The following is a 113678-nucleotide window of genomic DNA, read 5'->3' as shown; positions in this document are numbered from 1 at the left end:
GCGCAACCCACCGAGCCCCGAGCCGGCACCCGCGACAGCGCCCCCGACGCCGTCGTCGCTGACCGACAGCGTCAGCATTCCCTCGGCCGCGGCAACACGAACCGTGACGACCTCCGCCTCGGCGTACTTGGCGGCATTGGTCAGTGCCTCGGCGACGACGTAGTACGCCGCGACCTCCACCGATTCCGGAAGCCGGGCATCGACGTCGATATCCAGCTCGACGGGAACGGTGCAGCGGCGCGCCAGTGCCCGCAGTGCAGGACGCAACCCGCCGCGCGAAAGAACCGCCGGATGCATACCGCGAGAAAGCTCTTGCAGATCGGTGTGTAGTTCGGCGAGCCCACCGACGACCCGTCCCAGATCGTCGCGTAGTGATGCGTCCGTGGTCGTCGCCTCGAGGGCGCGCAGTTCCAGACTCAACGACACAATCCGCTGTTGGGCGCCGTCGTGCAGGTCGCGTTCGAAACCGCGCCGGGCCTCGTCGGCGGCCGCGACCAACCGCGCCCGGGAGGCCGTCAAGGCGGCGCGCGTCTCGGTATTGGCGATCGCGGTGGACACCAGGTCGGCGAAGTCTCCGAGATGGTCCTCGCAACTGCGCGAGATCGATGCGGGTCGACGAGCTCCGACCAGCAGCGCGCCGCGCACCGCGCCTGCGACGATCAGCGGCGCACCGGCACCGCATCGGACGCCCAGTTCGTGCAAGCGCGCGGCGATGGGGCCGGCGGCACCCGCGTAATCGTCGATACGCGTCGGCGTTCCCGTGGCGTAGATCTGGCCACTCATGTTGTCGCCTGACAACGAAAACTCCTCACCCACACCGAATCCCGGTACCTCGGGTAGATCGTGTGCGGCGACCACCAGGCAGCTGTTATCAGGCCGGAAACGCACCAGGGTGACGTGATCGACGGCGAGACTGTGCGCAAGTTCGCGCACCGCGACCTGGTAGATCTCAGACAGGTCGGCAGTCCGGGCCACCAGGGTCGCGAGCCGACGCAACGCCGCCTGCTGCCCGGCGAGCCCCAGGGCCTCCTTCCGGCGCAGTTCGGCCTCGGCCGCCCGCAGCCGCGCCTGGCCCACCAGCACATTGGTCAGCAGCGCCAACGTCAGGAACACCGCCAACGCCGGAGCCAGCGAATCGCGCCCCTCCAGATGCAGATATGCGTACACAGCCGCGCTGGCCAGTGATGTCGCGATGGCGAGCGGGAAATCCCAGCCGGCCGAGACCACGAGCACACCCAGCAACAACAATGCTCCGAAGGCGTTCTCCGGAGCAACGATCCGAAGCGCCGCAACCAGACCGACCTCAGCCGCCAGGAATCCCAGACCCACCAGGATGCCGACCCACAACGGTCGCGCGGTCGGCCGCACGACTTGCGCCAACGCCCGGCTCGAAAGGGTTCGCCAGTTCACGCCGATGATCGTAGGAGTTGGCAGCCGCACTGGTGGTGGCGGAACCAGAAGTTTCCCGTTAACGGTAATGCCGGCGCGGCGCGGGCCTGCCACTCTGGAGTCATGGATGCCGCACGCTGTTTGATCGTCGACGATAGTGCCGCATTCTGTGCTGCCGCGCGCAGCATGTTGGAACGCGGGGGTTTCGAGGTCGTGGGGACCGCCGGTTGCGCGGACGAGGCGGTACGTCTGACCGCCCAGTTGCATCCCGATATCGCGTTGGTGGATGTCGATCTGGGCGCCGACAGCGGTTTCGACGTGGCCAGTCAACTCGACGGGGTAGCGGTGATCCTCACCTCGACCCACGACGAACAGGATTTCGCCGACCTGATCGTGGCCAGTCCGGCACTCGGCTTTCTGCCCAAACTGACCCTTTCACCGGATCGGATCCGCGAACTGATCGGTCGCTAACGCGATTCCAGGAACATGATCACGGCCCGCACGCGGCGATGATCGTCACCGGTTTCGGGCAGATCCAGCTTGGTGAGGATGCTGCGCACGTGCTTCTCCACGGTTCCCTCGGTGACCCACAACCGGCGGCCGATGCCGGCGTTGGACAGCCCTTCGGCCATCAGCGTCAGCACCTCGCGCTCGCGGGCACTCAGTGCGGCAAGCGGATCATCGCGCCGCCGAGCCGACACCAATTCGGCGACCAGAGCCGGATCGACGACGGATGCGCCGTTGGCTATGCGGCGCACGGTGTCCACGAAGTCGGATACGTCGGTGACCCGGCTCTTCAGCAGATATCCGATGCTGCGACCACCGGCGAGCAGTTCCATCGCATGGTCGACGTCGACGTGGGCCGATAACACCAGGATAGCGGTGTCCGGTGAGCGTTCCCGAATGGTGCGGGCCGCGTCCAGCCCTTCGGCGTCATGGTTGGGCGGCATCCGAATGTCCACCAGGACGAGATGCGGTTGTTCCTTCTCGACCAGCGTCAACAACTCGGAGGCATCCCCGGCCTGTCCGGCGACCTCGAAACCCTCGCGTTGCAGCAGGCTGGCAAGGCCCTCCCGCAGTAGTACATCGTCGTCGGCGATGACTACTCGCAATGTGCTCATGCCGTCCCTTCTGCCTGGCCCGTTCGGCGCGGCGATATTGTCGCACCCGATGGCGCTCCGCACCGGCCGGACCACCGAACATGGGGGATAACAGGTATTTCCGTATCGGGAAATCCGTTGTTGCCAATGCAGGTCAACTTCGTCGACCGGGCAGCCGAGGAGGGGCATGCTGACTTTCATGACCACCGCATCGCGTCCCGAAACCCACCGCATCTCGCTGCTCGACAGTGATGACGTCGAACGCAGTGAGCTCGGCTCGATCCACCGCGTGACCGCCGACAGTTTTCCGATTCTGAAGAATCTGTCCATCAAGAGGCTGGTGCTCAACCCGGGTGTCATGCGCACGCCGCACTGGCACGCCAACGCCAACGAACTGACCTATTGTGTTGCCGGTACCGCGCTGGTCTCCGTGCTCGACAACGGCAGCCGATTCGCCAGCTTCGTCGTCACGGCCGGGCAGATGTTCCACATCGATTCCGGCGCACTGCATCACATCGAGAACATCGGCTCCGAGCCGTGTGAATTCATCATCGCCTTCCGCAACGAGCGGCCGGAGGATTTCGGGTTCGGGGCCACCATGGGTGCCTTCAGTGACGCCGTGCTCGGCAACACCTACGATCTGCCGGCAGCGGATATGGCCAAGATCCACCGCGACACCCGTGACCGGACCCTTGCCGCGGTGGCGGGAGAGCCCGATGTCCCGCCGAGTGCCTACTTCAAGGATCCGCATCGTTTCGACATCGAGGCTCAGCCGCCCGGGCTCACCTACGCCTACGGCAATGCCCGGTTCGCAAGGGACCAGTTCTGGCCTGCGCTGAAAGATATCTCGATGTATTCGCTTCGCGTCGGCGAGGATGGCATGCGTGAGCCGCACTGGCATCCCGTGACCGCGGAGATGGGCTACGTGCAGAGTGGTCAGGCCCGGATGACGGTCATGAATCCCGATGGGACACTGGACACCTGGAACCTCGCCGCCGGTGACGTCTACTTCATCCCCCGCGCATACCCACACCACATCGAGAACACCGGTGCCGACGAGTGGCACTTCCTGATCTTCTTCGATCAGCCGTTCCCCGCCGATATCGGGTACAAGGCCTCGGTGAGCGCGTACTCCCGATCCGTGCTGGCCGCCGCGTTCGACACCCATATCGACGATCTACCGGACTTTCCCCGCACGACCGCCGACCCGCTGATCGTGCCGCGCAGCAATCCGCTGGACCGGTGACCGCGCAGATCGGTCGTCCCATCGACCGGGTCGAGGGGCACGAAAAGGTCACCGGGACTGCGCGTTACACCGCGGATCACCAGGTGCCGGGTCTGGTTCATGCCGTGCTGGTGCAATCGGAAGTGGCGCACGCGACGGTCACGGCCGAAGCGGTGGCGGCTGCCGCGGCGCGTGCCGCTGCGGCACCCGGCGTGTTGCACGTCCTGACACCGTTGAATTGTCCGCCGCTACACGTATTGCCCGAGGACCTCACCTGGGACCTTCCCCTGGAACGGCGTCCGCCGCTGTCGGATCTGACCGTTCAACATGTCGGTCAGCACCTGGCGGTGGTGGTGGCCGAGACCGTGCAGGACGCCGTCGCGGCCGCGGCACTGATGGACTTCGTGTACATCGAGGCTCCGGCCCAGTTGGGCGCCGCCGCGGTGATGGCGCAACCGGTGCCCCCCGACCAGAAGGGCGGCCAGATCCGGCACGGCACATATCGTCCCGATCACTTCGTCAAACTCGACGAGGAGAAGCTGCAGGAACACCGCGGCCCGGTCGCGGAACCCTCCGGCGTCCGGGTGGCGGGCAGGTTCACCACACCGGTGAACACCCACTATCCGATAGAGCTCGCCGCCACCATCGCGTCGTGGGACGGCGAGTACCTGACGGTGCACGACGCCACCCGCTGGATCACCGGTGAACGGCGGGTGCTGGCGGCCTACCTGGGCATCGACGAAGATCGAGTACGCATCCTTTCACCGTTGGTGGGCGGAGCGTTCGGTTCCAAGAGCTTTTTGTGGATGCACGTCGTGTTGTGCGCCGTTGCCGCCAAAGAGGTAGGCCGTCCGGTGAAGCTGGTTCTGACCCGCAGCCAGATGTTCACCTCCACCGGTCATCGTCCGCGCACCCAGCAGCAACTGGCGCTGGTCGCCGATGACGACGGCACCTTGCTGAGCACCGAACAACACACGGTCACCGAAACTTCCACGGTGGCCCATTTCTGTGAGCCGGTCGGTCTGTCGGCGCGTTTCCTCTACCATTCGCCACGCATGGCGGTATCGCACACCGTGGCCAGGATCAACGCCCCGACACCGTGTTTCATGCGTGGACCGGGGGAGGCGCCCGGGTTGTTCGCACTCGAAGTCGGCATGGACGAACTGGCGGACTCGCTCGGTGTCGACCCGGTGGCGTTGCGGATGGTCAACGATCCGGATACCGACCAGCCGACCGGCCGCCCGTGGTCGGGCAAGCATCTCCGCGATTGCTATCTGCAGGGTGCCGAGCGTTTCGGCTGGGCACAACGATCACCGATCCCGAGGGCAATGCAGCGCAACGGTGTCCAGGTCGGTTGGGGGATGGCCACGGCAAGCTATCCGGGACGGCGGATGCCCGCCGGCTGCCGGGTGACGACCACGTCCGACGGCCGTGTCCGGTTCTCGGCAGCCACCCATGAGATCGGTACCGGTGTGCGCACGGTGATGACACAGATCGCTGCCGATGCGACCGGGCTCCCGCTGGACGCGGTGAGCTTCGACTCCGGGGATTCGACTTTCGCCGATGCCCCCTACAGCGGTGCGTCCCAGACGACAGCAACCGTCGGTTCCGCGGTCGATCTTGCCGGGCGACAGTGGCGCCGGCGACTCGGCCGTCCGGTCGGGTCCGTATCGGAGTTGTGCGCCGTTCTCGCAGACACCCCGGGACTGGCCGACCGACTGAGCTTCACGGTCGCCAGCGAGGGGCCGGCCGACACAGGCCCGCTGTCCCAGTCGTTCGGCGCCCATTTCTGCGAAGTCGAGGTCGACGAGGAGATCGGGCGAGCGAGCGTCACACGTTGGACCGCCGTGATGGACTGTGGGCGGGTGCTCAATCCGAAGTTGGCCACCAATCAGGTGATGGGCGGCATCATCTTCGGGCTGGGTATGGCACTGCTGGAACAGGTGCCCTTCGACGAGAATTCCGGAGTTCCGCTCGGTGAGTACTACGTGCCCACCCATGCCGACACCCCTGATTTCGACATCAGCTTCGTCGACACCCCGGACTACGGCCTCGATCCGGTCGGGGTCCGTGGGATCGGTGAGATCGGGACCTGCGGGGTACCCGCCGCGATCGCCAACGCGATCTATCACGCCACCGGTAAACGGATACACGACCTGCCGATCACGGTGGAGTCGCTGCTGGAGGGACAGCCATGACCGAGCTCGAGTTGACGATCAACGGAACGCCGCGACAGCTGCATATCGATGTCCGCACCACCCTGCTCGATCTGTTGCGGGAAGATCTGGGTCTGACCGGGACCAAGAAGGGGTGCGACCACGGACTGTGCGGTGCCTGCACGGTGACCGTGGACGGTGAGCGGGTACTGAGCTGCCTGACGCTGGCGGTCTCGATCACCGGCTCAACCGTCGAGACCATCGAATCGGGTGACGAATTAGATTGTGTGCAGCGGGCTTTCGTTGCCCATGACGGCTTTCAGTGCGGTTACTGCACCCCGGGCCAGATCACCTCGGCACGTGCATTGCTGCGTGAGCATGCGCGTGGGGATCTGTCCGCGGCCAGCTTCATCGGGGCTCGGTGCAACCTCGCCGAAGGACCGAAAGAACTGTCCGACGACGAGATCCGGGAACGGATGGCAGGCAACATCTGTCGTTGTGGTGCCTACGCCAACATTCTCGCCGCCATCAAGGAGGCCGCCCGGTGAAGACCTTCGACTTCGTACACGCAGAGACCGTCGACGACGCGGTGCGCCGGGGCGCCCACGGTGGTCGCTACTACGCCGGTGGCACCAACCTTCTCGACCTGATGAAACTCGGTGTGGAGGCCCCGCCGGTGTTGGTCGACATCGGCCGGTTGGAGCTGCGTTCGATCACCACCACAGCGGACGGTGGTGTCCTGATCGGTGCCGGGGCGACCAACAGTGCCGTGGCCAACCATCGTCACATCCGGCGTGAGTACCCGATGCTCGCGCAGGCCATCCTCTCCGGCGCCACGACCCAGATCCGCAATATGGCCACCGTCGGCGGCAATCTGATGCAGCGCACTCGCTGTCCGTACTTCATGGACACGTCATTCACCCAGTGCAACAAGCGGATTGCCGACAGCGGGTGCGCGGCCCGGACAGGCGTCAATCGTGAGCATGCACTGTTCGGTGCCAGTGCGGCGTGTGTGGCCGTGCACCCCTCCGATATGGCGGTCGCGCTCGCGGCACTCGATGCCCACGTGCACGTGCAGGGGGCGGCCGGCCGGCGGACGATCGCGATCGCCGACTTCTTCGTGCTGCCGGGCGATCACGCCGAACGTGACAATGTGGTGGGCGAAGGTGAGCTGATCACCGGTGTCGAGATCCCGCCGTCACCGTACGCCCGGCACAGTTGGTACCTGAAGGTGCGCGACCGGCACAGCTATGCGTTTGCCCTGGTGTCGGTGGCCGCCGGAGTGCAGCTCGTCGACGGGAAGATCACCTCGGCCGCCGTGGCGCTCGGTGGGGTGGCCGCCACTCCTTGGCGGGTGGCAGCCGCGGAACGGCAGTTGATCGGCGCACCGCCCTCGGATACCGCGTTCGGCGCGGCGGCCGATGCGCTGGTTGTCGGTGCTGAGCCGCTGGCGCAGAACGGATTCAAGATCAGACTTGTCCGTAACAGTGTGGTGCGGGCGTTGCGGCGGGCCGTCGATACACTCGATCGATGAGTGTCTCATCGTTGATGGCGTCGGTGCTGAACTGGTTGCGTGCCGGTTATCCCGATGGCGTTCCCGGCCCCGATCGGGTGCCGTTGCTCGCGCTGTTGCGTAGCACGCCGCTGACCGATGAGGAGATCAAAGAGGTGGTGTTCAACATCGCCGAGGCTGCCGCCCCCGCCGACAACGACGATCCGATCACCCGCGAGGAGATCGAGATGTTCATCGCCGAAAAGACCCACCACGACCCCGGGCCCGAGAATGTCGCGCGGGTGGCGGCGCGACTGGCAGCGGCGGGCTGGCCACTGGCGGATTTCAGCCAGAGTCCTTCCGCGTCGTGACGCAGCACAGCCGCAGACATCTGTGAGATTGTGCTTGCGCGCCTTCGATTTTCGGCGTAATGTCGAACACAAGTTCGACGCGAAGGTGCTCCCGCTTTTTCGGTGAGCCCGTCTCGGCGGTCATGAGCCGTCGGGAAGGTTCGACGACCCCTGACGAGGGTTGGCCTGAACCGTGTAGCCCCATAAGCGTGTTTTGGCAAACTTTGAAAGGTTGGGTCCAGGGGTAGACGCCATCTATTCCAGTTTTTTCCCGCAGGCGCTGGTGCATGATCTCGCGCGCTTCACCGCCGGAAGAGGATCCATGCCCGGTCCAGTTTTCGTTGATGGGTGCCAAGTATGTCGTGACCGATCTGTCGTCTCCAGCGTGAGCAGTGCTGCGCTGCACCTTGACAACTGAACAGTGAGCCGGCTCCTCACGCGTTACGGGTGGGGTTGCCACGGTAGTTCGTTGGCCGCTACGCGCTGCCGCTCCTCGCTCTGCTCGTCGGCCCAGAAGTCCTCGAACTTCTTGCCGGGGTGGACATTCGGGACACGATTGAGAAGGTTGCTCAGCCACGCGGGTGGCCGTGTGGGTTTCCATTGCGGCAGTGCGGAACTCAACTGTGCCATCGTCTTCAGGACGACGAACACCCCGAAGAAGGCGTCGGGTGCATCGGTGATGGCGATGGCCAGAAATCCGATCAACAGCGTCATGTGCACGACCATGACGCGACCGAGAACCTGGCTGCCGATCTGCTCAAGCTGCCGGAACGGCCAGGTGCGCAACTGGGTCAGATCCACCAGGAAGTCCACTGTCATGAAGGCGAACACAGACAGGCAGCCAAGACCGACGTTGCGCCAATCGACCTGAACGAGGTGGCCGACACCGTTGTGGTTGAGCAGCAACAGCACCGCGCCCAGGAAGACACCATGCACCGCGGAGAAGCTCAGGCTGATGACCGCGAAGCTCGACATGTAGGTCGACAACGGTTTGCCCCGGCGTCGCCGCCCGTTGACCGTGTAGCGATAACGTCCACCCTCGTTGCCGGGGGCGTTGTAGTCGAAGTGTCCGCGCTTGGGCGACCAGCGCTGGTGCAGTGCGATCCGGGCGAGGATGAGGAGCGCGGCGGCCACCGTCTCGAACCAGTACACCGCCAGGGTGGTCCCGCCGGACCAGTCCTGGGTGAACCACCCGAACACGGGCACCGCGATGACGCCCAGCATGGAGACCAGGTGCACGACGCGGATCACGCCGCAAATCGTCGCACGCCAGTAGCCGAGAAGGGTGATTCGGCGGGACTGACTATCGATGCGGTGTGGGAGTCGTCGACCGCGGACGAACAGTTTTGGCAAAGTGTCTACACATGTGTCAAAAAGCGCTAGCTTGACGCTTGTCAAACTCAGTCGTCCTTGGAGGCAGCGTGTCGCATATTTCGACGTGGATGGGTGCTGGTGTGGTCGCAGCGGGGGTCTCGGCGGCGATGATCGTCGGCGCCGACGTGGCTAGCGCGGACACCGGCGCCGACTCCTCGTCAGACTCATCGACGACCTCTTCCGATGGCGACCGGACACGTCCAGGTGGTTCGCACGATGCGGCTGCACCTGACGCGTCCGAGAAGGCATCCGATAGCGACACGGACGCCAACGACGACACCGACGACGGTGCCGGGCTCGACGATGACTTCGGCAACGACGTGGACGCCGACGATGAGCTCGATGACGGTGTCGAGTTGGGCAGCGGTGACGAACAGGGCGAAGACGAGGTATCCGCCGGTGTCGGCGGCGGCGCGCGCACCGAAGACGACGTACTCGTCGAGGACAGGAAGAGTGCGCATGAGGCGTCAGGATCGGACGGTGAAGCCGTCGATCTGATCGTCGAGAACCCTGCCGATTCCGAGATCGGAGAGGGCGCGTCCGCGGTCATCGACGGTTCCGAAGCCGAAGAGTCGGCCGTGGTGGAGTCCGCCGTGGTGACATCCGATGGTGACGACACCGGCCTCGCAGCCCACCTGTGGACCCCGAACGTGGCGCCCGCCGCAGCATCGACGGCGGCGGCCATCACCTCCGCGACGGTGAGCTCGGCAGTGGCGGTGCCACAGCGGTCGCTGCTGGACATCATCGCGTCGTTCGTCTTCGACTTCGTCGGAGTGGCAGTGACATTCATCGCCGGACCGCCGGTCGTCCCGCGCGGCAGTACTGTCACGGTGCGGACATCGACCTTGGCGATCGACGGCCAGCACACGGTGCCCGCCCATTGGTATTACCCCGCGGGCGACGAGCCACCGCAGCGGATCATCTACCTGCAGCACGGCTTTCTCGGAGTCGGCGCGATGTACAGCTACACAGCAGCGAACCTCGCCGAAAGCACCAACAGCATCGTCGTGGTGCCGACCTTGACCTCGAACCGTAATGTCGAGGACGGATTCTGGCTGGGCAGCGACGAGGCGCTGCGGGCCACAGCTGCACTGTTTCTCGGTGACCGGGAAGCCTTGACCGCCAGTGCAATTGCCGCCGGCTTCGCCGAGCGATACGGCACCGAGGCCACTCTGCCGGACCGGTTCGCCTTGGTGGGGCACTCGCTGGGCGGCAATCTGGTGGCCGGTGCCGCGGGTTACTACGCCGACGCCGTCACCGCAGGCGGGGAAACCAGCCACCTGGCCGGGGTGATACTGCTCGACGCGGCACCGCAGGGCAGCGTGCTGTCCGATGCACTGGTCAAACTGGACGGGATCGGCAGTTACGTCCCTGTGCTGGAACTCGGCGCACCCAAAGAGCCTCGTCGGGTGGATGAGGCCCTGAACCAGCATCGGCCCGGGACCTTCAACGGCATCGTGCTGGAGAACGGCAAGCACCTGGATTCCATGGACGGCGGCTCCTGGCTCATCCAGTTCATCTCGCACCTCTACCAGGGCTTCCCGACGGCCCAGAACCAGGCGGCGGCGCAGGTGATCATCGACGGTTGGGCGAAGGACATCCTCGACGGCCGGATCGACCCGCTCACCGGCCGGTGTGCCGGTGCGGAGTGCGCCGGCATCTACGGCGACCCGGGCCAGGTACTGGAGCTGCAGACCCCGGCCGGGCCGACACGTGGGTCGGTGATCGGTACGGCCGTGTCCGTGCGCTCGACCGAGTTCCAGCCGGTCCCCGTGACGGCGACCGTGGCGGCGCGTTGGCCGGCAGGCCGAAATCTTGTGCTGAGCATGTGATCTCGATCAACCGGACCACACCGCAGACAGCAAGCACCCCGCCGACGTCGACATCGGCGGGGTGGCTCGACGAAAGTACTAGATCGTGGCGGTGTCGATCACGAACCGGTACCGCACATCACTGGAGATCACGCGGTCCCACGCCTCGTTGACATAGGACGCCTCGATGACCTCGATCTCCGGGGTGACGCCGTGCTCGGCGCAGAAATCGAGCATCTCCTGGGTCTCCGGGATACCGCCGATCATCGATCCGGAGATGCTGCGGCGGCCACCGGCCAGCGGGAAGAAAGGCACCTCGAGCGGATGCTCGGGCGCACCCAGCTCGACCAGGGTGCCATCGATCTTGAGCAGGCCCAAGTACTGACCGAGGTCGAGGTTGGCCGACACGGTGTTGAGGATCAGGTCAAACTTGCCGGCCAGCTTGCTGAAGGTCTCGGGGTCGCTGGTGGCGTAGTACTCGTCGGCACCGAGTCGCAGGCCGTCTTCCATCTTCTTGAGCGACTGGCTCAGAACGGTCACCGTGGCGCCCATCGCGTGGGCCAGCTTGACGCCCATGTGGCCGAGGCCGCCGAGGCCGATGATGGCGACATTCTTGCCGGGGCCGGCGTTCCAGTGCTTGAGCGGGGAGAACAGCGTGATGCCCGCGCACAGCAGGGGAGCGGCCTTGTCCAGGGGAATGCTGTCCGGGATGCGCAGGACGAACTTTTCGTTCACGACGATCGCCTGGCTGTAACCGCCCTGGGTGATGGTGCCGTCCCGGTCGGTGGCGTTGTATGTTCCGATCATGCCGGTGCCGAGGCAGTACTGCTCCAGGCCGGCCGCGCAGTTCTCGCAGTTCTGGCAGGAATTCACCATGCAACCGACGCCGACGTGGTCGCCGACCTTGTACTTGGTGACCTCCGAGCCGACCTCGGTGACCACTCCGGCGATCTCGTGACCGACGACGAGCGGGTAGCTGGGGGTGCCCCACTCGGCCTTGGCGGTGTGGATGTCGCTGTGACAGATGCCGGCGAACTTGATGTCGAACGCCACATCGTGGGGGCCGACGTCACGGCGCTCGATGGTGGTCTTGGTCAGCGGATCTGTCGCGGAGGTGGCGGCGTAGGCGGAAACTGTTGTGGTCATCGATTCATCCTCTTCACATGCGTCTTTTCATATGGTCACGTGCGAATTCGTGCATCTTCACCCGACAGTAGTGAACTCAGCACAAGCGGGCACCGAGAAGTGCCCTCGCAGGGTGACAACGACCCGGGTGCCTGGTCTAGTCCCGCCGGCGGCTGTGAATTCGGTCAAAGAATCCGGTCAGAGACCGGGTGCCCGGAATCCCGCGTTGAAACTGACCCGGTCATACCGGGCGACGCCGGCCAGGGTGTAGGGGTCGGCGGCGGCGATGGCGTCGGCCTCCTCGGCTGACATGTCCGCGGCGACCAGCACCGCGCCGTCCTGCGATTCCAGCCTGCCGGCCAGCAGGATCCGGCCGCCCTCGACCTCACCCCTCAACCACTCCAGGTGTGCCGGACGGCTTTGATCGATGACGTCGAGGGGTTGCAGATAGGTGATGTTGAGGACATGGAACACGTCGCAAAGACTAGTTGATGGGCGCGTTGAGCCAGCGTAGGTCGTCGATGATGCCGCGCGCGGCGACGACACCCTGCCCGGTCTGCCACACCTCGTTGTTGACCGCGAACACCCGGTCGTCCCGATTGGCCGACAACTTCCGCCAGGCCGCGCTGTCGAGAACCCGCGGCGCTCGATCCTTGGCTGCCGGCGAGTCGAAGGACAGGTAGACGATATCGCCGTCCGCCGCCGACAGATCGGTGTCGTCGGAGAGATCGCTGATGTCGATCTCGATATAGGGGCGGTCGGTGAAGCGTTGTGCCGCAGGGCGATCCACACCGACCTCGGCCAACACCGACGCCGGGAAATTGGCGGTGCCGTAGACACGGACGGTGTTCTCGGTGAACTGCACGATCGAGGCCTGGAAATGGGTGGCGTCGTTGCTTCGGCCCGCCTCCTCGGCCATGCGTCCGAAGTCGCCGAGGATCGCATCGGCCGCCCCGGAGCGACCGGATGCCGCGGCAACAGTCCGCAGGGTCGCCTGCCAGTCCTGGGCGGGGCCGGTGAACACCGTCGGCGCGATCGCGCTGAGTGCGCCGAAACCCTCCAGGCCATGGCCGGCCGAGGCGAGGATCAGATCGGGATTCGCGCCGCGCGCTGCCTGGATGTCGGTGATGGGCGGTGCATCGTGCAGAACGGTGCCCAGATAGGAGGGCTGGGGCACTGCGGTGCCGACCACGCGACCCTGCAGTCCGAGCGCGCACAAGGCGTCGAGCTGACCGGGAGCGAGGGCGACGAGTCGTTGTGGGTCCCCGCGCACTTCGGTGACCGCCGGTACGCCGGGGGCCGTGGCGTCCTGTGGCGCAGCGTTGCGCACCGGACGGACCGCCTCGACGGCACCGGGTCCGGTGGCGGCCGGCTCGGCAGCGCACGATTCGTCCGGTTTGCGCTGGTTACCGAGCACGCCGGCACTGGCGATCCGGGTGGTGCTCGTGATGGGGGCGTCCGGGCCGGGGGTACGGGCGGGCTCGGTGCCTCCGCAGCCGGTCAGCAGGACCAATGTGGCGGCGGCACCCGCGGCGATCAGGCCTGTGCGCGCAGAGGGGAACAGCACGCCGCCGACGGTATCAATGTCGTCGACCGGCCCGGCGCAACCCGCGCTCGGAGGGCCCCGACTAGCGAATACGACACTTTGTAGGACACCCATGTCGCAGCCGACCGGGATGGGGATAAGATCACGGACATAACAGTGCCGGGATCTGACCCGTCGACTTTTTTTGGAGGATCTGTTGGTAGCCGAAGCGCCCCCAATCGGAGAACTCGAGGCACGGCGTCCGTTCCCGGAGCGCATGGGGCCCAAGGGCAACCTGATCTACAAGCTGATCACGACGACCGATCACAAGCTGATCGGGATGATGTACTGCGTCGTCTGCTTCATGTTCTTCTTCGTCGGCGGCCTGATGGCGCTGCTGATGCGCACCGAACTCGCCATGCCTGGACTGCAGTTCCTGTCGAATGAGCAGTTCAACCAGCTGTTCACCATGCACGGCACGGTGATGCTGCTGTTCTACGCCACCCCGATCGTTTTCGGCTTCGCCAACCTGGTGCTGCCGCTGCAGATCGGCGCCCCCGACGTCGCCTTCCCGCGACTGAACGCCTTCTCGTTCTGGCTGTTCCTGTTCGGTGCGCTGATCGCCATGGGTGGTTTCATCACGCCCGGCGGTGCCGCCGACTTCGGCTGGACCGCGTACTCCCCGCTGACCGATGCCATCCATTCCCCGGGCGCCGGTGGCGACCTGTGGATCATGGGTCTGGCCGTCGGTGGTCTCGGCACCATCCTCGGTGGCGTCAACATGATCACCACCGTGGTCTGCATGCGTGCCCCGGGTATGACCATGTTCCGGATGCCGATCTTCACCTGGAACATCCTGGTGACCTCGATCCTGGTGCTGCTCGCCTTCCCGCTGCTGACCGCGGCGCTGTTCGGCCTTGCCGCCGACCGTCACCTCGGTGCGCACATCTACGACCCGGCCAACGGCGGTGTGCTGCTGTGGCAGCACCTGTTCTGGTTCTTCGGCCACCCCGAGGTGTACATCATCGCGCTGCCGTTCTTCGGCATCGTCTCGGAGATCTTCCCGGTGTTCAGCCGTAAGCCGATCTTCGGTTACACCACCCTGATCTACGCCACGCTGGGTATCGCGGCGCTGTCGGTGGCGGTGTGGGCGCACCACATGTACGCCACCGGCGCCGTGCTGCTGCCGTTCTTCTCCTTCATGACGTTCCTGATCGCAGTGCCGACCGGTATCAAGTTCTTCAACTGGATCGGGACCATGTGGAAGGGGCAGCTGACCTTCGAGACGCCGATGCTGTTCTCGGTGGGCTTCCTGATCACCTTCCTGCTCGGCGGTCTGTCGGGTGTGCTGCTGGCCAGCCCGCCGCTGGACTTCCACGTGACGGACTCCTACTTCGTCATCGCGCACTTCCACTACGTGCTCTTCGGCACCATCGTGTTCGCCACCTACGCGGGCATCTACTTCTGGTTCCCGAAGATGACGGGCCGTCTGCTCGACGAGCGACTCGGCAAGCTGCACTTCTGGCTGACCTTCATCGGCTTCCACCTGACCTTCTTGGTCCAGCACTGGGTCGGCGACGAGGGCATGCCGCGTCGGTACGCGGACTACCTGCCCAGCGACGGTTTCACGACGCTGAACGTCATCTCCACCGTCGGTGCCTTCGTGCTCGGCATCTCGACGTTGCCGTTCGTCTGGAACGTCTTCAAGAGCTGGCGCTACGGTGAGCCCGTCGTGGTCGACGACCCGTGGGGTTACGGCAACTCGCTGGAGTGGGCCACCTCGTGCCCGCCGCCGCGGCACAACTTCACCGAGCTGCCGCGCATCCGGTCGGAGCGTCCCGCGTTCGAGCTGCACTACCCGCACATGGTCGAGCGGATGCGCGCCGAGGCGCACATCGGCCGGGCGCATGGACCCGACGACGGCGATGTCACCCGGATCGACGACGTAGAAGTTCGCAGCTGACCCGATAGCCGATCCGCGGCATCTCAACGGAGGTAACTGTGCCGACGGCCTCGCAGTCAGTCGATGCTGCGCGCGGACGTTCCTCGCTGCTGATCACCGTCACCGGTGTCGATCAGCCGGGCGTGACGTCAGCATTGTTCGAGGTGCTCTCCCGGCACCGTGTCGAGCTGCTGAACGTCGAGCAGGTCGTCATCCGCAACCGGCTCACGCTGGGCGTCCTGGTGTCGGTGGACACGCCGGTCGCCGACGAGGCCCGGTTCGCCGACGAGATCCGCGCCGCGATCCACGGCGTCGGACTCGATGTCACCATCGAGCGCAGCGATGACAAGCCGGTGATGGTGGAGCCCTCCACCCACACCATCGTGGTGCTCGGGCGGCCGATCACCGCCGAGGCGTTCGGAGTGGTGGCGCGCGAGGTGGCCGAGCTCGGGGTCAACATCGACTTCATCCGCGGCGTATCCGACTACCCGGTGACCGGCCTGGAACTGCGTGTCTCGGTACCGCCGGGCGCGGTGTACACCGAACTGCAGAGCGCGATGGCGCGCACCGCGGTCGACCTCGGTGTCGACATCGCGCTGGAGGATTACAGCCTGTCCCGACGGACGAAGCGCCTCATCGTCTTCGATGTCGACTCCACCCTGATCCAGGGCGAGGTCATCGAGATGCTGGCCTCGCACGCCGGTGCGGAGGCCGCGGTCGCCGAGGTCACCGAGGCGGCCATGCGCGGGGAGCTCGATTTTGCCGAGTCGCTGCACAAGCGGGTGGCGACACTGGCCGGGTTACCCGCCGAGGTGCTCGATGATGTCGCCGAACAGATCGAGCTGACCCCCGGCGCGCGGACCACCATTCGTACCCTGCGCAGGCTCGGGTATCACTGCGGCATCGTCTCGGGCGGTTTCCGCCAGGTCATCGACCCGCTGGCGCACGAGCTCAAACTCGACTTCGTGGCGGCCAACGAGCTCGAGATCGTCGACGGCAAGCTCACCGGCCGCGTCGTCGGCACCGTGATCGATCGGCCGGGCAAGGCCAAGGCGCTGCGCGACTTCGCCGAACAGGCCGGCGTGCCGATGGCACAGACGGTGGCAGTCGGCGACGGCGCCAATGACATCGACATGTTGTCGGCAGCCGGTCTGGGTGTGGCCTTCAACGCCAAACCCGCACTGCGCGAGGTCGCCGACGCCTCGCTGAGCCACCCTTACCTCGACACGGTGTTGTTCCTGCTGGGGGTCACCCGTGGTGAGATCGAGGCCGCCGATGCCGTCGACGGGACGGTTCGTCGCGTGGACATCCCCAGCTAGTTCAGACCACCACCGCGTGTGTTTCCGGAGCCACGGAGACGCCGGTGATCGAGCGCCAGGCCCGAGCCATCAGTTCGACGGCCGCCTCCAACTGTGCTTCGGGCAGCGCATAGGGCACCCTGATGAAGCGCTCCAGGGTGCCGTCGACGCCGAAGCGCGGGCCCGCGGGCAGATCTAGTCCGAGTCGGGATGCCGAGGCCGAGAGCGCGGTGCTCATCGGCGACGGCAGCTGCACCCACAGCGACATTCCGCCGCGGCCCGGGCCGGGCCGCCAGTCGGGAAGCTCGCGCGCCAACACGTCGATCAAGAACTGCCTTCTCGCGGCGAGTATCTCGCGCCGCTCCGGCAGTATCTGGTCGCGGACCTGCAGCAGTCGCGCCGCCGCCAGCTGCTCGAGGATGGGGGTGCCCAGGTCCACTGCCGCACGAGTGGCCGCGATGGTGGCCAGGGTGGCCGGTTCGGCGCGGATCCAGCCCACTCGCAGGCCGCCCCAGAATGATTTCGACATCGATCCGATGGTCAGTACCAGTTCGCGGCGCTGGGTCATCGCTGCGGCCAGCGGCGCCGGCGGTTCCTCGTCGAGCCACATGTCCATGATCGACTCGTCGACGATGGTGCGGGTGCGCGTCTCGGAAATGATGTGGCCCAAACGTTTTCGTTCATCTTCCGGCATGGTGAAACCGGTTGGATTGTGGCTGTCGGGGACGAAGTAGGCCAGCACCGGTGCCAATTGGCGGATCGCGGCGTGCACGGCGTCCAGTTCCCAGCCGCCGTCGTTGAGCGCCACCGGTACGGCTCGTGACCCGGCGGCCGCGATGGCCGCGAGTGCGCCGTGGTAGGTCGGCTGTTCGACGAGCACCCGGTCGCCGGGCTGGGCGAACGCGGCCAGGATCAGGCCGATGGCATGTTGGGCGCCGGTGGTGATCATGATCTGCGTCGGATCGGTGGAAAGACCACGGGCGGTGTAGCTTTCGGCCACCGCTTCGCGCAGCGCGCACACTCCCGACAATTCGTGACCGACCTCGGCCAGGTAGGGGGTGATATCGCGGGCGGCCTCGGAAAAGGCCTCGCGAACAGCCGCGCTGGGCGCCGAGAGTGCCGCGGCGGCCAGGCTCACCGTCGGTGTGCTCGGATCGGTGGGAAGTACAGGACGCGGTGGCAGGGCGGCCGTGCTGCGCGCGCCGCGTCGCGCGTGCAGATAACCGTCCTCGCGGAGCGCAGCGAACGCGGCGGTGACCGTGGTGCGCGAGACGCGCAGAGCCTCTGCGAGGGCGCGTTCGCTCGGTAATCGGGAACCGACGGGGAGGCGACCGTCGACGATGAGCAATCGGACCGCATCGGCAAGGCCCAAATATGCGGCACCGGTCGAACTGGATGTGCGCCAGTTGCCGAGTTCGCGAGCTAAACGGTCCACATCGAGCACTCTGGACCCCATATCGATGGACATAAGAGCCAGTATCTGCCAACTGGCTATTGATCGGCAAGCCATTGCCGCCAGAAGATCGATCCATGAAAGAGAACTGGATGGTTCGGATGGCGGGGAAGTACCGGCGCTCGGGTGTCCGCAATCCGCGGAGGTTCGGCGACGTCGACAACGCGGATGCCCGCCGGATGCGCACCGAACTCGACGCGATCCGTGCACGATTCCCCGACCACGCATGACCACCCGCGTCGAAAACAGTCCCCGGCCGCCAGTGCTCCTGCCCGCCGGCCTGTTGCTGCTGGGCCTCGTCGGTTACGGGTTCTCGATGGCCGTCATGGTGCGGGCCGGATTGGGTCTCGACCCGTGGGACGTCTTCCACCAGGGCCTCAGTCGACGCACCGGGCTGACCATGGGAACGGTGACGGCGCTGGTCGGCATCATCGTGCTGCTCGCCTGGATCCCGCTGCGCAACCGCCCGGGTGTGGGCACCGTCGCCAACGTCATCGTCATCGCCGTGACCGTCGACGTCGGTATCGCGCTGCTGCCGGCGCCCACCGATCTCCGGGTGCGGGTGGCCATGATGCTCGGGGCGGTGCTGCTCAACGCGGTGAGCACGGTGCTCTACATCGGCGCCGGACTCGGACCCGGACCGCGCGACGGGCTGATGACCGGCTTGGTGGCACGGACCGGACGGTCGGTGCGGCTGGTCCGCACGGCCATCGAGGTGACGGTGTTGACCCTCGGCTTCCTGCTCGGCGGCACGGTTGGTGTCGGCACGGTGATCTATGCCTTCGGTATCGGCCCGCTGGTCCAGCTGATGCTCAGATTCATGCCGAGGCGTCTGCTGTTCCATGATTTCGGCGCACGAGCCGTCAAGCGAAGCGATGCGGAAACAACTCTCGGTGGCGCGGGGCGTACCCCGGCGGTCGATCCGGGCGACACTACGATGGGCGGGTGCCAGCAGACGAGCCCACCGCAGCCGATGTCCCCGGGGAAGACCTGCTGATCGAATTCGCCAAGGTCACCCTCCGGCGCGGCGGCAAGACCCTTGTCGGGCCCATCGACTGGGCGGTCGAACTCGACGAGCGCTGGGTGGTGATCGGCCCCAACGGGGCGGGCAAGACCTCACTGCTGCGCATCGCCGCAGCCATCGACCATCCCTCCTCGGGGGTGGCGTTCGTGCTCGGTGAGCGGTTGGGGCGCACCGACATGGGGGAGCTGCGCTCCCGGGTGGGATTGAGCAGTTCTGCTCTGAGCCAACGGATTCCCGATGACGAGATCGTGCGGGACCTGGTGGTCTCGGCAGGTTACGCGGTGCTGGGACGCTGGCGTGAGAAGTACGACGACGTGGACTACGAACAGGCCGTCGACATGCTGGAGAGCCTGGGGGCCGAGCATCTGGCCGAGCGCACCTACGGCACCTTGAGCGAGGGGGAGCGAAAGCGGGTACTGATCGCCCGCTCGCTGATGACCGACCCGGAACTGCTGCTGCTCGACGAGCCCGCCGCCGGTCTGGACCTCGGTGGCCGTGAGGAATTGGTGGCCCGGCTGGCGGATCTGGCGGCCGACCCCGATGCCCCCGCCATCGTCCTGGTGACCCACCATGTGGAGGAGATCCCGCCGGGTTTCTCACATTGCCTACTGCTCTCGGAGGGCAGCGTGGTGGGGTCCGGTCTGCTTGCCGATGTGCTGACATCGGAGAATCTGTCCGCGGCGTTCGGACAGTCCATCACGCTTGACTACATCGACGGCCGGTACTTCGCGCGGCGCACCCGCAGCCGCGCCGCACACAGGAGGCGCGCCACATGAGCGATAACTCGGACCCGCTGGTTCCCCGGCCCGCCTCCACGGTGATGCTGTTACGCGATCAGGGCACGGCCGAATCGCTGGAGGTCTTCCTGATGCGCCGGCACTCGGCGATGGATTTCGTCGCCGGCGTGATGGTCTTTCCCGGCGGGGGTGTCGACGAACGCGATCGGGGGACGGGCATCGCCTGGTACGGCCCCGAACCGTCCTGGTGGGCCGAGCGGATGAACGTCGACGTCGACCTGGCCGAGGCGCTGGTCTGCGCGGCGGCGCGCGAGACGTTCGAGGAGTCCGGCGTGTTGTTCGCCGGCGCCGCCGACGATTCCGACGTGCTCGTCGACGATGCGTCGGTGTACCGCGAGCAGCGGGCGGCATTGGCCGACAACTCCCTGTCCTTCGCCGACTTCCTGCGTGCCGAGAAACTGGTGCTGCGGGCCGATCTGCTGCGACCGTGGGCCAACTGGGTCACCCCGGTCGAGGAGCGGACCCGACGTTATGACACCTATTTCTTCGTCGGTGCCCTGCCGAAGGGGCAGCGCGCGGACGGCGAGAACACCGAGAGCGACCGCGCGTTCTGGTCCACCCCGCAGGCCGCGCTCGACGAGTTCGCCGAGGGCCGCTCGTTCCTGCTGCCGCCGACCTGGTCGCAGCTGGACTCGCTCAACGGGCGCACGGTTGCCGACGTGCTGGCCACCGAACGCGAGATCGTTGCGATGATGCCGAGCCTGTCCGCGGACAGCGGGACCGGTGACTGGGATATCGAGTTCTTCGACGGGGCCCGCTACAACGAGGCGCGCAACCGGCGCTCCCCGGAGGGCTACAACAACCCGCCGAACCCATGACCGAGTTCGTCACCTCGGCCGTGCACGACGGCGTCGGCACCCTGGTGTTGTCGCGGCCGCCCACCAACGCGCTGACCCGCCAGATGTACCGCGAGCTCGCCGACGTCGCCGGTGAGCTCGGACGCCATCCGCAGGTGCGCGCGGTCATTCTCTTCGGTGGTCACGAGGTGTTCAGCGCCGGTGACGACATCGCGGAGCTGCGCCGCCTGACTGCCACCGATGCGCGCAGCGTGACGACCGCGTGCCGAACGGCACTGGACGCGGTGGCCGCCATCCCGCAGCCGACGGTTGCCGCGGTGACCGGCTACGCGCTGGGATCAGGTCTGGCACTGGCGTTGGCCGCGGACTGGCGGGTGGCCGGTGACAACGTCAAGGTCGGTGTGACCGAGGTGCTCGCCGGGCTGCTGCCCGCCGCGGGGACCGATCGGCTGGTCGCGGCGATCGGCTCGGCGCGGGCCAAGGATCTGGTGTTCAGTGGCCGGTTCGTCGGTGCCGAGGAGAGCCTGGCGCTCGGGCTGGTCGACGAGCTGGTGCCCCCCGACGGTGTCTACGACGCCGCGCTGAGCTGGGCGCGTCGTTATCTCGAGACGCCGGCGCATGTGCTGGCCGGTGCCAAGGCGATGATCGATGGCGCTGGTGAGGGCGTCGAGCACTACGTCGAGGTCTTCGGGGCGGGCACCGGCAGTTAGGCTGCCCATATGACGAGCACGGACCACACGCCCGATGTCGCCGCCGGGGCGGCTCCGGAGCCCAACCCGCACGCCACCGCCGAGCAGGTCGAGGCCGCCCTCAAGGACACCAAGCTGGCCCAGATCCTGTATCACGACTGGGAGGCCGAGACCTACGACGACAAGTGGTCGATCTCCTATGACCAGCGCTGCATCGACTACGCGCGCGGTCGCTTCGACGCCATCGTGCCCGAGCATGTTCAGCAGGAACTGCCCTACGACCGGGCCCTGGAGCTGGGCTGCGGCACCGGATTCTTCCTGCTCAACCTCATCCAGGCCGGGGTGGCCCGCCGTGGCTCGGTGACCGATCTGTCCCCGGGCATGGTCAAGGTCGCCACCCGCAACGGGCAGGGTCTCGGCCTCGACATCGACGGTCGCGTCGCCGATGCCGAGGGCATCCCGTACGAGGACAACACCTTCGATCTGGTGGTCGGGCACGCCGTGCTGCACCACATCCCGGACGTGGAGAAGTCGCTGCGCGAGGTGGTCCGCATCCTCAAGCCCGGTGGGCGGTTCGTCTTCGCCGGTGAGCCGACCAGCGCGGGCAATGTCTACGCGCGCAACCTCTCGACGCTGACCTGGCATCTGTCGACCAACATCACCAAACTGCCCGGGTTGGAGAACTGGCGCCGCCCGCAGGAGGAACTGGACGAGTCCTCCCGCGCCGCCGCACTCGAGGCAGTCGTGGATCTGCACACCTTCGATCCCGAGGATCTGGAGCGGATGGCCACCAATGCCGGTGCCGTCGAGGTGGCCACCGCCAGCGAGGAGTTCACCGCGGCGATGCTCGGCTGGCCCATCAGGACCTTCGAGGCATCGGTGCCGCCGGGCCGGCTGGGTTGGGGATGGGCGAAGTTCGCCTTCAACAGCTGGACGACGCTGAGCTGGGTGGATGCCAACGTTTGGCGCAAGGTCGTGCCCAAGGGCTGGTTCTACAACGTGATGGTCACGGGCACCAAGCCGTTGTGATGTGGCGGTAGTCTTCTCGCTCGACGATGTCGCCTACCTCGGTGGCGACGAAGGTCGTCGGGCACTGGCCGAGATCGCCGAGCTGTCGTTGAGCGATGCCGGCCGGGTGGCCGATATCACCTCGGTGCGTGAGCGTTTCGGCGATCGCACGGCGGTGCTGGTGGAGACCACCCTGCTGCGGCGGCGGGCGCGGACCAAATTCGCCGACGCGTCGTCGTGGTTGTTCACCGATGACGCCATGCAGCAGGCCACCGCCGAGCCGGTGGCGCTACACCGTGCTCAGCGGCTGGCCGGCATGCGTGTCCACGATGTGACGTGCTCGGTGGGTGCCGAACTGGCCGCGCTCATACCGAGGGCCGAATCGGTGCTCGGCAGCGATCTGGATCGGGTGCGGCTTGCCATGGCGCACAACAACGTTCCCGATGCGGCTTTGGTGCTCGCCGATGCGCTCGTCCCGGTCAGCCGCGATACCGTCGTGCTCGCTGATCCCGGCAGGCGTGCCGGTGGCCGTCGACGCTTCGATCCACGGGCGTATACGCCGCCGTTGGACACTCTGCTCGAGGTCTACCGCGATCGACACATCGTCGTGAAATGTGCTCCGGGAATCGATTTCGGCCAGCTCGACGAGCTGGGGTTCACCGGCGAGATCGCGGTGACGTCATGGGGTGGCAGCGTGCGCGAGGCGTGCCTGTGGTCCGCCGGTCTGCGCGCAGCCGGGGTGCACCGGCGTGCGGTCGTCCTGGACAGGGCCGAGGAGTTGACCGATGCCGATCCCGACGACTGCACCGTGGCAGCGGCCGGCCGGTGGATCATCGACCCCGACGGGGCGGTGGTGCGCGCCGGTCTGGTGCGCCAGTACGCGACCCGACACGGCCTGTGGCAACTGGATCCCGATATCGCGTATCTGTCCGGGGATGTGGTGCCCGAAGGAGTCCGCGGATTCGAGGTGCTCGCCGAGATCGGATTCGACGAGAAGCGGCTGCGCCGCGAACTGGTGGCCAGGGACTGTGGTGCGGTGGAGATCTTGGTCCGCGGCGTCGATATCGACCCCGACGTCCTGCGTCGGCGGCTTAAGTTGCGGGGCACGTCTGCGCTGTCGGTGGTGCTCACCCGCATCGGTACCGGGGCCGCCAGTCGCGCGGTGGCATTCATTTGTCGTCCGTCGCGATAGTGCCACAGGTAATCTTGGTACCGGCGGCGCCTGTGCCGCTCCCGTTCCTCGGAGGATCTCCCAGATGCGTGTACCCCCGCTGGCCGTCACCGTGCTGGCAGCAACCACCACGGCCCTGCTGGGCGTCGCGGGTGCACCGGTCGCCGCAGCCGCGCCACCGGGGTGCAGCGACGTCGACGGCGTGCTCGGGCCCGACAACGTGTGCACCATCGCCCAGACCGATCCGGCCTACACGCTGAACATCAAGTTCCCGGCGAACTTTCCCGATCCCAAACCGGTGATCGAGTACGTCAAGCAGACCCGCGATGGCTTCCTGAACGTCGCGAAGTCCCCGGACTTCCGCGGGATGCCCTACGAACTGGACACCACCACCGTCCAGTACAGTTCCGCCGTCCCGCCGCGGGGGACCCAGTCGGTGGTGTTCACCACCTATCAGAATGTCGGTGGGGCCCACCCGCAGACGTTCTACAAATCGTTCAGCTGGGATCAGGCTTACCGCAAGCCGATCACCTTCGAGAAGCTGTTCCGCGAGGGTGCAGACCCGCTGCCGGTGATCTTCCCGGTGGTGCAGGCCGATTTGGCCCGGCAGTCGGGCATCCCCGATCCGGTGTTACCGGATGCGGGTCTGGACCCGGCCAACTATCAGAACTTCGCCATCACCGACGATGCGGTGATCTTCTTCTTCAGCCAGGGCGAATTGCTGCCCGAATCGGCCGGCGCCGTTCAGGTTTCGGTGCCGCGCGCAACGGTGGCCCCGCTGCTGGCCTGAGCGCGAACCTAGACCGGAGCGAAGCTGTAGACCTGGCCTGCGCTGGTGGTGACGACAACCCTACGGTCATGGCCCACCGACACACCGAGCGGCGCACCGTCGGCCTCCGGTAACGGGTACTGGTTGAGGGTGCGGCCGTCGGCGGTGTCGAATACCAGCAGCGCCTGACCGGCGTCACCGTCGCGGATCACCGCGTAGCCGGTGCCGCCGCCGCTCTGCGTGGACGTCGTCAACGGTTCGACATCGTCACGGCTCCAGGCGATCTCGCCGCTGTCGGTGACCGACACCAGATGCGAACCCGGTCCTCCGCCGGCGATGACGTGTCCATCCGGGGTCACCGACGGTGGAGTTCGCGGGGTGGAGTCCAGTGCCACCGACCATCTTGCGCTGCCGTCGGCGGTGTCGATCGCCCACAGTCGGTTGTCGCGGCCGGTGACGTAGGCGACGGTGCCGTCCGCCGAGAGCACCGGGCTGGCGATCGGTCCGCCGCCGATGGCGGTGCTGGTCCACGCCGTGCTCACCATCGCGGTGGCGTCGGGGCGATACTTCAATCCGGTGAGGACCGGTGCCGGGGCGCCGGGTTGCCAGAGTCCGGCGACCAGCATGCCGGTGTCGGCGCTGAACGCCGGCGCCGAAGCCACCGGGCAACCACTGCGTTCGGTGACGCAGTCGTCGAGTCCGCGTTGCGAATCGGTGGGATCGACGCCGGCGACGAGATCAAGCGGCGTACCGATGACGGTTCCTCGATGCGCGTCGAACACCAGCACCTGGCCCAGATGGGTGAACACCAGCAGGTGTCCGGGATCGAGCAGGCGCGGGGTCATCGGCATGCCGATCACCGGCTGCCGCCAGCGGATCCACTGCGTCGGCGGGAACGACATGATGGCGCCCGGTTGGCCGATATAGAGGTTGTCGAAGCCGTCGAACAGCGGGCTGGACAAGCCGCCGCCCTGCCAGAGCCTGGTGCACCACCGTTGCCGACCGTTGTTGTCGTTCTCCCACACCATCAACGAGCAGCCGTCGGCGGTCTGGCCGTTGACCGCCAGGTAGGCACCCGAACCCAGGGCGGCCTGCGCGCCCAGCGCACCCTTGACCGAGCGCTGCCAATCCAGGCTCAGTTCTCTGGCGCCGTCGACAGGGCTGTAGCTGCTGTTGGCCGCATCGGCGTACTGCGCGGACCACCCGGTCGCGGGATGGGCCTCGACCCAGGAATCGGTGTTCGCGCACGCCGAAGCCAGCAGCGTGGTCATCGACAGGACGGCGGCAAGCCGGCGCGCAGATTTTCGGAGTGCAGGCATCGAGTCCCGAGACTAGCCCGTGACGGTCTCGCGTAGGCTGACCGGCCATGACGACGATGTGGGGCGCGCCGTTGCACAAGAGGTGGCGAGGTTCGCGGCTGGGCGATCCGCGCCAGGCTCGGTTCCTGACCCGCGATTCACTGCGCTGGGTGCTGGCCAACAAGGCGTACACGCCGTGGTACCTCGTGCGGTACTGGCGCCTGCTCAAGTTCAAGCTGCGCAACCCCCACATCATCACCCGCGGCATGGTGTTCCTCGGCAAGGGCGTGGAGATCGAAGCCACGCCGGAGCTGTCCACCATGGAGATCGGCCGCTGGGTTCACATCGGCGACAAGAACACCATCCGCTGCCACGAAGGTTCACTGCGCATCGGTGACAAAGTGGTCCTCGGCCGTGACAACGTCATCAACACCTACCTGGACATCGAACTGGGTGATTCCGTGCTGATGGCCGACTGGTGTTATGTCTGCGATTTCGACCACAAGATGGACAGTCTGGAACTTCCGATCAAGGACCAGGGCATCATCAAGAGCCCGGTGCGGATCGGGCCCGACACCTGGGTGGCTGCCAAGGTCAGCGTGCTGCGCGGAACGTCGGTGGGCCGTGGGTGCGTGCTCGGCGCGCATGCGGTGGTCAAGGGAGAGATTCCGGACTACTCGATCGCTGTCGGGTCGCCGGCCAAGGTTGTCAAGAACCGCAAGGTCGCCTGGGACGCGTCGGCCGCCCAGCGCGCCGAGCTGGCCGCCAATCTGGCCGATATCGAGCGCAAGAAGGCCGCCCGCTGACGGCACGGCCGATCAGCCGAAGGTGTGCTCCAGCAGCCGGTGCCAGGCGGTGCGGGTCACCTCGGCATCGTCGGCAGCGTCGGCACCGTAGAAGAACGCGTTCAGGCTCAACATCGCTTTTCCGCCCGGTGTATACATGCCGAACAGCACGAGGCCGGGTAGCGGTTCGGCCAGGCGCACCAGCACGTGGCGCTGCCGATCGTCCTGCTGGACCCAGTCCACCTGCCCGTTGATGTTGTCGATCGTGGTGCCTACCGTGCGCAGATCGCCGACGTCGACACCGTGCAGGTGCATGACCTCGGTGAACCGCTTCCAGGCCTCGTACGGCGAGTCCGGCGATGCCGAGGAGAGTCGATAGGTCACCGCGCGGCGCCCCGCGAAATGGCGCAGATAGCTGCGCAGCACTGCGAAGTGCCCGGTCCAGCCCGCTTCGAAGCCCTCGAGATCGGTGTCCCAGTCGGGACGGTCGGTCACCAGCGAGTGCACCATCGCGACGTCGCAGTGTCCATCGAGCCGGTCAGTCACGGTGATCTGGGTGGTCAGCGGCGGGGCGTCGCCGGCCCAATCTCGTTCGACGTAGCCGAAGCGGCGCAGCGGATCCCACTCGGTGACCTCACCGACCGAATCGCCGGCGGGTCCGAAGTCGAATCGGATTGCCCCACCGACCTTTTCCTCGATCTCGCAGCGGGTGAACCAGGCCGAGTTGCCCGCGCCTGTGGCCAGCGCGTGCCACACCTGTTCGGGGCCGGCATCGACGGTCAGCCCCAGCTCGATCCAGCGCTCTGCGTCATCGTGATGCACCGGCATCTCACCAGCCTACGACCGGAAACGGAATACGGCGCCGTGTGATTCACCTCGGGGACCGAGGTGTTCGCTTGCGCGGATCAACCGTAGTCGGGCAGAGGACGTTCGACGATCAGCCGACGCGGCTGGGGCTGGCGTTCGGCGCGTTTGGCGGCCAGGTACACCTGTGCGGTGTGGTCGGCGACGTTCGGCCAGGAGAAGTCACCGAGTCGGTCCCTGGCCGCCACCGCGCGCTGCTGTGCGGCGGCGGGATCGTCGAGTACCCGGCGCACCGCATCCGCGAGTGCGGCGACATTGCGCGGCGGGCAGGACACCCCGGTGACACCGTCGATGACGGCCTCGCCGAGCCCGCCGATATTCGAGGTGACCAGGGGAGTGCCGGTGGCCGCGGCCTCCAGGGCGACGATGCCGAACGGTTCGTAATGCGATGGCAGCACGGCGACGTCGGCCTTGTGCAGCAATCGCACCAGACCCTCGTGGTCGACTCGTCCGATGAACTTGGTCGCCTTGAGCACCTTGTGCTTGCGGGCCTGTGCGCTCAGGAAATCGAGTTGGGTGCCGTCACCGGCGATGGTCAGCGTGGTGCCCGGGTGCGTCCGGCGGATGCGGGGCAGCGCCGCGATGGCGTCGTGCACGCCCTTCTCGTACTCGAGGCGGCCGAAGAACAACAGCTCGGGTGCGCCGTCGTGCGGGCGACGGGTGGCGAACGGCCAACCGTCGGTGTCGATCCCGTTGGGGATGACCGTGGTCTCGGCCAGGCCCGGTCCGAACAGTTCGGTGATCTCCTCGCGCATGGACGCCGAACAGGTGATCAGCGAATCGGATTCGTGCACGAGCCACGATTCCAGGGCGTGCACCTGTCGGCTGACCGCACCGGATACCCACCCCGAGTGTCTGCCGGCCTCGGTGGCATGGATGGTGGAAACCAAAGGCACGTCGAAGAATTCGGCCAGCGCGATCGCCGGGTGTGCGACCAGCCAGTCGTGGGCATGCACCAGATCGGGCTGCCAGTCACGCAGGGTCAGTCCCGACCGGATCATCGAATGACCCATGGCCAGCGTCCAGGCCATCATGTCGGTGCCGAAGGCGAATTCGTGTGGATCCTGGGCGGCGGCGATGACGCGCACACCCTCGGACATCTCGTCGGTGGACGGGTGGGTGCTCGGGTCGGTACCGGTCGGCCGGCGCGACAAGACCACGACCTCGTGGCCGGCCTCGACGAGTTCGGTGGCCAGGTGATGCACATGTCTGCCGAGGCCGCCGATGATCACCGGCGGGTACTCCCAGGAGACCATCAAGATCTTCATCGGCGGACACCTCTGACGGCGCGCGAGCGTGCGTCGACTAGGGGCGAGACATGGCGTGTCGCGCAGCAGACACGCACGCTCGCCGGGAATGGTGCGGTCATTGTGGCAGCCTCCGGGCGTCCAGTGCCCCGAACAGGCCGTCGGCGCGGTTCCAGTCCTCGGCCAGCCGCTGGGCCTGGGAGCGGCGCCCGGAGGCCAGGGCGGCGCTGATCTCGCGGGTGGCGTGCGCGTGCAGGTGCGCGCGATAGCGGGCGTATTCGGCGGCCGAATCCTTGCTGACCATGAAGGGCCAGTCGCTGGAGACCGTGAGCAGCGTTTCGCGCAGGATCTGGTCGGCGACCATATCGCGCCCGCCCGCATCGGGGTGCATCATCGCCTTGTCGACGGCGGCCAGTGCGGTGTCGACGACCTCGGTGTTGAGCTGGACCAGATCGGCGACCTTGGGGCCGTTCCACACCTGCCAGTCCTTGCCGGAACCCCATGAGCTGGGCGGCAATTCGACCGGCCCGCCGACGAAGCCGTCGGCGATGGCATCGGTGAGGGTGCCGACGCGGATACCCGCGGCGGGCAGTGCCCGCAGCAACCGCTCCAGCCATTGCGGTCCCTCGTACCACCAGTGCCCGAACAGTTCGGTGTCGAACGCGGCCACCACATGGGCAGGCCGCCCGATCCGGTCGGACTCGTCGATCAGCCTGCGGCGCACCACCTCGACGAAATCGGCGACGTGCACATCGATGGCGCGGTCGGCGCGATCGGGGTCGTACGGCGCCTTGGCCTCCGATGCCACATTGCGCCCGGTGACCCGGGCCGGCTTGAGGCCGGTGAGGTGATCGTAGGTGTGGAAGTCGCGGTAGGCGGCGTGGCCGGGATAACCGGACTTGGGGGACCAGACCCGGTAACTGACCTGCAGATCGCGTCCGAATGCCACCACGTCGCTGTCGCCGACGGTGCGGCCCAGCGCGGTATCGCCGTGCAGCGAGGGTCCGTCGACCATGAAGTGGCCGACACCGGCTGCCGCATAACCGATTTCCATGCCCGGTGCGTAGGCGCACTCGGGTGCCCAGATGCCGGCCGGGGTGTGCCCGATGCGGTGCCGGGCATCGGCGAGACCTTCGCGCAGGGCGAACTCGCGCAGCCGCGGGTTGAGCAACGGCTGGAACGGGTGGGCCAGTGGACCGCCGAGCAGTTCGATGGTGCCGGCCTCGACGAGCGGGCGCAGCAGCGGGCTACCGCCGTGACGCCACAGCGTGCTGAAGTCGTCCATCGCCGCGGTGGCGGTGTCGTATTCGCGGATCCCGAACTGCCGCATCGCTTCCGGCGCTGCGTAGCCGGTATCGGGGCCGTCGGTGACGGTGGTCGCCTCCTGGGCGCGCAGCTGCCAGTTGGCCAGCCAATGGTGCATGCCGGTCAGGCAGTACGGGTCGTCGAGTTGGGCGGTGACCACCGGTGTCATGCCGAGGGACAGCAGATGGCCGCGGCCTTCGTCGGCCAGGGTGCGCAGGACCCGGAACAGCGGCAGATAGCACGCCGCCCAGGACTGGTAGAGCCACTCCTCGCCCACCGGCCAGCGGCCGTGATGGGCCAGCCACGGCAGGTGCGTGTGCAGCACCAGCGTGAACATCCCCGGGGTGGGGTGGTACTCAGTCACCGCGCACCGCGATCGCCACCAGATCCAGGCTGTCGTCGATGGCACGGTTGTCGCGGCCGTCCTCGACCAGATCGAAGTGCTCGGTACGCACCGCGGCGACATCGGCGAGCAGGTCCGCCGACCACGGGGCATCGGCCACCGCGCGCGCGATCTGCGCCTCGATGATGGAACCGCCGTGGCGTGCGTCGAGCTCGGCCAGGCCGGGGCCATGGAACACCCCGAGCATGGACTCGACGCGGAAGCCGCCCGCCACGAGCAGTTCGGTGAGTTCGGCGGCATTGAGCTCACGGGTGTGGAAGGGGTTCAACGGGGTGTCGCGGCCGGGGGAGAAGGTGATGCGGTTCGGCGTCGACATCAGCAACAGCCCGCCGGGGCGCAACACGCGCGCGCATTCGCCGACGAACTGCCCCTGATCCCAGAGATGCTCGATGACCTGGAAGTTGACCACCACGTCCACCGAACCGTCCGCCAGCGGCAACTCGGCCAGGTTGCCGAGGGTCATCTGCACCCGCGGGTACTTGGCCCGGATGTGGGCGACGGCCTGTTCGTCGTAGTCGACGCCCACCACGGAGCGGGCCACCTGCGCGATCAGGTCGGCGCCGTAACCCTCGCCGGGTCCGGCTTCCAGTACGTCACGGCCGGCACAGCGGTCGGCCAGACGCTGGTAGACGACCTCGTGACGGCGGAACCAGTAGTTCTCCTCGGCCAGGCCCGGAATGGTCCGTTCACCGGTCAGGGGCAGACAAGGGTCGACGTCGGTGCCCGCCTTGGCGGGACCACCGGAGTTCTCGACCGAACCGAATGTGCTCATTGGAAGGCAGGCTAACCCGTGATGGCCGGTTCGCGAACGGATGCCCGACCGACCGTGCGGTCGGTAGATGGCGATTGACCAGTTATGGTGTCCGTACGTGCCGCTCAAGTTACCGGCGAGTAACCTGGAGGCCGTTGCGTGAAACGTGATATTGCCAGGCCGGCAGACGGCCTCATCGAGGAGGACGAACCACACTCATGACGAACATCGTGGTCCTGATCAAGCAGGTCCCTGATACCTGGTCGGAACGCAAGCTCTCCGACGGTGACTACACGCTCGATCGCGAGGCGGCCGACGCCGTGCTCGACGAGATCAACGAGCGCGCCGTCGAAGAAGCGCTGCTCATCAAGGAACGTGAGGGTGGCGACAGCACGGTGACCGTGCTGACCGCCGGCCCCGAGCGCGCCACCGAGGCCATCCGCAAGGCGCTGTCCATGGGCGCCGACAAGGCCGTCCACCTCAAGGACGACGGTCTGCACGGCTCCGACCTCATCCAGACGGGCTGGGCGCTGGCCCGCGCGCTGGGCACCATCGAGGGCACCGAACTGGTGATCGCCGGTAACGAGGCCACCGACGGTGTCGGCGGCGCCGTGCCTGCCGTCATCGCCGAGTACCTCGGTCTGCCGCAGCTCACCCACGTGCGCAAGCTCAATGTCGAGGGCGGCAAGGTCACCGCCGAGCGTGAGACCGACGACGGTGTCTTCGGCCTGGAGGCCACCCTGCCTGCGGTGGTGAGCGTCAACGAGAAGATCAACGAGCCGCGCTTCCCGTCCTTCAAGGGCATCATGGCCGCCAAGAAGAAGGAAGTCACCGTCCTGACCTTGGCCGAGATCGGTGTCGAGCCCGACGAGGTCGGCGTCGCCAACGCAGGCACCAAGGTGCTCTCGTCCACCCCGAAGCCCCCGAAGACCGCCGGCGAGAAGATCACCGACGAGGGCGAAGGCGGCACCAAGGTCGCCGAGTACCTGGTCGCCCAGAAGTTGATCTAGTAGCTGACCCCTCAGACACACACTCAAAGGACAGATTCATGGCTGAAGTACTCGTGCTCGTCGAGCACGCCGAAGGTGCACTGAAGAAGGTCAGCACCGAACTCATCACCGCTGCCCGCGTGCTGGGTGAGCCGTCCGCCGTCGTGGTGGGCGCCCCCGGCACCGCCGCCGGCCTCACCGACGGCCTCAAGGCCGCCGGTGCGGCCAAGATCTACGTCGCCGAGTCGGCCGACGTGGACAACTTCCTGGTCACCCCGAAGGTCGACGTGCTGGCCGCGCTCGTCGAGTCCGCATCGCCTGCCGGTGTGGTCATCGCCGCCAGCGCCGAGGGCAAAGAGGTTGCCGGCCGGCTGGCCGCGCGCCTGGGCTCCGGCCTGCTGGTCGACGTCGTCGGCCTGAAGGACGGCGGCATCGGGGTCTACAGCATCTTCGGTGGCGCGTTCACCGTCGAGGCGCAGGCCACCGGCGAACTGCCCGTCATCACCGTCCGCCCGGGTGCCGTCGACGCCGAACCGGCCGACGGTGCCGGCGAGGTCGTCGAGGTCGAGGTTCCGGCCCAGGCCGAGAATGCGACGAAGATCACCTCCCGCGAGCCGGTCGTCGCCGGTGACCGTCCCGAGCTCACCGAGGCCAGCGTCGTGGTCGCCGGTGGTCGTGGTGTCGGCAGCGAGGAGAACTTCAAGGTCGTCGAGGAGCTGGCCGATTCGCTCGGCGGCGCCGTCGGCGCCTCCCGCGCCGCGGTGGACTCCGGCTACTACGCCGGTCAGTTCCAGGTCGGCCAGACCGGTAAGACCGTGTCGCCGCAGCTCTACATCGCCCTCGGCATCTCCGGTGCGATCCAGCACCGCGCCGGCATGCAGACGTCCAAGACGATCATCGCGGTCAACAAGGACGAAGAGGCGCCGATCTTCGAGATCGCCGACCTCGGCATCGTGGGCGACCTGTTCAAGGTCACCCCGCAGCTGACCGAGGCGGTCAAGGCCCGCAAGGGTTAAGCAGCTCGACAATCAACAGAGGCGCCCCGGGACTCCAGGTCCCGGGGCGCCTTTGTGCGTGGTCACCTCGAGATGGACGTTTCTGCGCTCATGCAGGCCTGCAGACCGCAGAAACGTCCATCTCGGCGTGCCGTGGCGGGTGTTCATTTTTCGTGCACGGACACGTCACGCTGGCGATGCCGTCCGGAGACCCGCAGGCGCGACCGTGCTGCATATGAGCGACGCTTGCGGAGCGAATCAACAGGTGGCATGCGGGACCCGAGCCTGCGAGGGAATCGCATGAGCACCGCATCCGTACTCATACCCGCCGATGACACCGCGCAGGCGATCTCGGGGACGCCGGCGCCGCGTTACACCCTGCTGCTGTCCACCGAGCCCGAGCACATCGAGGCGGCCCAGCGGCTGCGTCACGAGGTGTTCACCTCCGAGCCCGGTTTCGCCTTGACCGCGAGCCCCGACGGCCTCGATGCCGACCGCTTCGACCAGTACTGCGATCACCTGCTGGTCCGCGAGGACGGTTCCGGCGAGTTGGTCGGCTGCTACCGGATGCTGCCACCGCCGGGTGCTATCGCAGCAGGAAGTCTCTACACCGCAACCGAATTCGATGTTCGATCGCTTGACGCCCTGCGGCCGTCACTGGTCGAGATGGGGCGTGCCGTGGTGCGTGCGGACCACCGCAACGGCGCCGTGGTGTTGCTGATGTGGGCGGGCATCCTCGCCTACCTGGACCGCTGTGGTTACGACTACGTCACCGGGTGCGTCTCGGTGCCGACGCATCCCGACGGGGAGACCCCCGGCAGCGGGTTGCGCGGGGTACGCGATTTCGTGTTGCGCCGCCACGGCGCGCCCGCCGAGTACACGGTGCGGCCCTACCGCCCGGTGGTCATCGACGGCCGCGGGCTCGACGATATCGAGCCACCGGCCCGGGTCAACGTGCCCGCACTGATGCGCGGCTACCTGCGCCTCGGCGCCCAGGTGTGCGGCGAGCCGGCCCACGATCCCGATTTCGGCGTCGGTGACTTCCCGGCCCTGCTGGGCAAACGCAACGCCGACGTCCGCTATCTGAAACGCCTGCGCTCGGTATCGCAGGCCACCGAGGGGGAGGCACGACCGTGACCGTCACCGGAAATGCCTGGTTGCCCAAGGCGACCTGCGACGAAGGCTGTATGCACGCCGGTGCCGCGGCGCTCGGCTCGCGACCGGCCGTCTGGACCCGCACCACGTTGCGGGTGACCGGTGCGGTGCTGCTCTTCCTCGCCGTGCCGCTGCTGGCCGTGCCGCTGCCCGGCCGCTCACACCTGCAACGCGCCTACTGCCGGCTGATGCTGCGCTGCGTCGGCGTCCGGATCACCGTGTCCGGCGGCCCGATCCGCAACCTGCGCGGCGTCCTGGTGGTCAGCGGGCACGTGTCCTGGCTGGACATCTTCAGCATCGGTGCGGTGCTGCCGGGATCGTTCGTCGCCCGCGCCGATCTGATCGATTGGCCGGCTCTTGGTGTCGTCGCCAGGATCATGAAGGTGATCCCGATCGAGCGAGAGAATCTGCGCAGGCTGCCCGCCGTCGTCGGTGCGGTGGCGGCCCGGTTGCGCGGCGGGCACACGGTGGTCGCCTTCCCCGAGGGAACCACCTGGTGCGGTCTCGGCTACGGCCCGTTCCGCCCGGCGATGTTCCAGGCCGCCGTCGACGCGGGGCGCCCGGTGCAACCGCTGCGGCTGACCTACCACCACCGCGACGGCAGCCCGTCGACGGTGCCCGCCTATATCGGCGAGGACACTTTGCTGGCCTCCATCCGCCGCCTGGTCACCGCCCGGCGCACCGTCGTGCACGTGCAGGTCCAGTCCTTGGAATTGCCCGGCGACGATCGCCGGGATCTGGCCGCTCGTTGCGAGGCCGCTGTCCGTGGCCCCGGGGCGGTCGCGGGCCACCGGCGCGCCGGCCGGACCGCCGATACGGGCGCCGCGGCCGGTGAGGTATTGGTGGCCTGACCGCGCTGGATCGGGCGAGCGCCCGCTGCGGCTATCCTGGATGGGCCATGAGCGCCGCTTACCTGGACCACGCCGCCACCACCCCGATGCACCCCGCTGCCATCGAGGCGATGACGTCGGTGCTGACCACGGTGGGCAATGCCTCCTCGCTGCACACCTCCGGTCGGGCCGCCCGGCGCCGCATGGAGGAGGCCCGCGAGACGCTGGCGCAGCTGCTGGGTGCGCGCCCGTCGGAAGTGATCTTCACCGCAGGCGGCACCGAATCGGACAACCTGGCCATCAAGGGCATCTTCTGGGCTCGCCGCGACGCCGACCCGCACCGCCGCCGGATCGTCACCGCGCCGGTGGAACACCACGCCGTGCTGGATGCCGTCGAATGGCTCGTCGAGCACGAGGGTGCCGACGTCACCTGGCTGCCGGTGGACGTCGACGGGGCGGTGTCGGCGGAGGATCTGCGCACCGTGCTGGCCGCCCACGATGATGTGGCGCTCGTGTCGTTGATGTGGGCCAACAACGAGGTGGGCACCATCTCGCCGATCGCCGACCTGGCTGCTGTCGCCGCCGAGTTCGATGTGCCCATCCACAGCGATGCGATCCAGGCGGTCGGGCACATCCCCGTCGACTTCGCGGCCAGCGGCCTGTCGGCGATGAGCCTGGCCGCCCACAAGTTCGGCGGCCCGGCCGGTGTCGGCGCCCTGCTGCTGCGTCGCGACACCGCGTGCGTACCCGTGTTGCACGGTGGTGGCCAGGAGCGCGATGTCCGCTCCGGGACACCGGATGTCGCCGGAGCGGTCGGCATGGCTGCTGCGGCGAAGGTCGCTGTGGACGAGCTGGCCGACAACAGCTCTCGGGTCGCGGCGCTGCGCGACCGCCTGATCGCCGGTGTCCATGCCTGCATCGAGGACGTCGACGTCAACGGTGCCGATGGTGATCGACGGTTACCGGGCAACGCGCACTTCACCTTTCGCGGTTGTGAGGGCGATGCGCTGCTGATGCTGCTGGACGCCAAGGGTATCGAGTGCTCGACCGGTTCGGCATGTACCGCCGGGGTCGCCCAGCCCTCCCACGTGTTGATCGCGATGGGTGCCGATCCGGCGGCCGCGCGCGGATCGCTGCGATTGTCGCTGGGGCATACCAGCACCGAAGCCGATGTGGATGCCGCGCTGACCGTGCTGCCCGCGGCGGTGCAGCGTGCCAGGGAGGCCGCGTTGGCCAGTGCGGGGACCCGCGCATGAGGGTGTTGGTCGCGATGAGCGGCGGGGTGGATTCCTCGGTGGCCGCCGCGCGCATGGTCGACGCCGGACATGACGTCGTCGGTGTGCACCTCGCGTTGTCGTCCGCGCCGGGCACGCTGCGCACCGGGTCGCGGGGGTGCTGCTCCAAGGAGGACGCCGGCGACGCCCGTCGTGTCGCCGATGTTCTCGACATCCCGTTCTATGTGTGGGATTTCGCGGACCGCTTCAAGGAGGAGGTGATCGACGATTTCGTCGACTCCTATGCCCGCGGTGAGACGCCCAACCCGTGCGTGAAATGCAATGAGACGATCAAGTTCTCCGCGCTGTCCGCGCGTGCCTTGGCGCTCGGATTCGACGCGGTGGCCACCGGCCACTACGCCCGGCTGTCCGACGGACGGCTGCGCCGCGCGGTCGATGTCGACAAGGACCAGTCCTATGTGCTGGCGGTGCTGACCGCAGAACAGTTGCGCCACGCGGTCTTCCCGATCGGCGATACCCCCAAGTCGGAGATCCGTGCCGAGGCGGCCCGCCGTGGGCTCGCGGTCGCTGAGAAGCCGGACAGCCACGACATCTGCTTCATCCCCTCCGGTGACACTCGGGCCTTCCTCGGCGCCAAGATCGGTATCCGCCCCGGCGCGGTGATCGACGCCGGGGGGACCGTGCTGGCCGAACACGAGGGTGTGCACGGCTTCACCATCGGTCAGCGCAAGGGCTTGGGCATCGCCGGGCCCGGCCCCGACGGTCAGCCGCGCTACGTCACGGGCATCGATGCCGCCACCGCGACGGTGCGCGTCGGCCCCGCCGAAGATCTCGACGTCCGCGAACTCGTCGGCGACAAGCCGGTGTTCACCGCAGGCGTCGCCCCCGAGGGACCGGTGGAGGGTGTCATCCAGGTGCGCGCACATGGCGGGCTGGCCGCGGCCGTCGTCGACGTCGCGGACGGCAGGCTGGTGGCCGACCTGCGCGAACCGCTGCGCGGGGTGGCACCGGGTCAGACGATGGTGCTCTACCGGCCGGACCCCGACGGTGACGAGGTCATCGCCAGCGCGACCGTCGCGCGCGCGTGAGCGCTTTCGCCGCCGCCACCGGGATCGGCTCGTGGCCGGGCGTCTCGGCGCATCAGGCCGCCGAGATCATCGTCGGCGACTTGCACTCGCTGGCGCATCTGGTGGAACTTCCGGGCCGCGGTGTCGGCGCCGACATGATCGGTCGTACCGGTGCGTTGCTCGTCGACATCGGTATCGACACCGCGCCGCGGGCCTACCGCATCGCCGCTGGCCGCAGCGCAGTGCTCCGACGCGCGGTAAGCCTGCTCAACGAGGACCTCGATGCGCTCGAAGAGGCGTGGGAGAAGGCCGGACTGCGTGGGCAGGCCCGCACCGTCAAGGTGCAGGCCGCGGGTCCCATCACGCTGGCCGCCGAGCTCGAGCTACCCAACGGCCACCGCGCGATCACCGACGCCGGAGCGCTGCGTGATCTGGCCGGATCGCTGTCCGAGGGCTTGGCCACCCACCGCGCCGAGGTCGCTCGGCGACTGGACGCCGACGTCGTCGTGCAGCTCGACGAGCCAACCCTGCCCGCCGCGCTGGCCGGCCGGTTGACCGGAGTCACCAGCCTGTCGCCGGTGCACCCGGTCGACGAGCAGCTGGCCGCGGCGCTGCTCGACGAGGTGATCGGCACCGTCGGCGGACCGGTTGCCCTGCACAGCTGCGCCGCCGATCTGCCGTGGATGTTGTTGCAGCGCAGCGCATTGGCTGCGATCTCGGTTGATGCCTCGACGCTGCGGGCAGGCGATCTGGACGGGGTGGGGGAGTTCATCGAGTCGGGCCGCACCGTGCTGCTCGGGGTGATCCCGGGTACGGCCCCCGCACAGCGGTGGGAACCCGAACACGCCGCCGCGGCGGCCGCGGCGGTGACCGACCGGCTCGGATTCGCCCGCACCGTCCTGCGGGACCGCGTCGGCATCACCCCGGCGTGCGGCCTGGCCGGGGCCACCGAGACCTGGGCGCGCGCCGCCCTGTCGCTAGCGCAGAAGGCCGCCGACGGACTGGCCGCCGATCCCGAAGCGATCTGACCGCCGGCCGCCGTCAGCTCCCGCGTAGATCCTTGCGCAGGATCTTCCCGGATGCCGATTTCGGGATGGCATCGATGAACGCGACCTGCCGCACCTTCTTGTACGCCGCCACCTGGCCCGCGACGTAATCCATCACGGCCTCGGCGGTGAGCTCGGTATCGGGCTGGCGCACCACGAACGCCTTGGGCACCTCCTCACCGGACTCGGTGTCGACGACACCGATCACCGCGGCGTCCGCGATCGAAGGATGGCCGAGCAGGACGGCCTCCAGCTCGGCGGGGGGCACCTGGTATCCCTTGTACTTGATCAGCTCCTTGAGCCGATCGACGATGAACACGCAGCCGGTCGGGTCGACCCGGGCCAGATCACCGGTGTGCAGGAAGCCGTCGGCGTCGATGGTCTGCCGGGTGGCCTCCTCGTTGTTCAGATAACCGGCCATCACATTGGGCCCCTTGAACCACAGCTCGCCGGTGTCGGACAAGCCCGACTCCGGGAGCCCGATCTCGGCGCCGGTCTCGGGGTCGATCAGCTTGCTCGACGAGTTGGGTACCGTCCACCCGCACGAACTCATCGGCGCGCTCGTGCCGAGCGCCTCCTTACCGCCGTCGAACGGGGTCAGGTGACTCACCGGGCTGAGCTCGCTCATGCCATAGCCCTGCACCAGCGGGGTGCCCAGCCGGGCGGTGACGGCCTTGCCCAGTTCCTCGTCCAGCGGTGCGGCTCCGGACATGATCCCGTGCAGCGAGGACAGGTCGTACTCGTCGACCAGCGGATGCTTGGCCAATGCCACCGCGACCGGCGGGGCGATGAAGGCGTGCGTGCACTTCTGCTCGGCGATGTTGGACAAGAACTCGGTCAGATCGAAGCTGGGCATGATGACCAGTTGCGCCCGTGCGTGCAGGGCGGCGTTCAACAGCACCGTCATGCCGTAGATGTGGAAGAACGGCAGCACCGCCAGCACCCGATCGCCGGCGGCCATTTTTTGCAGCGGGCGAATCTGGGCGACATTGGCCACCAGGTTGCGATGGGTCAGCATCACGCCCTTGGGATTTCCGGTGGTACCCGAGCTGTAGGGGAGCACCGCCAGATGGGTGGCCGGATCGAACTCGACGGTCGGCGCGGCGTGGCCGGCGCCGAGTAGGTCCGCGGCATTGGGATGCCCGTCGGCATCGGCGCCTGGACCGTCGAGCACGACGACCGCCGACGGGTCGAGGCCCGCGCCTTGGGCGCCCTGTACCGCCTGCGGCTTGAGCGCCGAAATCGTGACCAGCAGTGCGGCTTTGGAGTCCTTGAGTTGTTTGGTGATGTCATTGGCGGTGAACAGCGCATTGATGGTGGTCGCGGTGGCGCCCGACCGGAGGATGCCGTGGAAGGCGACGGCGAAGGCCGCGCTGTTGGGGGCGAGCAGGCCGACGACATCCCCGGGTCCGAGGCCGCGGTGGGCCAGCGCGCCGGCGAAGGCGTCGATGCGCCCGATCATCTCCCGGTAGGTGGTCGGGGTGTTCGATTTGGTGTCCAACAACGCGACCTCGTCGAGCACCGCCGGGTCGATATCGGCGAAGAGGTAGTCGTAGACGCTTGACGTGGGAATCTGCACCTGGGGGAAGGGGCTGTCGATACTCATGGTGTCGCCTATCTCATCATGACTCGCCCGCTCATGTGGGCGGCTCGCGCGGATGGTCACCAATCCGTGCGATACCGGCGGTACCGCATAACGTACAGTGTCGTGATGCCCGTCGTCACAGACAGCCCGCCCGACCTTCCCGGCGTCGAACACCGCTATCTCGACCTCGGCTCGAGCGTGACGATCCATGTCGCCGATGCCGGCCCTGCCGACGGCCAGCCGGTCATGTTCATCCACGGATTTCCGCAGAACTGGTGGGAATGGCGCGAACTCATCGCTCCGCTGGCCGCCGACGGCTACCGAGTGCTGTGTCCGGACCTGCGGGGTGCGGGCTGGAGTTCGGCACCGCGGGATCGCTATCTGAAGAACGATATGGCCGATGATCTGGCCGCGGTCTGCGACCGTCTCGGCGTGGGCCCGGTGAAGCTCGTCGCCCACGACTGGGGCGGCCCGGTGGCCACCATCTTCATGCTGCGCCACCCGGAAAAGGTCGCCGCATTCATGGGGATGAACACCGCCGTGCCGTGGCTCAAACACGACCGCGAGGCGATCCTCAACTTCTGGCGCATGTGGTACCAGGTCCCGATGATGCTGCCGGTGATCGGGCCACGGGTCATCGCCGATCGCAAGGCGCGCTATTTCAACCTGCTCGGACCGTGGGTGGGTGGACAATTCCAGACACCGCCCGCCGATATCGCCTTCTACGTCGACTGCATGCGCCGTCCGGGCTACGCGGAGGCGGGCTCGCGGTGGTACCGAACCTTCCAGCGTCGCGAGGCAATCCGTTGGCTGCGCGGCGAATTCGACCACCACAAGGTGAACGTCCCGGTGCGATGGCTGCACGGCACCGACGACAAGGTGCTGACACCGGAGCTGCTGCGGGTACTGCCCGAGCACTGTTCGGACTTCGAGCTCGAGCTGGTGCCCGGCGTGGGGCACTGGATCGTCGAACAGTGTCCCGAACTCGTCCTCGACCGGCTACGGACGTTCCTGAAGACCACTTAGGATCGGGCAGTGAGGTTGTCCGCGCTGGATCTGGCGACGCGCAAGTTCTGGCGTGCGACCGGCCGGCCGGTCGACCCGCAGGGCGACGAGTCCTGGCTGGCGGCCCCGATGGGCGTCGCGGACTGGATGTCGGCCGAAGCGGCCCGGCGCGGCGGAACACTCGTCGACGACGACCCCGACGCCGGCCTGCAGCCGTCGCTGGAGGTGCTGGCGGGTCCCGGCTTCGATCCCGGCCTGGTGCACCCGGTGATCCACGACTTCTACACCCGCACCGCCCGCTGGCGGATGGAGGTGTGGAGCAGTTGGTCCCCGCTGTTCTGGCCGGCCGGGGAAGCGGTGTCACGTCTGTTCGGCAGGCGGGTACAGCAACTGGCGCTACCGATGCGTCCGCTCGACGTGGCCCACGGTATGGACGGCAGGGTGTCGGTGATCAGCGATGCCTCCGGTGACCAGGCCGCCGCGGCGTGGGTGCGCACCCTGCGCCGCAGCGGTGACACGGTGTTCAGTGGATGTTATTCGCGTGCAACGCTTCCCGGTGCGCGACGGCCCAGTGTGCACGTCGCCTTCCCGCTGGAGGACGGCAATCTGCAGGTCTTCCTGCAACCGCAACACCGGCCCGGTGGCGGTCTGCGCCTGGTCTCACCGAGCGGACCGTGGGGCACCGACGGCGCCTACATCCTGGTCCGTGACCACGGCAGGCATTTCGCCCGCCGGGTGCCGCTGCACGAGACGTTCGATCTCTACCTCGACGACGAGGCGGTGTTGCGCACCGATCATGTGCTGCGGATCTGGAACATGCCCGCCGTCCGGTTGCACTACAAGTTGGAACGCCACGGGACGTAACCGGTCTGACCGTTCCAGTATCCGTGCTCGGACAGCGGCCGGAACCGGTAGGTGGCGAACTCCCGGTGGAAGTCACGGCGGCGCCGTTCGGTCATCGCGTCGGCATGGCGGCTCGGATGGTCGATCCCGGCCGGTGTCCGCCCGTGGACCATATCGGTCATCGACTGCACCGACCGCCAGATCGAGAAGGTCGAAACCGATCGCGGCGGGCGCATCGCGGCCAGCGCCAGCGTGGCATCGGGATGATCGCGCACCAGCCGCTCCACCGGGCGGCCCCACGACAGGAAGCGCGGCAGTTCCGGCAACCGCATCCGGGCCAGCGTGACGGCGACGACGGGCTCGTCATCCTCCCAGCGGGTGGTCTGCGGGGGCAGATCGGACAGTTCGCTCACCGTGGACCAGCGGCGCAGGAAAGTCATCCGGACATGCCATCCGGCGCCGAACCAGCCACCCTGCGTACCGGTCAGGAAGGCCTCGATGGCGGCCTCGTCGTCCCAGCGGGCGAACATCGCCACTCGGCGCAGCTGCATCCGCTCGGGGGACAATGCCGGCGCGCCCAACCGCATCAGGGCCAGGCACTCGGCGTGCCGCAGACCGTCCACCACGGGCGGCCGCCGCAGCAGCGGCATGCTCACCCGCGCGGGCACCTGGGCGAGGTGAAAGGTGAAGATCCCGGTCATCGCGCGTCGAGCTCGCGGATCAATCTCTTGGCCGCCACCAACCGGAACGACGCGTCGACCAACTCCCGCACCTCGTCCCAATCCACCTCTGCCGCAGTGAGATCCAGGCCCAGCCAGCCGAACGGGCCCATATAGGCGGGAAAGAAGAACCGGTCGTCCTGTTCCAGCGAGCGCCGATCTGACTCGTCGACCTTGACCAGCAGGGAGTAGGGGTAGGTGATCGTCGCGCCATCGGATTTCGTGCTGCCGCCGTACATGGCGAACATCTTCGGGGCACAGAACACCGGTCGGCCCCAGGACACCTTCTCGAACGCCTCCGGAAAGCCGAGGGTCACCACGCGCAGTTCGGCCAACCCGAAGTCATCGTCGGAGAACATCACCGGATGTGGCACAGGTGCCGAGTTTAATCGCTCGCTGCTCCGGCTCCGGCGCCCTTTTTGCTGGTGGGCCGGATCGCGTCGAGGCGTCGGTGCCCTGGACTAACCTGACCAGAGTGAGCTCACCGGATGCAGAGGCGCGTGGTCGCTGGCAGGAACTTGCCGAGGAGGTGCGGGGGCACCAGTTCCGGTACTACGTCAAGGACGCCCCGGTCATCTCCGACGCGGATTTCGACGTACTGCTGCGCCGGCTGGAGGCGCTCGAGGAGCAGTATCCCGAGCTGCGCACCCCGGATTCGCCCACGCAGTTGGTCGGGGGTGCCGGCTTCGCCACCGATTTCGCCGCGGCCGATCACCTGGAGCGGATGCTCTCGCTGGACAACGCCTTCGACACCGACGAACTGTCGGCGTGGGCGGCGCGGTTGGGTGCCGAGATAGGTACCGAGATCGACTACCTGTGCGAGCTCAAGATCGACGGTGTCGCGTTGGCGCTGGTGTACCGCGACGGTGTGTTGGTGCGCGCCGCCACCCGCGGCGACGGCCGCAGCGGTGAAGATGTCACCCTGAATGCCCGTACAATCGACGATATTCCCGAACGGCTTACCGGCACAGAAGAATTCCCCGTTCCTGCGGTGCTCGAGGTGCGCGGTGAGGTGTTCTTCCGGGTCGCCGATTTCGAGGAACTCAACGCCGGTCTGGTGGCCGAGGGAAAGCCGCCGTTCGCCAATCCGCGCAACAGCGCCGCCGGATCGTTGCGCCAGAAGAATCCTGCGGTGACCGCGCGGCGGCGGCTGCGGATGATCTGTCACGGTCTGGGCAAGGCCGAGGGGTTCAGTCCTACCTCGCTGCACGATGCCTACCGGGCGCTGGGTGCCTGGGGGCTGCCGGTGTCCACCCACACCACCCGGGTCCGCGGTATCGCGGCGGTCGCCGAGCGCATCGCCTACTGGGGTGAGCACCGCCACGACGTCGAACACGAGATCGACGGCCTGGTGGTCAAGGTCGACGACGTGTCGCTGCAACGTCGCCTCGGCGCCACCTCGCGCGCACCGCGCTGGGCGATCGCCTACAAGTACCCGCCGGAAGAGGTCACCACCAAACTCCTCGATATCCGGGTCAATGTCGGACGCACCGGACGGGTCACCCCGTTCGCCTACATGGAGCCGGTCAAGGTTGCCGGGTCCACCGTCGGGCTGGCCACCCTGCACAACGCGTCCGAAGTCAAGCGCAAGGGTGTGCTGATCGGTGACACGGTGGTCATCCGCAAGGCCGGCGATGTCATCCCCGAGGTGCTCGCGCCCGTGGTGGATCTGCGCGACGGCAGTGAACGCGAATTCGTCATGCCGACCCACTGCCCGGAATGCGGCACGGCGCTGGCGCCCGCCAAGGAGGGTGATGCCGATATCCGTTGCCCGAACACCCGAACCTGCCCGGCACAGTTGCGCGAGCGCGTTTTTCACGTGGCCGGCCGCGGTGCGTTCGATATCGAGGGCCTCGGCTACGAGGCGGCAAGTGCGCTGCTGCAGGCGGGGGCCATCACCGACGAGGGTGACCTTTTCACGCTGACCGCAGACCAATTACTGCAGACCGACCTGTTCACCACCAAGGCCGGTGCACTCTCGGCGAACGGTAAACGACTGTTGGCCAACCTGGACAAGGCCAAGTCCCAGCCGTTGTGGCGGGTGCTGGTCGCCCTGTCCATCCGGCATGTCGGCCCCACCGCGGCCCGCGCACTGGCCGGCGAGTTCGGCAGCCTCGATGCCATCCGGGCGGCCTCGGAGGCGGAGCTGGCCGCAGTCGAAGGTGTCGGGCCGACCATCGCCGCCGCCGTCATCGAATGGTTCGACGTCGACTGGCACCGCACCATCGTCGACAAATGGCAGGACGCCGGCGTGCGCATGGTCGACGAGCGGGACGCCGGTATCGAGCGCACGCTAGAGGGCTTGTCCATCGTCGTCACCGGCTCGCTGACCGGCTTCTCCCGCGACGAGGCCAAGGAGGCGATTCTGGCCCGCGGCGGCAAGGCTGCCGGATCGGTGTCGAAGAAGACCTCCTACGTCGTCGCCGGTGACGCGCCGGGCTCCAAGTACGACAAGGCGGTGGAGCTGGGTGTGCCGGTGCTCGACGAGGACGGGTTCGTGAAACTGCTGACCGACGGGCCGGAACCGACGGACGAGTCCTAGCGATACCCCTGCCGCATGTCCTCGACGATGCGCGGGTTCTCCAGAGTCGAGGGCGCCAGCACCTGCGGTGCGTTATCCGGCGGGAACACCGTCGCCGCGCGCAACACGTCCGGTGTCATGAAGCGCAATGACGGCGCATCGGCGGGCAGCGTGGGCTCCGGTGCCGATGCGCCGTACCGGGCCAGCGCGAAACCCCAGTCGCCGAATGTCGGGACGTGCACGTGATAGGGCGTCACCGCAAAACCCGCCGCACCCAGCGTGGACACCGTGCGCCAGAACGCGTTCGGCGTCGAGAACGGGCTGCCCGACTGCACCACCACCAGCGCATCGGGGGCGAGCACCGTGGTGAGCATCGCGTAGAACTCGACCGAATACAGCCGGCCCAGGACCGGATTGTCGGGATCGGGCAGATCGATGACGACCGAGTCGAAGCCACCTGCCGGGCGCACGGTGGGTTCGCGCAACCAGGTCATCGCATCGTCGATGATCACCTGCACGCGAGGATCGTCCAGCGCACCGCCGTTGGTATCGCGCAGCGGGCCGCGGGCCAGCTCGATGACCGCCGGGTCCAGCTCCACCTGCACGATGGTCTCGATCCGCGGCATCCGCAGCAGTTCGCGAGCGGCCAGGCCGTCGCCGCCGCCGAGGATCAGTACCGAGCCGACGTCCTCACCCACCGCGGGATACACCAGGCTCTCGGTGTAGCGGTACTCGTCGCGGGTCGAGAACTGCAGTCCGCCATCGAGATACAGCCGGGTGTCGGTCCCGCGGCGGGTGACGACGATCTCCTGATAGGCCGATTGCCGATAGGCGATGATCGGGTCGCCGTAGAGCCGCTGCCGGGTGGTGGTCTGGATACCGTCGGACGCGACGATCAGGGCGGTCAACGTCACCGCGGCGGCGGTCAGCACGGCCAGTGCAGCGCCGAGCTGGCGCCGACCGATGATTCCGCGCAGCAGGAACACCGAGACCACCGCGGCGGCAGCCAGGTTGATCATCCCGGTGACCGCGGCGCCGCGGATCATCCCGAGCTGCGGCAGCACGAGGAAGGGCCAGGCGAGTCCGCCGATCAACGCGCCCAGGTAATCCGCGGCGTTCAGGTTGGCCAGCACCCGACCGGCGTCGGCGGCAGCCGCGGTTCGGCCGCGCTGCAACAGCGTCATCAACAGCGGGACCTCGGCGCCCACCAGGGTGCCGATCAGTGCCGTTCCCAGCACCAGGATCCACAACCCGTCGCCGATGAAAGAGAAGGCCACATACATTGCGGCAGCTGATAATCCGCCGATGAGGCCAAGTAGGGTCTCCACCGCGATGAAGGTGATGGCGGCGTGGCCGAGGAACGGTTTGACCGCGAGTGCGCCGGCGCCGAGGGCGGCCACGAACCCCGCCACGATCAGCGAGGTGGCGACGATGCCGCCGCCGTGCAGGCTGGTGGACAGCGTCAGCAGGGCCAGCTCGTAGATCAGCCCGCAGGCCGCGCAGGCCGCCACCGCGGCGAGCAGCAAGGCCCGCCATCGGGTGGTGGTCATGACAGCGCGGCGGCGTTCACCCCTCCCACCGCCAGCAGGATCACCGCGGTGGCGATGGCACCGGGGTGCAGCTTCTCGTCGGTGATCAGGTCGCGGAACCGCCCGGGTACCAGCGCCTCCAACACGAGCAGCGCGGCGGCCTGCAGCACCACGGCGACAAGTCCGTAGACGAGGGCGTCGAGCAGGCCCTGTCCGAGCTGGGCCGAACTGCTCATGATCGCCACGGCCGTCACCAGTGCCAACGCCCCGTACATTCCGCACGCGACGGCGACCGCATTCGGGCGGTGGTGGACGAAGATGTGCTCGCGCAGGCTTCCTGGTGTCAACAGGTCGGTCAGCAGGAACCCCGCACCGAACACGATGATGCCGACGACGAAGTACAGCACCGCCGCGACGACGTTCTGTGTCAGCCCGGTCGCGTCGACGGAGCCGAACTCCACGGCAAGGATTGACGGCGCGGCCGTCGAAAGGTCTGACGTACCCATCGGTCCCATCGGTTCTCCTACTTAGTTCCGCCGGGTCCGCCGGAGCTACCGCCCGCGCCGCCCGCTGGTGAGCCGGGGGTGAACCCCGGTCCAAGGAAAATGAATCCGCCGCCGTTGTATCGGGCGTTGGTGTCTTCGACCCGGATGCTGCACGGGTATCGGCCCTCGGGACCGACGGTGACGATGTCGTCGTTGTAGCGCAGATACTCGGTGCCGCGATCGGATGCCCGCGCCTCAGGTGCGTGGTAGGCGGCGATATCGTCGGCGACGGACTTGGGTGACCCGCTGCATTCGTAGCGCCGGTTGCCGCCGTCGGCCGAGTACTGCCGGTATGTTTCCCGCACGTGGTTGCGAACATCTTTGTTCTGCAACGCGATTCCGCCGATGAGTAACACCACTCCTAGTGTGCCCAGTAGCGCTGACAGGCCGAACAGGGTGTTGCGTGTCATGGCCGCCAACGGCTTTCGGTGTGCACGACCATGCCGCCGGTCCCGCCGTCGGGGTAGAGATGCCAGGTCTGCCAGCGCCACCCGGCACCATCGGGCTCGGCGCACAGCGCCGTCAGCGCGGCGTCGTCACCGGGGAAGCAGCCACCCAACCAACCGGTCTCGATCTCGCAGCGGGAGCGCAGCTCGGCGGCGATGCGTCGGAAGGACTCTTCCTCGTGCACGACGGTATCCGAACTCATCCGGTAACCCGGGCCTTCCGTGGTGGCCGGCAGGTGTGTGCTGTCATCGAGATGGTGGCAGGAGACCTGCTCGGAGAACGTGCCCACGGTGACGATATGGGAGGCCCCTAGCACTCCCAGCACCAGTTCGGCCCCGGTGGGGTGGACCAGCGTGGCGCTCGCCAGGACATGCCGCGCCGGCGTATTCAATGCGAGTCGCAGATTCGCGCCGCTGACGTCGGCGGGTGGCACGTGAAGTCGGTGCAACGGCAACGCAGTGCCTACGTTCCGGCCGCGGGGGCCGGGTAGACGGTCAATTCGCCGGCCCGCACCCTGGTGCCGTAGGACACTTCCCACGGCATCTCCGGCGCCCACCGCTCATAGCCGAGCTTGGCACCATCGGGTCCGGTGTAATCGACGTAATCCATGTCCCCGCCGGCGGGCAGGCCCGTGGTGCCCTCGGTGGTGTAAGAGGCTCGCCCGTTCTCCTCGACGGTGAAGGTACGGCCGTCGACGACCACGCTGCTGCCCGGTTCGGCGGGCAGCCCGACCCGCTTGTGCCACCACATCAGTTCCAGCCGGCCCTCGTCTTCTTCGACGCTGAACCACACCGGCGGTTCATCGGCCTTGCCTTCCAAAAGGTGTTCCCACCAGACGAATGGCCCCTCGCGCAGCGTCACCGAACCGCGCACCACATAGTCGGTGCCGCCGTGGCTGATGATGGCGCCCGGGCCGAGCTGTCTCGGGCCGAACATGTCGGTCTGGGAGGCGAAGCGCATCGGATCCTGGCGCGCGGCGGGCTTCTTCGGCGTCTTGGGCTGGCTTCGCGCCACGAGGAAGACGATGACGGCAGCGAGGATGAGGACGATGGCCAGGACGATCAGCAGTTCTCCCACGCAAGACCTTTCATCGGATCACCGGCAGTCGGGACGCAATTCCACCGTAACAGCCAGGCGCACAGCCGACTCTCAGCTTTGTGCCGGTCCGGGTCAGCGCAGGATGGTGGCCACGATGCCGGCCAGATAGCCCAGCCGGGCCACCTCCGACGGGCGGAAATCGGGGCCACCCGCGCGACCCAGCAGCACCGCGGTGTGCGGGTCGCCCAGGGGTGCGGCCGCAAGTGCCATGTCGATATCGCGCCATATCTGCGGAACCCAGTCCGCAGTCGCATCGAGTGCCTCGGCGTGCTGCAGCGGCAGCCAGGGTGCGCTGGCCGCCTGGGTTTCCGGCGCGCCGGAACTTCCGACGACGCGCTCCACACCCGCTTCGGAGCCGTCGGAGCGGACCACGGTGCACCAACCCACGCGGAGCACCTTGGGGGCCTCGTCGGCGAGAACCTGCAGCTTGTCGTGGCGGCTGGTAGCGGCGGCAATGTGGTCGACGAGTTCGAGTTCACGGTGTGCTTCCAGCAGCCCGGTGTGCGGGCGCACGCTGTCGACGTACACGCCCTTGATGTGCTCGGCGGCAGTGATCAGGGCGTCGGGCATCGCGCCGGGCGGCAGCTCGACGACCAGATCGTCGATCGCGTAACCGGCCCCGCGCTCGACCACGTCGAGGGACAGGATGTCGGCGCCGACCGAACCGAGGGCCACGGCGAGGGACCCGAGGCTGCCCGGTCGGTCCTCCAGCTGGACCCGCAGCAGATAAGACGGCACGGCGAACACCCTGTCACAGGCATCGGGCCGCGGCGATTCGGCCCGAGGGCCACGACTAGGCTTGAGCGCCGTGTCCCAGATTTCCCGAGACGAGGTCGCCCACCTGGCGCGCCTGGCCCGGCTCGCCCTGACCGACGGTGAACTCGACAGTTTCGCCGGCCAACTCGATGCGATCCTGGCCCATGTCGGCCAGATCCAGTCCGTCGACGTCACCGGTGTCCAGGCCACGGACAACCCGCTGACGAGCGTCAACGTGACCCGCCCGGACACCGTCGTGGCCGGTCTCAGTCAGGACGAGGCGCTCGCTGCGGCGCCGCGGGCCGAGGACGGCCGCTTCGCCGTGCCGCGGATTTTGGGGGAGGCCGAGTAATGGTTGCCGAGCTCATCCGCGAAGACGCCGTCACCCTGGCCACCCGGATCGCCGCCAAGGAGGTGTCCTCCACCGAGGTCACCCAGGCGCACTTGGACCAGATCGCCGCCACCGACGAGCGCTACCACGCGTTCCTGCACGTGGGCGCCGAGCAGGCGCTGGCCGCGGCCGCCGAGGTGGACGCCAAGGTGGCCGCCGGTGAGCCGCTGCCGTCGGCACTGGCCGGGGTCCCGCTGGCGCTCAAGGACGTGTTCACCACGACCGATATGCCGACCACCTGCGGATCGAAGATCCTGGAGGGTTGGAACTCGCCCTACGACGCGACGGTCACTGCGCGGTTGCGCGCGGCGGGCATCCCGATCCTTGGCAAGACCAACATGGACGAGTTCGCGATGGGTAGCTCGACGGAGAATTCTGCCTTCGGCCCGACCCGCAACCCGTGGGACACCGACCGGGTGCCCGGTGGGTCCGGGGGCGGCAGCGCGGCCGCGCTCGCCGCGTTCCAGGCACCGCTGGCCATCGGGACCGACACCGGTGGCTCGATCCGGCAGCCGGCCGCACTCACCTCGACCGTCGGGGTGAAGCCCACCTACGGCACGGTGAGCCGGTTCGGTCTGATCGCCTGCGCGTCCTCGCTGGATCAGGGCGGACCGTGCGCGCGCACCGTCCTGGACACCGCACTGCTGCACCAGGTGATCGCCGGGCACGACCCGCGCGACTCCACCTCGGTCGACGTCCCGGTGCCCGATGTGGTGGCCGCCGCCCGCGCCGGCGCATCCGGTGACCTCAAGGGTGTGCGCGTCGGTGTGGTCAAACAACTGCGCGGGGATGGCTATCAACCCGGGGTGCTGGAGTCGTTCAACACCGCCGTCGACCAGCTGACCGAGCTGGGCGCCGAGGTGATCGAGGTGGACTGCCCGCACTTCGACCATGCGATGGCCGCCTACTATCTGATCCTGCCCTCGGAGGTGTCCTCCAACCTGGCCCGCTTCGATGCGATGCGGTTCGGCTTGCGGGTCGGCGATGATGGCACCCACAGCGCCGAAGAGGTCATGGCGCTGACCCGGGCCGCCGGATTCGGCCCAGAAGTCAAGCGGCGCATCATGATCGGCACGTACGCACTGTCGGCGGGATACTACGACGCCTACTACAACCAGGCGCAGAAGGTTCGCACGCTGATCGCCCGTGATCTTGAGCAGGCCTACGAGAAGGTCGATGTGCTGGCCACCCCGACGACACCGTCGACGGCTTTCCGGCTGGGGGAGAAGGTCGACGACCCGCTGGCCATGTACCTGTTCGACCTGTGCACGCTGCCGCTGAACCTGGCCGGGCACTGCGGCATGTCGGTGCCCGCGGGGCTGGCGGCCGAGGACAATCTGCCGGTCGGCCTGCAGATCATGGCTCCTGCGCACGCCGATGATCGGCTCTATCGCGTCGGCGCGGCCTACGAGCGGGCGCGGGGAGAGCTGCCCGCCGCGATCTAGCGGATCAGTCCAGGATCCGGCGTGCCACATTCGTGCTGACGAGGTCGAGCAACTCGTCGGACCGGCCGGCCATGATGGTGCGGATCGCATACAGCGAGAAGCCCTTGGCCTGTTCGACGGTGATCGCGGGCGGGATGGACAGTTCCTGGCGCGCGGTCACCACGTCGATGAGCGCGGGACCGTCGTGGGCGAAGGCATCGGTGAGTGCGGACTCCAGGTCGCCGGGCTGCTCGACGCGGCGACCGAACAGTCCGAGTGACCGGGCGACGGCGGCGAAGTCCGGATTGTGCAGGTCGGTGCCGAAGGTGACGATCCCGGCCGCCTTCATCTCCAACTCCACGAAGTTCAACGACGAGTTGTTGAACACGATGACCTTGACCGGCAGCCGGTTCTGCGACAGCGTGATGAGCTCGCCGAAGAGCATGGTCAAGCCACCGTCACCGGCGAAGGCCACCACCTGCCTGTCACGATCGACGGTCTGGGCGCCGATGGCCAACGGCAGCGCACAAGCCATGGTGCCGTGGTTGAATGATCCCAGCAGCCTGCGGCGGCCGTTCATGGTGAGGTAGCGCGCCGCCCAGACCACCGGTGATCCCACGTCCACCGTGAACACCGCGTCCTCGGCGGCGAGCCTGTCGGCAACGGCGGCAAGGTGTTCGGGACGGATCGGGGTGCGATCACGATCATTGGCCGCCAGCTCGTCGAGCCGCCGCCGGGTCTTGGCGTAATGGCGCAGCGAACGGTCCAGATGGGTGCGGTCGGTTTTCGCCGTCAGCAAGGGCGTCAGCGCGGGCAGGGTGTCGGTAACGGTACCGACCAGCGGTAGGTCGACGTGCGTGCGTCGACCGATGTTGCGGCCGCGGATATCCAATTGGATCGCCACGGCGTTCTCGGGATAGAACTGCCGATACGGGAAGTCGGTGCCCAGCATCAGCAGGACCTCGGCCTCCTTGATGGCCTTGTAGCCGGAAGCGAAGCCGAGCAGGCCGGTCATCCCGACGTCGTAGGGGTTGTCGTACTCGACGAATTCCTTGCCGCGCAACGCATGGACGATCGGCGCCTGCAGCGTGGCGGCCAATCGGACCAGATCGTCGTGGGCCCCTTGGGCACCCGCACCCGCCAGCACCGTGATCTTGTCGGATCCGTTGAGAATTGTTGCCGCGCGCTGCAATTCGTCATCGGTCGGGCGGGTGATCGAATGGGTGGCCAGCACCGGGGCGACCCGGGCATCGGTCTTGTGCAGGAATACCTCACCGGGGACCACGACGACGGCGACCCCGTTTTCGGCGATCGCCGCACGCATCGCCATCTCAAGCACCCTTGGCGCCGATTCGGCCGTGGTGACCAGTTCGCAGTACACACTGCACTCGCGGAACAGCTCCTGGGGGTGGGTTTCCTGGAAGTACTCCGACCCGATCTCGGATTGGGGGATGTGTGCGGCGATGGCCAGCACCGGAACCCGGGAGCGCTGGGCGTCGAACAACCCGTTGATCAGGTGCAGGTTGCCCGGTCCGCAACTGCCGGCACACACGGCCAGCCGGCCCGTCAGCGCCGCGTCGGCGGCCGCGGCGAAACCGGCTGCCTCCTCGTGGCGTACGTGTTCCCAGCTGAATCCCTCGGCGCGTCGGATCGCGTCGGTGAGTCCGTTGAGGCTGTCTCCGGGAAGGCCGTAGATCCGCGAGACACCGCTGGCGTACAGGGTGGAGATGACGTGGTCGGCGACAGTCGTCATGCCATCACCCTATGGTGCGACACGATTTGTCGCCGCGAAGTCATCAGTTCGACATATCGATGAGCAGGAAGATCGCTGCCGCGGCGAAGACCGCGATGAACACGGTGAGGGCGATCATGCTGACCACGGCGGTCGGCGTGAGCTTGTGGCGCGGCCGGGGTTCGGGTTCACCCAGACCGGAGGTCTGCGCCGAGTCCGGCGGCGTGTCACCGGGTGCAACACTTCCGCCTGGCTCGAGGCCGGGCACCCGGCGGGGATCGGGGTCGGGGGGAACAGCGGTCATGGCTACTTTCGGTCGGTACGTGGTCGGGCCGGATACCCCGGTGCCGGAATCTCACACGTTGTGCGGTGGCCGCGCCGCTGTGCGCCGAAGCTGGCAAGATCATGTGCATGCGGATCGGAGTGCTGACCGGTGGCGGCGACTGTCCAGGCTTGAACGCCGTGATCAGGGCGGTGGTGCGAACCAGCGATGCGCGCTACGGCTCGTCGGTCGTCGGGTTCCTCGATGGCTGGCGTGGGCTGTTGGAGGACCGTCGCATCCAGCTCAAGAACGATGACCGCAACGACCGCCTGCTCGCCAAGGGCGGCACCATGCTCGGCACCGCGCGCACCAACCCGGACACGTTGCGCGCCGGATTGCCGCAGATCAAGCAGACGTTGGAGGACAACGGCATCGATGTGTTGATCCCGATCGGTGGCGAGGGCACGCTCACCGCGGCGAGTTGGCTGTCCGAAGAGGGGGTGCCCGTCGTCGGCGTGCCCAAGACGATCGACAACGATATCGATTGCACCGACGTCACTTTCGGTCACGACACGGCGCTGACGATCGCCACCGAGGCCATCGACCGGCTGCACAGCACCGCGGAGTCACATCAGCGGGTGATGCTGGTGGAGGTGATGGGCCGCCACGCGGGTTGGATCGCACTGAACGCCGGGCTGGCCTCCGGTGCGCACATGACCTTGATCCCCGAGCAGCCCTTCGACGTCGAAGAGGTGTGCCGGTTGGTCAAACAGCGCTTCCAGCGCGGGGATTCGCATTTCATCTGCGTCGTGGCAGAGGGCGCCAAGCCCGCCGAGGGCACGATGCAGCTGCGTCAGGGCGGGATGGACGAATTCGGGCACGAGAAGTTCACCGGGGTCGCCCAGCAACTCGCCCTGGAGGTGGAAAAGCGCATCAAGAAGGATGTTCGCGTGACGGTGCTCGGCCATGTGCAGCGCGGCGGCACCCCGACCGCTTATGACCGGGTGCTGGCCACCCGCTTCGGGGTGAACGCCGCCGACGCCGCGCACGCGGGGGAGTACGGGATGATGGTGTCCCTGCGTGGTCAGGACATCGGTCGGGTCTCACTGGCCGATGCCACTCGTCAGCTCAAGCTGGTGCCGCAGAGCCGCTACGACGATGCCGCGGAATTCTTCGGTTGAGACCCGGGCCGAGCCTCCCGGCAGGCCGGCCCCAGGCTGACACTAAAATCAGCTGCCATGACCGCTTCTGTTGCTGAACTCGTCGACTACGACGACGTCATCGCCGAGTTCGACCCAGTGATGGGTATGGAAGTGCACGTCGAGCTGTCCACGGCGACCAAGATGTTCTGCCCCTGCGCCAACAAGTTCGGTGCCGATCCCAACACCCAGGTCTGCCCGGTGTGCCTCGGTCTGCCCGGCGCTCTGCCGGTGCTCAACCAGGCCGCCGTCGAGTCGGCCATCAGAATCGGGCTGGCGCTCAACTGTGACATCGCGCCGTGGGGCCGGTTCGCCCGGAAGAACTACTTCTACCCGGATCAGCCGAAGAACTACCAGATCAGCCAGTACGACGAGCCGATTGCCGTCGACGGCTACCTGGATGTGCCGTTGGAGGACGGCAGCACCTGGCGCATCGAGATCGAGCGCGCGCACATGGAAGAGGACACCGGCAAGCTGACCCACCTGGGCAGCGACACCGGCCGCATCGCGGGTGCGACCACCTCGCTGGCCGATTTCAACCGCGCAGGCGTGCCGCTGATCGAGATCGTCACCAGGCCCATCGAGGGCACCGGCGAACGCGCCCCGGAGATCGCCCGTGCCTACGTCACCGCTCTCCGCGACCTGTTGCGTGGTCTGGACGTCTCCGATGTGCGGATGGACCAGGGCTCGATGCGTTGCGATTCGAACGTGTCGCTGAAACCCAAGGGCAGCAGCGAGTTCGGCACGCGCACAGAGACCAAGAACGTCAACTCGCTCAAGAGCGTCGAGGTGGCCGTCCGCTACGAGATGCGCAGGCAGGCGGCGGTACTGCGATCCGGCGGGACGGTCACCCAGGAGACCCGCCACTTCCACGAGGACGGGTACACCACGGCCGGCCGCAGCAAGGAGACCGCGCAGGACTATCGGTACTTCCCCGAGCCCGATCTGGAGCCGGTGGCTCCGCCTGCCGAACTGGTGGATCGGCTGCGCGGCACCATTCCCGAACTGCCGTGGTTGGCGCGCAAGCGTGTTCAGCAGGAATGGGGCATCTCCGATGAGGTGATGCGCGACCTGGTGAACAACGGCGCGATCGATCTGGTGGCGGCCACGGTGGCGAAGGGTGCATCCAGTGAGGCTGCCCGCGCCTGGTGGGGCAACTTCCTGGTGCAGAAGGCCAACGAGAAGTCAGTAGCGGTGTCCGATCTGCCGATCACCCCGGCACAGGTCGCCGCGGTGGTCAAACTCGTCGACGACGGAAAGCTGTCCAACAAGCTGGCCCGCCAGGTGGTCGAGGGTGTGCTGGCCGGTGAGGGTGAACCCGAGCAGGTGATGAACGATCGCGGGCTGGTCGTGGTGCGTGACGACTCCCTGATTCAGTCCGCCATCGATGACGCGCTCGCCGCCCAACCCGATATCGCCGAGAAGATCCGCGGCGGAAAGGTACAGGCCGCCGGGGCCATCGTGGGTGCGGTGATGAAGGCCACCAAGGGTCAGGCCGACGCCGCGCGGGTCCGCGAACTGGTGCTGGCTGCTTGCTCCTAGCGTCATTTCGGTGAGGTCGCGTGCGCCTGCCGCACGCAACCTCACCGAAATCGCTACATATTGTCCGCTACGTCTTGTCCGCGTTCTGGCGGGGGAAGCCGCCGCCGGACGGGAAGAGCGGGAAGACGACATCGTCGAGTTTCTCGGCGTCGCCGGACGTCTTGTTGACCGTGGCGCCCCAGATGTTGCCGTCGGGGGAGACCGCCAGTGCCCAGGCATGACCGTGTTGATCCTGCCGGACCACCTCCGGTTCGCCGGTGACCGCACCGGTTTCGGGTGCCAGCCGCAGCGCGACGGTCTGCTTGGTGTTGACCAGGTTGACCAGCACGGTGCCGTCCAGCGCAGCGCAGCCGGCGACACCGGGTCGGTCCGGCCACGTCCAGACCGTCGACACCACCGAGTCCTTGGTGATCTTCTGCATCCGGTCGGCCGACGGGGTGCGATCGGTGACGTAGAGCGCCCCGTCCGACGGGTCGACACACATGCCGCCGCCGGAACCCATACCCGACAGGGCGGTGGTCGTCGGAGCCTGGTTGACCGTCGTCGGCTGTTCGATGCGCAGGACCTTGCCGGCCAGCGATGCGGGATCCGCCGCCTGGGCGGGGTTGCCGGCGTCACCGGTGAGCACCAACAGCGTGGTCGGGCTGGTGAACTTGAGCGCGCCGGCATTACCGACCGCACCCTTGGGGATGCCGGTCAGGATCGGCTTCGGGATGTCGCCGTCGGCGATGCGGATCACCCGGTTGTCGGTCGGGGTGCTGACATAGGCGTACATCAGGCGATCCTGGGCGTAGGTCGGCGACTTGATGATGTCGAGCAGCCCGCCGTCACCGGCCGGGTCGACCGGGATGGTCAGTTTGACCACCGGCTCGGCCTTCGTCGAGACCTCTTTGACGACGCCGGTGGTGCGCTCGGCGACCAGCGCCGACTGGCTGTCGCCACCCATGATCAGGCCGCTGGTGCTCTCCAGGCAGCCCTGCATCACACCGGGCGCCGGGCAGGCCTTGGGGAACGGGGTGCCCGGCAGCGGCGGCGGTGGCTCCGGCTTGGTCTGGGGTGGCGGTGCCATCTGAGGTTCGGTGGTGAACGGCTGGGACTGTGCGTTGTCGAACCGCGCGCATCCTGAACCCGCCAGCAGCACCGCGCACAGCACCGCGGCAATCCGCGTCGGTCCGCCCAATGTCATGCTGGCAAGGTTACGGATCGTCGCGCGGTGCGCGCCACGAAGGTCGGTCCAATGCCGGGTGTGTCCGTACTCCAGCGCGGATTCGCCGAGCACGCGCGACCTGGAGTATCACAACTCGGCAACAGTGCAGATAAGGTACGTGGCGGACCGCGCCAATCCGTGGTTCTGCAGCAACTTGCCCCTACGCTTGTTTTCGTGACCGCTGAACCGCAGAACATGACCGACTGGCAACGGCCCGCGTCGGCGCAGTTGGTCGACCCCGAAGACGATCTTCCCTCGTCGACCTACGGGGGCGATTTCGAGACCACCGCCATTCCGCGCTATGACACCGACGGCGGGGCCAAGGCGGACCAGTCCGGCTTTGCGCTGCTCAACGATCCCGAGCCGCTTCCCTATGTGTCGCCGGCCGCGCCCAACCCCTACGCCACCGCCCCGGCGGTCCCGACCGAGATCGGCCCGCACGACGCCGAACAGCAGATCCGCATCGCGGGTCGGCGCGGCACCCTCGACCTGGGGCTGCTGGTGCTGCGGTTGGGCCTGGGCGCACTGATGATCGTGCACGGCCTGCAGAAGGCGTTCGGCTGGTGGGGCGGTTCGGGCCTGGGAGGCTTCGAAGGATCGCTTTCGGAGCTGGGGTACCAGCACGCCGGGGTGCTCACCTATGTCGGAGCCGGTGCACAGATCGGCGCCGGCTTGCTGCTGGTGCTGGGGCTGTTCACACCGCTGGCGGCCGCCGCTGCGCTGGCCTACCTCGTCAACGCCCTGCTGGCCTCGATCGCGGCGCAGCAGAACGTCGGCTTCGCCGACTACGTGACCGCAACCGGTCTTGAGCATCAGGTGGTGCTGGTGCTGCTCGCGGCCGCACTGACGCTGACCGGACCGGGCCGCTACGGTTTCGACGCCGGACGCGGGTGGGCTCGACGCCCCTTCGTCGGGTCGTTCCTGGCGCTGTTGCTGGGCGTGGGACTCGGCATCGGCATGTGGGTGCTGCTCAACGGCGCCAACCCGCTGGCCTGATCTTCCCTCCGCGAACAGACGCGTGTACCCCCGAAAGTGGATCTTTTCGGGGGTACACGCGTCTGTTCGCGAGGAGGTCGAGACCTACTGGTAGGGGTTGGGAACGCGGCCGTCGCTGGCCGCGGTCAGCAGCGGTAGCGTCGCGAATGTGACGGCGGGCAGCGTGATTTCGCTGCCATCTGTCAGTCGCGCCTTGGCCCAGGACGAGCGGGTGAACCGCAGGCCTTCGATATCGGTCCACGGCACCGTGGTGCTGCGCAGCATGGTCCGGGCGGTCACCTTGTCGCGGTCGGCCACGGTCCGGTACCGCGCGATCACCGCCGAAGCGAGCACCGGAACCGCGATCAGCACCCAGCTCCAGCTGGGCAGGGCGTAGATCAGCGCGAAGATTCCCAGCGTCATGAAACCGACGGCGATATGGGCCATCGGCGAGATACGGATGACGAGCGGGGCGGGCTGATTCACGTCGCACATTCTCGCATCGACCTCGGTGCCGCCCGCTGGGCGCGGGGGCAATTTGACCTTTGAGCAGTGCGGGGACTACCGTCGCAGCTTATGTACAACCCGGACGAGCTCGTAGTAATTGGTTGGCGCGTTGATGCCGCGCTAGCTCTCTGCCGGGCTTAGCCAACAGCATCGACGCGCCAACCCTCGTACAGCGGACTCCGCTGACGGGGGTTTTTTGCTGTCACAGGACAAAACACCTTCCCACCACCAGCCGTATCAACCAGAACCACAGAGGAAAAAGTGAGCGCACCCACCACGCGACCGCCGGAGCAGACGCAGCGCACCAATGGCGTCAAAGCCTCGACCAAGGCGGAGCAGAAGGCCAATGTTGTTGCCCCCGAGCAGATGACCGGTGCGCAGTCCGTCGTGCGGTCGCTCGAGGAGATCGGTGTCGAGGTGATCTTCGGTATCCCCGGTGGTGCGGTGCTCCCGGTCTACGACCCGCTCTATGACTCGGTGAAGCTGCGCCATGTGCTGGTGCGCCACGAACAGGGCGCCGGGCATGCCGCCAGCGGCTACGCGCACGCCACCGGCAAGGTCGGCGTCATGATGGCGACCTCGGGCCCGGGCGCGACCAACCTGGTCACCCCGCTGGCCGACGCGCAGATGGACTCGATCCCGGTGGTGGCCATCACCGGTCAGGTCGGTCGTAGCCTGATCGGCACCGACGCCTTCCAGGAAGCCGATATCACCGGCATGACGATGCCGATCACCAAGCACAACTTCCTGGTGCGCGACGGTGACGAGATCCCGCGTGTCATCGCGGAGGCCTTCCACATCGCGCAGTCCGGCCGTCCCGGCGCGGTGCTCGTCGACGTGCCGAAGGACATCCTGCAGGGTCAGTGCACGTTTGCCTGGCCGCCGGTGATGGATCTTCCCGGTTACAAGCCGAACACCAAGCCGCACAGCCGCCAGGTGCGCGAGGCCGCCAAACTGATCGCCGAGGCCCGCAAGCCGGTGCTCTACGTCGGCGGCGGCGTGATCCGCGGCGAGGCGACCGACGAACTGCTGGAACTGGCCGAGCTGACCGGAATCCCGGTGGTCACCACGCTGATGGCGCGCGGGGCGTTCCCGGACAGCCACCCCCAGCACATGGGCATGCCGGGTATGCACGGGTCGGTGTCCGCGGTGGCGGCGCTGCAGAAGAGCGATCTGCTCATCGCGCTGGGCACCCGTTTCGATGACCGGGTGACCGGCAAGTTGGACTCGTTCGCGCCCGACGCCAAGGTGATCCATGCCGATATCGACCCGGCCGAGATCGGTAAGAACCGGCACGCTGATGTGCCGATCGTCGGCGACGTGCGCCATGTCATCAACGATCTGCTCGACGTGCTGCGCCGCGAGGGCACCAACGCCGCATCGCTGAAGCTGGACAACTGGTGGGAGTACCTGTCGAGCATCAAGGCGACCTACCCGCTGAGCTACGGTCCGCAGAGCGACGGCAGCCTGAGCCCCGAGTACGTCATCGAGAAGCTGGGCCAGCTGGCCGGGCCCGAGGCTGTCTACGTCGCCGGCGTCGGGCAGCACCAGATGTGGGCGGCGCAGTTCGTCAAGTACGAGAACCCGAAGACGTGGCTGAACTCCGGTGGCCTGGGCACCATGGGCTACTCGGTGCCCGCGGCCATGGGCGCAAAGTTCGGTCGTCCCGAGGCCGAGGTCTGGGCGATCGACGGTGACGGCTGCTTCCAGATGACCAACCAGGAGCTGGCGACGTGTGCCATCGAGGGTGCACCCATCAAGGTGGCGTTGATCAACAACGGCAATCTGGGCATGGTGCGGCAGTGGCAGACGCTGTTCTACGAGGAGCGGTACAGCCAGACCGATCTGGCGACGCACTCGCGCCGCATCCCAGATTTCGTCAAGCTCGCCGAGGCGCTCGGATGCGTCGGATTGCGTTGTGAGCGAGCCGAAGACGTCGAGTCGGTGATCCAGCAGGCTCGTGAGATCAACGACCGTCCGGTGGTGATCGACTTCATCGTCGGAGCCGATGCCCAGGTGTGGCCGATGGTCGCCGCAGGCACCAGCAATGACGAGATCCAGGCCGCACGCGGCATCCGTCCGCTGTTCGATTCCGAAGAAGGACACGCCTGATGACGACCTCCACCCACACCCTGTCGGTGCTCGTCGAGGACAAGCCCGGTGTGCTTGCCCGCGTTGCCTCGCTGTTCTCCCGGCGTGGCTTCAACATCCAGAGTCTGGCCGTCGGCGCGACCGAGCAGAAGCACCTGTCCCGGATGACGATCGTCGTGCAGGTCGAGGACTTCCCGCTCGAGCAGGTCACCAAGCAGCTGAACAAGCTGATCAACGTGATCAAGATCGTCGAGCAGGACGAGGAGCAGTCGGTCTCCCGCGAGCTGGCGCTGATCAAGGTGCGCACCGATGCGGCCACCCGCAGCCAGGTTATCGAAGCGGTTAATCTATTCCGGGCCAAAGTGGTGGACGTGTCCACCGAGTCACTGACCATCGAGGCCACCGGTACCCCGGAGAAGCTCGAAGCGTTCCTGCGAGTGCTCGAACCGTACGGGATCCGGGAGATCGTGCAGTCCGGGATCGTGTCGCTGGCGCGTGGGCCGCGCGGCATCGGTACTGCCAAATAGCTTTCATACGAGAAACAAACAGAAGGAAAATCCAACGTGGCAATCGAACTGTTCTACGACGACGACGCGGATCTGTCGATCATCCAGGGCCGCAAGGTCGCGGTGATCGGCTACGGCAGCCAGGGCCATGCCCACTCGCTGTCGCTGCGCGACTCGGGCGTGCAGGTCAAGGTCGGCCTCAAGGAGGGGTCGAAGTCCCGCGCCAAGGTCGAAGAGCAGGGCCTGGAGGTCGACACCCCGGCCGAGGTCGCCAAGTGGGCTGACGTGATCATGGTGCTCGCGCCCGATACCGCGCAGGCCGAGATCTTCAAGAACGACATCGAGCCCAACCTCGAAGACGGCAATGCGCTGTTCTTCGGGCACGGCCTGAACATCCACTTCGGGCTGATCAAGCCCGCCGAGAACATCACCGTGGGCATGGTCGCCCCCAAGGGCCCCGGTCACCTGGTGCGTCGTCAGTTCGTCGACGGCAAGGGTGTGCCCGCGCTGATCGCCATCGCCCAGGATCCCAAGGGTGAGGGTCAGGCGCTGGCGCTGTCGTACGCCGCCGCCATCGGTGGCGCGCGTGCGGGCGTCATCAAGACCACGTTCAAGGAAGAGACCGAAACCGACCTGTTCGGTGAGCAGGCTGTGCTCTGCGGTGGTACCGAAGAGCTGATCAAGGCCGGTTTCGAGGTCATGGTCGAGGCGGGCTACGCCCCGGAGATGGCCTACTTCGAGGTGCTGCACGAACTCAAGCTGATCGTCGACCTGATCTACGAGGGTGGCATCGCTCGGATGAACTACTCGGTGTCCGACACCGCCGAGTTCGGTGGCTACATCTCCGGCCCGCGTGTCATCGACGCCGACACCAAGGACCGGATGCGCGCCATCCTCAAGGACATCCAGGACGGTTCGTTCGTCAAGCGCCTGGTCGCCAACGTCGAGAACGGCAACACCGAGCTCGAGGGCCTGCGCAAGGAGAACGCCGAGCACCCCATCGAGGTCACCGGCAAGAAGCTGCGCGATCTGATGAGCTGGGTCGACCGGCCGATCACCGAGACCGCCTAGTTTCACTGCGATTTGTGGCGTCTCACCCGTAACCATCACGGGTGAGACGCCACAAATCATTTCTTGACCGGGTCGTGTCCCCAATTCATCAACGAGTACCGCCAGGCACTGTCCTCGACATCGTCCTTGGGCCGTTGCGCCAGATGGCGGCGGCAGTAGCCGACGACCTTGCGCATGTGCTTGTAGTCGTCATCGGACAGGTCGGACTTCTTGGCCTTGAGTATCGAGACGATGTGGCGTCCGCTCTCGTGCCCGGTCGATTCACCGCCGTCCTTCTTCTGCCCGACATCCTTGGAGTCATCGGATTTCAGCCACTTCTCCAGCTCGGTGGCCGTCATGTTCACGACATCCTTGAACTCCTTGTAGGTGCTCTCGTTGTCGTCGCTCATGGGGTGGCCTCGTGTCCGTCGCGGCCCTTGGTCCGCCGGTTCTCCTTCATCTCCGCCTCGAACACATGCCGGCGACCGTCCATCAATTCGTCGCGGACGCGCTTCTCGTGTTCGCGCAGCAGCGACCAGTAGTCGTCGTCGAATTCCTCCATGATCTGGAACGTCCACCGCCCCTGCAGGACATTTCGCCCGACCATGTCCTCGGCGAGGCGGTCGGCGATCTCTACGTGTCCGGCATCGCGCAGGGCGTCGGCGGCCTCGCCGAGCAGCAGATCGGCATGGCCCATCAATTGGTGGAACGAGTAGAGGTGCCCGCGCGCCCGCTCCACGTACTCCAATGCCTCGGAGACCTTGCCGACGGCTTCGACGGTGTCGTCGGATGCACCCTCGGGGCGGGCGTGCGCCGCGTCGACCGATTTCACGACGACCGCTTCTTCAACGATTCCGGCTTGTGCACAGCATCCTTACCGGTTTTGTCGCTGCGCACCTTGTACTGCGGCTCGTCCTTGCTGGCACGTACCGTCCGGCCGGCCGTCTCGGTGTCCGAGGTGATCTTCTTTTCCACGGTGCCCGGCACGGTGTTGCCGTGGCTCTGCCAGGACACCTTGTCACCCTTTTTCAGCTCTTTGCTCATGCAGGGCGGTGTACCCGGGCGCGTTGCGTCTCACTCACGGTGACAGCGGCGGAAGCTCCCGGATGCCGAACTCGCGCTTGAGCACCGTGCGTGCCGCGTAGTACCCGGCCATACCGTGGACGCCGCCGCCCGGCGGGGCTGCCGACGAGCACAGGTATGCCTTCGGAATGGGGGTGGACCACGGATTCCAGCGCGGGGTCGGCCCGGCGATCGCGCTGCGCATGTTGTTGCCGCCGACTCCGATGTCACCGCCGACCAGGTTCGCGTTGTGATCGGCCAGCCCGGAAGCCGGCACGCTGCGCACCGCCACGATGATGTCGCGGAACCCCGGGGCGAAGCGCTCGAAGATGTCGGTGACGACGTCGGCCATGTCGACCGAGGACCCCGACGGCACATGCGCATACGCCCACAGTGGTCGGCGTCCCTGTGTATCGATGCGGCCTGGATCGGCCAGATGCGGCACCGCGGCGAGCACCATCGGCCACTCGGCGTGCCGGCCGGCAGCGATCTCCCGCTCGGCAAGCGCCATCTGCGCGCGACTGCCACCAAGATGCAGTGTCGGGGCATGCGCCAGGCGCGGATCGCGCCACGGGATCTCACCGGAGAGCACAAAGTCCACCTTCGCCACACCGGGACCATAGGTGTAGCGCCGCAACGCCTTTGCATAGCGCGGCGGCATCGCGGAGCCGTAGATCGACAACAAAGCCGTCGGCGCGGTGTCGTAGAGGACCACTCCGCCCGGCGGTGTGGCGACCTTCTCGCCGAGGATCAATTCCCCGCCGTGGTCCAGCAGATCGGCGATCAGCGCGTCGGGGATCGCCTGGGATCCGCCGACCGGTATCGGCCAGCCCACCGAGTGCCCGAGGGTGGCCAGCATCAGCCCGGCGCCCGCGGCGACCAGCGAGGGCATCTGTGAAATCGTGTGCGCCGCAACACCGGTGAACAGCGCTCGGGCATCTTCGCCCTGCAGGGTGTTCCACAGCGGGCCGCCCTGCAGCAGCAGTCGCGGCGCCACCTTCAGCGCCGCGGGAATCGAGGGTGGAAGGGAACGCTTGTCGCCCAGGATGAGCCCGACCACGTCATCGCTGTCGGCGGCCAGCGGACCGAGCAGCCGTTTCCACGAGGCACCGTCGGATAGTTCGGCGGCGGTGCGGTCGATGTCGTGGTACCCGATCGCGGCGGGTCCGTCCGGGAGCGGATTGGCATACGCGATCTCGGGCACCGCCAACCGGACGCCGCGCGCCGGTAGGTCGTAGGCGGCGAAGAACGGCGACGCCAGCGCCAGCGGATGCACAGCCGAGCAGATGTCGTGCATGACGCCGGAGTACTCGGGGTCGGGCAGCGTGCGGGCGCCGCCGCCCGCAGTCGACTGCTCCTCGATGACCCGCACGGACAGGCCGGCGCGGGCCAGGATGACAGCTGCGGTCAGCCCGTTGGGGCCGCTTCCGACGACGGTGACGTCCACGCCACCAGTAGACAACATCGCCCGGTGTGTCTGCTCGTTTCGGTGCCCGTCATTGGGGACTGTGGTAGCGCCGGGCGACCGTGGCGTCTTCGGCGCCGAGGGCACGCACTAGGCTGTAGCGCCGTGAGTCTTCCCGTTGTACTGATCGCCGACAAGCTTGCCGAGTCGACCGTCGCCGCCCTGGGTGACCAGGTCGAGGTTCGATGGGTGGACGGTCCGGACCGGCCGAAGCTGCTGGCAGCCATCGCCGATGCCGATGCGCTGCTGGTGCGCTCGGCCACCACCGTCGACGCCGAGGTCATGGCCGCCGCGCCCAAGCTCAAGATCGTCGCCCGGGCCGGCGTGGGCCTGGACAATGTCGACGTCGAGGCCGCCACCGCCCGCGGTGTGCTGGTCGTCAACGCTCCGACCTCCAATATCCACAGCGCCGCCGAACACGCGCTGGCGCTGCTGCTCTCGGCGGCCCGCCAGATCCCGGCTGCCGATGCCACCCTTCGCGAGCACACCTGGAAGCGCTCCTCGTTCTCGGGCACCGAGATCTACGGCAAGACCGTCGGCGTGGTCGGACTCGGCCGCATCGGCCAGCTCGTCGCCGCTCGGCTGGCGGCCTTCGGAACCCACGTCATCGCCTATGACCCCTACGTCTCGACGGCTCGTGCCGCCCAGATCGGCATCGAACTGGTCGGACTCGACGAACTGCTCGGCCGCGCCGATTTCATCTCGGTGCACCTGCCCAAGACCAAGGAGACCGCCGGTCTGTTGGGCAAGGAGAACCTGGCCAAGACCAAGCCCGGTGTCATCATCGTCAATGCCGCCCGCGGCGGCCTGATCGACGAGCAGGCACTGGCCGATGCCATCACCAGTGGGCATGTGCGCGCGGCCGGCCTGGACGTGTTCGCCACCGAGCCGTGCACCGACAGCCCCTTGTTCGAGCTGCCGCAGGTCGTCGTCACTCCACACCTGGGTGCCTCCACCGCCGAGGCCCAGGACCGCGCCGGCACCGATGTCGCCGCCAGTGTGAAGTTGGCCTTGGCCGGTGAGTTCGTACCCGATGCCGTCAACGTCGGCGGGGGAGCCGTCGGCGAAGAGGTCGCGCCCTGGCTGGACCTGGTGCGCAAGCTGGGCCTGCTGGTCGGCTCGCTCTCCGATGCCGCACCGGTATCGCTGTCGGTGCAGGTGCGCGGTGAACTGGCCGCCGAGGATGTCGAGATCCTGCGGTTGTCGGCGCTGCGCGGGCTGTTCTCCGCCGTGGTCGACGAGCAGGTCACCTTCGTCAATGCGCCGGCGCTGGCCAAGGATCGGGGCGTCACAGCCGAGATCAGCACGGCAAGCGAGAGCCCCAACCACCGCAGTGTCGTCGATGTGCGCGCGGTCTACGCCGACGGCGGATCGCTCAATGTGGCAGGCACGCTGTCGGGTCCGCAGCTGGTCGAGAAGATCGTCCAGATCAACGGCCGCAACCTCGATCTGCGTGCCGAGGGCTACAACCTGATCGTCAACTACACCGATCAGCCCGGGGCGCTCGGCAAGATCGGCACGCTGCTCGGCGGCGCCGAGGTCAACATCCTGGCCGCGCAGATGAGCCAGGATGCCGGCGGCGACAGCGCCACCGTCATGCTGCGAGTGGACACCGATGTGCCCGAGGATGTGCGCGCCGCGATCGCCTCGGCGGTCGGCGCCACCACACTGGAAGTGGTCGACCTGACATGAGTTCCCTGAAGAATCTTGCGGTCATCGCCGGCGACGGCATCGGTCCCGAGGTCATCGACCAGGCGCTGCGGGTTCTGGACGTGGTGTTGCCGGGGGTGCAGCGCACCGAGTACGACCTGGGCGCGCGGCGCTACCACGCGAGCGGTGAACTGCTCACCGAGGAGACCATCGAGGAGCTGCGCGGGTACGACGCGATCCTGCTCGGGGCGATCGGCGATCCGTCGGTGCCCAGCGGTGTCCTCGAGCGCGGTCTGCTGCTCAAGCTGCGTTTCGCCCTCGACCACCACGTGAACCTGCGTCCCGGTCGGCTCTATCCCGGTGTCGACAGCCCACTTTCGGGAGTCACCGGAATCGACTTCGTGGTGGTCCGGGAGGGCACCGAGGGGCCCTACACCGGTAACGGTGGCGCGCTGCGCGTCGGCACCCCACACGAGGTGGCCACCGAGGTCAGCGTCAACACCGCATTCGGCGTGGAGCGGGTGGTGCGCGACGCGTTCGCCCGTGCGCAGACCCGCCGCAAGCATCTGACGCTGGTGCACAAGACCAATGTGCTGACCTTTGCAGGCAGCCTGTGGTCGCGGGTGGTCGCTGAGGTCGGCGCCGAGTACCCCGATGTCGAGGTGGCCTACCAGCACATCGACGCCGCGACCATTCATATGGTCACCGATCCGGGCCGTTTCGACGTCATCGTCACCGACAATCTCTTCGGCGACATCATCACCGACCTGTCGGCCGCGGTGTGCGGTGGTATCGGCCTGGCCGCCAGCGGCAACATCGATGCCACGCGCACCAATCCGTCCATGTTCGAGCCGGTGCACGGCAGTGCTCCCGATATCGCCGGCCAGGGCATCGCCGATCCGACGGCCGCCGTCATGAGCGTGGCGCTGCTGTTGGCGCATGTCGGCGAGGACGAGGCCGCGGCGCGTGTCGACAAGGCCGTTGCCGAGCATCTGGCGACCCGCGGTGCGGCAACGTTGTCGACGGCTGAGGTCGGCGACCGCATCCTTTCGCTGCTGTAACCGCGCCGAAAGGCACTCCGGGTGGCCGGTTTTGCGACACTGCGCCGACAGTGCCGGCTGTTCGCGACCGGTTCGACGTTCTTCGCCGTCGCCACCATGCCCGGTTTTGCGACGATGGCGGGCGCGGGCGCGTCGAATGTGCTGTGCTTCGCCGGGTCCTGGTTCTTCACGACGGCGGCCTGGATGCAACTGCGTCTGTCCGACCGCGGGATCGGATGGTGGTCGGCGGCCATCCAGTTCATCGGGACCGTGCTGTTCAACCTCAGCACCGGGGCCGCGGTCGCGGTGCACACCATCCACGCCGAACGACACGATGTCTGGGCTCCGGATGCCGCCGGGTCGGTGGCCTTCCTGATCAGCGGGATCCTGGCGGTCCTCACGGTCGGCTGGTGGGCCCCGAGATCCCTCGACTGGCAGGTGGGTTGGATCAATCTGGCCGGCTGCGTCGCGTTCGGTGTTTCGGCGGCAGGGGCATTCGTGACGACGGCCGGGCTGACCGCCGACGCCCGGCTTGCCAATCTGGGCACCTTCGTCGGCGCGCTGTGCTTTCTGACCGCGGCATTGTTGCCGCCCCAAGCCCGGCGAAATGGGGGTACGTCCCGCTCGCGGGGCAGCGCCAATTCCCCCTTTCCGGGCTGAAAAGGGGGAATTGGCGTCTGTTCGGAAAGGCTGCTTAGGAAACGCCTGCCAGGGTGTCGGCCGTCGAGAGCGCCTGGGCGACACCGGAGACGATCGAGGCCAACCGGATGGCCTCGAAGATCGCGGTGCGTTCGACGCCGGCGTCGCGCAGCACGGTCTCGTGCGCCGACAGGCAGTGGCCACAACCATTGATCGCCGATACGGCAAGCGACCACAGTTCGAAATCTTCCTTGGCCACACCGGGATTGGCGATGATGTTCATCCGCAAGCCGGCGCGCAGATCATCGTAGCGACCGTCGAGCTGGCCCTTGGTGCGGTAGAAGACGTTGTTCATCCCCATCACCGCGGCCGCACCGAGTGCGGCGTTGTAGGCCTCGCCGGACAGGATGTCGAGGGCGTCCTCGGCGATCTCGCGGAGCAGACGCTCCGACTTGGTCGCCGCCGCGGTGGCCACGAACGCACCCCAGAGCTGCTGCTCGGAGAGCTCGGTGGTCCGGGCGATGCTGCCCAGATTGAGCTTGAGATCCTTGGCGTACTCCGGGAGTGCTTCCTTGATGTTGTCCAGGCTCATGCTCAGACCGCCTCTGCCAGAAGTTCGCCGGCATCGATCGTCGGGTCACCCTTGCGCCAGTTGCACGCGCACAACTCGTCGGACTGCAGGGCATCGAGCACCCGAAGTACCTCGTCGACGTTGCGCCCCACCGAACCTGCCGTCACCGAAACGAACTGGATCTCGTTATTGGGATCGACGATGAACGTGGCACGGTCGGCCACTCCGTCGGCATTGAGGACGCCGGTGGCCGTGGCCAGTTCACGCTTGAGGTCCGACACCATCGGGAACGGGAGCTTCTTGAGCTCGTCGTGCTGCGCGCGCCACTGGAAATGCACGAACTCGTTGTCGACGGACACGCCGAGCACCTTGGCGTCGCGGTCCTCGAAGTCGTCGTTGAGCTTGCCGAAGGCGGCAATCTCTGTGGGGCAGACGAAGGTGAAGTCCTTGGGCCAGAAGAACACGATTCGCCACTTGCCCTCGTGGTCGGAGCTGGTGACCCGGGTGAAGTAGTCGTCGGGCTGCTTGGCATCCACCTTGCTCAGGTCGCCACCGATGACCGCGGTCAGGTCGTATGCGGGGAATTGGTCGCCGATTGTCAGCAAGGGCATCGAACACTCCTTAATCTGGAATAATTCCAATGTGCACTGACCATTCTGGCCCGTCGCGACGCGGGACGACAAGTCCGCCGTGGGTGATGGTCAACACAGCCGACCGAGCTGGGGGAGTGCCCAAAGTTCTTAGAATGTGTGCTATTTCGCGGAGGTGGAATCTTCGGTGGTGGTGGGAACCAAGGGATAGGCGGCCACGGGGAACAATGCGCAGACGGCGAACGCCAACGGAAAACCCGCGAACGAGATCAGCGCACCGAACAACGGGGACGCCACTGCCGTGGCCAGATGCTGACTGGTGTTCTGGGTCCCCAGGGCGCGGCCGCTCCAGAACGGGCCCGCGATCTCGGCGATCGCGGTGAACGCCAAACCGTTGTCGGACACCGTCACCAGTGAGGCGAACACCATCAACGCCACGCTCATCGGCGAACCCAGCGCGTCGGTCAGTGCCAGCAGCGCCATGGTGGCCGATGCGGCAGCGGCGATGTAGCGGATGGGGCGGAGCCGGGATCCGATGACATCGGACCATCTGCCTGCCGCGATGCGGCCGCCTGCGCCGAGTACCTGGGCGACGGTGACCAGGACTCCTGCCGACCCGGCCGACCAGTCGCGGTCGGTCATCAGCCAGACGAGCATGAAAGTCCATACGAAACCCTGTGGAATGACCAGCAATACCGACACCGCGTGGATCCGTACCAACACCGAGGACTTTCGGTACGGGTTCACCAGGTGCTCCGGCGGCGCATCCGACCGGGGCGGCCGCGGTGGATCGAGCACGCCGACCGCACAGATCAGCGCCGACGCGACGCACACCACGGCGGGGAACAACAAGGCCGTGGACACCCCGTGACTCTCGGCGATGCGGGGAATGACCAGTGCGCCCAGTCCGACACCCAGTGGTGTCGAGGTTTGCCGGATGCCCATCGCCAGCCCGCGCTGCTCGGGAGGGAACCATCCGACCACCACGCGTCCACTCGCGGAATTGCTACTCGCGGCGGCCATTCCGCCGAGCAGGAGAAAAGCTCCCGTGGCCCACAACGAATCTGCCGCGGCCGCACAGAAGGCAAAGGTTGCCGTCAGTGCCGACCCGATCGTCAGCACGATTCTTTCGCCCACCCTGTCCACCAACCAGCCCCAGGCGATCAGGGTCAGCACCAGGCCGAAGCTGGGCATCGCGGACAGCAGCCCTGCGGAGGCGAGATCGAGACCGCGCTGGTCGTGCAGCGTGGGAATCAGGAAGGCCGCGCCGTTGATGAACACATTGGCGAACGTGGTGGCCAGCAGTGCGATCACCAGCATCGACCATCGGCGGGCGGTGCTGATCGTCGTGGACATGGTGTTCATGCTGCCATGGGAATCTCATCATATTGAACTGATTTCTCATAATATGAGACACGCGGTGTCGGCCGTCCCCACTGGATGGACATCGTGGCCGCTCATTAGGCTGGACGTATGCGTCTAGGTCGAATTGCCAGTCCGGATGGGGTCGCCTTCGTGGTCATCGAAGGTGACTCGACACACAGTGCGGTGTGCCGAGAGGTCGCCGAGCAGTACCTCTCCCGCAATCCGACCTTCACCGGGCGCAGCTGGCCATTGGCCGATGTCCGGCTGCTGGCGCCGATCCTGGCCTCGAAGGTGGTCTGCATGGGCAAGAACTACGCGGCCCATGCGCGCGAGATGGGTGGCGAGGCCCCCGAGGATCCGGTGATCTTCCTCAAGCCCAACACGGCCATCATCGGTCCCAACGTGCCGATCCAGCTGCCCGCCGACGCGCATCCTGTTCACCATGAGGGTGAGCTGGTCATCGTCATCGAACGGCCGTGTAAGGACGTCCCGGCCGCGAAGGCCGCCGATTACATCCTCGGCTACACCATCGCCAATGATGTGTCCGCGCGCGATCAGCAGAAGAAGGACGGCCAGTGGATGCGAGCCAAAGGCCACGACACCTTCTGCCCGGTCGGGCCGTGGATCGAAACCGATGTCGATCCTTCTGGCCTGGGCATCCGCACGGAGGTCAACGGCACCGTGCGGCAGGACAGCAACACCGCGCTGCTGCTGCATGATGTCGGCGCCATCGTCGAGTGGGTCTCCGCGGTCATGACGCTGCTTCCCGGTGACCTCATCCTGACCGGCACCCCCGAGGGGGTCGGACCGATCGAAGACGGTGACACCGTCAGCATCACCGTCGAGGGTATCGGCACTCTGACCAATCCCGTTGTGCGAAAAGGAAAGTAGCAATGAACTCTCCCGTCCGGGTACGTTTCTGTCCGTCACCGACCGGTACCCCGCACGTCGGGTTGGTCCGGACGGCGCTGTTCAACTGGGCCTACGCCCGTCACACCGGCGGCGCATTCGTCTTCCGCATCGAGGACACCGACGCCGCGCGGGACAGCCAGGAGAGCTACGAGGCCATCCTCGACGCGCTGCGTTGGCTCGGCATGGACTGGGACGAAGGTCCCGAGGTGGGCGGACCGTACGGGCCGTATCGGCAGTCAGAGCGGTCGGAGATCTACCGCGAGGTGATCGCCAAACTGCTCGACGCCGGCGAGGTGTACCCCGCCTACTCGACTCCCGAGGAGGTGGAGGCCCGTCATCTGGCTGCCGGCCGTAATCCCAAGCTCGGCTACGATAATCATGATCGCGACCTCACCGACGCCCAGCGCGCCGAGTTCGAGGCGCAGGGCCGCAAGCCGGTGCTTCGCCTGCGGATGCCCGATGCCGATCTGTCCTGGACCGACCTGGTGCGCGGGGAGACCACCTTCGCTGCCGGGGTGGTACCCGATTTCGCGATCACCCGCGCCAGTGGGGATCCGTTGTACACGTTGGTCAACCCGGTCGACGACGCGCTGATGAAGGTCACCCATGTGCTGCGGGGGGAGGACCTGCTGCCGTCGACTCCTCGCCAATTGGCGCTCTACCAGGCGCTGATCCGGATCGGGGTGACCGATTTCATACCCGAGTTCGCGCACCTGCCAAGTGTTCTGGGTGAGGGCAACAAGAAGCTGTCCAAGCGCGATCCGCAGTCCAACCTGTTCCTGCACCGCGATCGCGGGTTCATCCCCGAGGGGCTGCTGAATTATCTTGCCCTGCTGGGCTGGGGGATCGCCGACGACCACGATCTGTTCAGCCTCGACGAGATGGTCGCCGCGTTCGACGTGGTCAACGTCAACTCCAATCCGGCGAGGTTCGACCAGAAGAAGGCCGATGCGATCAACGCCGAGCACATCCGGCTGTTGGCGCCGGAGGATTTCACCGCTCGGCTGCGGGCGTATCTGGGCGCCCACGGTCACGACACCGGCCTGACCGATGCCGCCTTCGCCGAGGCCGCCGCGTTGGTGCAAACCCGCATCGTGGTGCTCGGCGATGCATGGGAGCTGTTGAAGTTCTTCGATGACGCGAGCTATGGCATCGACGAGAAGGCGGCGGCCAAGGAGCTCAAGCCCGAGGCGGCCGCGGTGCTGGACGCCGCGCTGGCGGCTCTCGAGCCGCTGCCCGAATGGACGACCGCGGCCATCGAGCAGGCGCTGAAGGCATCGCTGCTGGAGGAATTGGAGCTCAAACCGCGGAAGGCCTTCGGTCCGCTGCGGGTGGCGATCACCGGGGCCACCGTCAGCCCGCCGCTGTTCGAGTCCATGGAGCTGCTGGGTCGCGAGCGCAGCCTCGCGCGGTTGACCGCCGCACGGGGTGGGGTGTGAAAGTGCTCCGAAATGTTTGGTAGTCTTCTCGTCGGCCCGATAACCGCTCTGGAGTGATCCACGCGAGTGGGAAACGGTCCGAAAGATGCCTTGACCTGCAGGGATAGGCATCAAATGGGGTATGGTGTAATTGGCAACACTAGGGATTCTGATTCCCTCATTCTAGGTTCGAGTCCTGGTACCCCAGCTGTCCGGGCGATTAGGTTGGCACAAGCTCCTGAGCTATGCTGACCGTCCGGAAGTTGTTCTAGCCCCCGTCGTCTAGCGGCCTAGGACGCCGCCCTCTCACGGCGGTAGCGTGGGTTCGAATCCCATCGGGGGTACAGATGGAGTCCCAGGAGAGATCCTGGGACTCCTTTTGTTTTCCGGGTCCGTGGACTCACTGTGTGTGCCGGCGGTTGTGCCCTCAGAGGAAGCCGATGGCCTTACGGCCGGGACCCACCGAGGGTTCCGGATCCGCACCGAGTGTCTTGTCGAGCAATTCGTGATAAACGTCTCGGAAATCGGTGGTGGTCTTGAGGTCGCCGTCCTGGAGATCAGTCAGACTCGGCGCGTCACCGTAGAACCCACCCCGCACGGGTTCACCGACGATCAGGACCGGCCCTGAGGTGCCGTGATCGGTGCCCTGGGTCGCGTTGGCGGCGACGCGTCGGCCGAACTCCGAATAGATCATCGTCACCACCCGCCGGCCGTAGGCACTGTTACGCATCTGTTTGAGAAACGGCACCAGGGCATCGTTGAGAGCGGCCAAGAGGCGCTGCTGGTCGTTTCTCTCGTTGGCGTGCGTGTCGAATCCGCCGAGGGACACCATGTAGACCTTGGTGGGGACACCGGCGCGCACGCACTGGGCGACCAGTTCCAGATCGTCGGCCAGTTGCTTGCCGAGATCGGTGGCGGCCGTGGTGGGCAGCGGGCTGTCGGTGAAGCCGCGGAATGTCTCGTCGGTGACCCGATAGGCCTGGTAATCGGCGCGGACCGCGGCCATGGCCGCGGTGTCTTCGGCATCGGAGGCGCTCATCGCATCCAAGACGCTGGAAATATCGGTCGGCATCTTCGGGATGGTCGGGGAAAGCCCTGCGGCCGTGCGGTTCTGGCCGATCGCCATGGGGGGGAGCACGGTGCCGATATTGACCGCACGCAGCGGATCGTCACCGGTGGTGTCCAGCCATCGTCCGATCCATCCGGTCGCGGTCGGGTCGTCCGGCGACGCGGTCTGCCAGATGTCCATCGAGCGGAAGTGGCTGCGATCCTGCTTGGGGTAGCCGACGCCCCGGACGATCGCGAGATTGTTCGTGTTCCACGATTCGGCGAGGCCGCCGAGCGCGGGGTTGAGCCCGACTGCGCCGTCGAGATCGATCGCGGTGCTCGGTGCGAAAGCCAACTCCGGTCTCGCGTCGTAGTACGCACCGTCGGTGTAGGGGATCACCGTGTTCAGTCCGTCGTTGCCGCCGTAGAGGGTCAGGATCACCAGGATCCCGGTATCGGCGGGCAACGGGGCAACCTGTGCGCGCTCGAACATCTGCGGCAGGCTGACCGCCGCACCCGCCGCCGCGGCCAGTCCGGCCGCACCGGCACTGGCAAGGAGGAACTTGCGCCTGTTGATATCGCCCACGAGTGATCCTCCGAACTCCACTACACCGTCAGGTATTCGGGCGAGTTGACGGCCGCGACGACCAGTCGTTGCGGGTTGCCGACCAGCGGCCGCAGGGCCGCGGCGGTGGTATCGGACCATGCGCCGATACCGAGCAGATAGCCGACGGCGTCGATGCGATCCGCGGTGGGGGCATCCTGCACGGGGGAGTAGTCGCCCAACGGGACGAAACGATCGGCCGCCCAGACCCGCGCGGCCGCACTCGTATTGGAAAGCCACACCCGGCCCTGCGGCCACCCATCGACATCCGGTGGTGCGAACGGGCGTTGACCCATGACCTTGAGGACCACATCGCAGGCGGTGAGGGTTTGCGGGCCGTCCAGCGGTACCGACAGCGAGCGCAGCATCCCGATCAACCAATCGACCGGGGTGACCACGGCGGTGCCCGCCGCGTCGTAGAACTCGGGGTCGGAGAAGATCGCCTTGGTCAAGGCCTTGAGGTTGCGGCCGGGTCCGTAGGCGGCCACCAGTCGGTCAGATGTCGCGCGGCTGGGGTTGTCATCGGCGGCCAGCAGCCGCCACAGTTTCGATGTGACGAATCGGGCCGAGGCGGGATGGCGCAGCACGATATCGCAGAACTCGGTGTCCCCGAGGGCCCCGGTGGTTCCGAGGACGGTCTTGATCCCACCGTCATGGTGTTCGCTGACGAGCACCGTGCCATTGCCAAGGGTGTCGAAGCGACCGGTGAGTGCGCGGGACCCCTCGCGCACATCGCGTTCGGTGTAGCCGCTGTCATGGCCGAGGGCGAACAGCTCCATGAATTCGCGGGAGAGGTTTTCGTTCGGTGCTTGTTTGGTGTTTCCCAACCCATCCAGCCACCGCAACATCGCCGAGTCGGTCAGCATGGCGTAGGCGAGATCGCGAAAGTCGCCGAGCGTATGGGTCCGCAGCGTCTGGTTCTGGGCGGCCATGAACTCGGCGGCCACCACCTTCTCCGCGGAGGTGGCGAAATGGTTGTGCCAGACGAAGGTCAATTTCTCGTGCACCGGCTCACGCACCGCGACCATCCGGCGGATCCACCAGCCGGACAGATCCTGCATCTGGGCCAGCATGGTGCTGACAAAGGAAGCTGTTGCAGCTTCGCTGGCCGGTAGCGCGGGGGTCGAATACGAGCTCATCGGCGTCGCGACCGCCCCCGGGTCGGCCGCCGGGTCCAATCCGAGTATCTCGTCGAGATACCGTGCCCGATCCTTGCCGACAACGGCGTCGACCGCCCGCCCGGTGGTGCCGAAACCCGACCGCCGCAACAGTCGCGCGGCAGCCTGCCATTGCACTGATTGTGAACCCGTGGTCCAGACCTCCCCCGGCGCGGAAATGCGCCACTGGGTAAACGATAAACGGACGGCGATGAGTTTGCTAGAGCCGACGGGTGAGTGCCTCGGACGCGGCCAACAGGTCGGCCGCCCAGCGGGCGCCCGGACGCCGGCCCATCCGGTCGATCGGGCCCGAGACGGAAATGGCGGCGATGACGGCACCGCGGCCGTCGCGCACCGGGGCGGACACGCTGGCGACACCGGTCTCGCGCTCGGCCGCGCTCTGTGCCCAGCCACGTTTGCGGACTTCCGCCAGGGTTCGCTCGCTGAATTTGGCGGCGGGCAGGATCGCCTGTTGTGATGCCGGATCGCTGTAGGCCAGCAGTACTTTGGCCCCGGAGCCGGCCGTCATCGGTAGCCGGGTTCCGACGGGGACCGTGTCGCGCAAGCCGACGGGCGGCTCAAGGGATGCCACGCACACCCGTGAATTGCCTTCCCTGCGATACAGCTGCACGCTCTCGCCGGTCAGCTCGCGCAGCCGCGGCAGCACCGCGGCACCGGCGGCCAGCAAGGGATCGTTGACCTGTCCGGCGAGTTCGGTCAGTGCCGGGCCCAGCCGCCAGCGCCCCTCGTTGTCCCGGGCCAACAACCGGTGCACTTCCAGCCCCGCGGCCAACCGGTGGGCGGTGGCCCGCGGAAGCCCCGTGCGTTCGCACAGTTCGGCCAGCCCGCAGGGGGACTCGGCCACGGTGTGCAGTACTCCCACCGCTTTGTCGAGCACGCCGATACCGCTATCCTGTCTCACAGGGAGATACTAGCGTTCCGCATCGTGAGATTGCCAGCCCGTCACGGCGGTACGCCCGAGCCGAATAGAGATATCCATGGAGCAGACGCAGTCGAATTCGCGGCCTCGTACCCTGGCCGAAAAGGTCTGGGAGGACCACATCGTGGTCCACGGTGCCGGTGAGGGTGCGGCCAAGGAGCCGGACCTGATCTACATCGACCTGCACCTCGTGCACGAGGTGACCAGTCCGCAAGCCTTCGACGGTCTGCGTCTGGCCGGGCGGCCGGTGCGCAGACCCGACCTGACGATCGCCACCGAGGATCACAACGTTCCGACGGTCGATATCGACAAGCCGATCGCCGACCCGATCTCGCGCACCCAGGTCGAAACCCTGCGCCGGAACTGTGCGGAGTTCGGAATACGGTTGCATCCGATGGGCGATTCGGAGCAGGGCATCGTGCACATCATCGGCCCGCAGTTGGGCCTGACCCAGCCGGGCATGACGATCGTCTGCGGTGACAGCCACACCTCGACCCATGGGGCGTTCGGGTCGATCGCCATGGGTATCGGCACCTCCGAGGTCGAACACGTCATGGCGACCCAGACTTTGGCCCTCAAGCCGTTCAAGACGATGGCGGTCAATGTCGACGGCGAACTGCCCGCAGGCGTCAGCGCCAAGGACATCATCTTGGCGGTGATCGCCAAGATCGGGACCGGGGGCGGTCAGGGACACGTCATCGAATACCGGGGGAGCGCCATCGAATCGCTGTCCATGGAAGGCCGGATGACGATCTGCAATATGAGCATCGAAGCCGGAGCGCGTGCCGGGATGGTGGCGCCGGACGACACCACCTTCGAGTTCCTGAAGGGTCGGCCGCACGCCCCGACCGGTGCGGACTGGGATGCCGCGGTGGCGGCCTGGCGGCAGTTGCGCACCGACGACGGGGCCGAATTCGACACCGAGGTGTACCTGGACGCGAGCTCGCTGAGTCCCTTCGTCACCTGGGGCACCAACCCCGGACAGGGTGTCCCGCTGTCTGCCGACGTCCCGGATCCCGAGATGATGCTCAGCGACGATGAGCGTCAGGCCGCGGAGAAAGCCTTGACCTATATGGACCTTCGGCCGGGCACGCCGATGCGCGACATCCCGGTGGACGCGGTCTTCGTCGGCTCGTGCACCAACGGCCGTATCGAGGACCTGCGCGTGGTCGCCGAGATCCTGGACGGCCGTACGTTGGCCGATGGCGTGCGGATGCTCGTCGTTCCGGGCTCGATGCGCGTGCGGCAGCAGGCCGAATCCGAGGGTCTCGGTGAGATCTTCGTCGCAGCCGGTGCCGAATGGCGGCAGGCCGGCTGCTCGATGTGTCTCGGGATGAACCCGGACACACTCGCCCCGGGCGAGCGGTGCGCATCGACGTCCAATCGCAATTTCGAGGGCAGGCAAGGCAAGGGTGGTCGCACCCATCTGGTCTCGCCCGCGGTGGCCGCCGCCACCGCGGTGCGTGGAACCCTGTCGTCGCCGGCCGATCTGGCCCCGATTTCCGCCAAGCGCTAGGAGTACCAGGACATGCAGGCATTCCAGACCCACACCGGCATCGGCGTCCCGTTGCGCCGGTCCAATGTGGACACCGACCAGATCATCCCGGCGGTCTATTTGAAGCGCGTCACCCGAACGGGTTTCGAGGACGGTTTGTTCGCAGCCTGGCGCAATGATCCGTCCTTCATCCTGAATCTCGCCCCATTCGACAAGGGTTCGGTCTTGGTCGCGGGTCCGGATTTCGGTACCGGATCTTCCCGGGAGCATGCCGTCTGGGCGCTGATGGATTACGGCTTCCGGGTCGTCATCTCGCCCCGGTTCGCCGATATCTTCCGGGGCAACTCCGGAAAAGCGGGACTGTTGGCGGCTCAGGTCTCTCAGGATGATGTCGAACTTCTGTGGAAGCTGATCGAGCAGAATCCGGGCCTGGAAATCACTGTGAATCTTCAAGATCGAACCATCACCGCTGGAACGGTCATGGTGCCGTTCACTATTGATGACTACACCGCATGGCGGCTGCTGGAAGGTCTCGACGATATAGGCCTTACGCTGCGGAAACAGGATGAAATCACCGCTTTCGAACAGCGTCGGCCGAGCTTCAAACCCCGCACCCTGCCGGCCTGAATTCGCGGTTGCCGGGCCCTCAAATATGGCCCGGCAACCGCTTTCTCGAACGCCGGTACCACTACCCAAGTGGGCCAATCGGATTGCCGAATTTCTCTCAGCTACCGCTGAAACTGTGCGTGGCTCTTGGAAATATGCAGCAAATGGGTTTACCGTGTCCTCTAGTCGGTCCAAAGTGGACCACTGGACTTCGGAGGGTTTGCATGAACAAAGCAGAGCTCATCGACGCACTCACAACCAAGTTGGGCACCGATCGTCGACAGGCTACTGCCGCGGTTGAGAACATCGTCGACACCATCGTGCGTGCCGTGCACAAGGGCGAGAGCGTCACCATCACCGGTTTCGGTGTTTTCGAGCAGCGTCGTCGCGCTGCCCGTGTCGCTCGTAACCCGCGCACGGGTGAGACGGTGAAGGTCAAGCCGACGTCGGTTCCGGCCTTCCGTCCCGGAGCGCAGTTCAAGGCGGTTGTTTCTGGCGCGCAGCGGCTCCCGGCCGACGGCCCCGCCGTCAAGCGTGGTGTCGCGGCGGCTCCGGCCAAGCGCGGCGCCGCCAAGAAGGCTGCTCCGGCCAAGCGTGCCGCAGTGAAGAAGGCCGCACCCGCTGCCAAGAAGGCCGCTCCGGCCAAGAAGGCGGCTCCGGCCAAGAAGGCCACCGCTGTGAAGAAGGCGGCTCCGGCCAAGAAGGCCACCGCGGTCAAGAAGGCGGCTCCGGCCAAGAAGACCACCGCCGCGAAGAAGGCTGCACCCGCCGCGAAGAAGGCTGCACCCGCTGCCAAGAAGGCGGCTCCGGCCAAGAAGGCCACTGCCGCCAAGGCTCCGGCCAAGAAGGCTCCGGCCAAGAAGGCTCCCGCGAAGCGCGGTCGTCGCTAAGTCGGAATACCCGTACTGCAAAAGCACCCCAAACCAGCCGGTTTGGGGTGCTTTTGCAGTGCGCAGCGAATCTCAGTCGAGGATGCCCAGCGGACTACCCAGATGGTCGGCCGCAATGGGCCTCCCTGCGACCGACGACAACACCCACGTGCTGCCCTTACGATTTCGCGACTTGTCCGGACGCACGTCCCCACGATCACACCACCAGCTGATCAGATCGGGTATCACGGCTCCCTGTGTGCAGATCACCGGAACACCTCCGGCGCCCGCGATATCGAGCAGTCGGTGCCGAGCGGCCTTGCGATCGTCGGCGTAGGCCTCCTCGGTGAAGGCGGGTTCCAACTCGATCCCGACGCCCAACTCTTGAGCCAGCGGCTCGACCGTCTGGCTGCAGCGCACCCGTGGCGCGGCGTGCACCGCGGTGGCCCCGAATGCAAGCAGTTGCGCCACCAGTGATTCCGCCTGCGCACGGCCGTGCTTGTCCAAGGGGCGCTTGCGGTCATCACCCTTGAACTTCGAGCGCGACCCCGCACGGCCGTGCCGCACGACCAGTACCGTCTCGGTATCGTGCGGTGCTTTGGTGAAACGGCGCAGCACTTTGCGATCGGCCGGATACTGCAGGTGTTTGAGCGCCTGTTTCGGGGGTAGCCAGAGCATCTCGTCGACTTCGTCGGCCGGGCGGAACTTGCCGTCGACGGCCTCGGCCGCCCAATACACGACCCGCTTGGTGGTGTCGCCGATCGGATAGGTGATCACCGACAGCCGTCGTCCGAGCCGTGCGGCGTAACCGGTTTCCTCGCCGATCTCGCGTACCGCGGTGACCGGGTGGGTCTCACCGGGGTCGACTTTTCCCTTGGGCAGGGACCAATCGTCGTACCGCGGACGGTGTACCAGCGCCACCTCGGTGTGCCCGGCGTGATCCCGCCACAACACCGCGCCCGCCGCGTGGACTGTCTTCTTCGTGCGGCGGGTCGGCGCGTCCGACACATCAACTCCTATACGTGGTCATCATCGGGGGGTTCCTGTCACGGCGCACGGTGCCTGGCCATGAGCTCCACTTGGTGATCCCGTACCGTCTGCCCGGGCAGCGGTAACGCGATCCAGCGACCGTCGGCTTGTAGCTCCCAGCACCGGGTCGCCGGATCCATGGTGGACTCGAGCATGTCGTCCAACTGGGCGGTCAGCCGCGGATCCTTCACCTGGGCCATCACTTCCACGCGACGGTCCAGATTACGATGCATCATGTCGGCACTGCCGATCCAGAACTCGTTGATGGCGCGAAAGTGAATAATTCGCGAGTGCTCCAGGAACCGGCCCAGAATGGACCGCACCACGATGTTCTCCGAGAGACCGGGCTGGCCGGGCCGTAGCGCGCAGATTCCGCGCACCACCACCTCGACCCTGACACCGGCCTGTGAGGCGCGGTAGAGGGCATCGATCACCTGCTCGTCGACCAACGCGTTGGCCTTCAACCGGATTTGGCCCCGGCCGTTCTCCTGATGTGCCGCTGTCTCCTGCTCGATGCGCCGGATGATTCCCTTGCGCACACTATGGGGTGCCACCAACAGATTGCGATAGGCAACCTTGCGGGAGTAACCGGTGAGCGAGTTGAACAGATCGGTCAGATCCGCACCGATATCGGGGGAGGCCGTCAACAACCCCACATCTTCGTACAACCGTGCAGTTTTCGGGTTGTAGTTGCCGGTACCGATATGGCAGTAGCGACGAATGGTCGAACCTTCCCGCCGCACCACCAGAGCTGTCTTGCAGTGTGTTTTCAGTCCGATCAAGCCATAGACCACGTGGACACCCGCCTGTTCCAAGGCGCGGGCCCATTTGATGTTGGCTTGTTCGTCGAAGCGCGCCTTGATCTCCACCAAGGCCACGACCTGCTTTCCTGCCTCGGCCGCGTCGATGAGGGCATTGACGATCGGTGAGTCGCCGGAGGTCCGGTACAACGTCTGCTTGATGGCCAGCACGTTCGGATCGGCCGCAGCCTGCTCGATGAATCGTTGCACCGTGGTGGAGAACGAGTCGTAGGGGTGGTGCACCATCACATCACCGTCGCGCAGCGTCGAGAAGATGCTCTTGGGAGTCTCGCGCTCACCGAAGGCCGCGGGCGTGGCGGGGACGAACGGGCGGTCCTTCAGATCGGGGCGGTCGACACCGTAGATCTGCCACAGTGACGAAAGGTCCAGCAGTCCTGGCACCTCGATAACGTCACCGGGGTGCACGTCGAGCTCGCGCAACAACAGCTCGAGCATGTTCTCGGTCATATCGTCGGCGACCTCGAGGCGGACCGGCGAACCGAAGCGCCTGCGCGCCAGCTCACGTTCCAACGCCTGCAACAGGTCTTCGTCCCGATCCTCGGCCACTTCGAAATCGGCGTTGCGGGTGATCCGGAACGCGTGCTGCTCCACGATGTCCAGGCCGGGGAACAGCACCGAGAGAAACGCGCCGATCAGTTCCTCGAGGGGCAGGAACCGGATGGGCCCCTGCGCGCCGTCGCCGTCGGCGCGCCGCGGCAATTCGACAAAGCGGTCGACGTTGTCGGGCACCTTGATTCGGGCGAAGTGCTGGGTGCCGTCGTCGGGCTGGCGGACAGTGATCGCGAGATTGAGGCTCAGACCACTGACGAAGGGAAAGGGATGGGCCGGGTCGACGGCGAGCGGGGTGAGGACCGGGAAAACCTGCTCGTGGAAGTAGGTCGACAGGGTGGCCCGTTCGTCTTCACCGAGGTCCGCCCAGCTGACGATCACTATTCCCTTCTCGGCCAGTGCCGGTCGCACCGCTTCGAGGAATACCTGGGCGTGCCTGCTGGAGATCTGCTGGGTGCGTTCCCCGATGCGGCGCAGTTGCTCGCGCGGGGACAGACCGTCGGCGGAGCGCACCGAGAGGCCCATCTCATCGCGCCGCTTCAACCCCGCGACCCGCACCATGTAGAACTCGTCGAGATTCGACGAGAAGATGGCCAAAAATTTCGCGCGTTCGAGCAGTGGCAGCGAGTTGTCGGCGGCCAACGCCAGCACCCGGGCGTTGAAGTCCAGCCAGCTCAGCTCGCGATTGAGATAACGGTCTTCTGGCAGGCTGTCGTCGATCGCCGCTGCCGACGCGGCCGGTGGCGCGTCGGGCGCCGAGTCGGGAGTTTCGGCGATCGTTCGATCGGCTGCGGATGTCTCGACTTCGGTCATTGTTCGATCATCGCCTATCCCCATCGCTCATTCCAGTAGTGCGGTCAGCTCTGGCAGCCGGTGGGGCACAGCCCTCCGACGACCAGTCTGGTGGCTGGGCCGACCCCGAGCGTCAACGCCGCCGTCAGGTCGTCCGGGGTGTCGATATCGCACCGCAATCCCGGCCAGTCGCCCTGCAGTTCGTGGGCGCCCGAATCGGCATGGTGGCGCGTGGATTCCGCACCGAAACGCGGATCGAGCGGTACGCCGAAGGCGAACAGTGCGGCCGTTCCGGTGCCGTGCCGATCACCGACGAAACTCCGCCGGTGATGCTGTGCCAGCGCGACCGCCTCGGACAGTTCGGCGGATCGCAGAGCGGGAAGATCACCCTGGAGCACAACGATATTGGACGCACCGATGGCGGCCTCGGCCGCGGTCAGCGCATTGTTCAGCGGATCGGGATGGTCGGCAGGGGTCGGGTCGGCCACCGCGGTGGCGCCCAGTGCACGCGCAGCGGCAGCGGCGGCGCGGTCGGGTGTGACGACGGTGACGGAACTCACCGCGGGTACCGCGGCGGCGGCATGCACGGTGTCGGTCAGCATCGCCAGCACCAGCTGTTCGCGGGCGTCGGCAGGCAGGACCGGGGACAGCCGACTCTTGGCCGCGGTCAATCGCTTCACCGCGATCACCACGGCGACCTGCGACCCCGCGCCGGCGACACTCATACCGCCATCCTGCCAGCTTCGGTGCAACGACTAGGGTTGAGTCGTGGTCGAAGCCGCTGTGATGGGTGCCGGTGCATGGGGAACAGCGCTGGCCAAGGTGCTGGCAGACGCGGGTAATGGGGTTCGGTTGTGGACCAGGCGCCCCGAATTGGCCGCGCAGATCAATGCGACGCATCGCAATCCGGACTATCTCGGAGATGTGGCCCTGCCCGGTTCGATCAGGGCCACCGGTGATCCGGCCGAGGCCCTCGACGGAGCGTGCACGGTGTTGCTCGGGGTGCCCTCGCAGACCTTGCGCACCAATCTCACCGACTGGAACCAGCTGATCGGTGATGACGCGACCCTGGTGAGTCTGGCCAAGGGGATCGAGTTGGATTCCCTGATGCGGATGAGCCAGGTGATCGTCGCGGTGACCGGTGCGGATCCGTCCCGGGTGGCGGTGGTGACCGGGCCGAACCTGGCCAAGGAGGTTGCCGACGAGCAGCCGGCAGCGACCGTTGTGGCGTGTGCCGATTCCGGTCGCGCAGTCGCCCTGCAGCGGGCCCTGTCGACGGCGTACTTCCGTCCGTACACCAACTCCGATGTGGTCGGTGCCGAGATCGGCGGCGCCTGCAAGAACGTCATCGCGCTGGCCTGTGGGATGGCTGCCGGTGCCGGGCTCGGCGAGAACACCTCCGCGGCGATCATCACGAGGGGACTGGCGGAGATCATGCGCCTGGGAATCGCGTTGGGCGCCAAAGGTGCAACGCTCGCCGGATTGGCCGGCGTCGGTGATCTGGTGGCCACCTGCACCTCGCCACAGTCGCGGAACCGAAGTTTCGGAGAGCGGTTGGGGCGGGGCGGTTCGATGGAGTCGGCACTGCAGGCAGTGCAAGGCCATGTCGCCGAAGGGGCGACCTCGTGCCAATCGGTGCTCGCCCTGGCCTCCAGCTATGACGTCGAGATGCCATTGACCGATGCGGTCTACCGCGTGTGTCATCAGGGTCTGTCGGTGGAACAGGCCGTGATGTTGTTGTTGGGTCGCAGCACCAAACCCGAGTAGGACGCCCATGGATTACGGAGACTCCACCCGCAGCGTCAAAGCTGTTGGTCACCAAGGGATTCCAGGTTCACCGGTGGCCCCGGTGCCGGTACCGGCATCGGCATACCACCTGTCCGCGGACGAGTCGGCCCCCTTGGATACCTATGGACGGGCCTCGAATCCGACGTGGCGCGGCCTGGAATCGGGGCTCGCCGAGCTCGAGGGCGCGACCTGGGCGCTCGCGTTCGGGTCCGGCATGGGTGCGATCAGCGCCGTCCTGCGGGTGCTGGCCATGCCGCAGGCGACTCTGGTGGTACCGGCCGACGGCTACTACCAGGTGCGTCGTTACGCCACGGAATACCTTGCCCCGCGCGGAGTCACCGTCATCGAAGCCACTGCCGCGCAGATGTGTGAGGCGGCGGGCGGCGCCGATGTCGTGCTGGCCGAAACACCGGTCAATCCGACGCTCGACGTCGTCGACCTGCATCGGCTGGCGGCAATCTGCCGGTCCCGCGGCGCCACGCTGATCGTCGACAACACCGCAGCCACACCGTTCGGTGTGCAGCCGCTGTCGCTGGGCGCCGACCTCGTCGTGGCCAGTGCCACCAAGGCACTGTCCGGACACAGCGACCTGCTGGCCGGGTATGTCGCGGGCTGCCATCCGGAGCTGATGGCGAGAATCGAGCGCGACCGGTTGCTCGCAGGCCCGGTGCTCGGGGCCTTCGAGGCCTGGCTGGCATTGCGCAGTCTGGGCAGTGCGGGACTGCGCATCGACCGGCAGTGCCGCAATGCCCAGGCCGTTGCGTTGATGCTGCGCGATCATCCGGCGGTGCGTTCGGTGCGTTATCCGGGCCTGCCCGACGATCCGTCACACGCCGTCGCCGTCGAGCAGATGCGGCGATTCGGTTCTCTGGTGGCCGTGGAATTGGCCGATGCTGCCGCCGTCCACGGTCTGGTCGAACGCAGCGAGCTGTTGGTGGCCGCGACGAGTTTCGGTGGACTGCACACCTGCGTGGATCGCCGGGCCCGTTGGGGCGATCCGGTCGGGGACGGGTTCGCACGCATCTCGCTGGGCATCGAGGACACCGACGATATCGTCGCCGACATCGAGCGCGCGCTCACCTGAGACGCCGACCCCGACCGGGAGCCGGTAGCCTCTGCAGGTTGTGAGTGCCCGTACCCGAGTCGCCGTCGTCTATGGCGGACGCAGCTCCGAGCACGGGATTTCCTGTGTTTCAGCAGGCAGCATCCTGCGCAATCTCGATCCGGAACGCTTCGAGGTGGTCGCCGTCGGCATCACTCCGGATGGTTCGTGGGTGTTGACCGACGGCAGGCCCGAGACGTTGGCCATCACCGGCGGCCGGTTGCCCGCCGTTGCCGACGGCACCGCGCTCGCGTTGACCGCGGACCCGGTGCGCCGCGGTGAGCTGTTGTCCCTCGGCGAGGGGGCCGGTGCCGTGTTGGCCGCCGTCGACGTCGTCTTTCCGGTACTGCACGGTCCGTACGGCGAGGACGGCACCATCCAGGGCCTGCTGGAGCTCGCCGGGGTGCCCTACGTCGGAGCCGGAGTGCTGGCCAGCGCCACCGGGATGGACAAGGAATTCACCAAGAAACTCCTCGTCGCCGACGGCCTGCCGATCGGGGACCACGTCGTACTGCGGCCTCACCAGCAGACCGTGAGCCTCGATGATCGTGAGCGGCTTGGCCTTCCGGTCTTCGTGAAGCCCGCGCGCGGAGGCTCGTCGATCGGGGTGAGCCGGGTGACGGCGTGGGATCAATTGCCCGAGGCGATCGCCGAGGCGCGCCGCCACGATCCGAAGGTGATCGTCGAGGCGGCCATCATCGGCCGCGAGGTCGAATGCGGTGTACTCGAATTCCCCGACGGCCGCGTCGAGGCCAGCGAGATCGGTGAGATCCGGGTCGCCGGGGTGCGCGATCGTGAGGACACTTTCTACGACTTCGCCACCAAGTATCTGGAGGATGCGGCCGAGCTCGACGTGCCGGCCAAGGTCGACGACGAGGTGGCCGAGGCCCTGCGCGCCCTGGCCATCCGGGCGTTCCGGGCCATCGACTGTCAGGGGCTGGCGCGGGTCGATTTCTTCCTCACCGAGAACGGTCCGGTGATCAACGAGATCAACACGATGCCGGGCTTCACCACCATCTCGATGTATCCGCGGATGTGGGCGGCCAGCGGGTTGGATTACCCGACGCTGCTGGCAACCATGGTCGAGACCGCGGTCGCGCGCGGCACCGGCCTGCGCTGATCAGCGCGCCGGAGCCGGATCGGGCTGCTGGGCGGGCATGGTCCGCGCTATCGCCTTGGAGATGAGCTGGATCGGCGTCGGGCCCGAGCCCGACGGCAGCGTCAACGCGACATAGGTCGGGCGATCGACGGCGAACCACGTGCTCACCCCGTCCTGGCTGACCTCGAACCACTGGACGTCGTCGACCACCTGCACCGGCGTGCCAACCCGGAAGTCGACCGGTCGTTCCAGCCCGCACCGCATGATGACCGGATCCGTCGACGGCTCGGCGCGCCATGCCGCCGCCCCGGCAGGCACGGGTTCGACGGCTTGGGCGCGCCGGTAGTCGCCGAGCTGCTCGGGCAACGCCTCCATCAGGGCGACGCATTCGGCGGACTCTGCCTGCGGTGCCGGCGCCGCGGCGATCGCCACCGGCTTCTCTTCCGGCGCCGCCTGTCTGGTGGCCGCGAAGGTCAGTAGCACGATCACGGCGGCGACGGCGACGCCGACGGCGGCGATGATCAGCGAGCGGGGTGGGCCGTCGTGGTCGTCGGGGTCACTCACAGCGGTAACTCTATGGCTGTGCGCCCGCGGCGATCGGACAGGTCAGGGTCCGGGTGATCCCGGCCACTTGTTGGACCCGGTCGACCACGCCGCGCTGCAGCTCGTCCTGGCTGTCCGCGCCGATGCGCGCCACCACGTCATACGGACCGGTGACATACTCGGCCGAGATCACACCGTTCAGACCGCTCAGCTGCTTGGCGACGACCTCGGCGCGACCCACCTCGGTCTGTATCAGCATGAACGCCTCCACCACGGCCGTGGCCCTCCGTTTCCCTAGACTCAAGCAGGCAACAAACGTACCGCAGGTGGCGCCGTGGAACAGGGCGCCGAACTTCAGGCAGGACGGTGAGATGACCGACAACGGGCCGACTCTGGCACAGGTCGGCGAGTTCGGGGTGATCGACCGGCTGGTCGCCGACCGGCGCCAACCACCCGCGGTGACGCTGGGCCCCGGCGACGACGCCGCTGTGCTGCATGGTGCGACCGCGGTGAGCACCGACATGCTGGTGCAGGGTCGGCATTTCCGACTGGACTGGTCGCGGCCACACGATATCGGCCGCAAGGCGATCGCGCAGAACGCCGCCGATATCGAGGCGATGGGCGCGGTGCCGACGGCGTTCGTCGTCGCCTTCGCCGCTCCGCCGGACACTCCGGCCGCTGCCGCGCAGCAGCTTTCCGATGGCATGTGGGTGGAGGCGCTGCGGTGCGGTGGTGGTATCGCCGGCGGTGATCTGGTCAGCGCGCCGCTGTGGGTGATCTCGGTCACCGCGCTCGGCGACCTCGACGGCCGCGAGCCGGTGCGCCGCGATACCGCAGGTCCGGGACAAAAGGTGGCCGTGATCGGTGATCTCGGAACCTCTGCAGCCGGATATACGTTGTGGGACAACGGCATCGACGACCATCATGAGCTGCGGGATGCCCACCTCGTGCCGCGGCCGCCGTACGGGCAGGGTCGGGTCGCCGCCGAGGCGGGGGCCACCGCCATGACCGATATCTCCGACGGGCTGCTGGCGGATCTGGGCCATATCGCCGGCGCATCCGGTGTCGGCATCGCATTGTCGCGGGAGGCGCTGAGCGCCGATCACGACCGGGTGGCGGCCGCCGCGGCGGCGGCCGGACGGGACGGTTGGGAGTGGGTGCTCGGCGGCGGTGAGGAACACGCCCTGGCCGCGGTGTTCGACGGACCCGTGCCGGCGGGGTGGCGCGTCATCGGTGAGACGACCGACGGACCGCCGGCGGTATCGGTCGACGGCCTGCCGTGGCATGCAAGTGCGGGCTGGCAGTCCTACTGATGGGCTGACACGCTAGTTTTGGGCCTCGTGACACCACGCCCCCTGACAGATCTGGTCGAACCCGGTTGGGCGCGTGCGCTCGAGCCGGTGGCCCCGAAGGTGACCGAACTCGGCGAGTTCCTGCGTGCCGAATTGGCGGCCGGCCACCAATACCTGCCACCGGGGGAGAACGTCCTGCGGGCGTTCACCTTTCCGTTCGACGCGGTTCGGGTGCTCATCGTCGGCCAGGACCCGTACCCCACGCCGGGGCACGCCGTGGGCCTGAGTTTCTCGGTGGCCCCCGATGTCCGGCCGGTGCCGCGCAGCCTGGTGAACATCTTCACCGAGTACGGCTCCGATCTCGGTTATCCGGCGCCCGCCAACGGAGATCTGAGCCCGTGGGCCGAGCAGGGCGTGATGCTGCTGAACAGGGTGCTGACGGTGCGTCCCGGCGCACCGGCCTCCCATCGTGGGAAGGGCTGGGAGGCGGTCACCGAATGTGCCATCCGGGCGTTGGTGGCGCGACCGCAGCCGCTGGTCGCGATCCTGTGGGGCCGCGATGCGGGCACCCTGAAGCCACTGCTGGTGGAGGGTGGTTGCGCGGTGATCGAGTCGGTGCACCCGTCACCGCTGTCGGCGTCACGGGGGTTCTTCGGTTCCAAACCGTTCAGTCGCACCAACGAGCTGCTGACCCAGCTGGGCGCCGATCCGGTGGACTGGCGACTGCCATAGCGGTGGTGGTGTGCAGACACGACATCGTCCCACCGCGTCGGGGACGCGATGGGACGACGGATCGAGTTGGGGTGCGGAACTAACCGCGGGTGACCTTGCCGGCCTTCAGGCAGGAGGTGCAGACGTTCACGCGCTGCTTGTTGCCACCCGGGCGCGCCACGGCGCGCACCGACTGGATGTTCGGGTTCCACCGACGACTGGTCCGGCGATGGGAGTGTGAAACCGACTTACCGAAGCCGGGGCCCTTTCCGCAGACATCGCACACGGCAGCCATGTGTAGAACTCCTCGTAATCAGTACTTGATGGGTCAACAACCGGGAGGGTGACCCGACAACCTGACCAGGATACCGGCCTCGGGAACGGATCTCCAAAACGCTGTCCACAACCTGTGCAGATCATCGGCCCTGTCAGCGGCGATGACTATTCTGGTCGGCACGGTTCGGTGTGTTGTTCGGGAGGTGTAGATGGCGGCTGCGCGGGTCGACGCATCGGCGTTGCGGCGTTGGGCCCACACCGCCGTCGCGCACCTGATCACCCATACCGACGAGATCAACCGCCTCAATGTCTTCCCGGTGGCCGACTCCGATACCGGCACCAACATGCTGTTCACCATGCGAGCCGCGGTCGCAGGCACCGAGGGCCGCGACGACCTGGACCTGGTGGGCCTGGCGGGCCTGCTCGCCGACGGCGCGCTGCGGGGCGCTCGCGGGAACTCGGGGGTGATCCTGTCGCAGATCCTGCGTGGTCTCGCCGATGTCACGGCCGAGGGTGGTCTCACCGAGATCGACGGACCTGCCTTCGCGATGGCGCTACGTCGCGCCGAGACGTTGGTCGTCGAGTCGATGGGGCAGGCGGTACCGGGAACCATCGTCTCGGTGCTGTCCGCCGCGGCGGACGCCGCAGAACAGCGCACAGCGGCGGAAGCCGCAGAACAGCGCACAGCGGCGGGCGCGGCGGAAGGGCACGCAGCGTCGGAGATCGCCGATGTGGTCGCCGCCAGCGCCGGTGCGGCGAGCGTCGCGTTGGATCGCACCACCGGTCAACTCGACGTGCTGGCCGAGGCGGGCGTGGTGGACGCCGGTGGTCGGGGGCTGCTGGTACTGCTTGACGCGATGACCGCCATCCTCTCGGGGACCGCTCCCGCCCGTGACACCTACCGACCCGCCACCATGGCGGAGCCGGCGCACACCGATCCGGCACCGCCGCGGTTCGAGGTGATGTATCTGCTGACCGGTTCGACGGCGGAGGCCATCGACACGTTGCGCGCCGCCCTGGACACGCTGGGGGATTCGGTGGCCATCACTGCCGGGCGCACCGGTGCGCACTCGGTGCACGTGCATACCGATGACGCAGGCGCAGCCGTGGAAGCCGGCCTGGCGGCCGGTATGCCCAGCGGTATCCAGGTGACGCTGCTGACCGGTGCGCGCCCGGTCGCCGCGGGAAGTCAGGACCGTGCGGTGCTCGCCGTCGTCGACGGTGACGGCGCGGCAACGCTGTTCGGCGATGAGGGTGCCCGGGTGCTCCGGCCCGAGGACGGCCGTCCGATCAGCGCCCAACAGTTGCTGCGGGCCCTCGTCGAGTCCGATGCCGCGCAGATCATGTTGTTGCCCAACGGATTCATCGCCGCCGAAGAACTGGTTGCGGGTTGCACCGCGGCAACGGGTTGGGGTATCGATGTCGTCCCCGTCCCGACGGCGTCCATGGTGCAGGGGCTGGCGGCATTGGCGGTGCACGATATCGCCCGCCACGGCGTGGACGATGCTTACACCATGGCTCGCGCGGCCGCCGGTGCGCGGCACGGGTCGGTGCGGATCGCCACCGAGGATGCGTTGACCTGGGCCGGTTCCTGCAAGATCGGCGACGGTCTCGGCATCACCGGGGATGAGGTGCTGATCGTCGGCCGAGATGTGGTGGCCGCCGCAGCCGGGCTCATCGATCTGTTGTTGGCATCCGGCGGCGAACTGGTGACGATACTGATCGGCGCCGGTGTCGACGACGGGGTGGGTGACCGGCTCCGTGAACACGTCCGCCGCCGGCATCTGGGCGCGGAATTGGTCAGCTACCGCACCGATCACGACGGTGACGCACTGTTGATCGGGGTGGAGTAGTCGTGGTCGCTCTGTCAGACCTGTTGTCCCACGTTCTCGGGACCAAGGCCGCCACCTCGCTGGAAGAGGCGTTCGGACTGCGCACCGTCAACGACCTGCTGCGGCACTATCCGCGCAAGTACAGCGACGGTATCAACGTCCGCGAGGAGGGTGAGCAGATCGAACTCGAGGAGGGTACCCATGTGACCTTCGTCGACACCATCACCAAAACCGATGTGCGGCCCATGAAATCGCAACACGGCAAGCGGCAGCGCAAGCTGCTGCGGGTCACTCTCGGCGACCGGAATCCGCCGATCACCGCGACCTTCTTCAACGCCGACTATCTGATCAACAACCTGGTCGAGGGCACCCGGGTGATGCTCTCCGGCGAGATCGGATACTTCCGCAACACCGTGCAGCTGTCACACCCGGCGTTCCTGATCATCGACTCGCCCACCGGGCGGACGATTGGCACGCGGTCGTTCGCAAAGATCGCCGAGGCATCGGGACAGTCCGGGGACGATGTGCTGGCGGCATTCGAGAAGGACTTCTTCCCGATCTACCCGGCCACCAAGAAACTGCAGAGCTGGGACATATACGCCTGTATCAAACAGGTGCTCGCTGTCCTTGATCCCGTTCCTGAGCTGCTGCCCGAATCGATACTCGACCGGTGGGATCTGATTTCCGAGGATGCCGCGCTGCGTGCGGTGCACCTCGCCGAGAATGCGGCCGAGCGTGCCGCCGCCCACGAGCGGCTGACCTATGACGAAGCCGTCGGCCTGCAGTGGGCGCTGGTGTCACGACGCTACGGCGAGCTGGGTGAGACCGGACCGTCGGCCCCGGTCCGCGGTGATGGTCTACTGGCCGCCCTGCACAAGCAGTTGCCCTTCGAACTCACCGGCGGGCAGCGCGAGGTCCTTGGCGTCATCTCCGATGAGTTGGCCGGGACGCGGCCGATGAACCGGATGCTGCAGGGTGAGGTCGGATCGGGTAAGACCATCGTCTCGGTCCTGGCCATGCTGCAGATGGTCGACGCGGGAATGCAGTGCGCGTTGCTGGCGCCCACCGAAGTTCTTGCTGCGCAGCATTATCGGTCGATCCGTGATGTTCTCGGACCATTGGCCATGGCCGGTGAACTGGGTGCCGCCGACGACGCGACCGGGGTCGCCCTGCTGACCGGCTCGATGTCCGCGCAGCAGAAGCGGCAGGCCCGTGATCAGATCGCGTCAGGAACGGCCGGGATCGTGATCGGCACCCACGCTCTGATCCAGGAGTCGGTCGAGTTCTCCCGGCTCGGCATGGTGGTGGTCGACGAACAACACAGGTTCGGTGTCGAGCAGCGAGATCGATTGCGGGCCAAGGCCACCGGAGGTATCACGCCGCACCTGTTGGTGATGACGGCCACCCCGATCCCGCGCACGATAGCGCTGACCGTATTCGGGGATCTGGAGACCTCCACCCTTCGGGAACTGCCGCGCGGCCGGCAGCCGATCGCCAGCAATGTCATCTTCGCCAGGGACAAGCCGGCATGGCTGGACAGGGCATGGGCGCGGATCACCGAGGAGGTCGCGGCCGGCCGGCAGGCGTACGTGGTCGCCTCGCGAATCGACGAGGAGCCCGACAAGAAGAACGCCTATGAGCATGGTCCGCCGCCGATCACGGTGCTGCAGATGCTGGACCGGTTACGTAGTGGTCCGCTGGCGGGCCTGCGCCTGGGCCTCATGCACGGTCGACTGTCCGGCGAGGAGAAGGATGCGGTGATGTCGGCGTTCCGCGCCGGCGAGATCGATGTACTGGTGTGCACCACCGTGATCGAGGTCGGCGTCGACGTGCCCAACTCCACCATGATGGTGATCATGGATGCCGATCGCTTCGGCATCAGCCAGTTGCATCAGCTGCGCGGTCGTATCGGGCGCGGCAAGCACCCGAGCCTGTGCCTGCTGGTGACCCGCATGCCGGAGAGCTCCAAGGCGGCCGAGCGGCTGCGTGCGGTCGCCGGAACCCTCGACGGTTTCGCGTTGGCCGACCTTGATCTGCAGGAGCGTCAGGAAGGTGACGTGCTGGGCTATAACCAGTCCGGCCGACTCACCACGCTACGTTTCCTGTCGCTGGCCGAGCATCTCGACATCATCCAGGAGGCCCGTGGCTTCTGTGAACAGGCGTATCTGGACAACCCCGCCCAGGGCGGACTCGCGGTGCTGGCGGCCCCGTTCTCCGACACCGATCGCGTTCAGTATCTGGACAAGTCGTGAAGCGGGTCGCGTTGCTCGCCGCGGGCGTCGCGCTCACCGTGCTGGTCGCCGTGCAGGTCAGTATCGAACCGGGCACGGACTCTTCTCGTTTCGTCGCCGGGGCAGATGCGCCGACGGTGGCCGTGGGTGCCGATATCCTGGCGGGCGTACCCGAGATTCCCTCGCGGGTGCGCGGACACGATTACCGCCGCGACGCCTTCGGCGAGTCCTGGGATGACGACAACGACGCGCCGGGTGGGCGCAACGGTTGCGACACCCGCAACGACATCCTCGATCGTGATCTGACCGAGAAGTCCTATGTCTCGATCAAGCGCTGCCCGACGGCGGTGGCTACCGGCACGTTGGTCGATCCGTACACCGACGAGACCATCGCGTTCGTCCGTGGCAACCAGATCGGCGCCTCGGTGCAGATCGATCACATCGTGCCGTTGGCGCTGGCCTGGGATCTCGGTGCCAGGAACTGGCCGGATGATCTGCGACTGCGGTTCGCCAACGACCCCGCGAATCTGATCGCCGTGGCCGGCGGTGCCAACCAGGACAAGGGGGACAGCGAACCGGCGGCGTGGATGCCGCCCAACCGCGCGTTCTGGTGCCAGTACGCGGTGCAGTTCGCCGAGGTTCTGCGTGGTTACCGGCTACCCGTCGATATGCCCTCGGCTCAGGTGTTGCGCGAGGCGGCGGCAACCTGCCCCACCGGCTAGGTCGTGCCGGTTTCGGGTGGCCGAAACACACCGTCAGGTGTCGCGACAAACATTCTCAGGAACCTCGCCTGTCTCGTTCGGTTGTCCAAATTCAGTAGCACGGGCTCCCAAAGTTGTTGTTGTAGAACACCTTTGAAACACCCCAGGTTGCGTACCGGAGCGGCCTGGGCTAACCTCGTCTGCAGCGAAGGGGAGTAGCCCCCAATCGGATGATCGACATACTGGACCGCCGGCAGTTGGCCGGACGTCCCGGTCATCTGGACCGACGACAGTCGGTGGACGAGACCTTCGGCCGTATGAAGCCAATTGATGGCTGCCGGCCGGAGTGCACACAGTTCTCCACGGCAGCCTGTGATCTGGGAGGTTCGCGTGCTGTCCGCCTTGGTGCTCAGCTTTGCCGTCATCTTCATCGCCGAACTCGGTGACAAGACCCAACTGGTGGCGATGACGTTCGCGCTGCGATACCGGTGGTGGGTCGTGCTTGCCGCGATCACCGCGGCGACCACCGTCGTGCACGTCCTTTCGGTGGCGATCGGGCACTATCTGGGTGCCGCGCTCCCCGGGCACCTGCTCGGCCTGATCGCGGGTGTGATGTTCATCTTCTTCGGTGCCTGGACGCTACGCGGTGACAAGCTCAGTGATGAGGAGGCCAGCGTCGCGCAGCGGGCCACCGCTCCGGCGTTCTTCGTGGTGACGTCCGCGTTCTTCCTCGCCGAGCTCGGTGACAAGACGATGCTGGCGACGGTCACGTTGGCCGCGGACAACAACTGGGCGGGCGTGTGGATCGGGTCGACGCTGGGAATGGTGGTCGCCGACGGCTTGGCGATCATCGTCGGCGCGGTGTTGGGTAAGCACCTGCCGGAGCGGATCATCCAGATCGGAGCCGCGGCCCTGTTCCTGGTGTTCGGTTCCTTCATGGTGTTGGAGAACGCCTTCCCGGCGGCGTCGGTGATCCTCGTCGCCGGCGGCACTGCAGCGATCCTGGTCGCCACCGTTCTCGCGCTGCGCGCACTGCCGGACCGGCTGCGGCCCGCGGTGCTGCGGCGTCCGGCCGACCCCGTCCGCGACGAGGACGAGACAGCCGCCAGCCCGCGCTGACCGGGTGTCCGCCGTCGCGTCAGTCGGTGAGGTTCCGGATGAGTGTCCAGTGGTTGCCGTTCTGGTCGCGACGGTAAGACAGCTCGTCGAGCACGCGGTGGGCGATCGCGAGGCCGCGACCATGTTCGGACATCTCGTCGGGCATCCGAGGCTGGTGCACGTCGAAGGGCGCCGGATGGCCGTCATCGGTGAAGATCGTGCGTATCGCGCCCGAGTACAGCTCGACGGTCATCCGTAGATGAACGGGGTTGCCGTCACCGGAATGCTCGATGATGTTGGCCCCGATCTCCCCGGCAGCCAGATCCATGTGCAACCGCACTACATCCGGGATGTCCGGGTGATCCGACCACAGCGCGTCCAGGGTCTGCTGGACCGCCGCCAGGGTGTCGGGCCCGGTGACGGTATCCAGGACGAACTTCTCAGGCGTGGTCATCGAAGGCGCTCGCTGCCTCTGCATGAGCACGCAGCACGCGATTGAGGTTGGTCAGCTCCAAGACCGAGGTCACCTGTCGGGACGGCGCGGCGATGCGAAGATCGCCGCCTGCCTGGCGGGCGACCTTCAGTCCGGATATCAATGCTCCGAGTCCGGAGGAGTCGATGAAATCGACGCCGCTGAGGTCGACGACGACGCGGGTGTGCCCGTCCTCGACGAGCGAATGAAGCTGTCTGCGCAGAGCTGGTGCGGCCACCATGTTGACGCGGCCGGTCGGGACGACGACGGCGACTCCGGATTCGAGGGAGTTTACGGGGAAGTTGCTCACGAGACTCCTTGGTCGGCTGGTGGTTCGGGCTCAGATGTTTCGGGCTCATGGCCCCGGTAGCGGACGGCCTGGAACACCACGCTGAGGATGACGACGTCGAAGAGCACCCAGAACAGGTTGACGCCGACACCGAGGACCGAGATCGCGCCGAAGTACAACTGCACGATCCCGATGACCGATGCTGTCACCAGCAGGGCCATGGCGGCGAGCTGCCATTTGACCAGGTGCCAGGGGATGGAATCCGACGACTGCTTGGTCTTCGGCGTCACCGCGAAGCCCAGTGGCCGACCGAAGTAGACATTGCGAAAAGCCGTGACGCACGCCCTGATCCAGACGGGGAACAGCGCGAGGCTGTACTGCTGGCCGCGCCATGTCGGCGTGCCGCGACTGATGATGATGAACATCAATTGGTTCAGGATCAGGAACGGCACCAGGCGTCCGAAGAAATCCCAGCTGTAGGCCTGCACGGGCATGATGCCGAAGATCAGGAAGATCGCCGGCGCCGCGATATAGGCCAGAGCGGCGAAACCGGCCAGATAGCTCCACATCGTGGCCCAGTACATCAGCCGCTGGCCCCAGCTCAAACCCTTTTGTACCAGCGGGTTCTCCTTGAGCATCACCTGGATGGTGCCTTGGGCCCAGCGCAACCGCTGGGTCATCATCGTGCGTACGTCATCGGGTGCGAGTCCGCGGGCGAGCACCTCGTGGTGATAGGCCGACTTCCAGCCCTGGGCGTGCAGGCGCATGCACGTCGCCATGTCCTCGGTGACCGAGATGGTCGCCATGGGCAGCACCGGCTGCGCCTCGTCGTCGCGACCCACATCGACCGCCCGGATCATCGCGCTGATCGATTCCAGGGCACCCAATGGCGACCAGTCGCGGCCGGCGAGTGAGCTCAGCGCGTCGTCATCGAAGATGACCGCGCTGGACGTGTGCTCGGGATCCTGTTGCAGAGCGGTGATGACGTCGAGGTCGGCGCGGATGGCCGTCATGTCGGCGTCGACGATCGAACGGGCGGCAGCATCGACCTGCTGTTGGAAGGCGAAGGTGATATCGGCCAGTTCGCGGCCGGCGCGCAGCTGCTTGCGCGCGGTGGTGGTGGCGTCCTGTACCGACGTCAATGCGCTGCGGACCGCGGGATGATCCGAATCGGTCTGGGAGGCAGCGCTCTTCAGGATCTTTCGGGAGGCGTACAGCGTCCGTCGGATACCTTCCTCGACGGCATGGACATAGCCTCGGATACCGAGCTGCATGAGTGCCTCGCGGCGCAGCACCGCGTTGGAACCACAGAAGTAGGCGGCATTCCAACCGTCTTTTCCCTGTTGGATGGGTCCGTAGAACAGCGGGGCCTGACTACCGAGCGGATCGCTGAACGGCACGTTGTGGAAATACTGCGGAGTCTGCACCAACGCCATCCGGGGATCACGGAAGTATCCCAGCGTCCGGTCGAGGATCGCCGGATCGGGAACCTGGTCGGCATCGAGGATGAGCAGGTACTCACCGTCGGTCTCGAAGAGCGCATTGTTCAGATTGCCCGCCTTGGCGTGCCGGGGCTTGTCGGCCCAGCTGGCCGAACGGGTCACGTAGCCGATTCCGTTTTCGGCTGCGACAGCGGCCAATTCGTGACGATCACCGTCATCCAGGATCCAGGTCGAGTGTGGATAACTGATGTCGCGGGCCGCGATGGCGGTCTCCAGAACCATCGATATCGGTTCGTTGTAGGTCGTGACCAGGACGTCGACGGTGGCACCGTCCGGTGGTGGGGGCGGCGGGTTGCGTCGCAGCAACCGCCACATCGTCAGGGCGAACAACAATGAGTCGATTACGCTGTAGGTCTCGGCCAGAACCAGCGGCACCGCGATCCACCAGGCCGACCAGTTCAGCGAGGCCATCCACCGCCAGGTGATGTAGTTGATCCCCAGCAGCCCGGTGCACAGGATGAGCAGACGCATCCACGCCGACGGGAAGCGTCCGACGGAGGCATCGGGTAGGCGATGGGTCATCCACGCACCTCACGGCGGATGGCGACCAGTGTCACGTCGTCAAGGCATGGCCGGTCGCCCGTCATCGTGCGCAGCGTCGCGCACAGCTCGGTGGGATCGCGGTGTCCGGCCAGGAACTCCAGTGCCGGCCGCATGTCAGTGCCATCGCCGACCAGGTCCAGCAGGCCGTCGGAGGCGATCACCACGGTGTCCCCGGGGGTCAGCATCAGCCGCTGCGAGGTCCAGGTCTCCTCCGCGCTGACGCCCATCGGCAGGCCTCGACTCTGCAGCGGCCGCGTTTGTCCGTCGGCGCCGATGAGCACCGCGAAACCGTGGCCGGCGTCGACGTAATCCAACGCTCCGTCGGCGCTGCGCAGCCGCATGTGCATCAAGGTGACGAACGTTTCCGTGCTGTCCAGATCGCCGGCGAGCTGGGCGCCGACGGAGTTGACCGCGTCGGCGATATCGACATCGCCTCCGCCGGTCCAGTCGATGGCCCGCGACGCCCCGCGCAGTGCCGAGCGGACGGTAGCCGTCAGAATCGCTGCTGCCAGGCCCTTGCCCATCACATCGGCGATGGTGAACACCGCACCGCCGGACACCGGGTAGTGGTCGTAGAAGTCACCTCCCACGGCGAATGCCGGCACGCACAGCCCGGACACCGTGTAACCGGGCAGATCGATCAACGGTGCGGGCAGCAGCTGGCGTTGCACCGCCGCCGCACGGTCGAGATCATCGGAATTCTGCAGTTCCCGTTCGGCCCAGTGGGCGAGTTCGAGCAGGGTACGCCGCTGCGATGCGTCGAGTGTGCGCGGCCGGGTGTCATAGACGCAGAAGGTTCCCACGGCATGGCCACCCGGACCGACCAGGGGATAGCCCGCGTAGAAGCGGATGCCGCCCTCGCCCTGCACCGCGGGCAGTTCGGAAAATTCGGATTGCCAGGTGTCCTCGATGATGTGCAGCGGGTCGACGTCACCGCGGTAGAACCTGGCCACCGTTGCCTGGCAGACGGTTTGGCCGCGCGGAACGAAGCCGCCGAGAGCCATCCCGTCGCATTGTTTGAACCACTGCCTGTCCTCGGCGAGCAGCGAAACGGCCGCCATCGGCACATCGAGGGCGCAGCGCGCCATACTGGTGACCCGCGCGAATCGGTCCTCGGGTTCGGTGTCCAGCTGGAACAACTGGTCGACGGCGTGCAGTCGCGCGGCCTCCAGCGCTGTCGGCAGTGCATACCGATCCTGCAATGACAGTCCGTTCGGCGGATTCATGGTCCTCTCCTCAGCCCGCGGGCCATGGCTGCGGCCGATCTCGGCGTACTGGCGATCCGCCAGTCGCGTTCCTTGCGGTGGTCGAACCAGATGAACGCGGTGACCTTCGGCTGGGCGTCCAGATAGCTGATCAGATCGCTGATCCAGTTCGCCTTGTCGCCACCGCTTTCGGCGCAGGCGACCTCGGTGACCATGAGCGGTTTCGCGGCCAGGCCACCAAGCGCGGACAGTGCCGACCCGAATACCTCTTCGGGTTGTCGCCAGTGGGTACGGCCCGGGCAGTGCCCCCAGTTGAACCCGTCGACCGCGAGGTGGTCGACATATTCGTCACCGGGGTACCAGTCGGAGATGGGGGCTCGGTGCTCGATTTGCGCGTCGACGCACCACACCCAGTCCACGTTTGCCGCACCGCCGTCGGTGAAGATGCTGTGCACGTGCCGCCATGCCGCAACGTGGTCGGTGGCGGCGGTGCCGCCCGCCGGTGACCATGGGTACCAATCGCCGTTGAATTCGTGCGCGAACCGCAAACAGATCCGGTGTGCGCAGTTCTTCAATTCTGCAGCCCAATCGTGCACATATTCATCGAGCGCACCATTGGCCAGTCTGCGCATTACCGCAGACCCTCTTTCGGGCCGAGTCCACGGTTCCCAGGTGATCACCGGTATGGCGCCCTGTTCGGCGGCCGCGGCAACCTTCTGCATCGGGGGTGCAGCGCCGAAATCCTCGAACCAGAGTAGGTATCGAGGCCGGCTGCCGACGGTCTGGGCAATAGTGTCCAGTTCTGCTTTCTGACACGGCCCACCTGATGTGGTGACGCCGAAATCGACGTGATCCTCCCCGCTCGCCACCGTCGAAGATTATCCCGGCGACCATTGTTCACGAGGTGATCTGGGAACAATTGTCAAAATCGTCGGCGGCAAATTGCGTGGTGGTCCTCGACCGGTGAGTTACCCGGCAGCCGGGACCCCGGTCGCGCCCATCCGGATAGATTGGACCGAGGTGGTCGTGAGGCAGTCGGATTGAGGTGGGCATGCAGCAGCGCGGTCTGGGAGATCTCGAAGCGACGGTCATGGACCGCGTCTGGGCGTCCGCTGACGGAGCCACCGTCCGCGATATCTTCGAACAACTCGCCGACGCTCGCCAGATTGCCTACACGACAGTGCTGTCCACGATGGACAACCTCTACCGCAAGGGGTGGGTCCGTCGAGACCGTGAGGGTAAGGCCTACCGGTACTGGCCGACCATGACGCGCGAGGAGCGTTCGGCGCAACTCATGCGTGCGGCGTTCGACTCCGGTGGCAATGCCGAGGCGGTGCTGGCCTTCTTCGTCGATCAGATGTCGGCGGAAGAATCGGCGAAACTACGCGCCGCGCTGCGACATGCACCGAAGCGGCAGCGATGACGATCGCCGCGTATCTGCTGGCTTACGGGGCCGTGGTGATCTGGTGTGCGCCGGCGCTGCTGGGAAGGTTGACCGGCGCGGGACTCAACCCTCGGCTGGGGGTGGCCGCCTGGCTCACCGCGATCGCGGTGGTGGTGCTGGCCTGGTCGGTTTCGGTGCTGGTGATCGTGAGCGCCGCCGTCAGCGGACTCCCCGGCTCGGCGACGATCGTGTTGTGCCTGGAGATGATCGGTGTCCCGGAGCGGTCGCTGACCCCGGGGGTGGCGAGTCTTGTCCTGCTGATCGTTGCAGGCGTGGTGATCTCGACGATGGTGGGGATCAGGGTCGCTCGCGCGGTGGCCGGCTTCCGGGCGCGCAGTGACGAACATGCCCAGGCCGCCCGCATCATCGGCACGCCGACCGACCGGCAGGACGTGTTCGTCATCGACGCCGAGCGCGCCGCGGCGTACTGCGTCGCCGGCCGTCCGCACGCCATCGTGCTCACCACCGCCGCGGTGCGCACCCTCGACGAAGTTCAGCTCGGGGCCGTGCTCGCCCACGAGCAGGCGCATCTGACGGGGCGTCACCACCACCTGCTGATGGTCTTGCGGGCACTGTCGCACAGTCTTTCTCGGCTCCCGCTGTTCACCCGCGGTGTCGGCGCCGTCGCCGCGCTGTTGGAGATGTGCGCCGACGACACCGCGGCGCGCACCCACGATCGCGGAGCGCTGATCGCCGGGATGGTCAAACTCGCCGGTCCCGCACCGGTTGGTGGGTTGTCCGTCGGCGCCCACGCCGTCCACGCCAGGGTGGCTCGATTGCGCGATCCCGCCGGACCGCTGACCACCGGCTGCCACCAGATCCTGACGGTGGCGGTCATCGCGGCGACGGTATGCGCGCCGGTACTGATCAATCTGCTGTGTCAGCACTGATCACAGATTGGCGTTGCCGGCCTTCCACTGCGGCCACGGAATGTTCCAGTCACCGAGGCCGTCGGTGCCAGACAAGGTCGGCCCGACCGTGTTGATCACCTCGACGATATCGCCGCGTTTGGTGTTGTCGTAGAACCACTTCGCGTTCTCTGTGCTGGCGTTGAGACACCCGTGGCTGACGTTGGCGTACCCCTGGCTCCCGACCGACCACGGTGCGGCGTGCACGAAGATCCCGCTGTAGGACATCCGCGTGGCCCAGTTCACCTCTGTGCGGTACCCGTCCGGTGAGTTCACCGGGACGCCGTAGGTCGACGAGTCCATCACCATGAACGGCAGCCGTTCGGCGACGATGTACACCCCGTTGTCGGTGGGGGTGGCGTTCTTGCCCATGGATATCGGGATTGTCTTGGCCACCGCACCGTTGACGCGCACGGTCAGCGACTTCGTGCTGTCGTCGGCGATGGCGATGACCTCATCGCCGATGGTGAACCGGCTACTGACATTGTCCTGTCCGAACAGCCCGTCACCCAGATCCACGCCATAGGTGCGCACCTGAACCTCGACCTCGGTACCGGGCTTCCAGTATTCGGCCGGGCGCCAGCGCACCTCGCGGGAGTTGAGCCAGTAGAACGCGCCCTCCACGGGCGGGTTCGTGGTGACCGTGATGGCTTTCTGGGCGGCCAGCCGGTCGGGGATCGGCTCGTCGAAGCTGACCGCTACCGGCTGTCCCACCCCGACCACCTCACCGTTGCCGGGTATCACGTAGGGCATGGTGAGGTTCTGCGGGGAATGCGTCTCGAACTTCGCCGTCGTGCCGGTGCGCCCGCCGAGGCCGAGCGCCTCGGCGTGCAGGGTGTACTGACGGTTGTAGCCGAGCGGCTCGGCCGAACGCCAGCTGACCCCGTCGGGACTCAGCTCGCTCTTGACGATTCGGCCCTGTTCGTTGACCAGCGTCACGTTGTCCAGCACGCCGGCCTCCGCGCGCACCGTCACCGGCGTCTCGACCGGTACCCCGATCGCGCCGTCGGTGACCGACAGGCGTAGTTCGGGTACCAGTAGGTCGCCGTAGGGCGTGCCTTTTTCGGCGATGGTGTCCGGCTGTGCCACCGATGCCGGACGGTTGCCGCACCCGCTCATGCCGATGACCACGGCGCAGAGCGTGAGCAGGCAGACAACCGTGCTCACGACGCCGCGCCGCCGCCCGGTGGCCTGGACTCGTCCCATGGCTGTGCTTCCGTCCGCTCGTCTTGGGTTGCGTTACCATCCTACGGACTTACTACGTAGATGCAGGTCCGGCGGGTGCGCCGGTGCCGGCGGGGGAGGCACGGTGCTGAAAACCCCGATAGGCCGGACGTTGTCGACCGCTGCCGTGGTCATCATCGTCGCCGCCATCGGCATCGTCGTGTTGGTGCTGCGCACCGGCGGCGGGCCGGAACAGTTGCCGAACGCCGGCGGTGGGGTGGAGGTGGTGCGCCCCGACAGTCACCGCCTCGACGATCCGCCCGATGCCGCGGTGACGTTCGTCGAATTCCTGGATTTCGAGTGCGAGGGATGTCGGGCCGCATACCCGATCGTGGAACAGTTGCGCACCGAGTACGGCGATCGGGTCGAATTCGTGTTGCGGTACTTCCCGCTGCCAGGACACGTCAACGCCGAACGCGCCGCGCGCGCGGTCGAGGCGGCCGCGAAGCAGGGGCGACTGGAGGCCATGTATCGCATGATGTACGAGACCCAGTCGCAGTGGGGCGAGCGTCGTACACCGGCCGACGACGTCTTCCGAGGCTTCGCCCAGGAATTGGGCTTGGATATGGGCCGATTCGACAGTGACTACGCCGACCCCGAGACCGCCCAGCGAGTCCGTCAGGATGTCGAGGACGGTGTTGCGCTGGGTGTGCAAGGCACGCCGACATTCTTCATCGACGGGCAGCAGGTTCCGGTGTACCGGACCGAGGATCTCCGCGAAGCCCTGGAGCGTGCGCTTGCCTAGGACAGGGCCCACCCCGGCCGTGTCGGGGTTGCGTCGTGTCGTGATCCTGGTGCTGATGATGCTTCTCATGGCGTCCACCGACCGAGTGGTGGCGCAGGCGGACTGCGCGGCCGCGGATGCACGATGTGGTTTTCGTGAGCGTCTGGTCGCCGCCGAGAACTATCTCGCCGACCGGCCTGGCACGGTGGGATTCGTGTTGCGAGACAGGGTCACCGGCACCAAGTACCGCAATGCGAACGCCGCCATGCCGATCTGGACGGCATCGACGATCAAGCTGGCAATGGTCGCCGACCTGCTGTCCCGAGAACAATCGGGGATTGTGCGCCTGACGGCGACGGACCGTGAGCAGATGGTCGCGATGCTGCGAAGCTCCGACAATGCTGCGGCCGACGCACTGTGGTCCGAATACGGCGGAACGGCAAACGTCTTCAACGCCAACTTCTCCCGGTACGGTATGACCGGGGTGCGTCCGCAGCCGGGTTTCGGCGACGTCTATCCGTATTGGGGATTCCAGAAGGGCACGGCCGATGATTTCGACGCCCTGATGAACTACGTCCTCGACAGGCTCAGCGCTGCCAATTCCGCTGCGGTGGTGGCCGAGATGCAACGTGTCGAGGGTTCTCAGCGGTGGGGGGTGTGGGGTGCCGGTCCGGCGATGGCGCCAGGAGCGAAGAATGGTTGGTCCCAGGAGCAGGGCGGCTGGGTGGTGAACAGTGTCGGCTTCGCCGGGCCGCAGCAGCGGTACACGCTGTCGATCATGAATGCCCTCGGCGGTGCGGGCGGTTACGACGACGGTGTCGAAACGACCACGAACCTGGCGCGAATTCTGCTGTCGCCGTAGCTGTTACGGTGGGTAGACCTGCTTGATACTGCCATCCGGGTTCAGCTTCAGGAAGCCGGTCCCGGGCTCGGTCGAGTGGATGATCAGATCCAGGCCGCCGCCTTCGGCGCCTTCGATGATCAGGTAACTGTCCGAGCCGACGGGTGCGCCGGTGTGCCGCGGTGCATTGCCGAGGACATCGGCGACGGCGGCCGTGTTGATCTGACTGAGGTCGACCAGGATGTCGAAGGCACTGGTCGACATCGTCGGGCCCCATTCTTCCCAGCCTTCGCCGCGATAGGTGAAGCTGTCCTTGGCATTCGCGTTCGTCGGGGTGGGCCGGTCGTAGACCGCATGGCTGGGATACACCACCAGCGAGAAGCCCATGGTGTCACCGAACTTGTCCCGAATCGTCTGGAGCAGTCCGTCCAGTCCCTTGGCGTTCTGGAGTTCCGGGGTACTCGCCGCCGTCGAGGTCGACGTGGGTGGAACAGTCCGTGGGGCAGGCGTATTCGACGGTATGGCGCGGCGATCGGTTGCGCTCGGCGAAATCGCCTGCTGGCCCGCGTTCGACGTGGTGTCACCACGGGTGGCCACCAGAACTGTCGTGGCTGCGATGGCGATGGCGGCGAACAGTGCGATCGGGATCAGCACGGCCGGTCCGCGCCACCACGGCCGCGCCGCAGCTGCCGGCTGCCACGCCGGGCCGGCCGGCCACGATTGCTGCGGCGCGGGATGGGGCGGTGGCCAGTGGGCGGCGGTCGGTCCGTAGGTGGCCGGCGTGGCGATGGCGGCACGGGCGGCGGCGGCAAGTTCGCCCGTGGTGGCGTAGCGGTGTTCGGGATTCTTGGCCATCCCGGTCGCGATGACCTGATCCATCAAGGCGGGAACCCCGGGCTGCATCATCGACGGTCTGGGTGGAGGCAGAGTGAGATGACCGGTGATCTGACGTTCGACGCTGTCACCGGGAAAGGGTTGCCGGCCGGTCAGGCATTCATGCAGCACGCAGGTCAGTGCGTAGATGTCGGCACGCGCATCAGAGCTGTCGGTCGACAATCGCTCCGGTGCCATATACGCCAGGGTGCCGATCGTGGAACCGGTACTGGTCAATTTCGTGCCGTCGGAGGCCCTGGCGATCCCGAAGTCGATGAGGTACGCGAAATCGGCGGGTGTCACCAGGATGTTCGACGGTTTGACGTCGCGGTGCACCAGCCCGACGGTGTGGGCGGCGTGTAGTGCCGCGGCGATTTGTTCGGTGATGCCTACCGCCCGATGCGGCGGCAGCGCTCCGGTTGCGAGGAGGTCCTGGACAGTCCTGCCCTCGATCAGCCGCATGGTGACGTACAGCCGTCCGTCGATCTCGCCGAAATCATGGATCGGGACGATGTGCGGTTCGTCCAGCCCGGCGGCCACCTGGGCCTCGCGGCGGAACCGTCGTTGGTAGGTGTCGTCATCGGCGAGGCTGGGCGGCAGCACCTTCAGTGCCACCCATCTGTTCATCGCGGTGTCAAAGGCGCGCCACACCTCGCCCATGCCGCCACGGCCCAGCATGGTCGCCAGGCGATACCGACCGAACGGGGTCCCTTCGTGCACGGGATAACCCTAGAGGACGCCGGTGCGGTTCAGTTCGGGCTCTGCGTCTGTTGGGCGGCGACCGCCCCACCGAGCCAGCGGCGCAAGAACTTTCGTAGTTCCTGTGGTGTCCTGTCGGTGTTCGGTGCGACGAAGAAGGACAGCATGGTGCGCAGCGTGAACTCGACGAGCTCGCCCAGACTGGTTTCGTCGTAACCGTACGCGGACCAGTCGACATCGAAGCGGTCGATCATCCGCATGCCGATGGCACGTGCCTCCGCGGAGGTGAGGGCGCCACTGTGGTCATGCGGATAGGACTCCGACAGCAGGATGCCCAGATGCGGTGTGCGGGTTACCTCGTCGAGGGTGAACACGGTGCCCTCGGTGATGGCCTCGGCCGGGTCGTGGATGCCTTCGACGGCCGTGGAGAGGCGATCGAGGAAGGCGTCCACCGAAGCCATGGCCACGGCGTGCATGAGGGCGTCGGAGGTGGGGAAGTACCGATACACGGTCTGGCGGATGATGCCCAACGAGTTCGCGACTTCGGCGAGGGAGATCGCTGTGCCGGTCGAACTGACCAGTTCGACGGCGGCCGTGACGATTCGCCGGGTGGCCTCCTCGTCACTGTGCGGGGGATCGCCGCCCCAGCCGCGCCTGCGCGCCATCGGCACCTTCCTCTCGGCATGGCGACGCTAGCACGCCCAAGTCAACATACAGTCAGACAAAAGTGCGTATGATTGTGTGATAGCTTGCGGTGATGACCGATCTCCAGGTGCGCAAGATGCGCTTCGCCTTCGCCGACTACGACGTGCCGTTTCTCTGGAATGAGACCAATCCCGCCTTCTCTGCGATGGCCAATGCCGTCTCCTTCCTGGCCATCGCCTTCGAGAAGATGATCGTCAGCACCATGGCCGAGGCGAAACCGCTGCTCGCCGGCTCACCGATCGCCGACGAGGCGGACGCGTTCGTCCGGCAAGAGGGTCAGCACTCGATGGCCCACCGTCAGCACGCCCGGGGCCTGATCAAGGCCTACCCGGCGCTCAAGGAAACCCTCGATGAAGTCATCGCCGCCTTCGACGATCTGGTCGAGAACAAGCCGTTGAAGTACCGGCTGGCCTACACCGCCGATCTGGAGGCCACGTTCACTCCGGTGTTCAAGCTGATGCTCGACAATGACGACACCCTTTTCGCGCCCGGCGACGACCGGGTGGCCTCGCTGTTCCTGTGGCATTTCGTCGAAGAGGTCGAGCACCGCAGCTCGGCGCTGATCATCTACAACGATCTGGTCGGCGACCCGTGGTACCGCGCACGCATGGCACCGTCGATCTTCAAACACGTGATGGACGTGGTGCGGATGGCGTGCGACGGGTTCAACCGGCATCTTCCGCTGGAGGTGCGCAAGGTCGATGCGGTATCGACCTTCGCCCTGGAACGGCGAAAGAACGCGCTGCTCAGTCGCATCGGTCGCCGACCGGACTACGGGCCGTTGCAAGCACCGTTCCCGCATCTGGGTTTCCGCGAACAGCTGGCTGCCCTGGTGGGTATCGTCCGCAGTCAGATTCCCGGCCATGATCCCACCCACGAGAAGTTGCCGGTGCTGGCCGACGAATGGTTCAGACGCTATGACGAGGGATACGACGTGACACAGTGGTACACGAATCAGCAGGCGTCCGCCGATGTCTGATCTGTGTAGACCGACCTTCGAGCAGCTCGCCGAGCGGCTTGGCTTCAGTTGCGCGGAGGCCGGCGGTCTGGTCGAGGTGCGTAACCCGCTGGCACTGGAGAATTGGACGCTGCCGGTACTCGAGCTGACGATCATCGTCGGGGTCGTGCTGGCGTTGGCCTATGCGGTGATCCGACTGCGCCGCCACGGTGACGCCACCAACCTCGTGTTGTGGTTCGGCGCCATCGCCTATCTGCTGATCATCGAACCACCGCTGTACTTCCCGGCCGCATTCGGCATCGAGGAACACATCGACACGATGTTCGCGCACAATGTCTTCACGGTCGAATTCCTCTGGGGCAGGTTGCCTCTCTACATCGTGGCGATCTATCCGCTGATGGCCACCATCGCCTTCGAGATCGTGCGCAATCTCGGTGTGTTCCGCCGGTACGGCACGCTCGTCGGTGCGGTGTGCGTCGGCTTCGTCCACCATGCGTTCTACGAGATCTTCGACCATCTGGGACCGCAGCTGCGCTGGTGGGAATGGACGCTGGAGCATCCGATGAACCAACCGTTCTTCGCCTCGGTGCCGTTGCCCAGCGTGGTGGTTTTCGCCGCGCTCTGGCCGATGTCGCTGGCATTCTGTGTCCAGTTCTTCGTCGGCAGATACGTCGACCGCGGACGGCGCTTCAGTGGCGCCCAGATCCTCTGGCGCACCGTGGTGGTGGGTCTGCTCGCCTCGGTGGGCACGGTGCTGCTGCCGGCGCCTGCGACGGTCATCGGCTCATTCACCAACGTCACCGTGATGGGTGTCGTGTACGCGTTGGAATTGTTGGTGATCACCGTCGTCGCGGTCCCGGTGCTCTACAAGCAGTGGCAGCGATTGCGCAATACGGCTGCCTCTGCCACCGAAGCGCGCTACGTGAATCCGCCGATGATTCGTTATGGCGTGCTGTATCTGGCGGTGATGGCGGTGTTGTGGGCCACCGCCCTGCCCGCGTACTTCTCGGCTGTCGACGGCGTCACCGGCAATGGTGATCCGGTGGGCAGCCTCGCCTACACCGTGGTGTGCTTCGCGATTGCCGGCCTCAGTGCCGCTGCCGCGCTGACGGTTTCGACCACCAACCCGGTGAAGCGGCCCGCGGCTGTCGCCTGAGCGTCTTCGGTGAGGAAACGTGCGCACAGCACACGTCTCCTCACCGAAATCGCAAGAGACTAGGTCCCGGTGTAGGTGGCCGGGTCCGGGCGGTACCGGGTGCCGTCATCGAGCCCGGTCAGCGCCGCGAGATGCTCCTCGGCCAACTCGAAGTCCAGTACGTCGAAGTTCTCCGCGATGCGCTCGGGCTTGGCCGAACGCGGGATGACCACGTTGCCCAACTGCAGGTTCCACCGGATCAACACCTGCGCCGGGGTCTTGCCGTACTGCGCCGCCACCGCGGTCACGGTCGGGTTGTCCAACAGCTTGCCGACGCCCAGCGGGCTGTAGGCCTCGGTCACGATGTTGTGCTCGGCATGCGCGGCACGCTGTTCGGTCTGCACCAGCTGGGGGTGCAGTTCGATCTGGTTGATCGCGGGTGCCACGAAGGACAGGTCGATGATGTTGGTCAGATCATCCGGTGTGAAGTTGGCGACACCGATGGACGTGGCCAACTTGTCCTCGCGTACCCGCAGCAGCCCACCCCAGCTGTCGACATACTTACCGGTGTCCCCACCCGGCCAGTGGATCAGATACAGGTCCAGGTAGTCGACGCCGAGCCGGTCCAGGCTGACCTTGGCGGCGTCCTGAGAAGCCTGGAAGCCCTGATCCTGAGTTGCCAGCTTGGTGGTGAGGAAGATCTCGGCACGCGGGATACCCGACGCGGCGATGGCACGACCCACGCCGGCCTCGTTACCGTAGGCGGCGGCGGTGTCGATAAGCCGGACACCGATTTCCAGCGCTGCCGACACCGCGCGCTCGGCCTCATCGTCAGTCAGCTCGCCCACCCCGATTCCGAGAACCGGAATCGTGTTCTCGTCGTTCAAGCCGATACTGGGCACAGCTGCTGCCGATGTCATGTCCTACCTATCCCGTGAAGTTGAAGGTGCGTGGGTCGGGACCCAACCGGGTGCCGTCATCGAGCGATCCGATGGACGCGATGTCCTTTTCGGTCAACTCGAAGTCGAACACGTCGAAGTTACTCGCTATCCGATCGGGGTTCACCGACTTCGGGATGACGATATTACCCAGCTGCAGATGCCATCTGATCAGCACCTGGGCTGGTGTTTTGCTGTGTGTCTCGGCAATCGCCGTCACCGCCGGTTCGCTGAGCAGACCACCCTGGCCCAAGGGGCTCCACGCCTCCGTGGCGATGCCCAGCTCGGCGTGCAGGTCGCGCAGCTCCTGCTGCGGAAGCCGGGGGTGCAGTTCGATCTGATTGACCGCCGGCACGATCCCGGTGGCGTCGATGAGTGTGCGCAGATGCTCGGGCTGGAAGTTACTGACGCCGATGGAACGGACCCGGCCCTCGTCACGCAGCGTGGACAACGCCTTGAAGCTCTCCACGTAGAGGTTGATCTCGGGCAGCGGCCAGTGGATCAGGTAGAGATCGACATAGTCCACGCCAAGGCGTTGGGCGCTGGCATCGAATGCCCGCAACGCCTTGTCGTAGCCCTGTTCGGAGTTCCACAACTTGGTGACCAGATAGATGTCCGCGCGGGGCACGCCCGAGGACACCAGACCCTCGCCGACCTCGGTTTCGTTCTGATAGACCGCGGCGGTGTCGATGTGGCGATAGCCCGTGCGCAGGGCACTCTCCACCGCGAGTCTGGTGTCCTCGGGCGGGGTCTGCCAGACTCCCAACCCGACCGCGGGGATGGAATGTCCGTCGTTGAGCAACCGTGTGGGATATGAGGGGGCAGTCATGGAAACGAGTCTGCCAGCGCGGCCGAACCCGAGCCCGCTGCGACTGAAGGCCGCAACCGTCGCGAGCCGGGTGTCGGTGCCGCTGCTGGCGCGCATCCCGGATCCCGTCAAGAGACTGCTGATGGGACGGCGCAGCGTCGTCATCGACGGCAACACCCTGGACACCAGCCTGCAATTGCTCCTCAACGCGCAACGCGCCTCGGGTATCGGTGGCCTTGTGGCCTGCGACGATGTCACCGTCGCGCGCACCCAGCTCGACGCCGCATCGGCCGCCTTCACGGCCGACATCGTCGTGCCGACCGATGACTTCTCCATCGCCGGACCGGCCGGCCCGCTGACGCTGCGGCATTACCGCGGCGAGGCAGGTGCGCCGCTGCTGGTTTTCTTTCACGGTGGCGGTTTTGTCGTCGGCAGCTTGGCCACCCATGACGGGTTCTGCCGCCGGATCTGCCGCGATGCCGGCGTGCACGTGCTTGCCGTCGACTATCGGCTAGCGCCCGAACACAAGGCGCCCGCCGCGGCCGAGGACTGCCACGCTGCCTATACGTGGGCGTTGGACCATGCCGCGGAGCTCGGTGCGGACCCTGACCGGGTCGCCGTCGGCGGCGACAGCGCGGGTGGCAATCTCGCCGCCGTGGTCACCCAGACCGCCCGCACCACCGGCACGAGGATGCCTGCGCTGCAACTCCTGATCTATCCGATGGTCGATCCGGTGGGTGAAACGGTCTCGCGCTCGCTGTTCGCCGAAGGCTTCTTCCTCACCAAGGCCGATATCGATTGGTTCGACCACCATTACGTCGCCGGTTCGGGCGTGGCCCACGACGACCCTCGGGTGGCGCCACTGCACGCCGCCGACCTGACCGGACTGTCGCCCGCGCTGGTAGTGACGGCCGGTTTCGACCCGCTGCGCGACGAGGGCAGGGCCTATGCCCGCGCGCTCACCGCCGCGGGCGTGCCGGTCGATCACCGCGAGTACGGCTCGCTGGTGCACGCGTTCATCAATTTCTTTCCTCTCGGCGGGGACAGTGAACTCGCTGTCGTCGACCTCACCTCGGCGCTGCGGGCGCATCTGAGCCGGTAGGCTGCATCCCGTGGCGAACAAACCGAAGAAGCAGGCCAGTTACGACTTGAAGGCCGCTGACCGCAAGCGCAACCTTCTCGTCCAGATCGGGCTGACCTCGGTGGTCGTCCTGTTCGCGGTGGCACTGGTGCTGTGGATCGTGCTGAATGGGGAGACGAACCCCGAGGCCGGTGAGGCCCGGGCGGTCCGCGTCGAATCCAGCCAGGTGGTCCGCAATGACGACGGCGTCGACCCCAAGGTCGTGCTCTCGGTGTACGAAGATCCGCTCTGCCCGCACTGCGGAGCATTCGAGAAGGCCTTCGGCTCGACGATCAACCAGCTCATCGACAAGGGCGTGATCGCGGTCGACTACTACATGGTCGGCATCCTCGACAGCGCCGGGAACCAGAACTACTCCTCGCGTGCCAGCGGCGCTGCCTACTGTGTCGCCGACGAATCCGTCGAGGCGTTCCGCCGCTTCCACGGCGCCCTCTACGCCCAGCAGCCCTCGGAGGTCGGCGGCTCATACCCGACCAACGCACAGCTGATCGAGACCGCCCGGCAGGCAGGCGCCGCCGGCAAGGTGCCCGAGTGCATCGACAAGGAGCGCTACGTCAAGATGGCCGGCGGCATGGCTGCGGCCACCAAGATCAACGCCACACCCACCGTGCGGATCAACGGTGAGGACTACCAGTACAGCACCCCCGAAGCGCTGGTCGGCAAGATCAAGGAGATCGTCGGCGACGTCCCGGGTCTGGCCGCGGCATCGTGACCGCCACCGCCGACCTCGACTCGGCCGAGACTCCGGTCGAGCCGAGCGGCGTGCGTAGATCCAGCGCCATCGGGGTTCTGATCGCCGGTGTGCTCGGCCTGGCGGCCGCCGCCACGCTGACCATCGAGAAGATCGAGATCCTCATCGATCCCAGCTACGTCCCGTCGTGCAGCCTGAACCCGGTGCTGTCCTGCGGGTCGGTGATGGTCACCCCACAGGCCTCGGTCTTCGGCTTCCCCAACTCGTTGATCGGGATCATCGCGTTCACCGTCGTGCTCGTCACCGGCGTGCTGGCGGTGGCCAGGGTGTCGCTGCCGCGCTGGTACTGGATCGGCCTCGCGGTGGGCAGCGCACTCGGTGTCGTGTTCGTGCACTGGCTGATCTTCCAGAGCCTGTACCGGATCGGGGCACTGTGCCCCTACTGCATGGTCGTCTGGGCGGTCACCATCCCGTTGCTGGTGATGGTCGCCTCCATCGCGCTGCGCGCCGAGACCGCCACGGGTGTCGGCCGCGTCTTCTACGACTGGCGATGGTCGCTCGTGGCGCTGTGGTTCACCGCCGTCGTGTTGCTGATCTTGGTCCGCTTCTGGAACTACTGGTCGACGCTCCTGTAACCGACCACTCACAGTCCGGGGATATCCCGCGGTGAGCTAACCGCAGGTCAGTATCCTCATACCTGCGCATCAGCCGGTCTGTGGTGTCGCCAAGTGCGCCGAATACGGCGCCCCACCGACTCGTGCGGAGCGGGGTCGTCGGGATCCGAAGACGAAGGAGTAAGAGTTCGATGATTTCGAAACTCTTGGTGGCCAACCGCGGCGAGATCGCCATCCGCGCGTTCCGTGCAGCGACCGAGATGAACATCGC

The 113678-nt window shown here is 66.8% G+C and carries 114 protein-coding genes and 2 tRNA genes (1 of these 116 running past the window's edge); 65 read left to right on the top strand and 51 right to left on the bottom strand.

The genetic code is table 11. The features are described from left to right. Positions 1–1410, bottom strand: the 5' portion of a protein-coding gene (locus IC40_RS0116490; RefSeq protein ID WP_036470187.1) for a GAF domain-containing sensor histidine kinase. Its footprint begins 99 nt before the window's first position; 1410 of the gene's 1509 nt are visible here — the first part of the coding sequence; it begins with the start codon at positions 1408–1410; the stop codon falls past the left edge of the window. 102 nt (positions 1411–1512) lie between these two features. Between IC40_RS0116490 and IC40_RS0116485 the strand changes: the two genes are divergently transcribed. Next, positions 1513–1860 (top strand): response regulator, encoded by a 348-nt coding sequence (locus IC40_RS0116485; RefSeq protein ID WP_030135803.1) that lies wholly within the window; start codon positions 1513–1515, stop codon positions 1858–1860. On the opposite strand, the gene IC40_RS0116480 is transcribed toward IC40_RS0116485, so the two are convergent. Then, on the bottom strand, positions 1857–2510 hold the full coding sequence (locus IC40_RS0116480; RefSeq protein WP_030135802.1) for a response regulator: 654 nt from the start codon (positions 2508–2510) through the stop codon (positions 1857–1859). The genes IC40_RS0116485 and IC40_RS0116480 overlap by 4 nt on opposite strands. Before the next feature lie 178 nt (positions 2511–2688). On the opposite strand from IC40_RS0116480, the gene IC40_RS0116475 reads away from it, so the two are divergent. From IC40_RS0116475 to IC40_RS0116455, 5 genes are read left to right on the top strand one after another with little or no spacing between them, the layout of a single operon-like run. After that, on the top strand, positions 2689–3735 hold the full coding sequence (locus IC40_RS0116475) for a cupin domain-containing protein (RefSeq protein WP_030135801.1): 1047 nt from the start codon (positions 2689–2691) through the stop codon (positions 3733–3735). Then, the gene (locus tag IC40_RS0116470; protein WP_030135800.1) at positions 3732–5912 is read left to right on the top strand and encodes a xanthine dehydrogenase family protein molybdopterin-binding subunit; all 2181 of its coding nucleotides are present in this window, start codon (positions 3732–3734) and stop codon (positions 5910–5912) included. The genes IC40_RS0116475 and IC40_RS0116470 overlap by 4 nt, the downstream gene beginning before the upstream one ends. Next, entirely contained in the window at positions 5909–6418 is a 510-nt protein-coding gene (locus IC40_RS0116465) for a (2Fe-2S)-binding protein (protein WP_036462811.1), read from the top strand. The genes IC40_RS0116470 and IC40_RS0116465 overlap by 4 nt, the downstream gene beginning before the upstream one ends. Then, the gene (locus tag IC40_RS0116460) at positions 6415–7404 is read left to right on the top strand and encodes an FAD binding domain-containing protein (RefSeq protein ID WP_030135798.1); all 990 of its coding nucleotides are present in this window, start codon (positions 6415–6417) and stop codon (positions 7402–7404) included. Before IC40_RS0116465 ends, IC40_RS0116460 begins: the two co-directional genes overlap by 4 nt. Continuing rightward, on the top strand, positions 7401–7733 hold the full coding sequence (locus IC40_RS0116455) for a DUF3349 domain-containing protein (RefSeq protein ID WP_030135797.1): 333 nt from the start codon (positions 7401–7403) through the stop codon (positions 7731–7733). The genes IC40_RS0116460 and IC40_RS0116455 overlap by 4 nt, the downstream gene beginning before the upstream one ends. A 420-nt stretch (positions 7734–8153) precedes the next feature. On the opposite strand, the gene IC40_RS0116450 is transcribed toward IC40_RS0116455, so the two are convergent. Next, positions 8154–8963, bottom strand: coding sequence for a DUF6498-containing protein (locus IC40_RS0116450; protein ID WP_030135796.1), 810 nt, complete (start codon positions 8961–8963; stop codon positions 8154–8156). Positions 8964–9133: 170 nt separating this feature from the next. Between IC40_RS0116450 and IC40_RS0116445 the strand changes: the two genes are divergently transcribed. Further along, positions 9134–10918, top strand: a complete 1785-nt coding sequence (locus tag IC40_RS0116445) for an alpha/beta hydrolase (RefSeq protein ID WP_051644361.1) — start codon at positions 9134–9136, stop codon at positions 10916–10918. Positions 10919–10996: 78 nt separating this feature from the next. On the opposite strand, the gene IC40_RS0116440 is transcribed toward IC40_RS0116445, so the two are convergent. The 3 genes from IC40_RS0116440 to IC40_RS0116430 all read right to left on the bottom strand — a co-directional run bounded on the left by IC40_RS0116440 (position 10997) and on the right by IC40_RS0116430 (position 13589). Further along, positions 10997–12043, bottom strand: a complete 1047-nt coding sequence (locus tag IC40_RS0116440) for an NAD(P)-dependent alcohol dehydrogenase (RefSeq protein WP_030135794.1) — start codon at positions 12041–12043, stop codon at positions 10997–10999. Positions 12044–12220: 177 nt separating this feature from the next. Then, positions 12221–12496 carry a YciI family protein gene (locus IC40_RS0116435; protein ID WP_030135793.1) on the bottom strand — a complete coding sequence of 92 codons (276 nt, stop codon included), beginning with the start codon at positions 12494–12496 and terminating at the stop codon, positions 12221–12223. 10 nt (positions 12497–12506) lie between these two features. Beyond that, positions 12507–13589, bottom strand: coding sequence for an ABC transporter substrate-binding protein (locus IC40_RS0116430; protein WP_030135792.1), 1083 nt, complete (start codon positions 13587–13589; stop codon positions 12507–12509). A 175-nt stretch (positions 13590–13764) separates the two neighbouring features. Here IC40_RS0116430 and ctaD point away from each other — a divergent pair, with 175 nt between their 5' ends. After that, a complete protein-coding gene (gene ctaD / locus IC40_RS0116425; protein WP_030135791.1) occupies positions 13765–15510 on the top strand; it encodes an aa3-type cytochrome oxidase subunit I in 1746 nt (581 codons plus the stop codon). A 38-nt stretch (positions 15511–15548) separates the two neighbouring features. Next, positions 15549–16808, top strand: coding sequence for a phosphoserine phosphatase SerB (gene serB, locus IC40_RS0116420; RefSeq protein WP_030135790.1), 1260 nt, complete (start codon positions 15549–15551; stop codon positions 16806–16808). A 1-nt stretch (position 16809) separates the two neighbouring features. Here the strand turns inward: serB and yczR are convergent, their stop codons facing one another. Then, a complete protein-coding gene (gene yczR, locus IC40_RS0116415; protein ID WP_030135789.1) occupies positions 16810–18255 on the bottom strand; it encodes a MocR-like transcription factor YczR in 1446 nt (481 codons plus the stop codon). Positions 18256–18317: 62 nt separating this feature from the next. On the opposite strand from yczR, the gene IC40_RS28025 reads away from it, so the two are divergent. The 8 genes from IC40_RS28025 to IC40_RS0116375 all read left to right on the top strand — a co-directional run bounded on the left by IC40_RS28025 (position 18318) and on the right by IC40_RS0116375 (position 24516). After that, positions 18318–18470 (top strand): hypothetical protein, encoded by a 153-nt coding sequence (locus IC40_RS28025; protein ID WP_157837326.1) that lies wholly within the window; start codon positions 18318–18320, stop codon positions 18468–18470. After that, a complete protein-coding gene (yczE, locus tag IC40_RS0116405; protein WP_042509543.1) occupies positions 18467–19237 on the top strand; it encodes a membrane protein YczE in 771 nt (256 codons plus the stop codon). The genes IC40_RS28025 and yczE overlap by 4 nt, the downstream gene beginning before the upstream one ends. Beyond that, positions 19186–20040, top strand: a complete 855-nt coding sequence (locus tag IC40_RS0116400; protein ID WP_030135787.1) for an ABC transporter ATP-binding protein — start codon at positions 19186–19188, stop codon at positions 20038–20040. The genes yczE and IC40_RS0116400 overlap by 52 nt, the downstream gene beginning before the upstream one ends. Beyond that, entirely contained in the window at positions 20037–20879 is an 843-nt protein-coding gene (locus IC40_RS0116395) for an NUDIX hydrolase (RefSeq protein WP_030135786.1), read from the top strand. The genes IC40_RS0116400 and IC40_RS0116395 overlap by 4 nt, the downstream gene beginning before the upstream one ends. Continuing rightward, positions 20876–21568, top strand: a complete 693-nt coding sequence (locus tag IC40_RS0116390; protein WP_030135785.1) for an enoyl-CoA hydratase — start codon at positions 20876–20878, stop codon at positions 21566–21568. The genes IC40_RS0116395 and IC40_RS0116390 overlap by 4 nt, the downstream gene beginning before the upstream one ends. 9 nt (positions 21569–21577) lie before the next feature. Next, positions 21578–22576: a class I SAM-dependent methyltransferase gene (locus tag IC40_RS0116385; protein WP_030135784.1), complete on the top strand. Its 999-nt coding sequence runs from the start codon at positions 21578–21580 to the stop codon at positions 22574–22576. A gap of 1 nt (position 22577) precedes the next feature. Next, positions 22578–23747 carry a THUMP-like domain-containing protein gene (locus IC40_RS0116380; RefSeq protein ID WP_030135783.1) on the top strand — a complete coding sequence of 390 codons (1170 nt, stop codon included), beginning with the start codon at positions 22578–22580 and terminating at the stop codon, positions 23745–23747. 64 nt (positions 23748–23811) lie between these two features. After that, the gene (locus IC40_RS0116375; RefSeq protein WP_030135782.1) at positions 23812–24516 is read left to right on the top strand and encodes an esterase; all 705 of its coding nucleotides are present in this window, start codon (positions 23812–23814) and stop codon (positions 24514–24516) included. An 8-nt stretch (positions 24517–24524) separates the two neighbouring features. Here IC40_RS0116375 and IC40_RS0116370 read toward each other — a convergent pair whose 3' ends face one another. Next, positions 24525–25814 carry an outer membrane protein assembly factor BamB gene (locus IC40_RS0116370; protein WP_036470182.1) on the bottom strand — a complete coding sequence of 430 codons (1290 nt, stop codon included), beginning with the start codon at positions 25812–25814 and terminating at the stop codon, positions 24525–24527. Between the two features lie 47 nt (positions 25815–25861). Between IC40_RS0116370 and IC40_RS0116365 the strand changes: the two genes are divergently transcribed. Continuing rightward, positions 25862–26599, top strand: coding sequence for an acyltransferase (locus IC40_RS0116365; protein ID WP_030135780.1), 738 nt, complete (start codon positions 25862–25864; stop codon positions 26597–26599). 12 nt (positions 26600–26611) lie between these two features. Here IC40_RS0116365 and IC40_RS0116360 read toward each other — a convergent pair whose 3' ends face one another. The 4 genes from IC40_RS0116360 to IC40_RS0116345 all read right to left on the bottom strand — a co-directional run bounded on the left by IC40_RS0116360 (position 26612) and on the right by IC40_RS0116345 (position 31169). After that, positions 26612–27406: an SRPBCC family protein gene (locus IC40_RS0116360; RefSeq protein ID WP_030135779.1), complete on the bottom strand. Its 795-nt coding sequence runs from the start codon at positions 27404–27406 to the stop codon at positions 26612–26614. A 77-nt stretch (positions 27407–27483) separates the two neighbouring features. Then, positions 27484–28710, bottom strand: a complete 1227-nt coding sequence (locus tag IC40_RS0116355) for a glycosyltransferase family 4 protein (protein ID WP_030135778.1) — start codon at positions 28708–28710, stop codon at positions 27484–27486. 97 nt (positions 28711–28807) lie between these two features. Next, positions 28808–30331: a 1,4-alpha-glucan branching protein domain-containing protein gene (locus tag IC40_RS0116350; protein ID WP_042509643.1), complete on the bottom strand. Its 1524-nt coding sequence runs from the start codon at positions 30329–30331 to the stop codon at positions 28808–28810. 19 nt (positions 30332–30350) lie between these two features. Continuing rightward, entirely contained in the window at positions 30351–31169 is an 819-nt protein-coding gene (locus tag IC40_RS0116345) for a class I SAM-dependent methyltransferase (protein WP_234411531.1), read from the bottom strand. Positions 31170–31366: 197 nt separating this feature from the next. Here IC40_RS0116345 and IC40_RS0116340 point away from each other — a divergent pair, with 197 nt between their 5' ends. The 7 genes from IC40_RS0116340 (at position 31367) to IC40_RS0116310 (ending at position 38447) form a co-directional block, all read left to right on the top strand. Then, entirely contained in the window at positions 31367–32158 is a 792-nt protein-coding gene (locus IC40_RS0116340) for an electron transfer flavoprotein subunit beta/FixA family protein (RefSeq protein WP_019513601.1), read from the top strand. 38 nt (positions 32159–32196) lie between these two features. Continuing rightward, entirely contained in the window at positions 32197–33153 is a 957-nt protein-coding gene (locus IC40_RS0116335; RefSeq protein WP_030135775.1) for an electron transfer flavoprotein subunit alpha/FixB family protein, read from the top strand. Positions 33154–33432: 279 nt separating this feature from the next. Beyond that, on the top strand, positions 33433–34269 hold the full coding sequence (locus tag IC40_RS0116330; RefSeq protein ID WP_030135774.1) for a GNAT family N-acetyltransferase: 837 nt from the start codon (positions 33433–33435) through the stop codon (positions 34267–34269). A 50-nt stretch (positions 34270–34319) separates the two neighbouring features. Continuing rightward, positions 34320–35138: a lysophospholipid acyltransferase family protein gene (locus tag IC40_RS0116325; protein ID WP_277624632.1), complete on the top strand. Its 819-nt coding sequence runs from the start codon at positions 34320–34322 to the stop codon at positions 35136–35138. A gap of 47 nt (positions 35139–35185) precedes the next feature. Further along, a complete protein-coding gene (locus IC40_RS0116320) occupies positions 35186–36373 on the top strand; it encodes a cysteine desulfurase family protein (protein ID WP_030135772.1) in 1188 nt (395 codons plus the stop codon). Continuing rightward, complete coding sequence (gene mnmA / locus IC40_RS0116315; RefSeq protein WP_030135771.1) at positions 36370–37440, top strand: tRNA 2-thiouridine(34) synthase MnmA; 1071 nt, start codon at positions 36370–36372, stop codon at positions 37438–37440. Before IC40_RS0116320 ends, mnmA begins: the two co-directional genes overlap by 4 nt. Next, positions 37437–38447, top strand: coding sequence for a methionine synthase (locus IC40_RS0116310; protein ID WP_030135770.1), 1011 nt, complete (start codon positions 37437–37439; stop codon positions 38445–38447). Before mnmA ends, IC40_RS0116310 begins: the two co-directional genes overlap by 4 nt. 13 nt (positions 38448–38460) lie before the next feature. Here the strand turns inward: IC40_RS0116310 and IC40_RS0116305 are convergent, their stop codons facing one another. Then, positions 38461–40071 (bottom strand): 4-coumarate--CoA ligase family protein, encoded by a 1611-nt coding sequence (locus IC40_RS0116305; protein ID WP_030135769.1) that lies wholly within the window; start codon positions 40069–40071, stop codon positions 38461–38463. Between the two features lie 105 nt (positions 40072–40176). On the opposite strand from IC40_RS0116305, the gene IC40_RS0116300 reads away from it, so the two are divergent. After that, positions 40177–41076 (top strand): alpha/beta fold hydrolase, encoded by a 900-nt coding sequence (locus IC40_RS0116300; RefSeq protein ID WP_030135768.1) that lies wholly within the window; start codon positions 40177–40179, stop codon positions 41074–41076. A gap of 9 nt (positions 41077–41085) precedes the next feature. After that, positions 41086–41919 carry a hypothetical protein gene (locus IC40_RS0116295; RefSeq protein ID WP_030135767.1) on the top strand — a complete coding sequence of 278 codons (834 nt, stop codon included), beginning with the start codon at positions 41086–41088 and terminating at the stop codon, positions 41917–41919. Here the strand turns inward: IC40_RS0116295 and IC40_RS0116290 are convergent. Next, positions 41892–42599: a hypothetical protein gene (locus IC40_RS0116290; protein ID WP_030135766.1), complete on the bottom strand. Its 708-nt coding sequence runs from the start codon at positions 42597–42599 to the stop codon at positions 41892–41894. The genes IC40_RS0116295 and IC40_RS0116290 overlap by 28 nt on opposite strands. Further along, positions 42596–42991 carry an MmcQ/YjbR family DNA-binding protein gene (locus tag IC40_RS0116285; RefSeq protein WP_030135765.1) on the bottom strand — a complete coding sequence of 132 codons (396 nt, stop codon included), beginning with the start codon at positions 42989–42991 and terminating at the stop codon, positions 42596–42598. The genes IC40_RS0116290 and IC40_RS0116285 overlap by 4 nt, the downstream gene beginning before the upstream one ends. A gap of 101 nt (positions 42992–43092) precedes the next feature. On the opposite strand from IC40_RS0116285, the gene ligA reads away from it, so the two are divergent. Next, the gene (ligA, locus tag IC40_RS0116280) at positions 43093–45159 is read left to right on the top strand and encodes an NAD-dependent DNA ligase LigA (RefSeq protein ID WP_191293411.1); all 2067 of its coding nucleotides are present in this window, start codon (positions 43093–43095) and stop codon (positions 45157–45159) included. Here ligA and IC40_RS0116275 read toward each other — a convergent pair. The 6 genes from IC40_RS0116275 to IC40_RS0116250 form a co-directional block, all read right to left on the bottom strand. Then, a complete protein-coding gene (locus tag IC40_RS0116275; protein ID WP_030135763.1) occupies positions 45156–46688 on the bottom strand; it encodes a polyamine aminopropyltransferase in 1533 nt (510 codons plus the stop codon). The two genes, ligA and IC40_RS0116275, sit on opposite strands and share 4 nt — an antisense overlap. Next, entirely contained in the window at positions 46685–47173 is a 489-nt protein-coding gene (locus IC40_RS0116270; protein WP_042509545.1) for a DUF350 domain-containing protein, read from the bottom strand. The genes IC40_RS0116275 and IC40_RS0116270 overlap by 4 nt, the downstream gene beginning before the upstream one ends. A gap of 17 nt (positions 47174–47190) precedes the next feature. Next, on the bottom strand, positions 47191–47622 hold the full coding sequence (locus IC40_RS0116265) for a DUF4247 domain-containing protein (protein WP_030135761.1): 432 nt from the start codon (positions 47620–47622) through the stop codon (positions 47191–47193). Further along, entirely contained in the window at positions 47619–48113 is a 495-nt protein-coding gene (locus IC40_RS0116260) for a DUF2617 family protein (protein ID WP_030135760.1), read from the bottom strand. Before IC40_RS0116260 ends, IC40_RS0116265 begins: the two co-directional genes overlap by 4 nt. A gap of 8 nt (positions 48114–48121) precedes the next feature. Next, the gene (locus IC40_RS0116255) at positions 48122–48736 is read right to left on the bottom strand and encodes a DUF4178 domain-containing protein (protein WP_030135759.1); all 615 of its coding nucleotides are present in this window, start codon (positions 48734–48736) and stop codon (positions 48122–48124) included. 93 nt (positions 48737–48829) lie between these two features. Next, positions 48830–49504 (bottom strand): ACT domain-containing protein, encoded by a 675-nt coding sequence (locus tag IC40_RS0116250; RefSeq protein ID WP_030135758.1) that lies wholly within the window; start codon positions 49502–49504, stop codon positions 48830–48832. A gap of 61 nt (positions 49505–49565) precedes the next feature. Here IC40_RS0116250 and gatC point away from each other — a divergent pair, with 61 nt between their 5' ends. Further along, a complete protein-coding gene (gene gatC, locus IC40_RS0116245; protein ID WP_030135757.1) occupies positions 49566–49865 on the top strand; it encodes an Asp-tRNA(Asn)/Glu-tRNA(Gln) amidotransferase subunit GatC in 300 nt (99 codons plus the stop codon). Beyond that, a complete protein-coding gene (gene gatA / locus IC40_RS0116240; protein WP_030135756.1) occupies positions 49865–51349 on the top strand; it encodes an Asp-tRNA(Asn)/Glu-tRNA(Gln) amidotransferase subunit GatA in 1485 nt (494 codons plus the stop codon). Before gatC ends, gatA begins: the two co-directional genes overlap by 1 nt. A gap of 4 nt (positions 51350–51353) precedes the next feature. Here gatA and poxB read toward each other — a convergent pair whose 3' ends face one another. Further along, positions 51354–53081, bottom strand: coding sequence for a ubiquinone-dependent pyruvate dehydrogenase (gene poxB, locus IC40_RS0116235; protein ID WP_030135755.1), 1728 nt, complete (start codon positions 53079–53081; stop codon positions 51354–51356). Positions 53082–53124: 43 nt separating this feature from the next. Then, the gene (locus tag IC40_RS0116230) at positions 53125–53364 is read right to left on the bottom strand and encodes a DUF6480 family protein (RefSeq protein WP_030135754.1); all 240 of its coding nucleotides are present in this window, start codon (positions 53362–53364) and stop codon (positions 53125–53127) included. 107 nt (positions 53365–53471) lie between these two features. Between IC40_RS0116230 and IC40_RS0116225 the strand changes: the two genes are divergently transcribed. Both IC40_RS0116225 and gatB read left to right on the top strand, forming a co-directional pair. Beyond that, complete coding sequence (locus IC40_RS0116225; RefSeq protein ID WP_030135753.1) at positions 53472–54503, top strand: ATP-dependent 6-phosphofructokinase; 1032 nt, start codon at positions 53472–53474, stop codon at positions 54501–54503. Positions 54504–54560: 57 nt separating this feature from the next. Then, positions 54561–56063, top strand: a complete 1503-nt coding sequence (gatB, locus tag IC40_RS0116220; protein ID WP_030135752.1) for an Asp-tRNA(Asn)/Glu-tRNA(Gln) amidotransferase subunit GatB — start codon at positions 54561–54563, stop codon at positions 56061–56063. A 67-nt stretch (positions 56064–56130) separates the two neighbouring features. Here the strand turns inward: gatB and IC40_RS0116215 are convergent, their stop codons facing one another. Then, entirely contained in the window at positions 56131–57249 is a 1119-nt protein-coding gene (locus tag IC40_RS0116215) for a PQQ-dependent sugar dehydrogenase (RefSeq protein ID WP_030135751.1), read from the bottom strand. A gap of 195 nt (positions 57250–57444) precedes the next feature. Here IC40_RS0116215 and IC40_RS0116210 point away from each other — a divergent pair, with 195 nt between their 5' ends. Then, complete coding sequence (locus IC40_RS0116210; protein WP_030135750.1) at positions 57445–58266, top strand: DoxX family membrane protein; 822 nt, start codon at positions 57445–57447, stop codon at positions 58264–58266. Between the two features lie 84 nt (positions 58267–58350). On the opposite strand, the gene IC40_RS0116205 is transcribed toward IC40_RS0116210, so the two are convergent. After that, complete coding sequence (locus IC40_RS0116205) at positions 58351–58740, bottom strand: PH domain-containing protein (RefSeq protein WP_030135749.1); 390 nt, start codon at positions 58738–58740, stop codon at positions 58351–58353. A gap of 273 nt (positions 58741–59013) precedes the next feature. Between IC40_RS0116205 and IC40_RS0116200 the strand changes: the two genes are divergently transcribed. Genes IC40_RS0116200 through ilvC form a run of 3 tightly spaced genes read left to right on the top strand, consistent with a single transcriptional unit; the run spans position 59014 to position 62420 of the window. After that, a complete protein-coding gene (locus IC40_RS0116200; protein WP_030135748.1) occupies positions 59014–60864 on the top strand; it encodes an acetolactate synthase large subunit in 1851 nt (616 codons plus the stop codon). After that, positions 60864–61370, top strand: coding sequence for an acetolactate synthase small subunit (gene ilvN, locus IC40_RS0116195; protein ID WP_030135747.1), 507 nt, complete (start codon positions 60864–60866; stop codon positions 61368–61370). Before IC40_RS0116200 ends, ilvN begins: the two co-directional genes overlap by 1 nt. A 36-nt stretch (positions 61371–61406) precedes the next feature. Then, the gene (gene ilvC / locus IC40_RS0116190) at positions 61407–62420 is read left to right on the top strand and encodes a ketol-acid reductoisomerase (protein ID WP_030135746.1); all 1014 of its coding nucleotides are present in this window, start codon (positions 61407–61409) and stop codon (positions 62418–62420) included. Positions 62421–62476: 56 nt separating this feature from the next. On the opposite strand, the gene IC40_RS0116185 is transcribed toward ilvC, so the two are convergent. From IC40_RS0116185 to IC40_RS0116170, 4 genes are read right to left on the bottom strand one after another with little or no spacing between them, the layout of a single operon-like run. Next, positions 62477–62809 (bottom strand): DUF3140 domain-containing protein, encoded by a 333-nt coding sequence (locus IC40_RS0116185; protein ID WP_030135745.1) that lies wholly within the window; start codon positions 62807–62809, stop codon positions 62477–62479. Continuing rightward, positions 62806–63231, bottom strand: a complete 426-nt coding sequence (locus IC40_RS0116180; protein WP_030135744.1) for a hypothetical protein — start codon at positions 63229–63231, stop codon at positions 62806–62808. Before IC40_RS0116180 ends, IC40_RS0116185 begins: the two co-directional genes overlap by 4 nt. Beyond that, positions 63228–63443, bottom strand: coding sequence for a hypervirulence associated TUDOR domain-containing protein (locus IC40_RS0116175; RefSeq protein WP_030135743.1), 216 nt, complete (start codon positions 63441–63443; stop codon positions 63228–63230). Before IC40_RS0116175 ends, IC40_RS0116180 begins: the two co-directional genes overlap by 4 nt. A 34-nt stretch (positions 63444–63477) precedes the next feature. Beyond that, the gene (locus IC40_RS0116170; protein ID WP_036470174.1) at positions 63478–64926 is read right to left on the bottom strand and encodes a phytoene desaturase family protein; all 1449 of its coding nucleotides are present in this window, start codon (positions 64924–64926) and stop codon (positions 63478–63480) included. Positions 64927–65031: 105 nt separating this feature from the next. On the opposite strand from IC40_RS0116170, the gene serA reads away from it, so the two are divergent. The 3 genes from serA to IC40_RS0116155 are packed head-to-tail and all read left to right on the top strand — an operon-like array spanning position 65032 to position 68276. Beyond that, positions 65032–66618, top strand: coding sequence for a phosphoglycerate dehydrogenase (gene serA / locus IC40_RS0116165; protein WP_030135741.1), 1587 nt, complete (start codon positions 65032–65034; stop codon positions 66616–66618). Beyond that, entirely contained in the window at positions 66615–67637 is a 1023-nt protein-coding gene (locus IC40_RS0116160) for a 3-isopropylmalate dehydrogenase (RefSeq protein WP_030135740.1), read from the top strand. Before serA ends, IC40_RS0116160 begins: the two co-directional genes overlap by 4 nt. A gap of 21 nt (positions 67638–67658) precedes the next feature. Then, positions 67659–68276: a hypothetical protein gene (locus tag IC40_RS0116155; protein WP_030135739.1), complete on the top strand. Its 618-nt coding sequence runs from the start codon at positions 67659–67661 to the stop codon at positions 68274–68276. A gap of 34 nt (positions 68277–68310) precedes the next feature. Here the strand turns inward: IC40_RS0116155 and ahpD are convergent, their stop codons facing one another. The 3 genes from ahpD to IC40_RS0116140 form a co-directional block, all read right to left on the bottom strand. Continuing rightward, entirely contained in the window at positions 68311–68847 is a 537-nt protein-coding gene (ahpD, locus tag IC40_RS0116150) for an alkyl hydroperoxide reductase AhpD (protein ID WP_030135738.1), read from the bottom strand. 2 nt (positions 68848–68849) lie between these two features. Beyond that, complete coding sequence (locus IC40_RS0116145; protein WP_030135737.1) at positions 68850–69437, bottom strand: peroxiredoxin; 588 nt, start codon at positions 69435–69437, stop codon at positions 68850–68852. Between the two features lie 141 nt (positions 69438–69578). Next, on the bottom strand, positions 69579–70781 hold the full coding sequence (locus IC40_RS0116140) for an MFS transporter (RefSeq protein WP_110783250.1): 1203 nt from the start codon (positions 70779–70781) through the stop codon (positions 69579–69581). 108 nt (positions 70782–70889) lie between these two features. On the opposite strand from IC40_RS0116140, the gene IC40_RS0116135 reads away from it, so the two are divergent. The 4 genes from IC40_RS0116135 to IC40_RS0116120 all read left to right on the top strand — a co-directional run bounded on the left by IC40_RS0116135 (position 70890) and on the right by IC40_RS0116120 (position 73455). After that, the gene (locus tag IC40_RS0116135) at positions 70890–71672 is read left to right on the top strand and encodes a fumarylacetoacetate hydrolase family protein (protein ID WP_030135735.1); all 783 of its coding nucleotides are present in this window, start codon (positions 70890–70892) and stop codon (positions 71670–71672) included. Between the two features lie 2 nt (positions 71673–71674). Next, positions 71675–73132, top strand: coding sequence for a glutamate--tRNA ligase (gltX, locus tag IC40_RS0116130; protein WP_030135734.1), 1458 nt, complete (start codon positions 71675–71677; stop codon positions 73130–73132). Positions 73133–73247: 115 nt separating this feature from the next. Then, positions 73248–73319: transfer RNA gene (locus IC40_RS0116125), tRNA-Gln, on the top strand. A 63-nt stretch (positions 73320–73382) separates the two neighbouring features. Continuing rightward, positions 73383–73455, top strand: a tRNA-Glu gene (locus IC40_RS0116120). Between the two features lie 83 nt (positions 73456–73538). On the opposite strand, the gene IC40_RS0116115 is transcribed toward IC40_RS0116120, so the two are convergent. The 3 genes from IC40_RS0116115 to IC40_RS0116105 all read right to left on the bottom strand — a co-directional run bounded on the left by IC40_RS0116115 (position 73539) and on the right by IC40_RS0116105 (position 76841). Beyond that, entirely contained in the window at positions 73539–74744 is a 1206-nt protein-coding gene (locus tag IC40_RS0116115; RefSeq protein ID WP_030135733.1) for a DUF1501 domain-containing protein, read from the bottom strand. A gap of 20 nt (positions 74745–74764) precedes the next feature. Beyond that, on the bottom strand, positions 74765–76057 hold the full coding sequence (locus tag IC40_RS0116110) for a DUF1800 domain-containing protein (protein WP_030135732.1): 1293 nt from the start codon (positions 76055–76057) through the stop codon (positions 74765–74767). A gap of 82 nt (positions 76058–76139) precedes the next feature. Next, positions 76140–76841 (bottom strand): IclR family transcriptional regulator, encoded by a 702-nt coding sequence (locus IC40_RS0116105; protein WP_030135731.1) that lies wholly within the window; start codon positions 76839–76841, stop codon positions 76140–76142. Between the two features lie 76 nt (positions 76842–76917). Between IC40_RS0116105 and leuC the strand changes: the two genes are divergently transcribed. The 3 genes from leuC (at position 76918) to IC40_RS0116090 (ending at position 79850) form a co-directional block, all read left to right on the top strand. Continuing rightward, complete coding sequence (gene leuC / locus IC40_RS0116100) at positions 76918–78375, top strand: 3-isopropylmalate dehydratase large subunit (protein ID WP_030135730.1); 1458 nt, start codon at positions 76918–76920, stop codon at positions 78373–78375. A 12-nt stretch (positions 78376–78387) separates the two neighbouring features. Beyond that, the gene (gene leuD / locus IC40_RS0116095; protein WP_030135729.1) at positions 78388–78981 is read left to right on the top strand and encodes a 3-isopropylmalate dehydratase small subunit; all 594 of its coding nucleotides are present in this window, start codon (positions 78388–78390) and stop codon (positions 78979–78981) included. Between the two features lie 203 nt (positions 78982–79184). Then, complete coding sequence (locus IC40_RS0116090) at positions 79185–79850, top strand: HU family DNA-binding protein (RefSeq protein ID WP_030135728.1); 666 nt, start codon at positions 79185–79187, stop codon at positions 79848–79850. Between the two features lie 72 nt (positions 79851–79922). Here the strand turns inward: IC40_RS0116090 and mutT1 are convergent, their stop codons facing one another. From mutT1 to cofC, 3 genes are read right to left on the bottom strand one after another with little or no spacing between them, the layout of a single operon-like run. Further along, positions 79923–80837, bottom strand: coding sequence for an 8-oxo-(d)GTP phosphatase MutT1 (mutT1, locus tag IC40_RS0116085; protein WP_030135727.1), 915 nt, complete (start codon positions 80835–80837; stop codon positions 79923–79925). 38 nt (positions 80838–80875) lie between these two features. Beyond that, positions 80876–83041, bottom strand: a complete 2166-nt coding sequence (locus IC40_RS0116080) for an RNA degradosome polyphosphate kinase (RefSeq protein ID WP_030135726.1) — start codon at positions 83039–83041, stop codon at positions 80876–80878. A gap of 44 nt (positions 83042–83085) precedes the next feature. Continuing rightward, a complete protein-coding gene (gene cofC / locus IC40_RS0116075) occupies positions 83086–83745 on the bottom strand; it encodes a 2-phospho-L-lactate guanylyltransferase (RefSeq protein WP_036462757.1) in 660 nt (219 codons plus the stop codon). Between the two features lie 43 nt (positions 83746–83788). Here cofC and IC40_RS0116070 point away from each other — a divergent pair, with 43 nt between their 5' ends. From IC40_RS0116070 to IC40_RS0116060, 3 genes are read left to right on the top strand one after another with little or no spacing between them, the layout of a single operon-like run. Then, on the top strand, positions 83789–84787 hold the full coding sequence (locus IC40_RS0116070; RefSeq protein ID WP_030135724.1) for an NAD(P)H-dependent glycerol-3-phosphate dehydrogenase: 999 nt from the start codon (positions 83789–83791) through the stop codon (positions 84785–84787). Between the two features lie 7 nt (positions 84788–84794). Continuing rightward, a complete protein-coding gene (locus IC40_RS0116065; protein ID WP_030135723.1) occupies positions 84795–85892 on the top strand; it encodes a cystathionine gamma-lyase in 1098 nt (365 codons plus the stop codon). A gap of 40 nt (positions 85893–85932) precedes the next feature. Then, positions 85933–87030, top strand: a complete 1098-nt coding sequence (locus IC40_RS0116060; protein WP_030135722.1) for a D-alanine--D-alanine ligase family protein — start codon at positions 85933–85935, stop codon at positions 87028–87030. Here IC40_RS0116060 and IC40_RS0116055 read toward each other — a convergent pair whose 3' ends face one another. Both IC40_RS0116055 and IC40_RS0116050 read right to left on the bottom strand, forming a co-directional pair. Next, on the bottom strand, positions 87031–87573 hold the full coding sequence (locus IC40_RS0116055) for a DUF3515 domain-containing protein (RefSeq protein ID WP_030135721.1): 543 nt from the start codon (positions 87571–87573) through the stop codon (positions 87031–87033). It lies immediately after the preceding gene. Positions 87574–87583: 10 nt separating this feature from the next. Continuing rightward, complete coding sequence (locus IC40_RS0116050; RefSeq protein WP_030135720.1) at positions 87584–87826, bottom strand: Lrp/AsnC ligand binding domain-containing protein; 243 nt, start codon at positions 87824–87826, stop codon at positions 87584–87586. Positions 87827–87923: 97 nt separating this feature from the next. Here IC40_RS0116050 and IC40_RS0116045 point away from each other — a divergent pair, with 97 nt between their 5' ends. Then, entirely contained in the window at positions 87924–88865 is a 942-nt protein-coding gene (locus tag IC40_RS0116045; RefSeq protein ID WP_030135719.1) for a thiamine-phosphate kinase, read from the top strand. Between the two features lie 27 nt (positions 88866–88892). After that, positions 88893–89576: a uracil-DNA glycosylase gene (locus tag IC40_RS0116040; protein ID WP_030135718.1), complete on the top strand. Its 684-nt coding sequence runs from the start codon at positions 88893–88895 to the stop codon at positions 89574–89576. 79 nt (positions 89577–89655) lie between these two features. On the opposite strand, the gene rpmB is transcribed toward IC40_RS0116040, so the two are convergent. Beyond that, positions 89656–89850, bottom strand: coding sequence for a 50S ribosomal protein L28 (gene rpmB / locus IC40_RS0116035; RefSeq protein ID WP_030135717.1), 195 nt, complete (start codon positions 89848–89850; stop codon positions 89656–89658). A gap of 190 nt (positions 89851–90040) precedes the next feature. Here rpmB and IC40_RS0116030 point away from each other — a divergent pair, with 190 nt between their 5' ends. From IC40_RS0116030 to IC40_RS0116015, 4 genes are all read left to right on the top strand, one after another. Continuing rightward, on the top strand, positions 90041–91684 hold the full coding sequence (locus IC40_RS0116030; protein WP_030135716.1) for a fatty acid kinase ATP-binding subunit FakA: 1644 nt from the start codon (positions 90041–90043) through the stop codon (positions 91682–91684). Positions 91685–91686: 2 nt separating this feature from the next. Then, the gene (gene recG / locus IC40_RS0116025; RefSeq protein WP_030135715.1) at positions 91687–93915 is read left to right on the top strand and encodes an ATP-dependent DNA helicase RecG; all 2229 of its coding nucleotides are present in this window, start codon (positions 91687–91689) and stop codon (positions 93913–93915) included. Beyond that, complete coding sequence (locus IC40_RS0116020; protein WP_030135714.1) at positions 93912–94616, top strand: HNH endonuclease family protein; 705 nt, start codon at positions 93912–93914, stop codon at positions 94614–94616. The genes recG and IC40_RS0116020 overlap by 4 nt, the downstream gene beginning before the upstream one ends. 369 nt (positions 94617–94985) lie before the next feature. Then, positions 94986–95714 (top strand): TMEM165/GDT1 family protein, encoded by a 729-nt coding sequence (locus IC40_RS0116015; protein WP_030135713.1) that lies wholly within the window; start codon positions 94986–94988, stop codon positions 95712–95714. Between the two features lie 19 nt (positions 95715–95733). On the opposite strand, the gene IC40_RS0116010 is transcribed toward IC40_RS0116015, so the two are convergent. From IC40_RS0116010 to IC40_RS0115990, 5 genes are read right to left on the bottom strand one after another with little or no spacing between them, the layout of a single operon-like run. Further along, a complete protein-coding gene (locus IC40_RS0116010) occupies positions 95734–96147 on the bottom strand; it encodes an ATP-binding protein (RefSeq protein WP_030135712.1) in 414 nt (137 codons plus the stop codon). Beyond that, entirely contained in the window at positions 96134–96475 is a 342-nt protein-coding gene (locus tag IC40_RS0116005; protein WP_030135711.1) for an STAS domain-containing protein, read from the bottom strand. The genes IC40_RS0116010 and IC40_RS0116005 overlap by 14 nt, the downstream gene beginning before the upstream one ends. Continuing rightward, positions 96472–98478 (bottom strand): glycosyltransferase family 2 protein, encoded by a 2007-nt coding sequence (locus IC40_RS0116000; RefSeq protein ID WP_030135710.1) that lies wholly within the window; start codon positions 98476–98478, stop codon positions 96472–96474. The genes IC40_RS0116005 and IC40_RS0116000 overlap by 4 nt, the downstream gene beginning before the upstream one ends. Beyond that, positions 98475–99725 (bottom strand): PP2C family protein-serine/threonine phosphatase, encoded by a 1251-nt coding sequence (locus IC40_RS0115995; RefSeq protein WP_042509547.1) that lies wholly within the window; start codon positions 99723–99725, stop codon positions 98475–98477. Before IC40_RS0115995 ends, IC40_RS0116000 begins: the two co-directional genes overlap by 4 nt. Continuing rightward, entirely contained in the window at positions 99722–100573 is an 852-nt protein-coding gene (locus IC40_RS0115990; protein WP_042509548.1) for a glycoside hydrolase family 26 protein, read from the bottom strand. The genes IC40_RS0115995 and IC40_RS0115990 overlap by 4 nt, the downstream gene beginning before the upstream one ends. A 182-nt stretch (positions 100574–100755) precedes the next feature. Here IC40_RS0115990 and IC40_RS0115985 point away from each other — a divergent pair, with 182 nt between their 5' ends. Then, positions 100756–101127 carry a BlaI/MecI/CopY family transcriptional regulator gene (locus tag IC40_RS0115985; RefSeq protein ID WP_030135707.1) on the top strand — a complete coding sequence of 124 codons (372 nt, stop codon included), beginning with the start codon at positions 100756–100758 and terminating at the stop codon, positions 101125–101127. Then, positions 101124–102038 (top strand): M56 family metallopeptidase, encoded by a 915-nt coding sequence (locus IC40_RS0115980; protein WP_030135706.1) that lies wholly within the window; start codon positions 101124–101126, stop codon positions 102036–102038. The genes IC40_RS0115985 and IC40_RS0115980 overlap by 4 nt, the downstream gene beginning before the upstream one ends. Here IC40_RS0115980 and IC40_RS0115975 read toward each other — a convergent pair whose 3' ends face one another. Beyond that, on the bottom strand, positions 102039–103262 hold the full coding sequence (locus IC40_RS0115975; protein WP_030135705.1) for a L,D-transpeptidase: 1224 nt from the start codon (positions 103260–103262) through the stop codon (positions 102039–102041). It lies immediately after the preceding gene. Between the two features lie 103 nt (positions 103263–103365). Between IC40_RS0115975 and IC40_RS0115970 the strand changes: the two genes are divergently transcribed. Further along, positions 103366–104025 carry a DsbA family protein gene (locus IC40_RS0115970; RefSeq protein WP_030135704.1) on the top strand — a complete coding sequence of 220 codons (660 nt, stop codon included), beginning with the start codon at positions 103366–103368 and terminating at the stop codon, positions 104023–104025. 58 nt (positions 104026–104083) lie between these two features. Beyond that, on the top strand, positions 104084–104866 hold the full coding sequence (locus IC40_RS0115965) for a serine hydrolase (protein ID WP_030135703.1): 783 nt from the start codon (positions 104084–104086) through the stop codon (positions 104864–104866). A 3-nt stretch (positions 104867–104869) separates the two neighbouring features. Here IC40_RS0115965 and IC40_RS0115960 read toward each other — a convergent pair whose 3' ends face one another. Together IC40_RS0115960 and IC40_RS0115955 are read right to left on the bottom strand one after the other, a co-directional pair. Next, positions 104870–106396, bottom strand: a complete 1527-nt coding sequence (locus IC40_RS0115960) for a serine/threonine-protein kinase (RefSeq protein WP_234882644.1) — start codon at positions 106394–106396, stop codon at positions 104870–104872. A 71-nt stretch (positions 106397–106467) separates the two neighbouring features. Next, on the bottom strand, positions 106468–107082 hold the full coding sequence (locus IC40_RS0115955; protein WP_030135701.1) for a TetR/AcrR family transcriptional regulator: 615 nt from the start codon (positions 107080–107082) through the stop codon (positions 106468–106470). 92 nt (positions 107083–107174) lie between these two features. On the opposite strand from IC40_RS0115955, the gene IC40_RS0115950 reads away from it, so the two are divergent. Further along, entirely contained in the window at positions 107175–108101 is a 927-nt protein-coding gene (locus tag IC40_RS0115950; RefSeq protein ID WP_030135700.1) for a metal-dependent hydrolase, read from the top strand. Further along, entirely contained in the window at positions 108094–109236 is a 1143-nt protein-coding gene (locus IC40_RS0115945; RefSeq protein WP_030135699.1) for a hypothetical protein, read from the top strand. Before IC40_RS0115950 ends, IC40_RS0115945 begins: the two co-directional genes overlap by 8 nt. Positions 109237–109295: 59 nt before the next feature. On the opposite strand, the gene IC40_RS0115940 is transcribed toward IC40_RS0115945, so the two are convergent. Both IC40_RS0115940 and IC40_RS0115935 read right to left on the bottom strand, forming a co-directional pair. Next, positions 109296–110135 carry an aldo/keto reductase gene (locus IC40_RS0115940; RefSeq protein ID WP_030135698.1) on the bottom strand — a complete coding sequence of 280 codons (840 nt, stop codon included), beginning with the start codon at positions 110133–110135 and terminating at the stop codon, positions 109296–109298. A 7-nt stretch (positions 110136–110142) separates the two neighbouring features. Continuing rightward, entirely contained in the window at positions 110143–110982 is an 840-nt protein-coding gene (locus tag IC40_RS0115935) for an aldo/keto reductase (RefSeq protein WP_030135697.1), read from the bottom strand. Between IC40_RS0115935 and IC40_RS0115930 the strand changes: the two genes are divergently transcribed. The 4 genes from IC40_RS0115930 to IC40_RS28580 all read left to right on the top strand — a co-directional run. Then, complete coding sequence (locus tag IC40_RS0115930) at positions 110981–112063, top strand: alpha/beta hydrolase (RefSeq protein ID WP_036462742.1); 1083 nt, start codon at positions 110981–110983, stop codon at positions 112061–112063. The genes IC40_RS0115935 and IC40_RS0115930 overlap by 2 nt on opposite strands. Positions 112064–112073: 10 nt before the next feature. Next, positions 112074–112814, top strand: coding sequence for a DsbA family protein (locus IC40_RS0115925; protein ID WP_030135695.1), 741 nt, complete (start codon positions 112074–112076; stop codon positions 112812–112814). Continuing rightward, positions 112811–113428, top strand: a complete 618-nt coding sequence (locus IC40_RS0115920) for a vitamin K epoxide reductase family protein (protein WP_030135694.1) — start codon at positions 112811–112813, stop codon at positions 113426–113428. The genes IC40_RS0115925 and IC40_RS0115920 overlap by 4 nt, the downstream gene beginning before the upstream one ends. Before the next feature lie 170 nt (positions 113429–113598). After that, the coding region (locus tag IC40_RS28580; protein WP_420896605.1) for a biotin carboxylase N-terminal domain-containing protein at positions 113599–113678 on the top strand (80 nt) is incomplete at its 3' end.

The organism is Mycolicibacterium neoaurum ATCC 25795 (genome assembly GCF_000691525.1).
Lineage (GTDB): Bacteria > Actinomycetota > Actinomycetes > Mycobacteriales > Mycobacteriaceae > Mycobacterium > Mycobacterium neoaurum.
This window is presented reverse-complemented; position numbering and strand designations above follow the sequence as displayed.

Bases quoted from the DNA above. Each gene is read 5' to 3' on its own strand.
- IC40_RS0116485 (WP_030135803.1), top strand. From the start codon at position 1,513: ATGGATGCCGCACGCTGTTTGATCGTCGACGATAGTGCCGCATTCTGT.
- IC40_RS0116480 (WP_030135802.1), bottom strand. From the start codon at position 2,510: ATGAGCACATTGCGAGTAGTCATCGCCGACGACGATGTACTACTGCGG.
- IC40_RS0116475 (WP_030135801.1), top strand. From the start codon at position 2,689: ATGACCACCGCATCGCGTCCCGAAACCCACCGCATCTCGCTGCTCGAC.
- IC40_RS0116465 (WP_036462811.1), top strand. From the start codon at position 5,909: ATGACCGAGCTCGAGTTGACGATCAACGGAACGCCGCGACAGCTGCAT.
- IC40_RS0116455 (WP_030135797.1), top strand. From the start codon at position 7,401: ATGAGTGTCTCATCGTTGATGGCGTCGGTGCTGAACTGGTTGCGTGCC.
- IC40_RS0116440 (WP_030135794.1), bottom strand. From the start codon at position 12,043: ATGACCACAACAGTTTCCGCCTACGCCGCCACCTCCGCGACAGATCCG.
- yczR (WP_030135789.1), bottom strand. From the start codon at position 18,255: ATGTCCATCGATATGGGGTCCAGAGTGCTCGATGTGGACCGTTTAGCT.
- IC40_RS28025 (WP_157837326.1), top strand. From the start codon at position 18,318: ATGAAAGAGAACTGGATGGTTCGGATGGCGGGGAAGTACCGGCGCTCG.
- yczE (WP_042509543.1), top strand. From the start codon at position 18,467: ATGACCACCCGCGTCGAAAACAGTCCCCGGCCGCCAGTGCTCCTGCCC.
- IC40_RS0116395 (WP_030135786.1), top strand. From the start codon at position 20,037: ATGAGCGATAACTCGGACCCGCTGGTTCCCCGGCCCGCCTCCACGGTG.
- IC40_RS0116390 (WP_030135785.1), top strand. From the start codon at position 20,876: ATGACCGAGTTCGTCACCTCGGCCGTGCACGACGGCGTCGGCACCCTG.
- IC40_RS0116385 (WP_030135784.1), top strand. From the start codon at position 21,578: ATGACGAGCACGGACCACACGCCCGATGTCGCCGCCGGGGCGGCTCCG.
- IC40_RS0116375 (WP_030135782.1), top strand. From the start codon at position 23,812: ATGCGTGTACCCCCGCTGGCCGTCACCGTGCTGGCAGCAACCACCACG.
- IC40_RS0116370 (WP_036470182.1), bottom strand. From the start codon at position 25,814: ATGCCTGCACTCCGAAAATCTGCGCGCCGGCTTGCCGCCGTCCTGTCG.
- IC40_RS0116365 (WP_030135780.1), top strand. From the start codon at position 25,862: ATGACGACGATGTGGGGCGCGCCGTTGCACAAGAGGTGGCGAGGTTCG.
- IC40_RS0116360 (WP_030135779.1), bottom strand. From the start codon at position 27,406: ATGCCGGTGCATCACGATGACGCAGAGCGCTGGATCGAGCTGGGGCTG.
- IC40_RS0116355 (WP_030135778.1), bottom strand. From the start codon at position 28,710: ATGAAGATCTTGATGGTCTCCTGGGAGTACCCGCCGGTGATCATCGGC.
- IC40_RS0116350 (WP_042509643.1), bottom strand. From the start codon at position 30,331: ATGTTCACGCTGGTGCTGCACACGCACCTGCCGTGGCTGGCCCATCAC.
- IC40_RS0116345 (WP_234411531.1), bottom strand. From the start codon at position 31,169: ATGAGCACATTCGGTTCGGTCGAGAACTCCGGTGGTCCCGCCAAGGCG.
- IC40_RS0116340 (WP_019513601.1), top strand. From the start codon at position 31,367: ATGACGAACATCGTGGTCCTGATCAAGCAGGTCCCTGATACCTGGTCG.
- IC40_RS0116335 (WP_030135775.1), top strand. From the start codon at position 32,197: ATGGCTGAAGTACTCGTGCTCGTCGAGCACGCCGAAGGTGCACTGAAG.
- IC40_RS0116330 (WP_030135774.1), top strand. From the start codon at position 33,433: ATGAGCACCGCATCCGTACTCATACCCGCCGATGACACCGCGCAGGCG.
- IC40_RS0116325 (WP_277624632.1), top strand. From the start codon at position 34,320: ATGCACGCCGGTGCCGCGGCGCTCGGCTCGCGACCGGCCGTCTGGACC.
- IC40_RS0116320 (WP_030135772.1), top strand. From the start codon at position 35,186: ATGAGCGCCGCTTACCTGGACCACGCCGCCACCACCCCGATGCACCCC.
- mnmA (WP_030135771.1), top strand. From the start codon at position 36,370: ATGAGGGTGTTGGTCGCGATGAGCGGCGGGGTGGATTCCTCGGTGGCC.
- IC40_RS0116305 (WP_030135769.1), bottom strand. From the start codon at position 40,071: ATGAGTATCGACAGCCCCTTCCCCCAGGTGCAGATTCCCACGTCAAGC.
- IC40_RS0116300 (WP_030135768.1), top strand. From the start codon at position 40,177: ATGCCCGTCGTCACAGACAGCCCGCCCGACCTTCCCGGCGTCGAACAC.
- IC40_RS0116290 (WP_030135766.1), bottom strand. From the start codon at position 42,599: ATGACCGGGATCTTCACCTTTCACCTCGCCCAGGTGCCCGCGCGGGTG.
- IC40_RS0116275 (WP_030135763.1), bottom strand. From the start codon at position 46,688: ATGACCACCACCCGATGGCGGGCCTTGCTGCTCGCCGCGGTGGCGGCC.
- IC40_RS0116270 (WP_042509545.1), bottom strand. From the start codon at position 47,173: ATGGGTACGTCAGACCTTTCGACGGCCGCGCCGTCAATCCTTGCCGTG.
- IC40_RS0116265 (WP_030135761.1), bottom strand. From the start codon at position 47,622: ATGACACGCAACACCCTGTTCGGCCTGTCAGCGCTACTGGGCACACTA.
- gatA (WP_030135756.1), top strand. From the start codon at position 49,865: ATGGTTGCCGAGCTCATCCGCGAAGACGCCGTCACCCTGGCCACCCGG.
- poxB (WP_030135755.1), bottom strand. From the start codon at position 53,081: ATGACGACTGTCGCCGACCACGTCATCTCCACCCTGTACGCCAGCGGT.
- IC40_RS0116230 (WP_030135754.1), bottom strand. From the start codon at position 53,364: ATGACCGCTGTTCCCCCCGACCCCGATCCCCGCCGGGTGCCCGGCCTC.
- IC40_RS0116225 (WP_030135753.1), top strand. From the start codon at position 53,472: ATGCGGATCGGAGTGCTGACCGGTGGCGGCGACTGTCCAGGCTTGAAC.
- gatB (WP_030135752.1), top strand. From the start codon at position 54,561: ATGACCGCTTCTGTTGCTGAACTCGTCGACTACGACGACGTCATCGCC.
- IC40_RS0116215 (WP_030135751.1), bottom strand. From the start codon at position 57,249: ATGACATTGGGCGGACCGACGCGGATTGCCGCGGTGCTGTGCGCGGTG.
- IC40_RS0116205 (WP_030135749.1), bottom strand. From the start codon at position 58,740: ATGTGCGACGTGAATCAGCCCGCCCCGCTCGTCATCCGTATCTCGCCG.
- ilvN (WP_030135747.1), top strand. From the start codon at position 60,864: ATGACGACCTCCACCCACACCCTGTCGGTGCTCGTCGAGGACAAGCCC.
- IC40_RS0116185 (WP_030135745.1), bottom strand. From the start codon at position 62,809: ATGAGCGACGACAACGAGAGCACCTACAAGGAGTTCAAGGATGTCGTG.
- IC40_RS0116175 (WP_030135743.1), bottom strand. From the start codon at position 63,443: ATGAGCAAAGAGCTGAAAAAGGGTGACAAGGTGTCCTGGCAGAGCCAC.
- IC40_RS0116170 (WP_036470174.1), bottom strand. From the start codon at position 64,926: ATGTTGTCTACTGGTGGCGTGGACGTCACCGTCGTCGGAAGCGGCCCC.
- IC40_RS0116160 (WP_030135740.1), top strand. From the start codon at position 66,615: ATGAGTTCCCTGAAGAATCTTGCGGTCATCGCCGGCGACGGCATCGGT.
- ahpD (WP_030135738.1), bottom strand. From the start codon at position 68,847: ATGAGCCTGGACAACATCAAGGAAGCACTCCCGGAGTACGCCAAGGAT.
- IC40_RS0116145 (WP_030135737.1), bottom strand. From the start codon at position 69,437: ATGCCCTTGCTGACAATCGGCGACCAATTCCCCGCATACGACCTGACC.
- IC40_RS0116140 (WP_110783250.1), bottom strand. From the start codon at position 70,781: ATGAACACCATGTCCACGACGATCAGCACCGCCCGCCGATGGTCGATG.
- IC40_RS0116135 (WP_030135735.1), top strand. From the start codon at position 70,890: ATGCGTCTAGGTCGAATTGCCAGTCCGGATGGGGTCGCCTTCGTGGTC.
- gltX (WP_030135734.1), top strand. From the start codon at position 71,675: ATGAACTCTCCCGTCCGGGTACGTTTCTGTCCGTCACCGACCGGTACC.
- leuC (WP_030135730.1), top strand. From the start codon at position 76,918: ATGGAGCAGACGCAGTCGAATTCGCGGCCTCGTACCCTGGCCGAAAAG.
- leuD (WP_030135729.1), top strand. From the start codon at position 78,388: ATGCAGGCATTCCAGACCCACACCGGCATCGGCGTCCCGTTGCGCCGG.
- IC40_RS0116090 (WP_030135728.1), top strand. From the start codon at position 79,185: ATGAACAAAGCAGAGCTCATCGACGCACTCACAACCAAGTTGGGCACC.
- IC40_RS0116080 (WP_030135726.1), bottom strand. From the start codon at position 83,041: ATGACCGAAGTCGAGACATCCGCAGCCGATCGAACGATCGCCGAAACT.
- cofC (WP_036462757.1), bottom strand. From the start codon at position 83,745: ATGAGTGTCGCCGGCGCGGGGTCGCAGGTCGCCGTGGTGATCGCGGTG.
- IC40_RS0116065 (WP_030135723.1), top strand. From the start codon at position 84,795: ATGGATTACGGAGACTCCACCCGCAGCGTCAAAGCTGTTGGTCACCAA.
- IC40_RS0116045 (WP_030135719.1), top strand. From the start codon at position 87,924: ATGACCGACAACGGGCCGACTCTGGCACAGGTCGGCGAGTTCGGGGTG.
- rpmB (WP_030135717.1), bottom strand. From the start codon at position 89,850: ATGGCTGCCGTGTGCGATGTCTGCGGAAAGGGCCCCGGCTTCGGTAAG.
- IC40_RS0116030 (WP_030135716.1), top strand. From the start codon at position 90,041: ATGGCGGCTGCGCGGGTCGACGCATCGGCGTTGCGGCGTTGGGCCCAC.
- IC40_RS0116010 (WP_030135712.1), bottom strand. From the start codon at position 96,147: ATGACCACGCCTGAGAAGTTCGTCCTGGATACCGTCACCGGGCCCGAC.
- IC40_RS0116000 (WP_030135710.1), bottom strand. From the start codon at position 98,478: ATGACCCATCGCCTACCCGATGCCTCCGTCGGACGCTTCCCGTCGGCG.
- IC40_RS0115995 (WP_042509547.1), bottom strand. From the start codon at position 99,725: ATGAATCCGCCGAACGGACTGTCATTGCAGGATCGGTATGCACTGCCG.
- IC40_RS0115985 (WP_030135707.1), top strand. From the start codon at position 100,756: ATGCAGCAGCGCGGTCTGGGAGATCTCGAAGCGACGGTCATGGACCGC.
- IC40_RS0115980 (WP_030135706.1), top strand. From the start codon at position 101,124: ATGACGATCGCCGCGTATCTGCTGGCTTACGGGGCCGTGGTGATCTGG.
- IC40_RS0115975 (WP_030135705.1), bottom strand. From the start codon at position 103,262: ATGGGACGAGTCCAGGCCACCGGGCGGCGGCGCGGCGTCGTGAGCACG.
- IC40_RS0115965 (WP_030135703.1), top strand. From the start codon at position 104,084: ATGCTTCTCATGGCGTCCACCGACCGAGTGGTGGCGCAGGCGGACTGC.
- IC40_RS0115960 (WP_234882644.1), bottom strand. From the start codon at position 106,396: ATGCTGGGCCGTGGCGGCATGGGCGAGGTGTGGCGCGCCTTTGACACC.
- IC40_RS0115955 (WP_030135701.1), bottom strand. From the start codon at position 107,082: ATGGCGCGCAGGCGCGGCTGGGGCGGCGATCCCCCGCACAGTGACGAG.
- IC40_RS0115950 (WP_030135700.1), top strand. From the start codon at position 107,175: ATGACCGATCTCCAGGTGCGCAAGATGCGCTTCGCCTTCGCCGACTAC.
- IC40_RS0115945 (WP_030135699.1), top strand. From the start codon at position 108,094: ATGTCTGATCTGTGTAGACCGACCTTCGAGCAGCTCGCCGAGCGGCTT.
- IC40_RS0115940 (WP_030135698.1), bottom strand. From the start codon at position 110,135: ATGACATCGGCAGCAGCTGTGCCCAGTATCGGCTTGAACGACGAGAAC.
- IC40_RS0115930 (WP_036462742.1), top strand. From the start codon at position 110,981: ATGGAAACGAGTCTGCCAGCGCGGCCGAACCCGAGCCCGCTGCGACTG.
- IC40_RS0115935 (WP_030135697.1), bottom strand. From the start codon at position 110,982: ATGACTGCCCCCTCATATCCCACACGGTTGCTCAACGACGGACATTCC.